Below are 115,343 nucleotides of genomic sequence, written 5' to 3' on the forward strand. Positions count from 1 at the left end.
GGCATCCGAAGTGTAAACTAGTCAGGCTGTGTTTCTTGAGGGGACAGCTGTGTCGAGTGCCCGAGCTCGCCCGGCTGCCTTGAGCGGCGCGGCAACCATAGGATGTGGTCCGCTGGGGAGGGCGCGACGAGCTGTCCCTGCGCAGGCTCGCGTTTGCCTCCCTGGTCAGGCTCCCTCGCCGCCACCTGGCGCTCGAGCGCTCGCTCAGGGACGGCACGCTCAAGGAGCGCTGGCCCTCCGTCATGCTCACCGAGCTCGTCTCCTGCTATGGCGCACAAGATGCGGGGGACGTGGGCACGTCGCTCGAAGTGCTGACCCTTGACGAGTCTCATGCCGAGGCAAACTGCTCTCCCTCGGGCAGGGCGTCCCGTTTCGTGGGCACGGAGGCCCTCGCGGCGTCGGGGCACGTCTCCGCGCGGCTCCAGGGCCAGGTCGTGGTGCCCAACGAGGGCAGCGACCGACTTCCGCACGGACGTCCGCTCCTGTCGGCCTCGCAGCTCGAGAGCTACCTCGAGTGTCCCTACAAGTGGTTCAGCCTTCGCAGGCTGGGCCTACAGGAGTCGGACGCGGGCTTCACGTCCATGGAGATGGGGACCTTCGCCCACCGGGTGCTGGAGGTCACGCATAGGTCCCTGCTCGAGGAGGCCCGCCAGCGCCTGCTCGCGAGCCGGGGACTCGACCCGCTCTGCGAGCTGCCCCTCACGGAGCGCATGGGGGCCTCGCGCGTCAGGGAGGGAGACGACGCCGCCCTGCGCCATGCCCAGCAGATCCTCCTGGACGAGTTTGAGCTTCACCTGAGGCATCAGTTCCTGAGCCGGGGGCGTCGCGCCCGCTCCCAGGCGCTCGTCGCCCACGACGCGACGGACGAGGGGCAGATCGAGGCGCTGCGTCAGGACCTGCTCTCGACTCTCGAGTACGAGTCGGGCCTGTTCGTGGGCTTTGAGCCGCGCCTCTTCGAGTGGGGCTTCGGCCGCGACGGCGAGCTCGTGGACTACGCGGGCTGCTACCTTCAGGGGACGGTGGACCGAGTGGACGTCGACGCGCACGGCCAGGCGGTCGTCATCGACTACAAGCATCGATCGCCCGGGTCGTTCGTGGGGGAGTACGGCGTCTTCGACAAGGGCGGGCCGAACGAGGGCGAACCCTTCGCGCTGCCGCGACGCGTGCAGTCGCTCATCTATGCCCAGGTGGTGAGGAGACGTTACCCCGACCTGCGCATCGCGGGTGCCGTCTATCTGGGGAGCAAGGGGGCCCACGCCCTCGCGGGCGCCGTCGCGGCCAATCTCGCCGACCGCGTCTTTGGCTCGCGCGCCCCCGCCGCCTCCGCCCTCGCCTCCATGTGCGTCCCCGAGGATCTCAGCTTTGGCCAGGACGGGCGGCGAGGCCTGTCGGCGCTGCTCGACGCCACCGAGGACGCCATCGCAGAGAAGGTCCGCGAGCTCATGGCGGGCCGCATCGAGGCCGACCCCGTCGATGACGCGGCCTGCCAGTACTGCCCCGTCATGAACTGCGACAAGAGGAGGTCGTCGTGAGCCGTGTCGACCTGACGGGTCTGAGCGACGAGCAGCGCAGGATTGCCATGTCGCTCGGCGAGCCCCTCTTCGTCGAGGCGGGGGCGGGCTCGGGCAAGACCTTCACGCTCACCCGCCGCCTCGCCTGGGCCCTCTCGCCCGGCTCGGGTCCCGATGGGGGACCGTTCCTCGACGACCTCTCCCAGGCGCTCGTGATCACGTTCACCAACGCCGCCGCGCGCGAGATTCGCGAGCGCGTGCGCGGCACGCTGCGCGCCGCCGGCATGCGCGAGGCCCTGCTTGGCGTCGATGCCGCCTGGATCAGCACCATCCATGGCATGTGCGCGCGCATCCTGCGGCGGCATGCCCTCGACCTGGGGATCGACCCCGAGTTTGCGATGGCGGGGGCCAACGAGGAGCAGCTCCTCAAAGGCCGCGCGCTGGAGGAGGTCGTCGGGTCCGCCTTTCGGGCCCGCAGGGGCGACCGGGGGCTGAGCCTGCTGTTCGGGGAGGCGTCGCTGGGCGTGGAGCGTCCCGGCGCCCGGCGCAGCGGGGCGTTGGGCATGGTCGAGCGTCTGTATGACCTGTCGCGCACGCTGCCGGACGGCTTCGACGGCATTCGCCTCGCCGCCCCCGCCGACGTCGCCGCCACGATGGACGCCCTCCTCCTGTCCTATGAGATGCTCCATGCGCAGAGGCTGACGGAGGCCGCCGCGCGTCGGGTCGATCCGGCGCTCGAGCTTCTGCGGGGGTTTGCCCAGACGCCGCCCGCTGTGCGGGACGTCGATGCCGCCCTCGCGCTCGCCGAGCGCCTTGCGCGGATAGGCCTTCCCTCGACGCGGTCCAAGGCCTTTGGCGACGCCGCGCGCGAGGCGGGCCGCGCCTTGAAGAGGGCGCGCGCGACGTTGCTTCTCACGCGCATGACGCCTGCCGTCGAGGCGGCGCTGGGCCTGGCGAGGCGGGTGGGCGAGCGCTTCGACGAGCTCAAGCGCGCCCGCTCCGTCCTGGACAACGACGACCTCATCGGGCTCGCCCTGGCCGCGGTGCGCGACAACCCGCAGGTGGCGGCAGAGTATGCGGACAGGTTCAAGCTCATCATGGTTGACGAGTTTCAGGACACCGACGCCCGCCAGCTCGAGCTCGTGCGCCTGCTCGCGGGCGGCGAGGCGTGCCGCGTGGCGACGGTGGGTGACGCCCAGCAGTCCATCTATCGCTTCAGGGGTGCCGACGTCGACGTGTTCAGGAGCCATGGGAGGAGCGTCGGCAGCGCGGGCCACGTGCGCATGGCCACGAACTATCGCAGCCATGCCGCCGTGCTCTCGTTCGTGGACGCCGTCTGCGGAGGCGGGCGGGGCGTCCTGGACGACTTCATGCAGCTTTCCCCCTCCCCGAAGCGCCAGGACCGCTACCGGGCCCATGACCTGCCGCGCGTGAGCGTGGAGGTCGTCCTCAGGGAAGGCGCGCCGACGTCGGAGGCCGTCGACGTCATGGCCGACTCCGTCGCGGGGCGCCTGGCAGCCTTCGTCGAGGCGGGACAGCGTCCGGGCGACATGGCGCTGCTGCTGGGGACCACGACTCACGCCTCCGCCTACATCGACGCCATCCGCGCCCGGGGACTGGAGTGCGTCGTGACCGGCGGGTCGACCTTCACCAGCGCGCCGGAGGTCGGCGTCGTCGCGTCTCTGCTGCACGTGCTCGCCAACCCGCATGACACGGGGGAGGGGCTCTTCCCCCTTCTGGCCAGCGAGCTGTTCGAGCTCGACGCCGACGACTTCGTGATGCTGGGCACGCGCCCCCAGCTCGTCCTTGACGCCCCCACGAAGCGCTCGATAGACCGAGGGATCGCGTCCATGACCTTCTACGGCGACGTGGCGCCCTCCCTGCGTCTCCGCCTTGCTCACGACCTGATCCTTCGCGCCCGCAGCCGCCTGCGCCGCCAGAGCGTGGCGGACGTCTGCCTGGGCGTGGCGCGCGAGTCCGGCTGGCTCGCCCGCCTTGAGGCCCAGGGGCAGGAGGGCAGGTCGCGCGAGGCGAACGTCCTCGCCGCCGTCGAGTACGTCCGTGACCTGACCGACGAGCTGGGGATGGGCGCGGCGCGCGCCGCCTCGGAGTTTGACGCCTGGCTCCAGCTCTCCAAGGTGCCCCCGTCCACGCTGGCGGTCAGCGCTCGCAGCGCCGTGCGCGTCATGACCGTCCACGCCTCCAAGGGGTTGGAGTTTCCCGTCTGCGCCGTTGCGGAGTGCTGGTCAACCCCCCGCCCTCCCTCTGGGGTGGTGGCGGGCAGGCTGACGGGCGGCGAGGTCCACGCCGTGCTGGCGCCTCCCGGCGCGCGGCTCGACGAGACGTGCGTCGAGGCAACGGACGACCCGCGGGACATCGCGGAGGTCTGGGCCGCCCTGCGCGCGGGCGAGAGGGAGGCCGAGGCCCAGGAGAAGACGCGCCTGCTCTACGTGGGCCTCACGCGCGCCCGCGAGGCGCTCGTCCTGGGCCTGAGGGCCGACCTCCTGAAGGGGGGCGACGTCGCCGCAGGCCTGGCATATGACGTGCTGGACGCGCTCTTTGACGGGGTCGTGCCCAGGCCCGGCGCGGGCGAGCTCGAGGGGCCCGAGGGCGGACGGCTGGGAAGCTACCGCTGCCTGAGGGTGTCTCGGGCCGATGGGGCGACGGTCGTCGACGGCGCGACGGACGGGCCCCTCGCACCCGACGTCGTCTGCTCGGAGTGCCCGGATCGGCGGGCCTTCGACCTGTATGAGGTCGAGTCGGGGGACCTGTCGTCCCTCGTGACCATGGCGGACGCGCGCGACGGCAGCTTCAGCTACTCCTCCGTGGCGTCCCGGATCTCCGCGTCCTCGCACGTCGACGCCAGCATGACCTCTGACGGGGCGGACGAGGACAGGGCGACCAACCTCGGGTCTGCCTTCCACGAGCTGGCGCAGTCGCTCGTGGAGGCCCCCGGCGAGGCGCCGGACGCCCGCCGCCTGGACGCCGCCGCCCGTCGCTGGAGGCTCTCGTCGCGGTCGCGCGCCCGCCTCGAGACGGCGTTGGGGCGCTGGATGGGATCGGCGCTGCGCCTTGAGGCCCTCGCGCATGACGTCGTCCGGGCGGAGCTGCCCTTCTTCCAGCACGTCGAGAGCGTCCACGGCAGTCACGTGACGGGCGCCATCGACCTGTTGTGCAGCGACGAGGGGGCCGAGCGCGCCCTCGTGGTCGACTACAAGACCGGCGACGCCGGGCTCGGCTGGGACGAGCTGCGGGCCCGTCACGCGATGCAGGCCAATTTTTACGCCAAGGTGCTCATGGGCGCCGGCTTTTCGGAGGTTGACTGCGCGTTCTGCTGCGTCGAGCGCGACGCCGCGGAGCTGGGGGGCGTCCCGGGCCAGCCGGTGGTCGTGCGCTGGCACTTCGATGAGCGCGAGCAGCCCCGCTGGTAGCGCCGTCGGGTCACGGTCATGGATTTTTGCTGGTTGTTCGACCTGCGCGAACGGGCGCGCGACCAGCTGGGAGGGCGCCTTTGCGCCCTCGTGCGCACCCGTTGTTGGGCTATGCTCTAGCGGGCGGACATCAAGGCAAGGGGCGGCATGGCATTCGTACACCTTCACAGCCATTCGGACTTCTCGATCCTGGACGGCGCGGCGCGCATCTCGGACATCGTGGGCAGGGCGGTCGAGCTCGGCATGCCGGCGGTCGCGCTGACGGACCACGGCTACATGTTTGGGATCCCCAACCTCGACCTCGAGTGCCGCAGGTACAACGAGGAGGCGCTCGCCATGCGCCAGTGGAAGCGCGACCTCGAGTGCTTCCAGAAGTCCTGGGAGCTCACGGAGCCCGAGGCCGACCCGCAGGACGCCCCCCGCTATGACCGGGCCCACGCCCAGTGGGCATCGGACCGCGATGTCTGGGAGTCGTCCTCCCACGACATCGAGGCGGTCCGGGCAAACCGTCCGCCCCTCAAGATCAAGCCCATCTTTGGCTGCGAGGCCTACTTCATCAAGGGCGACCACGTGGAGCGCGGAACGCGAGAGCGTCGCTACCACCTGATCCTGCTCGCCAAGAACGAGACGGGCTACCACAACCTGCTCAAGTGCATGTCCGAGGCCGCCGGCCACGAGATGATGTACTACGGGAAGCCCCACACGACCCTGCCCATGCTGCGAAAGTACCACGAGGGCGTCATCTGCCTCAGCGCCTGCGTGCAGGGCGTCATTCCCCAGTGCGTGGTGTCGGGCCAGCCTGACGAGGCGCGCCAGTGGGCCCTCACCTTCAAGGAGCTCTTCGGGGACGACTTCTACCTTGAGGTCCAGGACCACGGCAACGTCTTCGAGGGCGGCTGGGACGACCGCCGCCTTGACGAGCAGCTGGTCAGGCTGGGACGCGAGCTTGGCATCAAGGTGGTCGCCACCAACGACTTCCACTACCTCGTTCGCGACGACGCCCCCACGCAGGACCTCCTCTCCTGCATCGGCAAGGCGACGACGCTCGACGACCCCAAGCGCATGCGCATGCGGGGCAGCGAGTACTACCTCAAGAGCGAGCAGGAGATGCGCGAGCTCTTCTCGTGGTTGCCCGAGGCTGTGGACAACACCGTCGAGGTGGCCGACAAGTGCGACTACGAGCTCGACTGGTCCAGCATGTACCTGCCCTCGTTTCCTGGCCTGCGACCGGGGGAGACCGCCGAGGAGCGCTTTCGCGCGGAATGCGAGCGCGGCCTGGCGAAGCGCTACGGCGACGACTGGCGTGACGTCACGATCAACGGCGTCAACGTCCGGGAGCGCTTTGAATACGAGTATCAGGTCATCTGCGACAAGGGCTTCGCGAACTACTTCCTCATCGTCCAGGACTACGTCCAGTGGGCCAAGGACAACGGCATCGGCGTGGGGCCGGGCCGCGGGTCGGCCGCGGGCGCCATCGTCGCCTACGCCTTGAACATCACGACCTTCGACCCCCTTGAGAACGGTCTCATGTTCGAGCGCTTCCTCTCGCCCCAACGCTCCGAGATGCCCGACATCGACATGGACTTTGACGACGAGCACCTGCAGGACGTGCTCGCCCACGTCCGCGAGGTGTACGGCGAGGACCACGTCTGCAAGGTCATCACCTATTCCACGATCAAGGCCAAGCAGGCCATCAACGACGCCGCCCGCGTGCTGGGGCAGCCCGTCTACGTGGGGCAGCGGCTGTCAAAGATGCTCTCCAACGACCCCAAGCTCTCCCTGGAAAACGCGCTCCACAAGAACGAGAGGCGGCCCGACCAGTACTCCCCGGACTTTGAGCGGGCCTACCGTGAGGACCAGGTCGCGCATCAGATCATTGACGCAGCCCTCTCCATAGAGGGCATGACCCGCGGCGAGGGCGTGCATGCCTGCGCGACCCTCATCGCGCCCACGCCCGTCACCGACCACGTGCCCACGAAGCTCGACACCAAGGGCAACGTCACGATCACCCAGTACGAGGGTCATTCCGTGGCGGACATGGGCCTGCTCAAGATGGACTTCCTGGGTCTGCGCACCCTGACGGTCATCAACAAGGCGCTCGACAACATCCGCGCTGCCCACCCCGGCCCCCAGGACGTCGCGGCCATGCCCGAGGCCGTGAGGGCCTGCCTCAAGCCGTCCGCGCGCGGCGTCGACATAGACGTTGACCTCATCGACTTCTCGGATCCCAAGATCTACGAGCTTCTGGGCTCGGGCCATACGGCGGGCGTCTTTCAGGTGGAGTCCGCCGGCATGACGGCCACCATCAAGAACATGCAACCTCGCGAGTACAAGCAGATCGTGGCACTCATCGCCCTGTACCGCCCCGGCCCGCTGGGCGCCGGCATGGTCACGAGCTACATCAACCGCATGAACGGCAAGGAGCCCGTCGTCTTCTACGACGACCGACTCTCGAGCATCCTGGACGAGACCTACGGCACGATCGTGTACCAGGAGCAGGTCATGCAGATCTCGGTCAAGATGAGCGGCTTCTCGGCCGGCGAGAGCGACTCGCGCATTCGCAAGCCGGTGGCCAAGAAGAAGATCAAGCTTTTGACCTCCACCGTCTTTCACTGGGACGACGGCAGGGACGAGACCACCTACGACCACTGGATGAACGGGGCGCAGGGCAACGGCTACGAGCGCGACGTCGCCCAGAAGATCTGGGACGACGTCCTGGAGTTTGCCTCCTACGCGTTCAACAAGTCCCACTCGGCGGGCTACGCCATCCTCGTCATGCAGACGGCCTGGCTCAAGGCGCACTTCCCCAAGGAGTTCATGGCCTCCGTGCTCACCTCCTACATGGGCAAGACCGAGAAGATCGTGCACTACGTCACGGCCTGCCGCCGCGAGGGCATAGAGGTCCTGCCGCCTGACATCAACGAGTCCGGCCGCGACTTCACCGCCACGCGAGAGGGCGTGCGCTTTGGCTTTGCGGGCATCCGGGGCGTCGGCGCCGGCGTCGGCGAGGTCATCATGCGCGAGCGCGAGCGCGGCGGCCCCTTCAGGAGCCTCCATGACTTCGTGGACCGCCTGGACGGCAGCCAGGCGAATCGTCGCGTCGTCGAGGCGCTCATCAAGGCCGGCGCCTTCGACTCCACGGGATACCCGCGCAAGCAGCTGCTCGGCTTCGTGGACAAGGGCGACCCCATGAACATAGTCGACGCGGCCGCCCGCCGCCAGAAGGATCGCGCTTCAGGGCAGAGCTCGTTCTTCGACCTGCTCGCGGACGTCGCGGGATCGGGCTTCGACGAGGAGGTGCCGCCGCCGGATCCCGCCGACGAGTGGGACCGTCACACCAAGCTCGCCCAGGAGCACGAGGTGCTCGGCCTCTACGTCTCGGACCACCCGCTCGCGCCCTACGAGTACGCGCTCTCGAAGGCGCGCGATTACGCCATCAGCGAGCTCTCCGAGTCCGAGGAGGTCGTCAACGCCGCGGACGGGTCCACCACCACGACCTTCAAGGTGCCCGAGGGAAGCTCCTTCAGCCTGGCGGGCATGGTCCCCACCGGCGGCGTGGCCAAGAAGGTCACCAAGAAGGGCGACCAGATGGCCATCGTCACCCTCGAGGACATGGAGGGCGAGATCTCCGTCGTCGTGTTCCCCAAGGCGTACAAGGAGTGCGCCGCCGCGCTCGAGGGCCAGATCGACCCCCAGACGGGCGAGCGCGTGGGTGACGTCTTCATCAAGGTCGTTGGCAAGCTCGAGCGCGGCGACAGGGGAGACCAGCTTATCGCGAGCTCGGTCGAGAGCCTGGAGCTCTCGGACAGGACGAACAGGCCCAAGGTCTTTGAGGTCTGCGTCAGCGCGCGGCTCCTCTCCCAGGAGCGCATGGAGCTCTTTCAGTCCATACTCGTGCGGTACGCGGGACTCGACCGGGTGGAGCTCCTCGTCGAGAGCGACGCCGGCGACCTCATGCGGCTCCTGCTCCCGACCAAGGTCGACGCCCGCAACGCCATCCTCCTGGCCGAGGTCGAGGACTTCGTCGGCAGGGAGGGGCACGTCGCGTATGCGTAGGGCCGCACCCGCCCGCGCCGCGGGGCCTGTGAGGGCACCTGAGGGGAGACGAACATGAAGCTTGGCATCGCGCAGACGAACACGCGCCCCGGCGACCTCGAGCGCAGCGCGGCGCGCATCCGCACCTATGCCCGGATGGCCGCCAAGGACGGTGCCGACCTCCTGGTCCTGCCGTCCTGCGCCCTCACGGGCTACGAGCTCGTGAGGGAGGCGGACCAGGTGGGCTTCCTCAGGGACCTGGTGGCGACTTTGGCCTCCCTCGCTGCCGACGTGGCCTGCCCCTGCCTGGTCTCGGTGCTCGTCGGCGTCGAGGGCGTGGGCGTCCAGGAGCCCGTGCTGCTGAAGGACGGTTCGGTCAGGCTCCTGGGGATGTCGGGGAGCCTGGCCGACCTCCTGGCAAAGCGGGACGACGCCCCGCGCGACGAGCTGGCAACGAAGGAGGGGCCGCCCCTCTTCGACATCGCCGGGGAGCGCGTCGCCGTGTCGACGTCGCCGGACGACCTCGACCGGCTGAGAGGTCGCGACAAGGGCGCCACGGTCGTCGTGTACCTGGACGACCAGGGGTTCTGCGTGGACGATCCCGCAAGCGCCCTGGGGGCCGCCGTCGTCGAGGGCGGCTTCGTCCAGGACGCCCGGGACATGTCCTGCTGGCTCTGCGGCGTCGGCGGGGTGGGCCTGTACGGAGAGCGCGTCTTTGGCGGCTCGAGCTTCGTCCTCTCGCCCGCCGGTACGCTCGTCGCGTGCGGTCCCGCCTTCGAGGAGGGCCTCGTGCTCTGCTCGCTTGATGAGCGCGCCCCCGTTGACCCCAGCCGCGGCAACGTCCTCTTTGACCAGACCTTTCATCTGTGGCAGGTGCTCACCCTGGGCCTTCACGACATGGTGGGCAAGTACGGGGGAGGCCGCCCCGTCGTCCTCGGGCTTGACGGGACCCTGTCCGCCTCCCTGCTCGCCCTGCTCGCGACCGACGCCCTCGGGCCGACGAGGGTGCACGTCCTCGTGTCCGCGCGACGCGACGAGGACGCGCGAAGGTCCCGCGAGCTCGCCGGCCGCCTGCGCCTTGACGTCCAGGAGCTCGACGACGCCCTCGTTCGCGCCGCCCAGGGCGACGAGGCGCTCCAGGAGGGCATCGCGCAGGCCCGGATCGCCGCCTGGGCCCGCGAGCTCGACGGCCTGGTGCTGTCGTCGCGGGACAAGACCGACCTGGCGCTGGGGCTGAGGTCGCAGCTGCCCACGGCCGCGTTCGCGCTGCCGTTGGGGGACGTCTATCGCTCCGACATTCTCGACCTCGCGCGCCTGCGCAACACCATCTCCCCCGTCCTGGGAAAGGCCCAGCTCACCCGTGCCGATCTGCCGGACCTGCCGGGACTGACGCTCCTTGGGCCGTCGGTCGAGGAGACGGTCTTTGCCATCGACGCGATCCTGCTCGAGCACCTCGAGGGACGTCACGGCCTGCGCGACGTGTCGGCCGTCACCGGTCGCTCCCCCGCGTACGTGAGCCGGGTCCTCGAGGCGCTCGACGAGGCGGAGCCCTGGCGCGTGGGGACGCCGCTCGTCATCGCCACGAGCTCGGCGCCCCTGGCCGACAGCCGCACGTCGCTGGGCCTGGCGTGGCGGCCCGACGGCTCCCTGGGCGACCAGGCGCTTCGTGACGACCTGGCCCGGCTGTCCAAGGAGGCGCTCATGGGAGCCGCAGGTGACGGCGCGCCGGCGCCGCCGGAGGCAGGGCCCTCCGCGGCGGATGTCGCGGGGCAGCTCTCCGAGGTCATGACGCTTCTGGGCGACCTTGCCAACAGCGGGCTTCTGCCGCGCCAGAACCTGGAGGGCCTCCAGGAGTGGCTCGGCGCCCGGCGGGCCGGCAAGGCCGGGGACAGGCCCGCGGGCGGCGTGATGCTCTGGGGACCTCCCTTCTCGGAGAACTGAGCGGCGCTATGCTATAGTTAGAACGAACGTTCTATCACATCGGGCAAGGTGGGACATTGGCATGATCGTCCTAGGCATAGACCCCGGCCTGGCACACACGGGATGGGGCGTCATCGAGACGCGCGGCTCGACCTGCCGCGCGCGGGCCTACGGCTGCGTGAGCACGGACGCCTCGCTCGCCATCGACGTGCGCCTGGGAAGGGTCTTTGACGAGATATCCCGCATCGTTGCGACCTACGCCCCCTCGCAGCTGGCCATAGAGAAGGTCTTCTTTGGCGAGAACAGCAGGTCCGCCATGGCGACCGCCCAGGCGCGCGGTGCCGCCATCGTCGCCTGCGCCAAGGCGGGCCTTGAGCTGGGCGAGTACACCCCCATGCAGATCAAGCAGGCGGTGGTGGGCACCGGGTCGGCAGACAAGCGCCAGGTCATCTTCATGGTGCGCACCGTCCTGGCCCTTGACCACGATCCCCGTCCCGACCACTGCGCAGACGCGCTGGCGGCCGCCATCTGCCATGCCAACCTCGCCCTCACCCGGCGGCGCCGCCGCGACGCGGCCGCCGTCCAGATGCTCGAGCAGGAGCAGGCGCAGCGTCGCCTCGAGCGCGCGCTGGCCCGCGACGTCACCGCCGCAGCCACCGCGACGCACGTGGCGGGCGGCGGTCGCGACCGCGCGGCTTTCAGCCACGTACGTCAGAGTAGGAGAAACAGCCAATGATCGCCCAGCTGACGGGTACCCTTGTTGAGCTCGTGCCCCCCATGGCCCTCATCGACGTCGGTGGCGTCGGCTTTGAGCTGGGAGTCTCCGCCAACACGGCGGCACAGCTCCCGCCGGCGGGAACCGCCGGCGTCACGCTCTTGACCAGGCTCCTCGTCAAGGAGAGCTCCCTGGAGCTCTTCGGCTTCGCGACGCGCGAGGAGCGCGCCGTCTTCGACCGCCTCATCGCCGTCTCGGGCGTCGGCCCCAAGCTCGCGCTCTCCGTGCTCTCCACCCTCACGCCGGCCGCCCTTGCCTCCACGGTCGCCCTCCAGGACGCCGAGCGCATGGCACAGGTCCCCGGCGTGGGCAAGCGCAAGGCGCAGCGGCTGCTCGTGGAGCTTGAGGGCGTCTTCGCCAAGGACGTCACCCTGCGCGGCCTCGTCGGGGCGCAGGGCCAGGACGCTCCCGCGCCCTCGCGCCCCGCCGGCGCCGAGGCCCTGGTGGCTGAGGCCACCTCCGCCCTGCTGTCGCTTGGGTTCACCCAGCAGGAATGCGAGCTGGCCCTGGCCGACGCGGACGCCGCCGGCTCCTCGGTCGAGCTCCTCGTCGCCGGCGCCCTGCGTCGTCTGGGAGGTGGCGCCTGATGTGGGAGGCGGCTGACGAGGACCTCTTTGCGTCCGAGAGCCCGTCGTCGCGCGTCCGGGGCGGCTCCCGCGGCGTGACGGGCGAGCTCACGGCCGACGACCTGGAGGTCGAGCGTGGCCTGAGGCCCAAGACGCTGGATGACTACTGCGGCCAGGAGCGCGTCAGGGCCAACCTGCGCGTCCTCATCGCCGCGGCCAAGGAGCGGGGCGAGAGTCTTGACCACGTGCTCTTTTCGGGCCCTCCCGGCCTGGGCAAGACCACGCTCGCCGGCGTCCTGGCCAACGAGATGGGCGCCCGCCTCAAGACGACGTCGGGGCCGGCCATCTCGCGCACCGGCGACCTCGCGGCCATCCTCACCAACCTCGAGGAGGGCGACGTCCTCTTCGTCGACGAGATCCACCGCCTCAACCATCAGGTGGAGGAGGTCCTCTATCCCGCCATGGAGGACTTTTGCCTTGACATCGTCATCGGCAAGGGGCCCGCCGCCCGCTCCATTCGCCTGGATCTGCCGCGCTTCACCCTCGTGGGCGCCACGACGCGCACGGGCCTGCTCACGGGCCCTCTGCGTGACCGCTTCGGCATCTCGTACCGCCTTGACTACTACACGATCGACGAGCTGTCGCAGATCGTCTGCCGCTCGGCCCGCCTTCTGGGCGTGCAGGTGGACGCCCGGGGCGCCTCGGAGATAGCGAGCCGCTCACGGGGCACGCCGCGGCTGGCCAATCGCCTGCTCAAGCGCGTGCGCGACTATGCTCAGGTCAAGGCTGACGGCCTCATCAGCTGGGAGGTGGCCGCGCGGGCCCTCTCGTTCTTTGAGATCGACGAGATGGGCCTCGACTGGATGGACGCGCGCATCCTCGTGGCGCTGACCAAGACCTTCAGGGGTCGTCCGGTGGGGCTGTCCACCATCGCCTCGGCCGTGGGCGAGGACCCGTCGACGCTTGAGGACGTCTATGAGCCCTACCTGCTTCAGCAGGGGCTCCTTGTGCGCACGCCCCAGGGTCGGCAGGCGACGGCGCTTGCCTTCGAGCATCTGGGCGTCGCCGTGCCGCCGGACGGCACGGCGTGACGGGCGTCTCGACCGGGGGGCCGCGGCGCCCCGACGAGGAGGAAGCATGTTGCAGCATGACTATCTGCTTGAGGTCATCTCCCAGTTCGTCGAGACGGTCGCCCGTGCACTTGGGGCGCTGAGGCGCCATCCCACGCACGGCGACGTCGCGACGGTCGAGGAGGGCATCGCCGGCCTGCTCGACCTCGACCCCGAGGTGGCCCTCGCGCTCACCCCGGACTCGCTCGTCACGATGATGCTCCTTTCGGGCGTGGGGGACGCGGTCGCGGGCTATGTGGCCTTCTCGCTCCGTCAGCTCTCCGACGCCTACGGGCGCCTGGGTGACGACGATCTCGGGGAGCTCAGGCTCAGCCAGGCCCAGGCGGTGGAGGACTCCTTCACCGTCGAGCCGGGCGTGATTCCCCGGGAGCTGGAGGAGCGCCTGGGTCACGCGGGGTGAGCGCCGGCGCCCTCGCAGCTTTTGCGAGCTCCTCTTGGTTTCAGGTAAAATGCGTCCTAGACCTCCTGAAGCGCTGGCTTTCGGTGAGGTCCCGCAGACGAGACCCATGAGAGGATCTGGTTTCCATGCAAGCTCGCTACGTTCGCACGATGAGGGCGTCCCTGTCCGTCCTTGCCGCCTCGACGCTCCTGTGTGCCGTGCTTTCCGCCCCCCGGCCCGCCTTTGCGACACCTGCCGACGCCGCGACCACGCGTGAGTCCGCCGGTGCTCTGGGTGTCGTCCTGCCGCCTTCCCCCGAGCAGCCTGCGGCGAACGAGACGTCGGCACTGGCGCCTGAGGCCTCTGCAAGGACCGAGGACGAACCGTCCCCGTCCGGGCAGGCCGCCCCGCAGGACGCCGTCCAGTCGCCGCCCTCGTCCGCAGGGGAGTCTGCCTCGAACGGCTCCGCCGCCGGTGAGCCCAAGGCGGCGCCCCCGCAGCCGGACGCCTCCCCTGCGCCTGACAGCTCGCCAGAGCCCCCTTCCGAGCCGGGACCCTCCGTCCCTCCCGTCGCGGAGGGGGAGTACGTCATCGAGTCGGTCAACGGCGGCAGAAAGGTCCTCGACGTGACCGCCGGGTCCACGTCCGACGGGGCCAACGTGCAGGCGTACGAGAGCAACATGAGCCCCGCCCAGCGGTGGAGGCTCACCTTCCATGAGGACAGCGGCTGCTACACCATCGGCCTGGCGGGGACGAGCAAGGTGCTCGACGTGTCCGCCGCCTCGGCGAGGGACGGCGCAAACGTCCAGATATGGGACGACAACGGCACTGACGCCCAGCTCTGGACCATCGTGAAGATGGGCGGCAGCTATCAGGTCGTCTCGAGGCTGCGTCGCGACCTCGTCCTCGACCTTGCGGGAGGCCGTACCGCCAACGGCACGAACGTGCAGGTCTACACCGCCAACGGCACCGCGTCTCAAGGCTTCCTCTTCCTGCCCGCGACCGTGACGGTCGCCCCGGGCGCGACGCTTCCCGGAACGGACGGCTCCTACCAGCTGATCTCGGGCCCCTCGTCTTTGGGCTCGGTCGTCGTCGGCAGGGCAGGCTCCTCTGACGTCCGCCTGCTCGACAAGGACGGGTCCCCCTCCCAGCGCCTGTATCTCAAGCGTGACGCCAAGGGCTACTACGCCGTCTACGCCATCGAGTCGGGCAAGGTGCTCGAGGCGCGTTACGGCAGCGTCGTGCCGGGCACGCGGGTCCAACTGGCTTTTGATTGCGGGTCGGCCCAGCAGCGCTGGGCGCTCGTGCGTAATGCGAACGGCTCCTACGGCCTTGTCAACAAGGCCAGCGGCCTCGCGTTGGGCGTCGCCGACGCCCTGGCGGGCACGGCAGGAGCGGGACTTCAGACGCTCGTCGCCAACGAGGGGGAGGGCCAGTGGTTCTGGCTCGAGGCGGCAGCCAACCTCGCGGCCGGTCCGGCCGTCACCGACAAGGCGGGCACCTACATCATCCGCTCCGCCAACAGCCTGGTGCAGGTGATCGATTCCGCCGGCGGCGGCTCTGCGGACGGGACCAACGTCCAGACGTACCAGAGCACCATGTCAGGGACGCAGAGATGGACGCTCAGCCGTGTCGGCGACTACTACACGGTGGCGCGCGCAGGAACCAGCCAGGTCCTTGACGTGCAGGCGGCCGGGCTGCGCGACGGCGTCAACGTTGGCCTCTGGCATGCGAACGGCACCGACGCGCAGCTATGGAAGCTCGTCAGGCGCGATGATGCCTACCTGCTCGTCTCGAAGCTACGTGCCGACCTCGTCCTCGACCTCATGTGGGCGGGCACGGCCAACGGCACCAACGTCCAGGCCTACACGGCCAACGGCACCAGGGCGCAGCTTTTCTACCTTCTCTCGCCCGACCCCTCGATTGAGCCTGGCGTGCGCGGGCTGGACGGCGCCTACCTGCTGGCAGGCGGGAGCGCGAGCTCGCGCCACGTGGCAGACATCGAGGCCGGCTCCCTGGGCAACGGCGCCAACGCGCGTCTGTACGCCAGGAACGACTCGGGCGCGCAGCGACTCTACCTCAAGGACGACGGAAGCGGCTTCTACACCATCACGGTCATCGGAACGGGCAAGGTCCTTGACGTGGCCGACGGCAACGTCGTTCCCTCGACCAACGTTCGTCAGTGGCAGGCCAACGGGTCAGACGCGCAAAAGTGGGCACTGCGGCTCAACGCGGACGGCGTCTCCTACACCCTCGTGAGCAAGGCCAACGGCCTTGTGCTGGACATCAGCGGAGGCGTGATCGGCAATGGCTCCAACCTGCAGGTCTATGACGCAAACGGAACGGCCGCCCAGAGGTTCTGGCTCATTCCCTCGAGCATTCTCACCGAGGGCATCTACTCCATTCGCCCCCTCTCGAACACGGGCCGGGTCGTGGACATCACGAACGGCTCCTCGGCAAGCGGCGCGCAGGCGCAGATCTACGCCTCCAACGGGTCGCTGGCGCAGCGCTTCCAGGTTGTCTATGACGCCGAGACGGGCGCCTATCGCCTGCGTACGGCCGCGTCGGGAGGCTGGCTCACCGTGCGCGGGAGCTCCGTCCTCCAGGTGGGAAGCTCCCTCACGGCGCCTGGCGCCGAGAACCTCTGGAGGCCCGTGTGGAACGGGAGGTACTTCTCCCTCCTGTCTGCCTCGGCGGACCTCGTCATGAGCCTGGGCGCCGAGGGCAGCTCGAACGGCGCGAAGCTGGCCCTGCGGGGCGCCAGCGGGTCCGTGACCCAGCACTTCCTCTTCATGCCCGAGCGGCTCCTTGCGGGCGGCCTCTACGAGTTTCGCTCCGGCCTGGGCGCAAACCTCGTCCTTGACGTGAGGGGCGGCTCCTCGGCTGCCGGCGCCGACCTTCAGGCCTACGCGGGCAACGACTCGCTGGCGCAGAAGTTCTACCTCGTGCCCTCGGGCGAGGGCTACCTCATCAAGAACTTTGCCTCGGGCAAGGTCCTCGACGTTGACTCGGCCTCGTCCCTTGACGGCGCGCGCGTTCAGCAGTGGTATCTCAATCACTCCAACGCCCAGCTCTGGCGCGCCGAGATCGTCGACGGCGGCGGCGTCCGCTTTGTCAACGTCAACTCCGGCAAGGCCCTTGAGGTGGCCGCGGGACGCACGGCGTTCCAGGCGCAGCCGCGCGAGGGCCTCGCGTCGCAGCGCTGGACGCTCAAGAAGACGATCGGGTACGGTTGGGTCGCGCAGAACGGCACCTGGCACTACTTCTATCGGGATGGCAGCTCGCGCGCCTTCTCCAACGTCGCCTACAGCGCCTTCCAGGCCATCCGCCACACGACCAGCAAGACGAACTACCTTCTGTGCATCGACAACTGGAACTGTCGCACGATCGTGTTCAAGGGGTCGGCCGGCAACTGGGAGCCCGTGCAGGACTGGCTGTGCAGCGTGGGCACCACCAAGCGCAGCGACCCGACGTTTGGGATCACGGCCCGGGGCAGCTTTGAGATCCTCAAGAAGGGGTACTTCATGGGCAACGACCCCGACTACTTCTACTGGTCGGAGTTCTTCGTTCCCAGCGGAAGCCCTGACGGCGAGGGGCAGCGCTTCCATTCCGCCGGCTTCTACCGCAACTACGGTAACCCGTACACGCCCGGTGCCCCCTATGACACCACCATCGGCAGGGCCGAGACGCACGGCTGCGTGCGTCTCTGGTTCGACCAGGCGAAATGGCTCTACGACACCTGCCCGATAGGGTCAAAGGTGTACAGCTACTAGGTCGACGTCGTAGCTACCAGGCAGCTTGTCAGCGTCACGAGAAGGCGCCCCCGTTTGAGGGGGCGCCTTTCCGTCAGCGTGCGTCCCCGCGCCGCCTGAGCCTAAGCCCAACCGCGCAGCAGGCGGTCGCGAGGCAGACGCCCATGCCTGCCAGGACCACGCCCAGAGAGGCGTTGGGCGCCTCGTAGCGCGCCTCGACCTGATGATGTCCCGCCGTCAGGGCGAACCCCACGAAGCCGTAGTTCACGCGGAAGGTCGGCACCTCACGGCCGTCCACGCTCACCCTCCATCCCAGGGTATGCGGCACGCTCAGGCAGGCCACGGACCCGTCGACGTCAGCGTCGGCCGCGCCGCTCAGCCGGTCCGCGCCGGCGAGGCACAGCCATGCGGGAGCGGGGTCATAGGCGATGGGGCCGTCGGGACCGTCAACCGTGTGGCCGCCCACCTCCTGCTGCCCCGTGGGGCGGGCCTGTCGCTCCAATGAGTCGGCGACCTCGTCAGGGACGATGACGCTCGCCGCAAGAAGCTCCCTGCGCCCCTCGGCGTCCATGAGGGCCGCGTCAGACTCCCGTACGACCCCCCGCCGCACCGACAGGGGGCACGCCGCCCCCAGCACCTCATAGACGCGCACCGAGCCAAATTGGGCCCTCTGGTCGTACGCGGGTCCTGCCAGGTCGTCGTGGGAGAGAAGGTAGCGCACGCCCAGCAGCCTCAAAAGCGCCGGCTGGTCGGGGTCGGCGAGGAACTCCTGGTAGGCGCTCTCGCCCACGAGGACGCGAGGCCACAGCTGGCGATAGAAGTCAATGACGTCGCTGTCGAGGGTGGAGTTGTACGAGGACACGCCGGCATACCCCTGCACGAGCGCGTCGTTGAGGCGCGTCCAGTCGCGGTAGCGCTTCTCCACCCTCACGAAGCCGTCTCCCTGTGCCCTGACCCAGGCGAGGGCCGCGCGCGTGTCCTTGTCGCGTCCGGGGCTCACCGCCGCCGGAAAGCGATCGGGCAGGCCCGTCGCCCTGTGATTGGTGGCCATGAAGGCGTCGGTCACGCTGCCGAACAGCGCGAGGGCGCAGAGCAGGACGAGCGCCACGTTCCGTCTGGCCCCCGTTCGACCCAGGCAAAGCAGGAGGGCGATGCCGCCGGCGACGCTCACAAGATAAACAAGGCAGGTGACGTGGCCGTCAACCGTATGCGCCAGGGACCACCCAATGACGACGAGGGTGAGTCCGCCCGTCGTAAGCAGCGTCGGGCGAGACGGGCGGCCCTGCGCGACGCGCCGCTCCCATCCGACCGCCATGGCCAGGCACAGGGGGATGGCAAGCGCGAAGGAGCTGCGATACTTGGGCTCGACGAAGAGGTTCGAGAGCGCCGGGAGAAAGAAGTTAAGGCAGTACAAGGCGCAGATGAGCGCGGCGATGCCGGCGAGCGTCCTCTCGCGCCTCTCCGCCCCCGTGAGCTCCCAATGGAAGAACTGCCCCAGGAGCATGACGGAAAAGCCGGAGAAGCCCATCTGGACGAACTCGTACACGTTGACGTAGCCGAACCCTGCGGTGGGGGGTATGACTGAGGGAGGGATGTCCGACCCGGCGCTGATGAGCGTGGACCCCAGAAGGCGGCTTAGGACGGGCAGCACCCAGCGCACGGGGACAAAGGCGCCAAGGTAGCCCATGGCCCGTGAGACCAGGGTGCCCGTCCCGCTCACGCGCGCCGACTCGCCCAGAAGCAGCGTGGCATAGGGGACGACCGTCAGCATGGACACGAGCAGGCCGCAGATGACGGGCGCGGCCAGCCTGCCGAAGCATCTCGCGTACGTGGCCGGGGACGCGGCGTCCATGACGCAGGGCAGCCTCAGCGCGGCGTAGGCGCTGGCATAGAGCATCACCATGAATCCCGAGTACGTGCTCATCATGACCGTCGCCGCGACGGCGCAGGTGACCCCCAGGAAGCGGGGGACGCTCCAGCGCCGCATGAGGAGCTCAAGCAGGAGGGTGAGCAGGGTCGCCATCACGAGCACGGTGCCGAGCCAGTAATGCTGCCCCCACAGGACCAGGTAGCCGCAGAAGGCAAAGAGCGACGCTCCCAGGACCCGCGACAGAGGGAGGCGGCAGTAGCCGCACAGCAGCCGGTCAAAGAGGAAGGCGCAGCAGACCACCTTGAGGGCCTGGACGATCGCAAGGGCGCCGCCGAGCAGGCCGTCGCCAAACGCCAGGCATAGCGGGATCAGGACCAGGTTGAACGGGTCGAGAGTCCAGCTCTGGTAGGACATGAAGCTGGTGCCCAGGCCGTAGTCGGCGTTCCACAGGCCCAGAGAGCCGTCCCTGATCGACCTCAGCAGGCTCAGGTAGTAGGGCACGTACTGCTCGGAGGTGTCGGAGCCCACGTCATAGTAGGCGAACAGCCGTGCCCCCACGAGAAACCTCCCGTAGACGACCCAGACGCCGGCAAGGACCACGACCCCCAAGACGGCCGCCTCCGCGCGCGTGACGCGCCACGACGCCGTCATGAGCCGGTCGGCACAGCGAAAAAGGACGGCCGCGGCGAGTCCGCCCGTCATGAGGACGCCAATCAGATAGGGCAAGAGCGACGCTTCCATGTGCCTCCTTTTGCGACGGCGGGCCTGCATGCGCGGCCGGCATGACTCTCTGCGCTATAGTGTAAGGGTTATGCGGCACCCGACCGTCTGGAGGCGGCATGGCCGAAGAGGCTCCTACCATCAACTTCAACATCCCCCCGTTCGTGGGGACGGAGCTCGGCTACATCCGCGAGGCGGTGGAGGCAAACCACAAGATCTGCGGGGACGGGCCGTTCTCGCGCAAGTGCCACGCGTGGATGGAGGAGCGCTTTCGTGCCGAGAAGGTGCTGCTCACCACGAGCGGAACCTCGGCCCTCGAGATGGCGGCCGTTCTCTGCGACCTCGCGCCCGGCGACGAGGTGATCCTGCCGAGCTACACCTTCTCGTCCACGGCCACGGCCTTCCAGGCCGTGGGCGCGCGCCTCGTCTTCGTGGACGTTCGCCCCGATACCATGAACATCGACGAGAGTGTCATAGAGGCCGCCGTCACCGAGCGCACGCGCGTCATCGTGCCCGTGCACTACGCCGGGGTGGCCTGCGAGATGGACGAGATCCTGCGCATCGCTCGCCGTCACCACCTCATGGTCGTCGAGGACGCCGCCCAGGGCGTCATGAGCAGCTACAAGGGCAGGGCCCTGGGCACCATCGGGGACTTTGGGTGCTACTCGTTCCACGAGACCAAGAACTACTCCATGGGCGAGGGTGGGGCGATTCTCATCAACAACCCCGAGAACATCGACCGCGCCGAGATCATCCGCGAGAAGGGCACCAACCGCCAGCGCTTCTTCCGCGGCCAGGTGGCCAAGTACAACTGGGTGGACCGCGGCAGCTCCTACCTGCCGAGCGACCTCAACGCCGCCTATCTGTGGGCCCAGCTCGAGCAGGCCGACGCCATCAACGACGACCGGCTGGCGAGCTGGCGGTTCTACTATGACCAGCTGACGCCCCTCAGGGACGCGGGCAAGATCGAGCTGCCGACCGTGCCCGACGGCTGCGTGCACAACGCGCACATGTTCTACCTCAAGTGCGCCGACCTCGACGAGCGCAGCTCCCTCATAGCCCACCTCAAGGCCAAGAACATCCAGGCCGTCTTCCACTACGTCCCGCTGCACAGCTCGCCGGCGGGCCTGCGCTTTGGGCGCTTTGCGGGCGAGGACAACTGCACCACGACCGAGTCCGACCGCCTCGTGCGCCTGCCCCTGTACTATGGGCTCAGGCGAGAGGACGCCCGGCGCGTCGTGGATGCCGTGGGGGGCTTCTATGGCTAAGCCCGACGGACCCTCGATCCTCCTGCTTGGGGGGTCGCGCCACCAGGTTCCCGCCATCGAGACGGCCAAGAGGCTTGGCTATCGCACGGTGCTGTGCGACTATCTCCCCGATAACCCGGGACAGTTCAGCGCCGACGTGTTCTACCAGCTGAGCACGACCGACCGGCGGGCCATGCTGCGCGTCGCCCAAGACGAGGGCGTCTCGGGCGTGCTGGCGTTCGGGACGGACGTCGCGGCCGCCACGGCGGCCTATGTGGGGGAGAGCCTCGATCTTCCCACGAACCCCCTGGCCGCGGTCGAGGTGCTGAGCGAGAAGCATCTCTTCAGAGCGTATCTTGCCGACCATGGGTTTCCCTGCCCCCGCCACGCTCGCCTGGCCGCAAGTGCCTCCGTCGACGAGCTTCTGCGAGCGGCCGAGGGGATGAGGCTTCCCGTAGTGCTCAAGCCCACGGACTCGTCCGGCTCCAAGGGCGTCCACGTCCTGCGGTCCCTGAGCCCCAGCCTGGTCGCCGACGCCCTGGCCGACGCCGCGGGGTTCTCGCGCAACGGCCTGCTTCTCCTTGAGGAGTACATCGAGGCGGGCTTTCCTCGCGTCGTCGGGGGGGACGTCTTCGTCGTCGATGGCACGGTCAGGTTCTGGGGACTCATGAGCTGCCTGCGCGACCGGGGCATCGGCGGGCTCGTGCCGGTGGGCGAGCGATGGCCCTCGGGGCTTGCCCCCGCCCAGCTCGACGCCGCCAAGGCCCAGATTAAGGCGCTCGTCACGAGCCTGGGCGTTCGCTTCGGCGAGATGAACGTCGAGATCATCTTTGACCGCCATGACGTTCCCCACTTCCTGGAGCTCGCCGCCCGCGCGGGGGGCAATATGCTCCCCAACCAGCTCTCCGACATCGCGGGGGTGGACCTCGTCGAGGCAAACGTCCGCTTTGCGATGGGCGAGACCATGGAGCTCTCGTTTGACGGGGTCAGCGCCCCGGGCGCCTATGCCACCTACATGCTCCACGCGCAGCGCCCGGGCATCTACCGGGGCGTGGAGCTGTCGAGCGAGCTGCTGGCGCACCTCTATAGACGCGTGGACTACGTCGCCGAGGGGTCGCACGTGGGCGCCCTCGGCGACGCGAGCAAGGCGCTTGGCGTCCTCTTCCTGCGCTTCTCGTCAACGGCCGAGATGGAGGGCCTGCTTGATAGAATAGGGGAGCTCGTCTTGGTTCACATCGACTAGACACGGGAGCGTGCAAGTGATTTCTACGACGGATGAGCGTGAGGGACGGGGCCCGTCGCGGCTCGTGTCGGTGGTCATCTCGTGCTACAACTCCGAGAGGACCATCCGTGAGGTCGTCGAGCTGTCGATGGCCGAGTTCGCGCGGATGGACGGCTACGACTGCGAGTTCGTCCTCGTGGACGACTGCTCGTCCGACCGGACGTTCGAGGTCATCCGGCAGCTCGCCGACGAGCACCCCAACGTCCGCGGGGCGAGCCTCATGCGCAACTTTGGCCAGCATAACGGCCTCATGTGCGCCATGCACTTTGCCCAGGGGGACTACGTCCTGGGCATGGACGACGACCTTCAGACCCACCCCTCGCAGATACCCGCCCTGATCAAGAGGATGGAGGAGGGGTTCGACCTCGTCTACGGCTGCTACCGCGAGTCGCTGAACGGCAGCCTCAAGCGCTTTACGAGCTGGCTCAACAAGGTCACCTCCAACAAGCTGCTGGGGCGTCCCGAGGGCATCCGCGCGAGCAACTTCTGGGTCATCAGCTCCCAGGTCAAGGACCAGGTCATCCGCTACGCCAACTACAACCCCAACGTTGACGCCCTCTTCACGCGAATGACGAGGCGCGTGGCCAACGTCACGATCGAGCACCATCAGCGCGCGTACGGGTCATCGGGCTACACGCTCGCGAAGCTGGCCAGGCTCTGGCTCGCCTACTTCAACTACACGGTGGTGCCCCTGCGAATCGTGTCGGCCGTCGGCGTCATCACCGCCGGCGTCGGGTTCTTCGCGGGCGTCGTCACCGTCGTGCGCAAGGTCCTGAATCCCGGCATGATGGCGGGATGGGCCTCCACGATCTGCGTCCTGCTCTTTTTCTTCGGCCTGGTGCTGCTCACGCTGGGGGTCATAGGAGAGTACCTGGGCAACATCGTCCTGTCCATCAACTCGACCCCGCAGTTCATCGTTCGCGACAAGGTCAATCTCTGAGGAGGGTCATGCCGAGGCGCCGCTTGGACGTGCCTCGGCGGCATCGGGCGTCGGCCCATGACAGACGGTAGATGACAGAAGGAAGAGGACATGGCGATCAACGGACACGTGACGAACGAGCTCGGCGCGCTTCTCAGGGACGGCTTCGCGCGTCCGCGAGCCGAGGAGTACCTGAGCATCCTCAAGGAGGAGATCGAGCCGCCCAAGACGTCCGAGAAGGGCACGTTTGAGGACGGCATGTTCGACCCGGACTACTGCGCCTGGGCCCACTCCTATGGCTTCTTTGCCAAGGAGGCCTACGTCTACGACCTTGACGAGGCCAACAAGGACGACTACATGTCGGACTATGACTACCACCGCGTGTGGCCGCTCAACGCCTGGCAGCGCATCTGGATCAACGACAAGCTCACCCTCAAGTACATGATGCAGGGAAGCAGCCTTGACGCCTATCTCCCCGACTATTATTACTACTCGACCCCTCAGGGCCCCCTGCCGCTGTACGGGAGCGGCGCGAGGCCCGGCGACAAGGCGTTTCTTGACACCCTGAGGGCTGTCGGCGAGTTTGCCTGCAAGCCCTGCAACGGCTCGCGCACGGTGGGCTTTCACAAGCTCGCCTGGCATGACGGCGACTACTTCATCGACAATCGCCCCTCCAGCGCGGACGGCGTCATGAGCTTCCTGCATGCCAACCCCAACTTCGTCTTCACAGAGTTCCTTCACCCCAGCGCCCAGATGGCCAAGATCAGCCCCGTCATCAACAACCTGCGCATCATGGTGTTCAACCCCTCGGGCGTCGAGCCCGTCATCGGCGCCTCGTACTTCCGCATCGCGATGGACGCCGGCACCGACGACAGCAAGTCCAACTACCGCTATCCCGCCAACGGCGACTGCGGCAACTACAACGTGTGGTTTGACTGGAAGACGGGGCGCTTTGGCAGAGGGACGATCCTCTACGCCAACCGGGTCGTGGACGCGCCCCGCTCGCCTGACACCGGCGTGCTTGCCGAGGGCGTGCTGGAGGGCTGGCAGGAGGTCTGCGACATGGTCCTTGAGATGTCCGAGCGCCTCAACCCGCTCGAGTACCTTGGTTACGACGTGTGCATCAGCGACAAGGGCCCCAAGGTCATCGAGATCAACTCGCACTCGGGCAGCAAGTACCTCCAGTACTTCCAGCCCTTCTACAAGGACGACTTCCTCCGGGGCTACTTCAGGGACAAGGTCGAGGCCATCGAGGCGATGGACGAGGACCAGATCAGGCGGCGCAACGCGCTCGTCCGCTAGGCCCCGGACCCTCGCGGGCGGCTCCCGGCGGGCCGGACGTATGATGAAGACGCGACCAAGGAGGACGGATGCGGAGGCTGGCCATCATCGGAGCGGGGCCCATGGCGTGCGTCTTCGCTCAGAGGGCGCGAGAGCTGGGCATCGAGACGCACTGCTTCGCGTGGGCGCAGGGGGCCCAGGCCCGAGACGCGGTTGACGTCTTTCACGACGTCTCCGTCACCGAGCATCACCGGATCGCCCGCATCTGTCGCGACTTGGGCATCGACGGCGTCGTCGCCACCACCGAGCTGACGATTCACCCCGCGGCGGCCGTGGCCCATGCGCTGGGTCTCAACGGCCACGACGTCGAGGTCGCGCGCGTCCTCACCGACAAGCATCGCAACCGCGAGGCCGTGCGCGACGTCGAGGGCCTCTGTCAGCCGCGCCATCGTCTCGTCAAGGCGGACGAGCCGGCGGACATGGGGAGCTGGGGCCTGTCCTATCCCGCCATCGTCAAGCCCACCTCGGAGGGAGGCAAGCGCGGGGTCACGGTGGTCACGGACGACGCCTCCCTCGCCGGCGCCCTGGCCTACGCGCGCCAGGAGAAGAAGGCGTCATCCGACATCATCGTCGAGGAGCTTGTGCCCGAGGGGCAGGAGTACTCGGTCGAGAGCCTCTCCTACCATGGAGAGCACCGCGTCATCCAGGTGACGGAAAAATGGAGCTCGGGCGCCCCCCACTGCGTGGAGCTGGGACATCATCAGCCGGCGCGCCTCTCGGCCGCCCAGCGATCGCGCGTCGAGGACGTCCTGGCGCGCGCCCTCTCGGCGGTGGGCGTCTCGAACGGCTGCTGCCACACGGAGGTAAAGCTGTGCGGCGACGACCTGTACCTCATCGAGTTCAACGCCCGCCCCGGCGGAGACCACATCTCGCACCCCCTGACGGAGCTGAGCACCGGCTATCCCTACGTCACCGGCATGATCCAGATAGCGCTCGATGACTTCGAGCTGCCGGACGCGAGCTCCTTCGAGGCGAACGCCGCGGGCATCTGCTTCGTGACCGAGCAGACCAAGGAGCTCCGGGACGTCTTTGACCGGTGCCAGGACGAGCCCTGGTGCTATGAGAGGCACGAGGTCCCCGGGGGCCTCAGGTCGCTCGAGCACAATCACGTGTACGACACGAACTACTTCATCTACTTCTCGCGCGAGGGACGTCCCGCGTTTCTCGACGACGTCGAGCGACATGCGTGGTGGCGCGAGGCCGCGGGGGCTTGACGGTCGCTCGCGAGCGCCCTCGCGATCAGCTCGCACTCATAGTCCATGTCATCTGTCGTGTAACGCTGGTCCACAGGCAAAGGCAGGATGTCTTTGGCGTAGCGCCCGGCGACGCCCGGCAGCTCCGTCGCGTTGCCCCAGAGCGTCGAGACGTAGAGCCTCTGCTCTTGCAGGCGCCTCCTCAGCGCGGCGCCCCCCTCGATGAGGAGGGGATACATGAAGGCGCCATAGGTCGAGCGCACGGCAAGCTCGTTCATGCCGTCGAGTCGCTTCGCCAGATGATCGAAGTTCTCCTGCCGCCTCGTCGCCACGTCCGCGTAGTCCACGGCACGCAGGATGTTGTGGGTGATGGGGCTCATCCAGCTCACCGGCTCGCTCACAAAGCGCTTGTTGTTGGCCGCGGACTCGGGATAGTGGTCGTTGGCGGGCAGCTCGCAGCGGGCCAGCACGAAGCCCATCTTGTCGTAGGACTGACAGCTGGGCAGTTCGCGCCCAACGCGCGCGTCCGTGTACAGATAGGCCCCGTCGGCGACGCCAAAGAACTTTCGGCAGGAGTAGAGCGTGTCAAGATGGGGGAGGGGCCTGCGGAAGAAGGCCATGACCTCATCGATGACGATCCTCCCGTCGCAGCGCCCCGCCGCCTCCCGTATGTCCTGGTCAAGGAGCTGCCCGTAGTAGTCCACCAGATAGAGGTAGTCGTTTTCTGACACGTCGACGGTCCCGTAGTCGGGGCGCAGGTCCGCCGCGACGTCGTACGGTCGCACCCTGACGCCCAGGGAAAGCAGGGTCGCCTCGACGGAGCCGCAGAGGTAGCGGGGGACCCACATGGACGTGATGGCGCGCGCCTCCACGAGGTAGGCGAGGCAGGACCTCGCGCAGTTGAGCGCCAGGGCGCCCTCGTGATACTCGCGTCCCGAGAAGCGCTCGAGCTCAAAGTAGCCGCCGATCTCACGCTGCGTCATGTCCACGTTCCCACCTCGCATCCGCCCGGCCGTCTGGGCACACGATACCCCTTGGCAGGCCGGCCATCAAGGAGTCAGGCGCAGGCGCGGGCCGAGGGGAGGCCGCCTCGTGCGGGGCGCCTCCATCAAGTATCATGAGAGAAGTGGTGACGGCCCCTTCGGGGGCGGGAAGGTCGTGGGCTCATGACGGTTCAGGCGAGGCGTGACAGGGTGCGGGCGCTTGGCGGGGAGGCCCTATGACGAGGCCTCTCGCGGCGCGCGTGTCGGGCAGGGCAGGGACGCTTTTGTCCCTGCACCTGCTGCTTGCCGTCTTCTCGCTCAGCGGCATCATGAGCAAGCTGGCGGCCCGTCACGCGTTCATGAGTCCGGGCTTCCTGCTGTGGTACGCGGGCATGGTCGGCGTGCTCGCCGTCTATGCCGTCGGATGGCAGCAGGTGATCAAGCGCCTCCCCCTCACCGTGGCATACGCGAACCGCGCCGTGACCGTCATCTGGGGCATCGTCTGGGGGGCGTCGCTCTTTGGGGAGACGATCAGCTGGCAGAAGGTCGTCGGCGCCCTCGTCGTCCTCGTCGGGGTCGTGCTGTACTCCACCGCAGGCGGGGGCGAGCGCCCATGAGCGGCGTCGCCCCGTATGCGGCCCTCGCCCTCCTGGGCGTCTTCGTGAGCGGCGTCTCGCAGGTCCTGCTCAAGAAGTCCGCCATACGGGGGCACGCGTCGCGCAGTCGGGAGTACCTGAACCCGCTCGTCATCACCGCCTATGCGCTCTTCGTCCTGGCGACCTTGCTCTCCACCCTCGCGTATAAGGTGATTCCCCTCTCCATGGGTCCCATCCTCGACGCGACGGGCTACCTCTACGTGACGGGCTTTGGCGTGACGATCTTCAAGGAGCGCCTCGACCGTCGTCAGGCGCTGGCCCTGTGCCTCATCATCGGAGGGATCGTCATCTATGCGCTGGGAGTCTGACGGGACGTCTCGGCCGCCTTCCTGACGTCCGTCATGCCGCACGCGCCGCCCGCGCGCCGCGGCGGCACCGCCCGTCCGCGCGAGCAGGGGAGGAAGGGTTACTATGAGCACTGCACCATCTGCAAGGTGGCCGGGCGCGCCACCGTTACGGCAAGCGACGGGAGCCAGCATGAACATCGATCCCATCCTCGTGACGCGATCATCGATGCCGCCCTTCGAGGAGTACGTCTCGGAGATAGCCCCGCTCTGGGAGTCGCGGTGGCTCACCAACATGGGCGTCAAGCACCAGGAGCTCGAGCGTAGGCTCGAGGAGTACCTGGGCGTCGCCGACCTCGCCCTGTTCGTCAACGGCCATCAGGCCCTGGAGTGCGTCCTCGAGGCCATGGGGCTCTCGGGAAAGGTCATCACGACGCCCTACAGCTTTGCCTCGACGACCCACGCCATCGTCCGCAAGGGCCTCACGCCCGTGTTCGCCGACATCCGCCCGGATGACTACACCCTTGACCCCGCCGAGGTCGAGCGTCTGGTGGACGGTGAGACCTGCGCCATCCTGCCGGTCCACGTCTACGGGAACCCCTGTGACGACGACGCGCTCGCCGACATAGCCGAGCGGCACGGGCTGCGTCTCATCTATGATGCGGCCCATGCCTTCGGGGTCAGGGTGAACGGGCGCCCCGTGGCGTCCTTCGGCGACGCGTCCATGTTCTCGTTCCACGCGACCAAGGTGTTCAACACCATCGAGGGCGGCGCGGTGTGCTTCAAGGACCCCCAGCTCAAGACCAAGCTCAACCGGTGGAAGAACTTTGGCATCGCAGACGAGGAGAACGTCGAGTTCGTGGGCGGCAACGCCAAGATGAACGAGTTCTGCGCCGCCATGGGGCTCTGCAACCTGCGCCATCTTCCCGGGGAGATCGAGAAGAGACGTCTCGTGGCGCAGCGCTACTGGGAGCGCCTGGAGGCCGTGGACGGCATACGGGTCCATCGGCCCGCGTCCGGCGTCTCCTCGAACTACGCCTACCTTCCCGCCGTCTTCGAGGAGGGGCGCTTCGGCGCCACGCGCGACGACGTCTTCGCGGCCCTGCGGCGCCAGGGCGTCTTCTCGCGCAAGTACTTCTATCCCCTCATCAGCGACTTCGCGTGCTACCAGGGGAGGTTCGACTCTGACCTCACGCCCCATGCCCAGCACGTCGCCGCACGCGTGCTGACGCTGCCGCTGTACGCCGACCTCGCCCTTGAGGACGTGGACCGCATCTGCGACGTCATCGTCGCGTGCGGGCGCTAGCGAGGGTCGCGTCGTCGTGAAAGGAGCACTCCCGTTGGATGCGCCCGTCATCTCCGTCATCGTGACCGTCTACAATCACGGCCCCTATGTCGAGCGCTGCCTGCGGGGCATCCTCATGCAGCGCTGCGACCATCCCTTTGAGGTGTGGGTCGGCGAGGACTGCTCCCCCGACGACTCGCGCGAGGTCATGCGGCGCATCGAGCCGGAGTTCCCGGACAACTTCCACTTCCTCTATCGCGAGCACAACCTGGGAGACGACAACAACACGGACCTCATTGCGCGCTGTAGCGGCAGGTACCTGGCAATCTGCGAGGGCGACGACTTCTGGACCTACGAGGGGAAGCTCCAGGAGCAGGTTGACTTCCTGGAGGCGCATCCCGAGTACGTGGCCTGTTACCATCACTGCACGGTGGTGGGAGAGGACTCCCTGCCCAACGGCGAGCGCTATCCCGACTGCCTGGCGGACGACTACTCCTTCCGGGAGAACTTCCTGTGCACCATGCCGGGCCAGACGAGCACCTCGGTGGTGAGGATGAGGCCCTATCTTGCGCAGAAGGAGCGCTTCCTGTCGTTCAAGCGCTTCGACTCCTATCCCGAGGACCGCCGCAACGCCTTCATCCTGCTGACGGTGGGCAAGGTCAAGGTATTCCAGGAGGCCTGGGGGGCATATCGTCACGTGACGCACGGCGGCACGAGCTATTCGGCCCAGGTCAAGGTCAGCGAGACGTACGCGCGCAACGAGGTCCTCTTCGGCCAGACGCTCGTGGACTACGCCCTCGCGTCCGGCAACCCCGAGGCGGTCGACGCCGCCCGCCGCACGTACTACCGACTGCTGCTCAAGTGGAGCGTGGGAAGGGTGCGCGTCGCGTCGCTCGCCGACTCTTTGAGGGAGCTCGCCCGCGAGCCGCACGCCCTGCGCTACCTGCTTTCCGTTCCGCGCTGGTACGCCATTCTGGGCGTGCGCGCGCTGGCAGGCAGGGGCGTCACGCTCTAGGGCCGCCCGCCACGGCCCCGGTCTTGTCCCTTTAGGTCCTGACGTCGAGCTTCTGGCGTTTGCGTGTCCTGCGCCGAGAGCCGCGCCGCTGCCCTATCATGAGGGCAAGCGATTCGTTGCCCAGCGAGAGGGGATGTCCGCATGCGCACCAGCCAGCTACGCCGTCTGATGGGGGGGATGGTCCGCCCGGCGCTGTGCCGCGCGGCTGCCCTCACGCTTCTTCTCGTCTGCGCCTGGCTCCCCCAGACGGTCCGCGCCGCTGAGTATGCCCAGGTCGAGGACGGCGTCTATGCCATCACCTCCGCGTTGTCGGGCAACGCGCTCGACATCGCGGCGGCGCGGACCTCAAACGGCGCGAACGTCCAGACGTGGGAGGCCAACGGCACCTTCGCGCAGTACTGGCGCGTGACGCGCGTGGACGGGCACTACGCCATCGTGAACTCCCTTACGGGCGTGTCCCTTGACGTCGCGGGCGGTCGGGCGACGTCCGGCACGAACGTCCAGATATATGAGGCAAACGGCACGAAGGCCCAGCTGTGGGACTTCGTGCGACGTGACGACGGCACGTACGCGATCGTCTCGGCGCTTGACGGGCGCCTTGTTCTGGACGTCGCGGGGGCGAGCCCCAGGAGCGGGGCGAACGTCTGGGCCTATGCCGCCAACGGCACGAAGGCCCAGAGCTGGCGCCTCTGTAAGGTGGAGCGCGCCCTCGATGACGGCCTCTACACGATCGCGAGCTCCCTGAGCCCTGACAGGGTGCTCGACGTACGGAACGGGTCTGCCGCCAACGGCGCGGCGATTCAGCTCTGGTCGCCCAACGGCACCGCCTCCCAGACGTGGTCCCTCTCGTGGGACGAGCGCACGGGCTTCTACACCCTGCTTGCGGCCGGGTCAGCCAAGTCGCTGGACGTGCCCGGCGCACAGGGCTCAAACGGCGCGCGGCTGCAGCAGTATGACGCCAACGGCACCCGTGCCCAGGCCTGGGCCGTCCGCCGCGCGTCCGACGGCAGCTACGTCATCACGTCGGTCGTCTCCGGGAGGGCCATCGACGTGCCGGGGGCCCACGCCGGGCAGGGGTCCGCGGTGCAGCTCTGGGACGCCAACGGCAGCAGGGCGCAGGGATGGTCCCTGACGCCGACCACGCTCTCGTTCTCGGGCACCTATCGGGTCGGCAGCGTCGCCAACGAGGACGGCGTCCTCGACGTGCGCGGCGCCTCCATGGCCCAGGACGCCACGGTTCAGGTGTGGGAGGCCAACGGCACCCTCGCGCAGACCTGGGAGCTTGTCGACTGCGAGGACGGCACCCATACCCTCAGGAGCGCCAACTCGGGACGCTATCTTGCCGACGAGGGCGGCGCCCTCGCCAGCCTTGCCACGCCCGCCGAGACGGCCCGCTGGAAGGTCCAGGTGGGCAGGGGCGGCTACGTGTTGAGAAATGCCGTCACGGGCAGGGTCCTCGCCGCCTCGGACGGCGCCCGCCGAGGGGCCGTCGTGAGCCTTCGGGCGGAGGAGTCCGGGGAGCGGCTGTGGAAGCTCGTCCCCGCCGCGCTGGTGGGGGAGGGCACCTATGTGCTCTACAACCGCAGCGCCCCCGGCCAGGTCCTTGACGTTCCCGGCGGCACGGCCGCGAGCTACCAGGCGCTTCAGACCTATGGCTTCAATGACAGCGGGGCCCAGAAGTGGGTGGTCAAGGCTGCGGGCAACGGCTTCTACACCATCACCAACGCCAGCTCCAACCTCGCCCTCGACGTGCGCGGGGCGTCGGCCGCAAGCGGGGCCGTCGTGCAGCAGTACACCGCCAACGGTACCAAGGCGCAGCTCTGGCGCTTCGTCGTCGCCCCCTCGGGAGGCGTCGAGGTGGTCTCGGCCCTCGGCTCGGGCACGCTCGCGTTGACGACGTCGCGGCCCGTCGCGGCGAACGGCGTCCCGACCGTCGTGTCCACGTGTGACCCGGCGGCGGGCCCGAGCTTCTCCTGGAACTTGGCAAGGACCACCTTCTCGCGCATCACCGAGGTGGCGGACGTCTGGGGCGACCCGTCGTACGTCGCGCAGATGCGTGCGCGTGCGACCGAGGTCGGCAGCTCGACGCCCTGGGTCGTCCTGGCGGACAAGGCGCGCGGGCGGGCGACGGTCTTCTTCCGTTCGGGCGGTTCGTGGGTGCTCGCCAACTCCATGGACATACGGACGGGCGGAAACACCTTCACGGGAACCTTCAAGGTGTACATCACGGCTCGCGGCTACTGGAAGTGGCCCGACTGCGATGACGTCAACGACTGGTATGTGGGCTACATGGAGGACTGGTGGGAACATCCCAGCTCCTCCCACATGAGAGAGGTGTCCGGCAGGGGGTATGACGAGGGGCAGGGCTTCCATTACGGCTACGTCGGCTCCGGCTGCATCACCGTCGAAGACAAGGGCAGGATCAAGTGGATGCACGACAACGTGACGGTGGGATCGACGGTCAGCATCTTCTAGGGGCGCCCGCCGCGACGGCGCAGGGCGTCCGCCGACCTACCATTTGAGGTCTCTGCCCGACAGGCGCAGCAGGAGACGATAGGCCGTCAGGAAGGGCCCCATGAGACCCGCCTTGTAGAACAGGCGTGCGAGCCAGAGCTTGCGCGCCGCCGACCCCTGCGTGAGGGCGGCGTGCAGGCTCATGTAGGGAGACCTTCGCCAGGTGGGAAAGTGCTCGTCAAGGTAGCCCGTCGTGGCACGCAAGCCCTCCCTGAGGGCGCGCCCGTCACCGCAGGAGAGCCTGAAGGACATGGAGACGCCCAGGTGCAGGAAGGCCGTGGCGTCCAGGGACGCCAGGAGGCCCTCTGAGGCCCCGCCCCTCTCAAAGAGCTCCCTGACCTCAAGCAGGGCTACCCGGACGCTCTGAACCTGAGCCGGCGTCACGCTGTTGATCATGGAGCCACGCCTGATCAGGTAGTTGTAAGGGGCGTCGCCGGTAAACGCCACCGGGCGCCTCGACGCGAGATAGGCCAGCTGGCTGAGCATGACGTCCTCGAGGATGGCGGGCGGCTCCTCGAGCCGGCCCATGCGTCTTAGAAGCTCGGCGCTAAAGCACTTGTTCCAGGCGGCGGGGTTGATTCCCACGAGACGCCCTGGCTCTTGGCGTGCGAGAAAGGGGGGCAGCGGATCGGCCATCTCGACGGAGAGGACCCTGCCGTCCTCCTCGGCCACGCGCCTGAAGCCGCAGACGACGACGTCGGCACCTTCGCGCAGGGCGGTCGCATGGAGGCTCTCGGCAAACGTCGGTTCGACGAAGTCATCGCTGTCAACGTAGGTGACGTAGGTCCCGCGTGCGACCTCGGTGCCGCTCCAACGGGCCGCCCAGAGGCCTCCGTTGGCCTTGTCGACGACCCTGATGACGTCCGGGCGCCGCCGCTCGTAGTCGCGCAGCACTGCCAGGCAGCCGTCAGGCGAACCGTCGTTGACGCCGATGACCTCTATGCCGTCGAGCGTCTGCGCCAGCAAGGAGTCAAGGCAGCGCTTCAGGTAGCGCTCGGTCTTGTAGCAGGGGACGACGATGCTCAGCTTTGGTGGTGCGTCGTGTGCCATCCGTCCGACCCTCCCGTGTGGTTTGCTCCCGTCGTACAATCACAATCGTCCCTATGGTAGCGTGTGCAGACGGAAGAACGACCTTGGGAGGACCCTTCATGCCAGTGAGCGGACCGAGCGTCGCCGTCGTCATGTCAACGTATAACGGGGCCGACCATCTCGTCGAGCAGCTTGAGAGCGTGCTCGGGCAGGACGTGGGCGCCTTGTCGGTCCTCGTGCGCGACGACGGATCCTCGGACGGGACGCTCGAGCTGCTGAGGTCCTACGCGAGCGCGGGGAACGTCGAGCTTGTCAAGGGCGAGAACCTGGGGGTCACCCGGTCGTTTTTGGACGCCCTCTCGCGCGTCCCTCGATCGGTTGAGTACGTGGCCCTCTGTGACCAGGATGACGTCTGGCATGCCGACAAGCTCTCGCGCGCCCTGGACGTCCTCGAGGCCAAGGGCCGTGACCTGCCGCGCCTGTACTGCTCCGAATACACCTTCTGTGACGCCGACATGCGGCCGCAGGGCCGCTCGCGGCTCAATCGCATCGGCGTCGACTTTCCCAAGATGCTCTTCGAGAATCGCGGCTCGGGCAACACGATGGTCCTCAATCGGAGGCTCGTCGACCTGGTGGTCGAGGCGGGGCCCGACGACGTGTACTGCCATGACTGGTGGATCGCGCTTGTCGCCACGGCGGTGGGCGAGCTGACGTACGATGACGTCTCGACGCTCGAATACCGGCGAACGGGGTCCAACGCCAGCCCGACGGGGTCGGGGGGGCTGCGGCTGCTGCGCTATCGGGTGCGCACCTTCTTGCAGAGGGGGCAGCTCGACGACGTGACGAGGCAGCTGGGCAAGCTTGAGGCGGTCTTTGGCGAGCGCATGGACGCCCGGCGCAGGGACCTGCTAAAGCGGGCGCTCAGAGGCGGGCGTCTGACCAAGGCGCTGACGCCGCTGCGTTTGCGGCAGACGCTAGCGGGCGAGCTCGCCCTGAGGGTCCTCTTCCTCGCGGGGCTCCTCTGACGCCTGCGCCCTCGCTTCCTCGTGTTCGAGGCGTTCGAGGGCGATCTCCTGCGCGAGCTCGTTGACCTTGTCCTTGAGCCTCGAGATCTCGCTGGCGTTGGTGAAGGCCTTCCAGAACAAGAGGACGATCACGGCCAAAAAGACGAAGTTGCTCGCGGACATGAAGCCGAGCGCCTGCGACGCCATCACCGCTATCTGGGGAAAAATGGCCAGCACCACCAGCACGGCGGCGAGCACCATCCAGAAGATGGCGTCCTCCACCAGGATGCGCTCCCTCCTCACGCGGTTGGAGATGACGACGAACGCAAGCAGGGCGCCGAGGACCAGCAGAAGCCTGAGCTGAAGGGGGAGCATGCGGGACACCTATCTAAGAAAGCGGAGCATGATGATGGACAGGCAGGTACGGGCCATGTACTTGAGCACGTTGCCCAGCTTGAGGTAGCTTTCGCCGCCCTGACGCTCTCGCATGGAGGCCTGTATCTCGACGACGGCGCCCTGTTCGCGCGCGACGAGCGCGATGGTGTCAGGCTCGGGGGCGCAGTCGAAGCCCTGGGCGAAGAGGCGTATCATCTGCCGGTCGTACATGCGCATGCCGCTGGTCGGGTCCGTGATGACGGCGCCCGTCGTGATTCGTATGAGCAGGGTGATCAGGCGCGAGCCCGCGCCTCGCGCCCCGGTTGGCCTCACGCTGCCGTCAAGGTAGCGCGAGGCTATGGCGACATGCGCGCCGCCCTCCTCGAGGGCGGCCGCCAGCTGCGGGATGTAGCGGGGCAGATGCTGACCGTCGGCGTCAAACTGCACCACAGCGTCATACCCGTGACGTTGGGCGTACTTCATCCCCGTCTTGAGCGCGGAAGTGAGGCCCGTGTTCACCGGCAGGTTCGCGACGCGCGCCGCGCAGCGGCGAGCCACCTGCGCCGTGCGGTCCCGCGAGCCATCGTTGACGATGAGGCAGTCAACGTCCGGACAGGCTTGCACAAGCATGTCCACGGTCGCGAAGAGGCACTGCTCCTCGTTGAAGGCCGGGACCACGGCAAGCACTCTCATGTACATGACCCTTTCGTCTCACGTTGACGTCGATAGTCTAGCACGGCATGACGCCTACCTGACGATCTCGTAGAGCGCGCCCGCCTCGGAGCTGACGACACGGGCAAACCCCGGCGTCTGTGGGCCTATGGAGCGTATGCCAAGAAACAGCGACTCGTCGTAGTCGTCCCTCAGGTCGACGAAGCCGCTCGTCTCCTCCGTCCCGCGCAGGACGAGGACGTAGCGCGCGTCAAGGCGCCGCACCGCCTCCTGGACGTCCTGGTCGGTGGCATAGGCGGCCAGGCGCGTGCGGATGACCTCGCTCTCGGGCGACTCGGCCGACGAGCCAAAGCCGGTGAAGGTGCGATACAGGACGCGTATGCCATGGGCGCCGTAGGCCAGGAAGCTCCCGTCCATGGGGTCGTTGATGACGAGGGACCCCGTGGGGACGCGCTCGGCGACGGCCGCGAGCAGCTCCTGCTCCTGCTTGTCGAGGGGGGTGTCAAAGGCGTAGGTCGCGACGGCGTTTGACCGGTAGTCCCCAAAGGTCGTGCGAACGCTCTTGGGCCAGTCCTTGCGCTCGTCGTCCTTGTGCCTCTGCACCTCCTCGGGACTCAGCTGCAGGCGCAGGCCCGCAAGATTGAAGCTGGGCATGAAGGTGATGATGGCGAAGCCGGCCGCCAGGACGGCGACGACGCGGCGAGGGTGCGCCGGCCTGCCAACGACGCGCCCGTAGGCGTCGGCCGCGCGCAGCGCGACCTCTCGGACCCAGACGAGGCCCTGAGTCGCAAGGGGAATGGCGGCGATGGCGCAAAGGGCGGCGAGGCGCATGGGGTCGGTGTACCAGAAGCCGGCGAGCAGCTGCTTGATCGGTCCCGAACGCGTGGCGCTGACGAACATGATGAGACAGGCGGCGGCATATGAGGCGCACAGCCAGCGATACGGGCGCCGGTGCAGGCAGCGCACGAACCCGGCGACCACGAGGGCGGCCAGGAGGGGCTGGCAGGCGACCTCGCTGTCAAAGCCAAAGTTGTATGACAGGACGAGGATGTTGACGAGCTCCTGAAAGGTCCAGGAGAAGGGGGGCCACCTATGGCTCACGGTGGCCTGAAACGCGGGAAGGTGATAGCAGACGAGCCAGACGCCCGCGAAGACGCCCGCGAAGGCGGCGCAGCACAGGAGCCGTTGGGGTCGCGGCAGGCCCGCATCCTCGCAGACGTCCCAGATGCGCGACACGCAATGGGGGGCGAGCAGGACCGCACAGGAAAACAGGGTGTTGGGGTGGCACAAGGCGAGGCCGGCCACGCAGAGCGTCAGCAGCGCCGCCGCCCGGAGCCTCTCACCGGCGCCCGGTCCCTTCGAGACGAGGTGGACAAAGAGCGCCATGGCGCTCGGCATGAGGGCAAAGCCGGCGACGTTGGCGTATAGGGGCCCAAAGGTGAGCATGTTCCAGGGAAAGGACACAAAGGCAAGGCAGCAGAGGAGCCCTGCGCGAGGGGCGCTCGCGTCATCGGGAAAGATCGTCGAGATGAGGGCGAGCGCCGACAAGGGAAAGCCAAGGCAGGCGATGACGAACATGGAGGCATTGATCACCACGGGCGTCGCGACGCCCGTGGCCTGGCAGACCAGGGCGCAGAGCACGTGCCATGCCGCAGGGTAGAACCCCGAGGTCGAGATGGGGGCTATGGCCGCGTCGGCGGCCGAAAGGTAGGGACTCGCGCCCAGGGAGGAGAGGTGGCCCGAGTCGGCCATCGCCTGGATGAGGTCAAGGTGCCAGGTGACGTCATAGGCCTGAAACACCACGTCGGGCGACCCCAGCCTCAGGATGAGGAGGTTCCAGCCGAGAAGGCCGCCGGCCAGGGCATATAGCGGGGGTAAGGTCGTTGCCAGGGCGGGAAGGCAGAGCGCGGGCCCCCTCTCGTGCAGGCAGGCGAGCGTCAAGAGCCCGATAAGCGTCGAGCCGCCCAGGACGAGCCCCGCAGGCGCCGTGACGCCCGCCAGCGCGAGCGCCTGGCCCACGAGCGCGAGCAGCGACAGGCTCACGAGGGGGGAGAGGCAGACGGACCACGAGCGCGTGGCGCCCAGGCCGCGCAGGACCAGATAGCCGGGGAGCAGTAGAAAGGCGCAGAGCGCCAGGGAGGCCACGACGAACGAGGACCACATGCGAACCACCTCCATGAGCACCACGATGACTCCTGTGCGTCAGCCTAGCATACGCGCTCAAGGGGGTGCCTCGCGACCGTCTCGGCCGGACCTTCTGAGTTCTCCTCAGATTGTTGGCCCCGACGGGCCTCTCTTAGGCTAGAATGACACTCGTGGCCTACGGTCACATGTATCGCGCTTAGGCGCAGCGTTCTGCCCCTCGGGGCAAGAAAGAAAGGCACGACATGGCACAGGGTACTGTCAAGTGGTTCAATCCCGACAAGGGCTACGGCTTCATCTCTCGCGAGGACGGCGACGACCTGTTCGTCCACTACTCCGAGGTCAAGATGGACGGCTTCAAGACGCTGGACGAGGGCCAGGCTGTCGAGTTTGACATCACGCAGGGTCAGAACGGCAAGCTCCAGGCTTCCAACGTCAAGAAGATCTAAGTCTCTTACATCAAGAGCATTCTGAAGGGGAGGCCCCATCGTGGCCTCCCTTTTGCATGCGCAGGCGACGAGCGGGGCGACTTCGGCGCGTGAGGCCCCCGGTGAGCGACAAGGAGTTGGTGCATGGCTGACGAGCGGCTCAAACAAGAGGTCGACGAGTACGTCGATGAGGTGTGGGAGGACGTCGTCGAGGACATACGCTCCCTGGTGAGGATCCGCTCCGTCGAGGACCTCTCGCATGCCACGGCAGCAGACCCCTGGGGTCCCGCCTGCCACCGGGCGCTTCGTCAGGCCCTCGCGATCGCCGAGCGCCTGGGCCTTGAGGCCCATGACTGCGAGGGCCGCATCGGCTATGCCGACCTGCCCGGCCGCTCCGAGCGCTATCTGGCCACCATCTGCCACGCCGACGTCGTGCCCGAGGGCCGGGGCTGGACGTTCGACCCCTTTGACGTGACGCGCAAGGACGCATGCCTCGTGGGCCGCGGCGTGCTGGACGACAAGGGGCCCCTCGTGCTCAGCCTCTACGCTGCGCACTTCTTCGTCCGGCGGGCGCTACGCACGGGCGAGCGCCTGCCGCTCACCCTCCGAGCCATCGTGGGCTCGGAGGAGGAGACGAGCATGCGTGACGTCGCCTACTATCTCGAGCGTCACCCCCAGCCCGAGTTCCTCTTCACGCCCGACGCCGACTTCCCGCTCATCTGCGGCGAGAAGGGCGTCTTTCAGGGTCGCTTTTGCTCCGTCGCCACCGTGGGCGGGCATGACGCGCCCATCGAGAGCATGGACGGCGGCACCGTGCCCAACGCCGTCTGCGGGCGCGCCGAGGCGGTCGTGAGGGTGAGGGCGGCAGACCTTCCCGGTCGCGAGCGCATCGATGTCACGGACCTGGGCGACGGTCGCTCGCGCGTGGTCGCCCGGGGCGTCGGCGGGCATGCCTCGCTCCCCGAGGGCACGCTCAACGCCATCGGCCTCTTGTGGGCGTACCTGCTTGATGCGGGCGTCGTTCCCGAGGAGCTCGCGCCCTTTGCCGAGCTCGAGCTCAGACTGTGCGCCCAGGGCTTTGACGGCTCCTCTCTGGGGGTCGCCTGCTCGAACGACCGCTTTGGCCCCCTCACGCTCATCGGCGGGACGCTTCGCACGGAAGGGGGGCATCTCGTGCAGACCTGTGACTGCCGCTACCCCGACGCCATCGACGCGCACGCCCTCGAGCGGGCGCTCGCACGGCAGGCCCAGGCGCGCGGCGCCAGCTTCGTCGTCACCGGCGTGAAGCCGCCCTTCCACATCGACCCCGAGAGTCCCGAGCTGCGCTGCCTGCTCGACACCTATGACGAGTTCAGAGGCACGACGTCTCGCGCCAAGGTCATCGGCGGCGGCACCTACGCCCGCAAGTTCATGAGGGCCTGCGCCTTCGGGCCTCATGAGCCCGCGGACCCCCTGCCCTCGTGGGCGGGCCCCGAACATGGGGCCGACGAGGCCATCGGCGAAGGAACGCTCAGGCGTGCCCTCAAGATCTACATCGTGTCAATCTCGCGACTCATGCGCCTGCATGCCCAAGACGGCCGTCGCAATGGCTGACGAGCTCGCGTCCCTTGAGCCGTATGAGCGCTGCCGGCTCTGTTGTCCTTGAGGACGTAGGTGCCGTCCGTGATGGTCGAGCCCCTCTCGGCGGTGAGCGCGGTCTTGAAGCCGGTCATCGTGAGCGTGCCCGCGCCCGTGGGGGGGGCGCCGCCCTTGAGGACGATGCCGTCCACGCCGTTGTCGCTACCGGGGGCCTGCGCGCCGGCGGCCGCAACGGAGCGCGTCGCGCCCGCGGGGACCTCGCGCCTGCGCGTGGCTCGCTGCGCCCTGCACTTCTGGGAGGAACCGCCCATCTCGGGCGAGGCGGGCTCCGGCGCCATCTTCTTCACGGGCTGCCCCTTGCGCTGCGTCTTCTGCCAGAATCACGGCATCTCCCAGGAGGGCTTTGGCCTCGAGGTGTCCTGCGAGCGGTTGGCGGCCATGATGCTCGAGCTCGAGGCTCAGGGTGCGCTCAACATCAACCTGGTGACGCCCCTGCACTTTGCGCCTCAGGTCAAGCTCGCCGTGCGCGCCGCCCGCGCGGCGGGGATGAGCCTGCCTGTGGTGTGCAACACCTCGGGCTACGAGACGGAGGAGGTCGTCTCGCTGATGTCGGACGTCGTGGACGTCTGGCTCACGGACTTCAAGTACGCGTCCCGCGAGCTGGCGGGTCGTCTCTCGCACGCCGCCGACTACCCCCTCGTCGCCGAGCGGGCCCTCCTTCGGATGCTCGCGGGGCTCAGGGGGCGCGGGGGCCGGCGACTTGGCGAGGACGGGCGCATGCTCCAGGGCGTCATCGTGCGCCACCTGGTGATGCCCGGGCAGACGGACGACTCGCTCAGGGTGCTCGATCGCGTCTGGGCGCTCGGCGGCAACGAGCTGGACCTTTCGGTCATGAACCAATACACTCCCAACGAGCGCTGCCGCCGCGAGGGGGGAGACCTCGGGCGCGCGGTGACGGACGAGGAGTACGAGCGCGTTCTTGACCATGCCGACGACCTGGGCTTTGAGCGCCTATGGTGGCAGCAGGGCGGCACGGTCTCGGAGAGCTTCGTCCCCGCCTTTGACGCGACGGGCGTGCGCGGGGCGGAGCTGGGACGACAAGACGTCGGACAGGATGGGGGCAGCCATGAGTGACATGCCGGACGCAGGCCCGCTCTCGGACGAGGAGCGCGCGGAGCTCCAGAGGCTGCGCGCCGAGCGGGCGAGACGCCTTGACGCCGAGCGCGCTCGCAAGGAGCGCCTCGAGCTTCAGCAGCTCAAGGAGGAGCGCGCAGAGGCCGCGAAGGACGAGCGCATCCGCGAGCTGCGCCGACGCAACGCGAGGCTCATGGAGCCCGACGACGAGCTCAACATGCCGTTGGGGCAGAAGGTCGTGCTGGGCGCCATCCTGATCGTCGCCTTGGCCCTCCTGCTCATGATGCTCCTCAACCACTGAGGCCGCGGACGTCCCCTGAGGGGCCGCCCCTCACGTCCCGTGCGTCCCGACGTGCTACGCTGGTGTCCGTAACGACCGCCTGACGGTCATGACGCCACGAGAGAGGGCCCGCGCCCATGGCATTGACAGACACCACCACGCCGCATGACGTGGCGCTCAACACCGACCTGTACGAGCTGACGATGGCCCAGGGCTTCTGGGAGTCGGGTATGCTCGACGTCCACGGCTGCTTCACGGTCTTCTTCCGTGACAACCCCTTCGGCGGGGGCTACGCCGTCGCCTGCGGCATGGGACAGATCGCGGACCTCGTCCGTAACTTCGTGTTTGACGAGGCGTCCATCGCCTATCTCGCCTCGCTCGAGGCGCCGTCCGGCGGCCCCCTGTTCAAGCGGGGCTTCCTTGACTATCTGCGCGACTTTCACCTGCGCGTGAGCGTCTGGTCCGTCGCCGAGGGCGAGCTCGCCTTCCCGCGCGAGCCCCTCGTGCGCGTCGAGGGTCCCATCATCGACTGCCAGCTCCTCGAGACGGCCCTGCTCAACCTTGTCAACTTCCAGACGCTCGTCGCCACGAAGGCGTCGCGCGTCGTGTACGCCGCCGAGGGCCACCCCGTGTCCGACTTTGGCCTCAGGCGCGCCCAGGGCCCTGACGGTGGCCTCGCGGTCGCCCGCGCGTCCTACGTGGGCGGCGCGTCGTCCACCTCAAACGTGCTCGCCGGCAAGGTCTACGGCATTCCCGTCTTTGGCACGCATGCCCATTCCTGGGTGATGGCGTTTCCCACCGAGCTCGACGCCTTCCGCGCCTTCGCCGCCTCGAGCCCCAAGAACTGCGTCCTGCTCCTTGACACGTACGACGTGCATCAAGGCATCAAGAACGCCGTCGTCGTCGCCCGCGAGATGGAGGAGGCCGGTGAGCATCTGGCCGCCGTGCGCATCGACTCGGGGGACCTCGCCAAGCTCTCCAAGGAGACGCGACGGGCCTTTGACGAGGCGGGCCTGCCCTCCGTGAAGATCTCGGCGTCAAACGACCTCGACGAGTACACGATTCAGTCGCTCTTTGCCCAGGGGGCGCCCATCGACTCCTTCGGGGTGGGAACGAAGCTCGCCACCTGTGACCCGCAGCCGTCGCTGGGAGGCGTCTACAAGCTCTCGGCAACGCGCCCGGCGGCGTCGGCGGCCTGGGAGCCTGTCATGAAGCTCTCGGAGATGTCCTACAAGCGCACCATCCCCGGCATCCAGCACGTCAGGCGCTACGTTGACGCCTCGGGCTGCCCGGTGGGCGACATGATCGTCGACGACGCCTACGACATGGGCGGAACCCTCATGGTCGACGCGGTGGACGACCTCGCGAGCTTCGACCTCGCGGGGTATGAGGCCCATGAGCTTCTCGTGGAGCTCGTGCGCGAGGGGCGTGCGGTGGGCGAGGGCGAGGGCATCGAGGCCGCCCGCACGCGCTGTCGCGACGCGCTCATGCACCTGGACCCCGCCGTGCGACGCTTTCTCAACCCGCAGATATACCCGGTGGGCATCGAGGAGGGGCTTGCCCGCGTGAGGCGCGAGCTCGCCCTGCGTGAGCACAGCGGCTCACGGCGCGGGTAGGGCGGCTCCCGGCGCCTCACGATGGGCTGCCGCGCCCTGGTCTCTGATACAATGCAGAAGGTCTATGGAGTGGCGCGCCACGCGCGCCGCGTTCGTCAAACGAAGGAGCAAGCGATGCCCGATACGCTCGAAAATCTGGTCAGGGAAGCCATCCGCGCCGCCCAGCAGGCGGGCGACCTTCCCCCATTCGAAGTGGATGACTGCGGGCTGGAGCGACCCGCCGACACGACGAACGGCGACTGGTCGAGCACCGTGGCGATGCGCTCCGCCCGTCTTGCCCACCTGGCCCCCGCCAAGATCGCCGCGGCCATCGTCAAGCACCTGCCTCCCAACGACGCCGTGGCCACGTGCGAGGTCGCCGGCCCCGGCTTCATCAACTTCTACCTGAGCGCCTCCGCCAACAACGAGGTGTTTCGCACCATTCGCGCCGCCGGCGCCGACTGGGGCAAGGTCAACGTGGGCGACGGGCTGAGCCTCCAGGTCGAGTTCATCTCGGCCAACCCCACCGGCCCCCTGCACGTGGGCCACGGCCGCTGGGCCGCCATCGGCGACTCGCTCTGCAACGTGCTCGAGCATGCCAACTTCAAGGTCCAGCGCGAGTACTACATCAACGACCATGGCAGCCAGATGGACGTCTTCGGCCATTCCGTCGCCCTCAGGTACCTGCAGCTTGACGAGGTCATCAGGAAGCAGGGCCTGAGCCTGGACGAGGCTGCGGCGGAGCTGCTCGCCGACCGCGAGCGCTACGTGGACGACGACCTCGACGCGCATCCTGAGCTGCACCCCTACATGGACGCCTTCAACGAGGCGCTGGGCGGCAACTCCTATGGCGGGGATTACATCATCGACATCGCCAAGGAGTTCTATGCAAAGGACGGCGACGCGTGGGTGTCCGTCAGCCCCGAGGTGCGTGACCCCGAGTTCCGTGAGCGCTCCTATCAGGCCATGCTCGACCGCATCAAGGCCACCTGCCACACGGTTCGCTGCGACTTTGACGAGTGGAAGAGCGAGCGCAGCTTCTACCAGAAGGGCGAGGACGGCTCCACGCCCATCGACCGCGCCTTCCAGAACCTCCGCGAGAAGGGCTACGTCTACACCTCCGAGGACGGCGCCCTCTGGTTCAAGTCGACGGCCTTTGGCGACGACAAGGACCGCGTGCTCATCAAGAGCAACGGCGAGTACACCTACTTCGCCTCCGACGTGGCCTACTGCCTCGACAAGTTCGAGCGCGTGGACTACGAGATCAACATCTGGGGCGCCGACCACCATGGGTACATCAAGCGCGTCCAGTCCGTCGCGGACGCCTTCGGCTATCCCGGCAAGTATGAGGTCCTGCTGGGCCAGTTCGTGAACCTCCTGCGCAACGGCGAGCCGGTCCGCATGTCCAAGCGCAAGGGCACGATGGTCACCTTTGACGAGCTCATCGAGGAGGCGGGCGTAGACGCCACGCGCTACACGCTCATCAGCCGCTCGTCCAACCAGACCATCGACTTCGACATCGAGGCCGTCAAGCAGAAGGACAACTCCAACCCGGTCTATTACGTGCAGTACGCCCACGCGCGCATCTGCTCCATCCTGCGCAAGGCCGCCGGCGTCTCTGAGGATGAGGCCCTGCGGCTGGGCATGGACGAGGTCGCGCGGCGCGCCATCGGCGATGACTGCGACCTTTCGCTGCTCACCGACCCCACCGAGGCCGCCCTGGCCCGCAAGGTCTCAGAGTTCCCCGAGCTCATCGCCGGCTGCGCCCGCGACCGCGCCCCGTTCCGCATCACGCACTTCTGCGAGGAGCTGGCGAGCGCCTATCATGGCTTCTACGCCAACTGCCAGGTGCTTCCCAGCGAGGGGCGCCCGGTGGACGCCGCGCTCTCGCGTGCCCGCCTTGCCGCCTGCGACGCCGTGCGCATCAACCTCGAGGTGGCCCTCAGGCTCATCGGCGTCAACGCCCCCGAGGTCATGTAGGCCTGCGACCGCCATCAGCGCATGACCAGGGCCCCCGGACGCATGTCCGGGGGCCTCGTGCACGAGGGGGCGAGGATCAGGCGCTACCGGCATCCTGTCCGGGAGGCAAAGCGCGGGTTCGCGACGCGAGCGCGGACGCCGAACTCGTCCCTGAGCGTCTCGAAGGCGCGAAGCACCTCGTCGGGCACGTCCACGTGGGCGATGAAGCCCCTGCCGGCCGGCCCGTAGCCTTCTGGCGTGTCATGCAGGCGGGGTATCTCCCCCATGAGCAGGCTGACGTATCGCCCTATGTCCCAGCTGCCGTGCGGCTCTCGCGCATAGGCAAGCTCGCCGTCGCGTTCGACGACGTGCGCGTCGTAGGTCGCAAAGTTGACGACCCTCACCTGCGGGGCGTGCAGGGCGAGGCCGGCGGCCATCCGGCGCTGCATGGTGGCGTCCTGGCAGATGATGAGGCTGTCGTGGGGAACGTCTCGGGCCTTGAGGAGCGCGAGGAGGTTGGTGACGTTATTGCCGCAGTTGGTCGACGCGGTCTCGAGCAGGTCGGCATGAAGCCCGTAGGCGGCGGCCAGGTAGCAATCAAAGATCTCCGCCTCGCAACGCCCGGCGGTCGTGACGTCGGGACGTTCCGCCTGAACGCGCCGGCGCAGCGCCTCGGTGGTGTGGCCCACGCCTCCGACGATGGCGTAGGCGCGCGCGACGTCTTCCCGCATCGCATGGGCGAGGACGTCCGCCCCCGCGAGGATGCTCCCGCCAAAGAGGACCATGACGTCAGCGCGCGGGACGCCCAGAGACTCGCGCAGCCTGTCTTGCGTCAGGGCGGAAACGTCACGGGGCCCGCAGAACCTGCCGAGCATGTTGACGCAGTCCGCCTTGAGTTCCACGGCGTTCCTCTCGGGAGGGAAAAAGACGGACGCGCCCAAAGGGCGCGTCCGCGTCAGAGTCATGGTGGAGATGAAGGGGTTCGAACCCTCGGCCTCAGCGTTGCGAACGCTGCGCTCTCCCAGCTGAGCTACATCCCCGTGCGCGGTGCACAAGGGGTAGTATCGCAATTCCGGCGTGGGCTGTCAACACTCGCGGGGCTCATGCGCACTTTCCCACGGGAGCTATGTCACGCCAGTCGTCGAGCCAGAGGTCGGTGTTGCTACGCAGCTCATGGGGGTCCTGGTTGGCGTCGCCCGAGCGCACGCCGCACACGAGCGCGCCCGCGCGCCTTGCCGAGCGGGCCGCCGCCAGGATGTCCTCAAAGACGATGCACGAGGAGGGGCTGGCCTGGAGGAGCTCGGCCGCCCTGAGGTAGATGTCGGGCTCGTCCTTGGTCACGCCCAGCTCGCCCGCATGGACGCGCACGTCAAAAATCTCGTCCAGGTCAACCGAGCGCATGGCGTCGAGCACGCCGCGTCCGTTGGTGGTGGCAAGGGCGACGGGGACGCCCCGGTCCCTCAGGGCTCGGATGTATGCGTACGCGCCGGGGCGCAGCGTCGCCCTCGTCTCGTACAGGGCCCTTGCCATACGCTCCCATTCAAGGCAGACGTCCTCCACGGATTCGGGCAGCCCGTAGCGCTCGATGGTGTAGCGGGCGCCCGCCGCAAAGCCCAGGATGTTGAGCCGGCGCGAATACTCGACGTCCATCGCGATGCCGCGCGCTCCCAGAAACGCCCTGTCCACCTCATGCCAGAGGGGGGCGGTCGTTGCGATCGTGCCGTCAAAGTCAAAGATGGCGGCCTTGAAGGTGGGGGGCCAGAGATGACGAACGTCTTGTCCTGCCGATGGCGTCACGAGGCTCCTCTCTCATGTCACGACCGCGTTGTCGTCCCACCAGTCTATCAGAGTCAGCCCCTCCGGCCCGCTGGTCGAGGGGTTGCGCGCCTGTGGCATGACGTCTGATATCCTCAGGAGGACCTCTGTCACGACACATCCCAGCGAGAAGGGAACGCAATGACCGACCCCGACATCAAGGACCAGGTACGCGCCTACGTCGATTCCATTTGGGAGGACGCGGTGCGTGACCTGGGAACGCTCGTCTCCATTCGCTCCGTCGAAGACCTGAGCCAGGCCGAGGAGGGCAAGCCCTACGGCCCCGAGTCCTATCGCGCGCTCAAGGCCGCCGTCGACATCGCCGGTCGTCTGGGCCTGGACGCCCATGACTGCGACGGCCACATTGGCTATGCGGACCTGCCGGGCGCCAGCGAGCGTCAGATCGCGATGATCGCCCATACCGACGTGGTCCCCGAGGGCACCGGCTGGACCTACGACCCGTTCACGCTGACGCGTAAGGACGGGATGTTGATCGGCAGGGGCGTCCTGGACGACAAGGGGCCGTTCGTCCTCTCGCTCTACGCTGCCAAATATTATGCAGACCAGGTGCGTCGTACGGGCGAGCCCTTGCCCTACACGCTGCGCGTCATCATCGGAAACAACGAGGAGACCGAGATGGCCGACGTGGAGTGGTATCTCGAGCACTTCCCCCAGCCTGAGTTCTGCTTCTCGCCCGACGCGAACTTCCCGCTCATCTGCGGCGAGAAGGGCGGCTACTCCGCCACCATACGCTCCAAGGCCATAGCCGACGTCATCGTCAGCTTCGAGGGCGGCACGGTGGGCAACGCCGTGGCGGGCGAGGCGACGGCGCTCGTCAGGGCGCAGGCCTCAAAGCTGCCCGCCACCGATCGCATCGACGTCGAGGACGCCACGGACGGCCTCGTGCGACTGACCGCCCACGGCATCGGAGCGCACGCCTCGACGCCGCAGGGGTCCGTCAACGCCATCGGACTTCTCGTTTCCTACCTGCTTGAGCATGGGCTCTGTTCCGAGGCCGAGCGGGACTTCCTCGAGCTGGAGGCGCTCGTCTTTGGCTCGACGGACGGCTCGACGCTGGGCATCGCCGCGTCCGACGAGCTCTTTGACCCGCTGACCTGCATCGGAGGCACGATGCGCACGGTCGATGGCCACTTTGAGCAGACCATCGACTCGCGCTATCCCACCTCCATCACCAGCGAGCAGATCACCGAGCGCGTGGGGGCGCTGTGCCGCGCGCATCACTGCGAGCTCACGGTCGACCTTGACATGGTCCCCTGGTCAACGGACCCCAGCTCCGACGCCATCCGTGCCTGCGTGGGCACGTACAACGAGTACACCGGTCGCAAGGCCGAGCCCTTCACCATCGGCGGCGGCACCTATGCCCGTCACTTCAAGGCCGGCGGCGCCTTCGGGCCCAACGACCCGGCCTTCCCTCTGCCGGACTGGGTGGGCGCCGAGCACTCGGCGGACGAGGGCTTCGCGGAGGAGCAGTTCAAGCGTGCCCTGGAGATCTACATCGTCTCTCTGGGCAAGCTCATGGCGCTCGACTTCTAGAGGCGCGCCGTCCCTGCCTGTGCGCCGCGCGCAGCTCGCATGCCTGGCTTGTGGGGATATGGGTCTGGGACGTGGCAGGGTGTCTGGGGGCGCGACGGGGGTGTTTCACCTTGGTCGCGCCCCGTCATATTCACCGGTTCCATTGTCCGGTCACGGCCGAGGGCCGATCCCACGACCTCACCGGCGCGCGGCGCTGCCGCCGCGTGCCGGTGAACGTCCGCCGAACGACATGGCGTCAGACGCTAGGCGTCAGGCTCACCCTCGAGCGAGCGCATGACGCCGATGAGGACGTCGTCCGGATGGAGCGTGACCAGGGTGCTGACGAAGCTTCGGGCGACGGGAAAGACCTCGGCGTCCACCGAGGCGCGCATGCACGAGAGGAACGACGCGGTCATCTGCTTTGTGGGAGCGACGGGAATGCCGGCACCCTCCAGCAGCGAGGCGGTCTCATCGTGACTCAGGTCCTGGCGAAAGGTGTCGGGGTGCTGGGCGGCAAGCGCCGCCAGCTCCAGGGCCGCCAGGGGAAACGAGCCCTTGAACGCGGCGATCGAGCTGTGATAGGCGGCCTGGGCGGCGAGGATGTTGCCCTTCTGCCACTGGAAGGAGGCCATGCGGTAGTAGCCGATGCCCAGGCCCTCCAGGTCGTGGGCGCGAAGGAGCAGCACCTTGAGCGCCTCGATGGCCTCGTCCGTGTCGCCCCTCTCCTCCAGGCAGCGCACCAGATGGAGGAAGCCGCGATGGTCGAGCGGGGCCAGCTCGACGAGCCTGCGCGCGTGACGGCAGGCCTCGTCGCTGTCACCCAGGGCGAGCCGCGCGCTCGAGCAGATGAGATGACACTCAAAGTAGCCGTCGGGGACGAGCATGATCGACGTCTCGGGCGGGGCAAACAGGCGGTTGTAGAGAGCCCGGTCAACGTAGCTGCCAAAGTAGCGCCACTCGATGCCCTCCGCGTCATCATAGAGCCCCCTGCCGTCAACCTCGCCGAGCGCGCGCTCGCAGCGTTCGAGGGCGGCTCGAGGGTCATGGCGTGCGAGGCTCTCGCGCCCGGCTGCGGCCGCGCGCGAGAGGGCGTCCCCGCTGACGAACTCCTCGGCGATGGCCAGCGGCTCGTTTGACAGCCTCCCGTCGATGAGCCCGCGCACGGTGCGCTCTGCGGCGCTGCGGACGTCGGGGTCGGGATCGTCGCCCGCAAGCTCAAGGATCGTGCCCACGTTTCGCGCGGTGGCGTCCTTGTCGACGTCATGGCTCACGAGACGTCGCAGGATGTCGGTGGCGATCAGGGAACGCTTGTCCGCCTCCTGGATCGCGAGGCCATAGACGCTCTGACAGCCAAGGTCGTGCGCCTGCCGGGGCGGGAGCCTGCGGGAGGAGAGCGAGGGCGACTCATGGCGGCGGGGCGGGCAGAAGCGCGCCTCGTTGAGCGAGAACGACTGCTCGACGGGCCTCAGCATGCCCCGCTCGCGTCGGATCACGGGAACGAAGCGGCGGTACACGCGCTCGAAGTCGCTGACCTTGGCAAGGTCGTGCGCCAGGTCGATCTGGGAGAAGCGCCCGCGGTCAAAGTCAACGGAGAGGTAGCACCAGTGGCGGTTGGCGGTGTCAAGCGTGGCCGCGACCCATACGTGTCGCACCTTCGTCGAGGCCCGGAACGCCTCGGCGGCGAGCAGGATTGCGAGGCGCTGGGCGTAGGCGGAGGCGGCCTTGCGGCGCATCTCGCGGGAGCTTGTCACGACGCCCAGCTGGTCCACAAGCATCGAGGCCGGAAAGACACGGTCGGGCGTCATGGCGAACTCGATGGCGACGTTGCCGTCCGCCACGTTGGTCCTGAACGAGGCCTCCAGGCGATAGGGGAGCACGAGCGACTCTATGGCGTTCGAGATCTGACGCCGGGTCGCCCACTCGCCGTCGGGCACCTCGCCCTCCAAGAGCTCGCCCGCCTCGTCGATGGGCCTGGCCTGGGCGCAGACGTGCCTCAGGACCAGCTCGTTGGCCTCGTAGCAGTCCTCCTCGCTCGCTGACGACTCGAGGTACTTTGAGCAGAAGACCAGCTGGTTGAGGGCCGCCTCAAGGCCCAGGACGCGCAGCCGGGCGAGATAGGCGACGGGACCTGGCGCCATGCGCAGGTAGAAGAGGCCCGACCTGCCCAGCAGGACGACCTTGAGCTGCGGAAGCTCGACGTCATCCTTGAAGAGACCGGCCTCCTCGAGGCGGCGCGCGGCAAAGAGCTCCATCGGCGAGGGGACGAGGCGAGGCGTCGGACGAGACGCTTCCGCCTGCGCCGGCATCGCCAGCGACGCCCCCGCCGCAGGCGTCGGCGCCTCCCCGAGGGGGCGGGATTCGACGTCCTCGGCACCAGCCGGCGCCGCCTCGCGCGCTCGTATGTCTTTGACAAAGAGCTTGAGCTCGGCGAGGGGGTCGTCACTTCGCGCGAGCTGCGCGGCGAGGGATTCCAGGTCGAACTGGGACTGGGCCGTCGTCGTGACGTCGGCTGGCGACGAGCCTACATCCTGCCAGGGGCGCCCGTCCTGCGCGTCCGGGCCCTTGGGACAGAGCCCTGGCGTCGCGTGCCCGGCGACCCCGGCATCCGGGTGCGCCGAGCCGTCATCCGCGTCGTCCGCGTCGGAAGGGACAAGGCGCGAGGCGACGGACGGCCGCTCGTGGACGCCGCTTCTGAACAGCTCGAGCAGAATGAGGCACGCACATCCCAACGCCGACGCCACGATCCAGGCGACGCCGCCCCCGCCGGCCGCAAAGGCCACGCTCACGGCGAAGGCGACTCCCGTCACGAGCTCGACCAGCGCCAGCGACAACGACTGGCGAGCCGACGGGCCCTCCTGCGAAAAGGGTGATGTTGGCGCATGACGTGACATGGGACTCCGGGTCATAGGTGGCAGAGCGGGACGCTTCATGTGACCCTTATACCCAAGCCCCCGTCGCTAGGCGTCGCCGAGCTCCGTAGGCCAGACCGTGTCTGCGGGAGGCCTGGCGTTGCCGCTCTTGATGTCCTGCGGGATGGAGCCGTCGGATTGCATGAGCTCGTTGAGGGTCACGAACTTGTATCCCCGCGCCTGGAGCGCCTCGATGATCTTGGGCAGCGCCTCCAGGTCCTGCTCGCGAGGACCGCCCCCGTCATGCATGAGGATGATGGATCCCGGCACCACCCCGGCCGTCGCCTTGGAGACGATCGCGTCAACGCCGGGTCGCCTCCAGTCCTCGGAATCCTGGGTCCAGTGCACGGAGAGCGACAGAAGGCCGTTGGACCGCAGCCAGGTGGACTCCTTGAACTCTCCGTAGGGGGGTCTCAGGACCGTCGTCTCGACGCCCGTGGCGTTCTTGATGGCCTCAAATCCCTGACTCAGCTCGCCCTGCACGCCCGCGGCGTCGAGCTTCGTGAGCAAGGGATGCGTATGCGAGTGGCAGGCCACCTGATGCCCGTCGTCCACGACCGCCTTGGCGACGTTGGGCAGGCCTTGGACGTTCTGACCCAGCTCGAAGAAGGTGGCCTTGGCGTCGTACCTCTTGAGTATGTCAAGGTATGCCTGCGTGTATTGGGAGGGGCCGTCGTCAAACGTCAGGGCCACGAGCTTCTCGCCCCCGTCAGGCTTGGGATAATGCAGCTTGATGACGCAGTCCTTCTTCTCCTTCGTCGTGACCTGGGCCGTCTCGCCCGAGACCGAGCCGGTGCGGGTCTCGACCTCGCCGACCTGCCCCCACTGCGCGACGTAGGCCAGCGGGCCCTCGACGCCGTCCATCGTGAGCGCGGGCTGCTGCGTGGCGGTCTCGGCCGTGTACTGCTCGATCACGTCATCGCCGTCTGTGACGGTCACCTCGTCGCCCTTGGCGACGCGGTAGGCGCCTGCCTGCTCGTCCGTGAGCTCGGCGCCGTTGACGGTGGCGTTGAGCGGACGTCCGCCGCCCTCCTCGAGGACGGTCCCGCCGACCGAGACAAAGTTGCCCGCCTTGACCGAGACGCCGTTGTCGGCCATGAGCGCGGAGAGGGTCGTGCCGGGCCTGGCCTCGACCTGTTGGCCGTCAAGCGTGAGCGAGACGGGGCGGGTGAGCCAGACGTAGGCCCCGCCCGCCGCGATGAGCACCATGACGACCAGGGCCACGACGAGGGGGAGCTTGGAGCCTCCTCGTTCGGCCGCCCTGCGCGAGCCCTTCTCGGACGCCCCGTCGTAGCTTGACGCGGGGATGTAGTAGGCCTCCTGCGCGTCACGTCGGGGCGTGGGTCGGCCGTGCGTCCTGGTGGGGTGTGCGTGCGTCGACGGTGCCATGCCAGGTTTCCCTGCCTGCACGGCACCCGAGAAGTGCCGCGCGGCACCCCTCGGATGACGAGAGTCGCTTGTGTGTCCCTGCGTGTTGGCTGCCATCGACGCTCGATTCCGCCGCGCCGTCATGGCTCGTCGCGTATGACCCTGCGTGTGACGGGCGGCTGTGCCAGAAAAGTAAACGTGGTTGAACCCTATCATGCGACCGCCTCTGACGCAAGGTGGCGACTCCGCAAAATGGCTCGCGGACACGGCCATGCCCGCCTTTAGGGTGCCATGCCCGCCTTTAGGGCGTGGCCGAGGCGTGCCAGGTGAGCCGGACGAAGTCAGATGCGCCGGATGAACAGGCCGCTTCTGAGCTTTGGCTCAAACCAGGTCGACTTGGGCGGCATGAGCAGTCCGGCGTCGGACACGGCCATGAGCTCGTCGACCGAGGTGGGGTACAGCGAGAACGCCACGCCCTCGGGACCGGCCAGCTCCTCGAGGCGGCCGCTGCCCTCGATGCCGCCCACAAAGCGAATGCGCTCGCTGGTGCGGGGGTCGTCGATGCCCAGGAGGGGCGCGAGCACGCTCTCCTGGAGGACCTGCGCGTCAAGACGGGACACGGGGTCCGCCGGGTTGACGTCGGCCTGCGAGAGCTCAAGCTCATGCCAGGCGCCGTCAAGATACATGCCCACCCGTCCGTGCTCGCGGGGCACGGACGCGGCGGGCGCGGACGTGCCGACGACGTGCCCGACCTGGCGCATGAGGTCCATGAGCTGCCGGGGGGAGTGACCGTTGAGGTCGGCGACCACGCGGTTGTAGGCAAGGACCTTGAGCTGGCTGGCGGGGAAGAGCACGGCGAGAAAGAGGTCGCTCGCCCGCTCGCCGTCGTCCGTCCGTGCCCGTCGCCTCTCGACGCCCACGCGCACCGCGCTTGCGGCGCGGTGATGACCGTCGGCCACGTAGGCATGCGGGACGGTGGCGAAGGTGGCCCTGAAGGCCTCGACGGCGGCAGGGCGCGCGACGCGCCACACCGTCTGCCGCACGCCCTGCCCATCCGTGAAGTCGTAGAGCGGCGTGGCGCAGCTGGCCGCCTTGACCAAGGCGTCCAGGGCGACGTTGTCGGGATAGGTGAGGAAGATGGGCCCCGTCTGAGCTCCCGTGGCGCGAATGTGCTTGACGCGGTCCTCCTCCTTGGCCGCCGTGGTGTTCTCGTGGCGGCGAATCGTGTCGTCTTGGTACTCGTCGACGGAGCAGGCGCAGACGACGCCGGTCTGGGCTCGCCCGCCCTGCTCAAGACGGTAGAGGTAGTAACAGGGCGTCCTGTCGTCGAGCAGGGTGCCGTCCTGCGCCCGCGCCCGGAGGAGCTCGGCCGCCTTGGCATAGACCTCGGGCGCGTACATGTCCTGCTCGGGCGCAAAGTTGGTCTCGGGCCGGTCGATCCTGAGGAAGGACGTGGGGTGCGAGGTCACGTAGGATCGTGCCTGGGCGCGGTCGAACACGTCATAGGGAAGGCTCGCAAACGAGGCCGCCTTGCCCGGGGCGGGACGAAGGCAGCTGATGGGCTCTGCTCGCATGGGACGTCCTCCACATCTGTGACGATGACCGCACGTTGGCCGGGACGCCTCGCGGTGCCTGCCGGTACGTCAAGCATAGCTTCGAGCTATCATGGGACAATGATAATTTCCCGTTTGGTCACGCGCGCGGGCCGCAGCGCCGGACGCGCGGACGCGGGACTGCGAAGGGGGTTGGGCCATGGCGGAGCGCACGGACGTGAGGGCGGATCTTGCCGCCCGCCGCGTCGTCGCCTTTGACTTTGACGGGACGCTGGCGGACACCAGGGCGGGCATCGTCGGGGTGGCCAGCACGGTGCTGCGCCGTCACGGCGTGGGCGATGACGACCTGACGCGCGTGGGCGACATCGTGGGTCCCCCCTTCCCGCAGGCCTTTCAGCTCGTGTTCGGCCTCAGCGAGGAGGAGTCCGTCGAGGTCACCCGCGAGTATCGCGCGATCTATCACAACCTGGGGCCTGACGGCTGGCCCCTGTTTGCGGGAGTGCGCGAGCTGCTCGTCACGCTCAAGGCCGACGGCAGGATCCTCACCACGGCCAGTTCGAAGCGGGTGGAGCTCCTGCGCGCGGGCCTCACCGACAATGGCGTGATCGACCTCTTTGACCTCGTTCTGGGCAAGACCTCCGACGAGGGGTTCTCAAAGGCCCAGGTTCTCGCCCGGGCCGTGGACGCGCTGGGCATGACGTCGAGCGACGTGGTCATGGTCGGCGACCGGCGCTTTGACGTGGAGGCGGCGCACGCGTGCTCGATCCCGTGCGTGGGCGTCGAGTACGGTGGCACCGCCGCGCCCGGGGAGCTCGAAAGGGCGGGTGCCGTCGCCGTGGTGGGATCGGTCGAGGAGCTGGGCCGTCTGCTCCTGGGAGGTCCGCGCTGACGCCGCCCGTGCGACGGCGTCTGTCGCCGTCTGCGGCCGTCATCGCCCCCTCGGACTGAAGCCGGGGCAAATGGGGCATGAGAGCAGCATGTAGGGATGCCGCCCCAGCGGCAGAAACGGCGCATGAAAGGGGTCCGCATGGCAAACTTCGATGATGTGGGAGAGGGCGTCCGCAAGGTCTTCCTGGCCGGCGTCGGCGCGCTCGCCATGGGCGCGGAGCGTTCGCAGAAGATCGTGGAGGACCTCGTCAAGAAGGGCGAGCTGACGGTCGAGCAGGGCAAGGCCCTCAACGAGGAGCTCATGCGGAAGGTGCATGACGCCTCGCAGGACGGCTCGGACGCCCTCATGCGCGCCAAGCTCAGGAGCATGGGCGCCGAGGAGCGCGCCGCCTGGCTCGACAAGCTCCGCCAGATGTCTGACGAGCTGGACGCCCAGGGCGCCGACGCCGACCCCGAGGAGGCGTCGGACGAGCCCGAGGTCGAGGACCCGGACGACGACGACAGCGACTAGGGAGCCATCCATGTCTGACGTGCCGGCCGAGGCCGCCGAGGGGCGGTCGCGGTCGGGCGCCGGCGCCCAGGGCGGCACGCATGACGAGACGATCGGGCTGCTTGGCGGCGGTCTCAAGGGGGCGGGTCGATACCGAATCTCACGGGCGAGCAAGCTTGCGCGCCTGTGGGAGATTCTGTCCATAGCCAGCCATTACGACCTGCTTCGCGGCCTGACGCCCCTCACCCTGCGCCAGCTGCTCGAGGAGTTGGGGCCAACCTTCGTCAAGGCCGGGCAGATACTCTCGATGCGCTCCGAGATCCTGCCGCAGAGCTTCTGCGAGGAGCTCGCCAAGCTGCGCACGAGCGTCGAGCCCATGGGCCGCGACCTTCTCCTTGACACGCTGCGTGCCGAGTACGACCAGCCCCTTGAGGACATCTTTGACGCCATTGACGACGTGCCCTTGGGCTCGGCGTCCGTGGCGCAGGTCCACAAGGCTCGTCTCGCCTCGGGAGAGCTCGTCGCCGTCAAGGTGCAGCGCCCGCACGTGCAGGAGATCATGGCGCAGGACATCTCCATCATGCGCTCCCTTGCCGCCCGCGCCGCCCGCGTCATGGGCGAGGAGCAGTTTCTCGACCTGCAATCCGTGATGGACGAGCTCTGGCAGTCGTTCCTCGAGGAGACGGACTTTCAGGTGGAGGCGCGCAGCCTGGAGGAGTTCAGGCGCAACAACGCGGACTGCCGGTTCGTCGGCAGCCCCCGGCCCATCCCGCGCTACTGCACCGAGCACGTCGTGGTCATGGAGTACATGGAAGGCATTCCCATAGACGACGTGGACGCGCTCAGGGAGGCGGGTTACGACCTGCGCGAGGTCGGCACGAAGCTGGTGGACAACTACGCCCAGCAGATGCTCGACGATGGCTTCTTCCACGCCGACCCCCATCCCGGAAACCTCGTCGTCCAAAAGGGCAAGATCATCTACCTCGACCTGGGGATTATGGGACGCCTCTCGTCCCATGACCGGCTCGCCTTGCAGGAGATGGTCTTTGCCGTCGCAGGCCACGACGTCGCGCGGCTCAAGGAGGGTCTGCTGCGCTTCTCCGTCGGGGAGCTGGGAGACGTCGATCACCCTCACCTGCTGGCCGACCTCGACCACATCATGGACGAGTTTGGCACGGCCGACCTGTCCGAGCTCGATGTGGCTGCCTTCATCAACGCCCTCATCTCGATGGCGCGCAAGGACGGCGTCGAGCTGCCGGGCTCGGTGATCATGCTGGGCAGGTCGCTCGTCACCCTCGAGGGCGTCGCGAACGCGCTCATTCCCGACGTCTCCATGGTCGAGATCATCCGCGACCACATTCGCGCCCATCGCGACCCCGTCTCCCAGGCGCGCGACGACATCCGGGACTTCGCGCAGGACGCGCTCAAGGCGACGAGGGGTCTCGTGCGCGCCGTGCCGGAGGCCTCCGAGACCCTGCGCATGCTCACGCGCGGGCAGCTGCGCATGAACCTCGACCTTCCGGGGACCACCGACCCCATGAGCGACATCGCCCACGCGGCGGACCGCCTTACGATGGGCATCGTGGTAGCCGGCCTCTTCATCGGCTCGTCGGTGGTCTACTACGCCCGCATCAAGCCTGTCATCTTTGGGATTCCCATCATCGGGCTCATCGGCTACCTTGTCGCCCTCGTGCTGGGTCTCTGGATCGTGAGCCAGATCATCGCCGAGGACCGGCGCCGCCGCCGCTAGTGCCCCGCAGTCCTGGCTCACGCGCCCGCCGCTAGCGCCCCGCAGTCCTGACTCCCGTGCCGGTCCTTGCGACCGGCGCCTCGTTGTGACCGGACCTCTCGTCCGGCCTAGCCGACGACGCGATAACCCACCGTGCCGACCCCGTCAAATCCTAGTGCCGCCGCGACGGCGGGCTGAAGGTCAATCTGACGGTTGCCGGCATAGGGACCGCGGTCGTTGACCTCGGCGCGGACGGTCCTGCCTCGATAGGTGATCTCGATGATCGTGCCCAGGGGCATCGTCTTCATGGCCACGGCCATGGAGGTGGGGGTCACGACGTCTCCCGAAGCCGTGACGCCGTACATGAGGCCGTCGCCCACGCCGTACATGGAGGCGAGCACGTACGTGTACGGCGTCTCGGCGTTCGAGCCCTGGCTCGACCCGGAGGATGAGCCCGTGCCCGCATTCGCGGGGCGCGTCGGGGACGTCCCCGTTCCGCCGTCGGACGAGAGGCTGTCGTTGACGGCCGTGGTCGAGGGGTCGCTCACCGTTCCCGCCGCTCGCTGCGCCTCATAGGCGGCCTGAGCGCTGGCGGCATGCTCGACGGCCTTTCTCCGGGCCGCCTGACTTGCCGACTCGGCCTCGTCATAGGCCTGCCTGGCGCTTGCGGCCTGTCTCTCGGCGTCGGCCTTCTGTGCCTCGAGCGTCGCCTTCGTGCGATCGAGCTCGGCTTCGGAGTCCTTGAGCTCGGCGATGGCGTCCGTCTGATAGTTGGCGATGGTGTCGAGGTAGGTGACCTGCTCGATCAGCTCGCCCAGCGTGTCGGCGCTCAGTATGAGACTCACGAGGCCGGGGCCGTTCTCCTGCAGCCGGTACTGGGAGCGCATGGCGAGCGACGCCCGCTCGCGCTGCTGGGGGAGCGTCGCCTCGATCTGGTCGATGCGCGACTGATTCTCGGCGATCTGGTCGTTGAGGGCGTCGACGCGGTCCTGGGCCTGCTGGTAGGCGGCGCTTGCCGCGATCGCCCTGTTCTGGAGGTCTTCGAGGTCACCCTCCGCGAGAGCGGGGGAGGCCCCCATGGCAAGCAGGGCGAGCAGGAGTAAGGCGGCGAGTGCCGACGCGAGACGGGGTGTCCGATTGAGTGAGGGCATGCTCCTCCAGGGTGACGTGGATAGCTGTCATCCGGCGTCTGGCACGGCGTCCAAGGCGCACGATTGCTGTCTGATGGTACTGCGAAATGCGTGCCTTCGACAAAAATCCTTAAGTACGGCTTGAGAGTTTTGCCGGCGCGCGACGCCGCTCGGATGATCGGGCGATGGCTTGGCCACGTCAGGCCGGCTAGTCGAGCATGCGAATGGAGCTGATCTTGGGCTGCCGGTCGGGCGCCACCGTCCCGTTGTCATCCGTGACGGGGGTGGTCTCGCAGATGTCGTCGATGACGTCCATGCCGTCGGTCACCCTCCCGAAGGCGGCATAGTTTCCGTCGAGCGAGCTGGCGTCCTGTTGGACGATGAAGAACTGGGAGCTTGCCGAGTCGTTCTCACTCGAGCGCGCCATGCTGATGACTCCGCGCTCGTGTCGGATGGCGTTGACGACGCCGTTGGCGCCGAACTCTCCCATGATGGTCCGACCCGAGCCCCCGGTGCCGTCCCCCTTGGGATCGCCGCCCTGCGCCATGAAGCCCTTGATGATGCGATGGAACGTGAGGCCGTCGTAAAAGCCTCGCGTGACCAGGTCGGCAAAGTTGCTGACCGTGATGGGGGCGTTGCTGGCGTTGAGCTCCAGCGTGAGGGTCCCGTGTCCCTCGACCTCCAGCGCGGCATGGTGAAGACCCGTGTCAAAGCCGTTGTCGAGCGCCTTGGTGAGGGTGCCGGAGAGCGTGCCGGAAGCGTCGTCCGCGGCGGGCGTTGCGGCGGGCACAGAGCAGCCGGCAAGGGCCAGCGAGGCGGCCCCGGCAGCCGAAAGGACGAAGCTGCGACGTGTCATCGCGGGCGACGTGGGAAGGGTGTGCGCGCTCATGGGCATACAACCTCGCTTTGCTGGAAGGGAAGGCGCCGGCCCGCCCGCGAGCGACGCCTGCGGCGCATGTCGATCACCTTGTACCATAGCTCATGCGGTCCGAGGCGAAGCTGACGCCAGCGCAGTCCCCGCGCCCGCCCGCGCGTCCGATTGCGCGCCTGAGTCTGTGGCGGAATGCCTTTTGCGACGCCAAAGGCTGCGAGCACGCGTCCCACGCGGGCTGCGTCACGGGCGTCGGACCCGGAGAACCGGGCGACCTCGATGCCATAGGCCGTGACGCGTGACTCGCGGAGTCGCTCCGCGCGGCGGACCTCCTCGGGGTCGGCGCCGCCGGTCAGGTTGGGGTCGAGGTACTTGTCGCGACCATCGAGCTCGATGTCCACCAGCACGCCTGCGGCATTTCTGACCACGAGGTCAAGGCGAAAGCTTCGGGAGGGGTCGATGGGATCCTTGATGACGAGCTGCGGCGTCGGGACGGGAAAGCCCAGCTTGACGATCGTCGCCCGCAGGGCGGACTCGCCACCGCTCTCGGAGCGCCCGTCAGCGAAGGAGGCGGTCAGACGCGCCTGAGGGACGCCCTTGACGCCGTGTCCAAGATCCTTGAGGAGGTTCTGAAGCTGACGTCGCGTCGTTCCCGTTCGACGCAGATACCCATCCGCCACGACGAGGCCCTCGGTGAAGTCAAGCGAGCAGAGGCAGTCGACGACGGTCTGGTCAAGCGACGTGACGCGCACGCCGTCATGGGTCGTGACCTGCGCATCGCTGCGCTGATGCCATCTAATCGAGGATGTTGGCCCCTGCCTGCGACCGCCGGTGGAACGCAGGGCGTGAACCTGTCCCAGCAGCTGCCAGCTGACGGGCAGGTCCCATATGAGCGCGGCGGTCACATGGCAAAACGTGAGGTAGGGGTGCTGGCGGGCGAGCGCTCGCACGATGCGGCGGCATCGTTGGGCGGGGTTCAGGCGGTCCCAGAGCTCCGTCGGGCAGTAGAGGCCGCGCAGGGGGGACGTCATGCGATCCTGACGCACGAGTCGACACAGCCGCAAGCGATCACGCTGGCTGTCTGCGACCAGGCACCGCTCCTCCTGCTCAGCCTCCTCGATCATGAGTCGCAGCTCGTTCGCAACGCGTTCGCTCATGGGCGCCTCCTTGGGACTCGCCTGGTGACACCATACCTCCCGGCAAACGTATGCATGGGTGTCGCTTAGCCAAAACACGACCGATATATCAAAAATTTGGAGCTTTGGGGGGATATTCTGATATAAGTGTCGTGTTTTGGCTAAGCGGACTCGCCGCAGCGCCGTGGCATCGGCCCGACGCGGCAGGGCTATGAATCAGTATTCACTTCATAGAATAATAATGGACATTATATGCATTAGCATCGCAGGTTCGGTGCGTCTCCCGTCACGCGACCGTCACGCGCCGCCACCACCCGTCATTCGAGCTCGAACGCTCCGGTATAGAGCTGGTAGTAGGTGCCCCCCTGGGCGATGAGCTCATCGTGCGTGCCACGCTCTATGATGCGCCCGTGGTCAAGTACGATGATGACGTCGGAGTTGCGCACGGTCGAAAGTCGGTGAGCGATCACGAAGGTCGTGCGCCCTTGCATGAGGGCGTCCATGCCGCGTTGCACGATCTGCTCCGTGCGTGTGTCGATGGAGCTCGTGGCCTCGTCCAAGATCATGACCGGCGGATTGGCCACGGCAGCTCGCGCAATGGACAGAAGCTGTCGCTGACCCTGGGAAAGCTGGGAGGCGTTATCGGTGAGAAGGGTCCGGTAGCCCTGGGGCAGGCGCTCGATGAAGCTATCCGCCCCCGCAAGACGGGCGGCCGCCCGGCATTCCTCGTCCGTCGCGTCGAGGCGGCCATAGCGGATGTTGTCCATGACCGTGCCCGTGAAGAGGTTCACGTCCTGCAGGACGATGCCCAGCGAGCGGCGCAGGTCGGCCTTCCTTATTTTGTTGATGTTGATGCCGTCGTAGCGAATCTTGCCGTCGTCGATGTCGTAGAAGCGGTTGATGAGGTTGGTGATCGTCGTCTTGCCCGCGCCCGTCGCGCCAACGAAGGCGACCTTCTGCCCGGGCAGCGCGTAGAGCGATATGTCGTGCAGCACGATGTGATCCGGGCTGTAGCCAAAGTCAACGTGGTCAAGGACCACCTCTCCCTGAAGCGGGACGAGCGTGGTCGTGCCCTTTGCCCGATGCGGATGCCTCCAGGCCCAGCCCGTGCCGTCATTCGCGCTTCCGTGCCCATTGCCTTCGCACCTGTTGCCTTCGCACCCGTCGTCCTCACGCACGAGCGTGACGTATCCGTCGTCAGCCTCGACGTCACGGTCGAGCAGGGCAAAGATGCGCTCGGCGCCGGCCAGGCCCATGACCACGAAGTTGACCTGCTGCGACACCTGTCCGATGGAGCCTGCGAAGCGCTTGGTGAGGTTGAGGTAGGGAACGACGATGTCGATGGACAGCGTCATGCCGCTGAGGGAGGGGTTGGGAAGTCCCACCGCCAGGAACAGGCCGCCGCAGAGCGCCACGAGCACATAGGCGAGGTTGCCAAGGTTCATGAGAATGGGCCCCAGGCTGTTGCCGTAGATGTTGGCGTTCCTCGCCGCCTGGAACAGCTCCTCGTTGACGACGTCAAATCCCGCCTGCATGGCCGGTTCGTGCGAGAAGACCTTGATGACCTTCTGCCCGTTCATGGCCTCTTCGGCGAAGCCCTCGGCCTTGGCGAGCGAGACCTGCTGCGCCAGGAAGAAGCGCGCCGAGCGCCCGCCCATGAAGCGCACGAGCCACCCCATCACGGCCACGAAGACGAGCACCACGAGCGAAAGCGGCAGCGAGAACCATGCCATGACGGCCAGCGTCGACGCCATCTGCAGGAACATCGAGAGAAGGTTGGGGAGCGCCTGGCTGATGAGCTGGCGCAGCGTATCGACGTCGTTCGTGTAGTGCGACATGATGTCGCCGTGCTTGGTGGTGTCAAAGTAGCTGATCGGCAGCTTCTCCATGTGGTCAAACATCTGGTTGCGGACCTTCATGAGGGTGCCCTGGGTGACGACGGCGCCCAGCTGCGTCTGTATGGTGGTGCAGGAGAAGGCGACCACGTAGACGCCTATGAGCCTAAGAACGAGGGGGGCGATCTCCCGCTCTGCTCCCGCCCAGTCGCCCGCCGCCCAGTACCTTGACACGATCTCGAGGGCCCTCTGCATGAAGACGGAGGGAAGCGACGTCAGGATTGCCGCGACGAGGATGCACGCGGCCATGGCGGTGACATGCACGGGAAAGTAGCCAAAGACGAGCCTGAGGGTGCGTCCCAGGGTGGCCATGGGCCTGCCGGCGCCCCGCCCGCGCTTGTCGCCGAGGTTGAGGTTGGCGCGCTCATCGGAGACGAACTGCCCCTCCGACTTGCCCTTGTTGGAGACGTTCTTACTCATGGGACCCTCCCTGTCCCTGACCAGGGTCCTCGACGCCTGCCATGGCGCCCATCTTGAGGTCATGGGACTGCTTGTTCTGCGAGGTGTAGGTCTCGCGGTAGATGTCGTTGTCGCGAAGCAGCTCCTCGTGGGTGCCGATGGCGTCGATGCGCCCGTCACGCATGACCACGATGCGGTCCGCGTCCTCCACGGAGCTCGTGCGCTGTGCGATGATGATCTTGGTCGTCTGGGGGACGAAGGTCATGAGACCCTGTCGGATGAGCTTGTCGGTCTTGGTGTCCACGGCGCTGGTCGAGTCGTCGAGGACGAGGACCTTGGGGCGCCTGAGCAGGGCGCGTGCTATGCAGAGGCGCTGCTTCTGCCCGCCGGAGACATTGGTGCCCCCCTGCTCGACGTACGTGTCGTACTTCTTGGGCATGCGCTGGACGAACTCGTCGGCCTGGGCGAGCCTGGCGGCCTCGATGAGCTCCTCGTCCGTGGCGTCGGGGTTGCCCCAGAGCAGGTTCTCCCGGATGGTGCCCGAGAAGAGCACGTTGCGCTGAAGCACGACGGCAACCTCGCCCCGCAGGGTGTCCAGGTCGTACTCGCGCACGTCGCGCCCGCCCACCTTGACGGTGCCGTCGCTGACGTCATAGAGCCGGCTGATGAGCTGGATGAGTGTCGACTTTGACGAGCCGGTGCCGCCTATGATACCGATGACCTCGCCGCTTCGTATGTGGAGGTCGATGTCGTCCAGGGCCGGTCGCTCCGCGTCCCTGTCATAGGCAAAGCTCACGTGGTCAAAGTCCACCGAGCCGTCGAGCACGGTGTAGCGGGGGTGGTCTGGGTTTTTGATGTCCGGCGTCTCGACCAGCACCTCGCAGATGCGCCTGGAGCTCTCCTCCGACATGGTGACCATCACGAAGATCATGGAGAGCATCATGAGGCTTATGAGCATGGAGAAGCCGTAGGTGATGAGCGCGGACATCTGCCCCACCTGCATGGCCCTGCCGGCGGAGGACACGATCGCCATCGACCCGAAATAGATGACGAACGTGTAGATGACGTCGATGGCGAGGGTCATCATCGGGGCGTTGAGGGCGAAGATGCGCTCGATGTGCAAAAAGTCGTGACACAGGTCCAGGGAGGTCCGCCGAAAGCGCTCGCACTCGTAGTCCTCGCGCACGAACGACTTGACAACGCGGATGCCGCTGACGTTCTCCTCGACGAAGTCGTTGAGCGCGTCGTACTTCTTGAAGACTCGGCGAAACAGGGGCATGACCTTGAGGGCGACGCCAAAGACACCCACCCCCAGCAGCAAAGACACGATGACGTAGATGATCGCCATGGCGCCTCCCGTGAGAAAGGCCATGACGATGGCGAAGACGATCAGCATGGGCGCACGAATGGCGGTGCGGATGATCATCATGTAGGCGAGCTGCACGTTATTGGTGTCGGTGGTGAGGCGCGTCACCAAGGAGCTCGTGGAGAAGCGGTCGATGTTCGAGAACGAGAAGCCCTGGATGGCCCTGAACAGGTCGCTGCGGAGGTTGCGGGCAAAGCCCGTCGCGGCGATCGAGCAGGTGACGCCCGCCCCGGCGCCGCAGGCGAGCGAAATGACGGCGAGGGCGACGAGGATGAGGCTGTAGCGCGCGATGACCTCCATACCAGCGCCCGCCTGGAGCTGGTCGATGAGCTGGGCCGTGATGAACGGGATGACGCACTCGATCGCGACCTCGCCCACGACCAGCACGGGCGTGAGCAGCGTCGGGCGCATGAATTCCCTGACGCTCGCCCCCAGCGTCGAGAAGATCTGCCCGTAGCTCAGCGACGCCCCGTCGGGGCCCGCGACGATCGCCCCGTCGGCCCGGACGTCGTTCTGGCCGCGACGTGCGCTCATCGTGCGACCTCGCGCGGGCCCTGCGCGCGTCTCGGCCTGTCGGCGTCCTGGGGCGTGGTGCCCCTCCAGTCGCGGGAGACGCGTTCGAGCATCGAGACGAACGCCTCCTTCTCGTCGTCGGCAAGGGCGGCGAGGCAGCGGCTCTCGAACAGGCGGTGGCCCTCGGTGACCGTCGTCGCGCTCTGCGCGCCGGCATCGGTCAGCTCGATGACGAGCTGTCGGCGGTCCCGCTCAGAGCGCGTGCGGCTGATGAGCCCCTCGGCCTCGAGCTTGCTGAGGACCTCCGAGAGGGCGGCGGCGCTGATGGGGAAGAGCTCCTGCAGCTCGCGCTGAGTGAGGCGGCCGCCGTGGGTGAGCAGCTTGGCGAGGATGCGCTGCTTGCCGCATCTGCCGCCGGCGTGGACGTGCAGGTAGTGTCCAAAGTACCCCAGGCAGTGCAGCGCGCGCTGCTCGAGCGTGGGGACCATAGGCTCGCGGTCACGTGCGGTCGTCGATGACGGTTCGTTGCTCAATGGCGTGCTTCCTTCCCGTGAGTCGTGCGTGGCTCGTCGTGTCGTCGCGCACGGGGTGCGTGCCGGTCATTCGGCCGGTCGCTCGGGCATGCGGCGCGAAAGCAGCCTACGGTCGAACGCGTCCATTGTCAAGGTACCTAATGACCTGTTTCGTGCAGCACCGTACTTTTTTCACAGAAGGTTCTCGCGGGAGGCCCTCGCGAGCTTCGCGGCCTGTCTTCGTGGCATGGCCGCCAGCGCGACCCCGGCATGCCGACTCTGGTATAACGATAGGACGATAAAGGTGTCATCCAGGACGAGGGAGTGGTCACGTGACGGGACGGGGAGAGGACGGGACATCCGCGGCGGCGGCGCGAGCGTGCGGCGCGCCTCGTCGCGACGCTGATGGGCAGGGGGCGGCGCAGGGCGCTGCCGCAAGGTCGCTCGGTCTTAGGGGCGGCCTCGTCGTGGGCGTGACGCTCTTCTCGATGTTCTTTGGGGCGGGCAACCTCATCCTCGCGCCGCTTCTGGGCGTTCAGGCCGCCTCCCAGACTCCGCTGGCGACGCTGGGCTTCCTGATTTCCGCCGTGGGACTGCCCGTCCTCACCATCGCCGCGATCGCGCTCTCGGGGACGGTCCGCGACCTCGTCGATCGCATCAACCCGTTCTTCTCAGAGGTCTTTGCCGCCGCGGTCTACCTTGCCATCGGCCCCTTCCTGGCCATCCCGCGCACGGCGACGACCTCCTTCGAGATGGTGCGCCCCCTGCTGGGTGACGCCGGGAACGCCCCGATGGCGCTCGCCGCCTTCTCGGTGGCGTTCTTTACGCTCGCGTTTGCGCTCGCTCTCAGGCCCAGCCGCCTGACCGAGCTCATGGGCAGGCTGTCCGGCCCCTCCCTCGTGGCGCTCATCGTGCTGTTGGTGGGTGCCTGCGTCGTGTCCCCTCCCGGCACGGTTGCCCCCGCGGTGGGGAAGGGCTATGTCGCCAACGCCGGCGTCGCGGGCTTCGTCTGCGGCTACCAGACGATGGACGTGCTCGCCTCGCTGGCGTTTGGTCTGGTCATCGCCCTTAACGTGCGCGAGCTTGGGCTGAGCGACCCCACGGACGTGGCGCGCCAGGTCATTCGTTCTGGCGCCGTCGCGGGCGTCATCCTCGCGCTCATCTACTGCGGTCTTTCCTACCTGGGGTTCTCCATGGGCTCGGTCATGCCCGACGCGGCCAACGGCGCCGCCGTCATCGCCGCCGCGGCGGCGATCGAGTTTGGGGGCGTCGGCTCCGTGCTCGTCGCCGTCATCTTCGCGCTGGCCTGCCTTAACGTCTGCATCGGCCTCATCTGCTCCATCGGCGCGTACTTTGCCGAGCGCTACGACAGGCTGAGCTATCGGCAGTGGGCGCTCGCGATCACGCTCGTCTCGCTCGGGCTGTCCAACTTTGGCCTCACGACCATCCTTGGATACTCGGTGCCCCTTCTGTCCGCCCTCTATCCGGTCGCGATCTGCATCGCGGTCATGGGGCTCGTCCAGCGCGGTGGCGGCAACGCCTGGGCGTGGCGTCTTGCCGTTGGCCTGTGCGCCATCGACTCCGTCGCCGTGGCGCTCAGGGACGGCTTTGCACCCAAGCTCGAGCTTCCCCTGCTTGACCAGCTGCCCCTGGCCGACCTCTCGATGGGGTGGGTCCTGCCTGCCGTGGCGGGCTTTGCCCTCGGCCTCGTGGTCGAGCGCGTCGTGACGTCGAGGACCGCCGCCGCGCGCTGAGCTTGTGGCACATCGCGCGGGTCCGGGCCGCTTTCGGGCCTGGGTCGACGTCCGGGCGAAGGCGCGCCGCCGGCCCCGTCGAGGCATGACGGGCGCGGCGTTTGGGGATACTTTCCTCAAGCCGTGACCGCGGGCCTGCCGTGGTCGGCACGTTGACGGACGCGCACGCGTCCCAGAAAGGAGTCCTTCTCATGGGCTTTTCTAACATCACTGTCGCCGGCGGGGGAATCCTGGGGAGCCAGATTGCCTTCCAGAGCGCCTATCAGGGCTTCAACGTCACCATCTGGCTGCGCTCCGAGGCCTCCGTCGGTCGCGCCCGGCCCAAGATCGACCGCCTGCGCACCATCTACCTCGACACCCTCGAGGCCATGAAGACCGATCCCGCCGCCTATGCCTACGGGCTCCTCGCCAAGGAGGATGTGACGCCCGAGGCCTGCGACGCCGCCAAGGAGAGCGTCGAGGCCGCCTACGCCAACCTGAGGCTCACGACCAGCTGGGACGAGGCCTTTGGCGACGCCGACCTCGTCATCGAGGCCGTGGCGGAGGACCCAAAGGCCAAGACTGACTTCTATACGGAGCTTGCGCGCCACCTGCCTCAGAAGACGGTCGTCGTTACCAACTCGTCCACGCTCCTGCCCAGCAGCTTCGCCGCCGCCACGGGCAGGCCCGAGAAGTTCCTCGCCCTGCACTTTGCCAACGAGATCTGGCGCAACCCCACCGGCGAGGTCATGGCGCATGCGGGCACCGACAAGGCGCACTTTGAGGAGGTCGTCGAGTTTACCGCGGCCATCCGCATGATTCCCCTGCGCGTGCTCAAGGAGCAGCCGGGCTATCTGCTTAACTCCATGCTCGTCCCCCTCCTGAGCGCCGCGCAGTACCTATGGGCCAACGGGGTGGGCAGCGTCGAGGACATCGATCGCGCCTGGACCCTCGGCACGGGCGCGCCTGCCGGCCCCTTCCGCATCCTTGACGTCGTCGGTCTCGTGACGGCCTACAACATCGCCTCCATGAACCCCAAGGCCAAAGACCCCTCCACGGTGGAGCATCGCATCGTGAAGCTGCTCAAGGAGAAGATTGACGCCGGCGAGACGGGCGTCAACGCGGGCAAGGGCTTCTACGAGTATCACGCCTGACGCCTTCGGGCAGATGCGCACCACTTCCCAGACCGCCCACGGCGTCGCGCCCGACCCCTCGTCAACGGGGCCGGGCGCCGTGCCGTCCTCGTCGCGGGCGTCTTCTGGCGATGGCGTGACGGTCGGTCCTGCCGGCGCCGCTCTACGGGCCTCTGGCGTACGATGGGCGCGTCATGGCGGGCAGGACGTCTATGGGCAGGGTCTTCGGCCCCGTTTTCGTGCAGGAGGACGACATGGCTGACCTCAGGCTTGAGGACGTGCTTGGCCCCATCATGGTGGGGCCCTCGTCCTCGCATACCGCCGGCGCGTTGCGCATCGCGTCCATGGCGCGACAGCTTCTTGACGACGCCCCTCGCAGCGCGAGCTTCACGCTCTTTGGCTCCTTCGCGCGCACGTATCGCGGGCACGGCACGGACCGCGCCCTCGTGGCGGGCCTTTTGGGGCTTGCCCCCGACGACATGCGCATCAGGGACTCCTTCGCCTTGGCTCGCGCGGCCGGCCTGGACGTGTCGTTCCGTCTTGACCTCGAGACCAAGGTGGACCATCCCAACACCGTCGACGTGAGCATGACGGACGGCTTGGGCCAGACGGTCGTGGCGCGCGGTGAGTCCGTCGGCGGCGGCCAGGCGCGCCTGACGAGGATAGACGGCAATCGCGTCGAGATTGCCGGGGACCACAACTCGTTCATCGTCTTTCAGCACGACGTTCCTGGCGTGCTGGGATTCATCACGGGCGTGCTGGGTCGAGAGGGCATCAACATCGGCTCCGTCAACCTCTGCCGCTCGCGCAGGGGCGGCGAGGCGTTTAACGTGCTCGAGGTCGACGAGGACGTGTCGGAGGCGGTCAAGGACGAGATCATCGCCCATCCCGAGGTGCGCCGCATCATCTTCATGGCGGCGCAGGGCGCGCCTGCCGTCCCGTCGGACGATTCCGGGTCCCTGGACGCGGACGAGGCCGAGCGCCTCTACCCCAGCGTGGACGTTCCCGACGCGGCGTCCCTGCTCGCCCTCGCCCGCGAGCGCGACCTGGGGCTGGGGGAGGCCTTTCTCTATAGGGAGGAGGTCCTCCAGGCCCTGCGCGGCGGCTCGCGCGGCGCCGTCGTGCGCTACCTCGACAGGGTCATGAGCGTCATGGCTCGCTCCGCCGGCGCGGCTCTGGAAGGTGAGGTCAGCTCCATGGGAGGCCTCATCGGCGGCGAGGCGCGCTCCGTCACCCTCACGTCCGGCCGCGGCTCGGCGCTGGGGGCGGTGTTCGACAACGTCCCCTCCCGCGCCGCCGCGTATGCCATGGCCGCGCTCGAGACAAACGCTTCCATGGGGCGCATCGTCGCCGCCCCCACGGCCGGCTCCTGCGGCGTCCTTCCGGGCGTGCTCATGGCTCTGGATGAGAGTCTGGAGCTCGGCGCTTCGGCCCTGCGCGACGCCCTTGCGTGCGCCGCCGCCGTGGGCTACGTGGTCTCGCGCAACGCGACGGTCTCCGGTGCCGAGGGTGGCTGTCAGGCGGAGATGGGAACGGCGAGCGCCATGGCCGCCGCCGCGGCGGCCCAACTGCTGGGAGGGGACCCCGAGAGCTGCCTCACGGCCGCGTCCATCGCCCTCACCACCATGCTCGGGCTGGTCTGCGACCCCGTGGGGGGGCTGGTGGAGGACCCCTGCCAAAAGCGCAACGCCGCCGGCGCCACGAACGCGCTCGTGGCGGCTCAGATGGCCCTGGCGGGCGTCAGGGCGACGGCGCCGCTTGACGAGACGGTCGAGGCCATGCGCAGGGTGGGGCAGAGCCTTCCCTTCGAGCTGCGCGAGACGGCGCTCGGCGGCATGGCCGCCTGTCCCAGCTGTCGCGCCCGCTGCGGGAGGTAGGCGCGGCCCCGTGGCGGGCCGACGACGCGTCCGCGTCCGGGGGTGTCTAGCGGGCCTTGCCGCGGTCGCCGGGGCGGCGCCTGCCGGTGGGGCGGGGAAGCCCTGACGGCTTGTTGCCGGGTCCGTACTCTGCCCTGACATGGCGATGTGACGACACGTCCGACTTGCGCCGGGCCTTTCTCGTCCCGTCCGTGCCCTTGCGAGGCGGCGTCGCGTCGCGCCCTGAGGCGGTCTTGTCCTTCGCCCGTGCGGCGGAGCCTCCCCTTGCCCCCTTTGCGGGCTTGTTCGAGCCCGCCTTCGCGGTGCCGTGTGGGTGACGCTCGCCTCTCTTTTTGCCGGGCGTGCCCTGGGCCTGGCGGTCGGCGAAGGCTCGCCCGACGCGGGGGGCCGTCGCACGCGCCCCGCCCGCCTCCCTGCCGTCGCCCGCGGCCGCGTCCTCGCGCTTTGCCAGGCGCCTCTCGGCCATCTTCTTGCGCGCCTTCTTGCCGGGAAGCCTCTCCGCGGGGTCGCGTCGCGGGTCCAGGAAGGTCCTGAGCGCGGCGTCGCCCGCGTCGAGCGCGGCGGCGCGGGGGAAGTCAGGCACCACGCGCCCCATGAGCTGCTCGGCGTCGCGAAGGTCAAGATAGTCGTCCTCGGTCACCAGCGTCAGCGCCCATCCCGCCATGCCGGCGCGACCGGTGCGGCCGATGCGATGGATGTAGTCCTCGGCGTCGCCCGGCACGTCAAAGTTCACGACGTAGGAGACCTCGGGGATGTCGATGCCGCGCGCCAGCACGTCCGTCGCCACGAGGACGTCAATCTCGCCGGCGCGGAAGGCCGCCAGTGCGCGCTCGCGCTGGTTCTGGTTACGATTGCCATGGATGGGCGCGCACGAGAAGCCTCGCTTGCGCAGACGGCGACAGATGCCGTCAGCACGATGCTTGCCGCGGCAGAAGACGATCACGCGGGCGCTGCCCTCCTGCCTGAGGAGCTGGGCAAGAAGGTCGTTCTTGGCCTTGGGGGCGACGGCCAGGGCGTATTGCTGCACGTTTTCGGCCGCCGTCCCCTTGGGGGCGATCTCCACGCGCACGGGGTTGCGCACGAGCGAGCTCGTGGTCCTCAGCACGTCATCTGAGAGCGTCGCGGAGAAGAGCAGGGTCTGCCGCTGCGCGGGGCAGCGTCCCACGATGCGCCGGACCGAGGGCAGAAAGCCCATGTCAAGCATGCGGTCAGCCTCGTCAAGCACGAGGACCTGAATATGCGAGAGGTCAGCGTCGCCCTGGTCGATGAGGTCTATGAGGCGCCCCGGCGTCGCCACCAACAGGTCGCATCCCTCATGCAGGGCGCGGCGCTGCGGGCCATAGCTCACGCCGCCCACGAGGACGACCGTGGTGTGGGAGCTGCGGGCGCAGATGACGCGCGCGGTCTCGTCAATCTGCTGGGCAAGCTCGCGCGTGGGCGTGATCACCAGCACGCTGGGGGCGGGACCGGTCGAGGCGGGGGGGAGCCGGTCGAGCGTGGGCAGCAGGAAGGCCGCCGTCTTTCCCGTGCCGGTCTGGGCTGCCGCCATGACGTCGCGTCCGGCGAGCACCAGGGGAATCGACGCCGCCTGCACGGGCGAGGGGCGCTCGTAGCCAAGGTCGTCCACGGTGGCGAGCATTTCGTCCGAGAGGCCGAGCGAGGCAAAGCTGAGGGAAGGTGCCCCGTGGCCACGGTCGGTTGTGGCGGTAGGCTGATCGTTCATGCAAATCCCAATCTCAAAGGCTTGGATGGCGGGCGGCGCAGACGCTGGGCATGTCGCAGGGTCCGCGCCCGCGCGTCTCAGTGCCGCACGTGGCGTCCGGGCACGGAAGCTGAGGGTGCGAAGTCCTAACGATACCTGATATTGCCCTCAGGGTGTCGTCTTAGGCTGACGCTCCACATTTCTCGTCATGTCACGCGCTGGCGGCCCTTGTCCTGAGCCGTCGTCAGGCCACACGCACCATGAGCTGCAGCCCCATGGCAATCATCCAGACGTAGGCGCAGGTCTTGGGAATCATGAGCATGCCCACCTGCGGATGGCTGCGGCTCCAGATCGTCACGGGCACGTAGCAGGCAAAGCTGATCGCGATGGCAAGGGACATGCGCCACAGGCCCAGGCCGCCCGCGTCGCCGCTGAGGGCAAAGAGGGCGATGAGAACCAGGCCCGTCAGCGCAAAGATCCCGTTTCGCAGCGCGGACAGGCGGGCGTTGCCCTCGGCATGCTGCCAATTGTTGCTTGGGCTCAGGCATACGGCGATGCGCGCCAGTGCCGTCACCCAGATGATGACGGGCACGGCAAGGGGAAGCGACGTCTGGGGAAAGAGCGCGCGCCAGATGTAGTACAGCAGCACGTAGAAGACCGTCATCGTGATGGACGACACCTGCAGGCCCAGGCCCAGGCGCGCCTCCGTGCGCTCGTCGCTGCCATGCAGGGCTCGCATGACGCGCGGCACCAGATGAAAGGCGTCTCCCGCCCCCAGAAGGAAGGTGAGCAGGCCAAAGAGCACAAAGACGGGACGCCCTGCCGCGCCCGCAAAAAACACGATGCCGGCCACGAGGTCAAACGCCAGGTAGAGGATGTCAAAGACGGCCTCGGCGACGTCGGCAACAGAGGGCGTGTGCCTGTTGGGGACGTTGGCGGCGTCGTGTGGGTTCGTGATCATGGGCACTCCTTTGCAAACGAGCGGGACAGATGCAAAACGACAGGGCCTCGGGTCTCGGATTGCTCCATGACGGCCGATCTGAGCTGGGCACATGCAAGAGCTTGTACGCACTGCAGCGTATGGCGTACAAGAAGGCCGCAGGCGTCTTGTCCGGGAGGGCGCGGGGTCCTGGTCGTGGGGGCTTTTCCAGTTCCGCGTCCCACGACTTGAACAATGTTCATTCTACCCATGACGGGGAAGTCAGGCTGTCAGGGCGCGCCATGCGGACCCATCTTCACAGAAGTGTCAAGGTGTGGCGACGCTCCGTGTCGAGGTGTGGCGGCGCCTTGCGTCGAGTTGTGGCGGGCGCCTTGCGTCGTTGCCTGCGGTGCCGTGCCGACACGTGCTCCCCCTTAGCCAAAACACGACGAACGTTTCAAAATAGAGCCTTTTCCGCCGACCTTTTGAAACAAATGTCGTGTTTTGGCTACGGAGAGCCGTAAGCAGGACGTGCGACGGCCGAGCGGCTGGGGGCGCCGGTTGGGTAGGGCCCCTCTGCCGCGGCGCACGTGACCTTGCCTGCACGTTGTCGTAGGATGCAGGTGAGCGTCTCCTCCCGCATGCCCCTCGGGGACCGATGACGCCGCGCCGTCGCAGCCGGCCACGAAAGGACCTGTCCCATGATTCGCTTTGGCATCCTCGGCGCCGGCACCATCGCGCGCCGTTTTGCCCGAAGCCTCTCGAAGGTCGAGGGAGCCGAGCTCGTCGCCGCGAGCCGACGCACGCGCGAGCGGGCGCAGGCGTTTCTTGCCGAGCAGCCCTGCGCGCCGGGCGCCCGTGCCTACGGCAGCCACGAGGCGCTGCTCGCCGACCCCGACATCGATGCCATCTACCTGTCGCTTCCCCATGCGCTGCACCTTCCCTGGGCCCTCAGGGCCATCGAGGCGGGCAAGGCGGTCCTGTGCGAGAAGCCCGCCATGCTTACGGCCGCGGACATGTCCCGCGTGGCCAGCCTGGCGCGTGGGCGGGGCGTCCTGTTCATGGAGGCCATGAAGCCCCGCTTCGTGCCCCTTCATGAGCCCTTGCTCGACGCCCTTGACGAGCTAGGCGACATCTCGTATGTGAGCGCGTCGCTCTGCAACGACGTCCTCGCCAGCCTGCGCGGCACGGGCAGCTATCATCTGACGCCCGGCCCGGGGTCGGGCGTGCTGTTGGACTGCGGCGTCTACTGCGCCTCGTGGATCGAGGAAATCCTGGGTGAGAGGCCCCGCCTTAGGCACGTCGACTGCCGTCGCGTGGACGCCATCGACGTCTACGTGGACGCGCGCCTGGAGTGGGGGGGCATCGACCTGCGACTGGAGTGCGCGTTTGACCGCGCAACGCCTCGTGCGCTTACGGTGGTGGGCAGCCTCGGCACACTGGTCGTGGAGGACCTCCATCGCCCGCAGGCGGCCTCCCTGGCGCTCTGGGGCAAGCAGCCTCGGCGCATCGAGACGCCCTATGAGGTGGATGACTTCTATGGGGAGATACGTCACTTCACGTCCCTGATGCGCGAGGGCGTGACGGAGTCCCCCCTCATGACGCTGGATGACTCCATCTGCACGGCGGCGCTGCTGGATGACATCAGGCTGAGCATCGATTTGACTTGAGGCCGCGCGACGCGGACGTTTCTGGCATGACGGGAATCATGGAGGTGAGCTCATGGGCGACCTGACAGGAAACAGAGGCGACGTCGAGGTGGGCCTGGCGCGCCTGCGCGGGCTTCTTGCTCCTGACGAGCGGCTCAGGGAGGAGGTCGCGCGACGTCGGACCGCCTGGGAGGGGTCGATCTTCTCGGCGGAGCTCCTTGACGTGTCCCTGCCGGACGGCAGTTCGTCCGTTCGCGAGGTCGCGCGACACCATGGGGGCGCGGGCGTCTGCGTGGTGCGTGACGGCCGCATCTGTCTCGTGCGCCAGTGGCGCGTGGCCCTTGCCGCCATGACTTTGGAGATCCCGGCCGGCAAGCTTGACCCGAACGAGGACCCGCGCGCCTGCGCGGCCCGGGAGCTCTTTGAGGAGACGGGCCTTACGGCGAGCTCGCTGGAGCTCGTGGCGACCTCGGTGGGCTCCCCCGGCTTCAGCGACGAGACGACTCGCGTGTTCAGGGCGGTGGGTCCGCACGCGCCCACGACCGCAGGCGAGTCGGACGGCGCTCCGGTGGCCCATCCTGACGAGGGGGAGTTCGTGGACGTGTGCTGGGTTCCGCTCGACGTCGCCCTTGCCGCCGTCGAGAGGGGTCTCATCACCGACGCAAAGACCATCATCGCCATTTACGATAGCGTGTACCGGGACGGAAGACATGGGGCGTTTGGGCCACGTTCGCAGCGCATGTGACCCTGTCGCCCGAATCCTGGCGATCACGACGTTTGGAGGCAGACCATGAACAGCGAGCTGTTTGGCGACAACCAGGAGAGGGACCCCCTGCGAGACCTCATCTTCATGGAGCCCGTCTTCCATGAGAAGATCTGGGGCGGGCGCCGACTTGAGACTGACTTTGGCTACGACCTGCCCGCAGGCCCCATCGGCGAGTGCTGGGCCATCTCGGCCCACCCTCACGGCGACTGCCAGGTGAAGATCGGCGCCTTTGCGGGCCGTCTGCTCTCTGAGCTGTGGGACGAGCGCCCCGAGCTCTTTGGGGGGACGCCGGAGGGACAGTTTCCCCTGCTCGTGAAGATCATCGACGCCAACGAGGACCTCTCCATCCAGGTTCATCCCGACGACGTCTACGCGGCAAGGCACGAGGGAGGCTCCCTGGGCAAGATGGAGTGCTGGTACGTGCTGCATGCCGAGCCTGGCGCCACGATCGTCGTGGGGCAGCGCGCCGTCTCGCGCGAGGAGTGCGAGCGGCTCATGGACGAGGGGCGCTGGGAGGAGCTGGTCAACGAGCTTCCCGTGCACGCGGGAGACTTCTTCCAGATTGCCCCGGGGACCCTCCATGCCATCAAGGGGGGAACGCTCATCCTCGAGACCCAGCAGTCCTCCGACGTCACTTATCGCGTCTATGACTACGACCGCGTCCAGGACGACGGCACCAGGCGGGAGCTTCACCTGTCCCAGGCGCTCGACGTCATCGACTACGCCCTGCCGCCCATCACCTCCGGCACCATCACGAGGCCCGAGCTGGGCGGCGTCACGCTGCTGGAGTCCTGCCCGCGCTACAAGGTGTGGCGCGTGCGCGTGGACGGCGCGACCGCCATGCTGGCGCCGCAGCGCTTTTACTGCGCGAGCGTCATCGAGGGCGAGGGGGTTGCCTCCGGTCACGAGGTCGAGAAGGGCGATCACTTCGTCGTCCCCGCAGGTCATGGGTCCCTGCAGCTTGAGGGTCGCATGCAGCTGATCGTGTCATCCGTGGCATGACGGCGCCCCACGTGTCGAGGGGCGACCGTGAGGGATGACGCCAAGATCATGCGCGGAGGGCGGCCGTCCCGTGCGTCAGAGTTCGGTTGCTTCGTGCTATGATGACGACGCTCGCTCCCTTAGCTCAGCTGGATAGAGCGTCGGTCTTCTAAACCGTAGGTCAGGCGTTCGAATCGCCTAGGGAGCACCACACGTGAGCGCCCGCCCGCCCCTAGGGACGGGCGGGTTTTTGTGGCGCCTGAACGCCGGTCGCCCTGGATCGAAACGTTGGTATCCCTGGATCGAAACGTTGGTAGCCCTGAATCGAAACGCCGGTCGCCCCGATGCTGCCGCTGCGCGAGACCTGGCCAACGTTTCCGCTCTTGTGGACGATACGCTACCCTTGGGTGGAGCATAATTGCATGTATGCTGTCCTCGGAAGGAGCTCACGTTGATTTACACCGTCACGCTAAATCCTGCCATCGACTATGTGATGCATCCCCTCACGCTTGACATGGGCTTTACCAACCGTTCGTCCACCGAGGAGCTCTACGTCGGCGGCAACGGCATCAACGTCTCCACGCTCCTCAACGAGATCAAGGTCGCCAACATCGCCTTTGGCATCGTGGCCGGCTTCACGGGCGACTATCTGGTCAAGACGATGCAGAAGAACGGCGTGGCCTCCAACTTCGTCCGCCTGGACCACGGATTCACGCGCATCAACGTCAAGCTCAACGGCATCGTCATGACCATGGTCAACGGCATGGGCCCCCGCATCTCCGAGAGGAAGGTGGACGAGCTGCTCGAGCGCATCGACTACATCGGCGCGGGCGACACGCTCGTGCTCACGGGCTCCATTCCCAAGTCCCTGCCCGAGGACATGTACGACGTCATCATGAAGCGCCTTGAGGGTCGCGGCGTGCGCTTCGTCGTTGACGCGCCCGGCAACCTCCTGCTTGAGTCGCTCCCGTCCCGCCCCTTCCTCATCAAGCCCAACAACCACGAGGTCGGTCGCATCTTTGACGCCCGCCCCGAGACCCCTGAGGAGTGCGTGCCGTACGCCCAGGAGCTGCAGAAGCGCGGAGCGCAGAACGTGATCGTCTCCTGCGGCGGCCACGGGTCTCTCCTCCTTGACGAGAACGGCGAGGTCCACATCGTTCCCACCGCAAAGATTCGCCTGGTCAACGCCACGGGCGCCGGCGACTCCATGGTCGCGGGGTTCGTGGCGAAGACGCAGGAGGGCGCGACGTACGAGGAGGCGCTGCGCTTTGCCTCCGCCTGCGGCACGGCAACCGCCGCGAGCAAGAGCATCGCCAAGCGCCCCACCATCGACAAGGTCTACGCCGCCCTCACCAAGGTCATCGAAGGACAGGGGAGGTAGGGCTCTGCACGGGCATCATCGCGGTCCCGCAAGATCGCGCTCATAGCACGACATGTATGGCGTTCCAGGCAATCTTCGACAGGAGGGTCTCATGTACAAAGGAGTCAACGCATCCGACGGCTTCGGCATCGGCGTCGCGCAGGTGGCCGTAGCGCCAGACCTCTCGTTCACCCCGACCAAGCCAAAGGACGCCCAGAAGGAGAAGGAGCGCTACGAGGCGGCGCTGGCCAAGTTCGTCGAGCAGACCAACGCGCAGATCGAGCGCATGGTCGTCTCCATCGGCGAGGAGGCCGCACTCATCATGGGCGCTCACATCGAGTTTGCCCAGGACGAGGGCATCAAGGAGATGGTCAGCGGCTCCATCGACGCCGGCATGTGCGCCGAGCAGGCCGTGAGCGAGGCCTATGACCAGTACTACACGATGTTCTCTCAGATGGAGGACGAGCTCTTCCGCGAGCGCGCCGCCGACGTCGCTGACGTCAAGACCGGCCTGCTCGCCGACCTCTTGGGCAAGCAGGTGGTGGACCTCTCGACGCTGCCCGAGAACTCGATCGTCGTCGTGTCCGAGCTCACCCCCTCGATGACCGCCGACATCGACAAGGAGAACGTGGCGGGCATCGTCACCGAGACGGGCGGTCGCACGTCCCACTCCGCCATCATCGCCCGCGCGCTGGAGATTCCTGCCGTCCTCTCGGTCGCCGACGTCACCACGAACATCAAGACCGGCGACATGGTCATCGTGGACGGCACCGCCGGCTCCGTCATCGTCACGCCCACCAAGGAGGAGCTTGAGCTCTATCGTGGCAAGGCGCGCGCCTACGCGGAGGACAAGGCGGCCCTTGAGGCGTATCGCGGCAAGAGGACCGTCACGGCCGACGGCGACGAGAAGCTCCTCGTGGCCAACATAGGAAACCCCGACGACGCCAACGTCGCCGCCGAGCACGACGCCGAGGGCGTGGGGCTCTTCCGCTCAGAGTTCCTCTTCATGGACGCCAAGGAGCTCCCGAGCGAGGACGAGCAGTTTGCCGCCTATCAGAAGGTCGCCCTGCGCCTCAAGGGTCAGCCCATCATCATTCGCACGCTCGACGTGGGCGGCGACAAGGAGATTCCGTACCTCAATCTCCGGAAGGAGGAGAACCCCTTCATGGGGTTCCGTGCGGTGCGCTACTGCCTGAACAACCCCGACCAGTACAAGGTCCAGCTCACGGCCCTGCTGCGCGCCTCCGCCTTTGGCGACATCAAGATCATGCTGCCCCTGGTGACCTCCCTTGAGGAGGTCCGCAAGGCCAAGGCGCTCATCGAGGAGTGCAAGCTTGACCTTGACCAGCGTGGAATCTCGTATAACAAGGACATCGAGGTCGGCACCATGATCGAGACGCCCGCCGCCTCGCTCATCGCCGACGACCTGGCCGCGGAGTGCGACTTCTTCTCCATTGGCACCAACGACCTCATCGGCTACACCATGTGCGCCGACCGCGGCAACGACCGCGTGGCCTATCTCTACGAGGTCTACCAGCCTGCCGTGCTGCGCTCGCTCAAGCGCATCATCGAGGAGGGCAACAAGAAGGGCATCCTGGTGGGCATGTGCGGCGAGGCCGCTGCTGACCCGCTGCTCATTCCCGTGCTGCTGTCGTTTGGCCTGGGCGAGTTCTCGGTGAGCGCGCCGTCCATCCTGGCGACGCGTCGCACGATCAGCGAGTGGACCAAGGAGGAGGCGGACGCCCTCACCGCAAAGGTCATGACGCTCAAGACGGCCGCCGAGGTCAAGGCGGCGCTCCAGGCGGCTGCCAAGTAGAGGCCGACGACCGCGCAGGATTCAGGCCGCCAGGCCAAGTTGCCGGGCCCAGGTCGTCAGTCCGCCGCGCAAGCGCACGAACGCCGTGAGAAGTCATGCGACGGGGCATCCGGATCGTCCGGGTGCCCCGCTCTTTTGCACGTCGGGCAGGGAAGGGCGCTACCAGGGGCAGACGGCGGGGGCGATGACGTCAAGGGCGTCAGGCAGCACCCGTACGTCAAAACTGCGGCCCAAAAGCGGCTCGCCGTCCACCTGACAGGGGGGTTCCTCTCCCACGAACTCCACGTGGGCGCGTGTCAGGCGACCAAAGCGCACGGCGGAAGAGGACGCATGTTTGCCCACGCGCGCGAGGGCAAAGAGGGCCAGCAGGCGTGGCGTGCTGGGGACGAGCACGTTGTAACAGATGTCAAGCAGGCCGTCCGTGGGCACGGCGTCAGGGCAGACGCGAAAGCCGCCTCCGTAGCTGGGGCCGTTCTGGATGGCCATCACCAGGGTCTGCAGCTCCTGGGGCGCGCCCCCGTCGATGGAGAGGCGCGCAGGGTACCCTTGCGACCCTGACGAGAATATCTTGAGGCCAGAGGTGGCAAAGAGGGCCGACCCCCTCTGTCGCGTGTTGGCCTCGCGCCTTCTGGTGGTGTCAAGTGCGATGGCGGCATCGAGGCCAAACGACAACGTCTGCGCCACGTAGGCGGCCTCGCCTGCGTCGCTTGTGACCAACCCGAGGTCAATATGGCGACGTTTTCCCGAGACGATCTGCGCGAGAGCCGTCTCGGCGTCGTTTATGGCGGCGTGCAGGGTGCGCGCAAAGTCGTTACCCGAGCCCATGGGAATGACGGCGAGGGTGGGACGGCTATGACGCGGAAGGGTCATGACGCCGCCCACGGCCTCGTGGATGATGCCGTCGCCCCCTAGGACGACAAGGGTATCAACGTCCTGAGTCCTTGTCGCGAGCTGCGTGGCGTGCCCTCGGCGCTCAGTCAAAACGAGGTCAAACGAGGTGGTGATGGAGGCGTAGGACTCAAAGAAGCGCTGGACGAAGGTGGCGGCGGTCGCTCCCTTGCCGCTGCGGGCGGTTGGGTTGGCAAGCACGAGGGTCCGGCCGAGCCTGAGGTGAGCCATGGGTGCTCCCGTCAAACGATGGGGGATGTCATGTGCCCATTGTAGGGGAGTGGGTCGTCTGAGAGGGGCAAGGGGCGCGGGAGGGCGGAGCGGTCGAAAAGGGGTGACGTTACAGAACAAAAGGGGCTACTTTGCATAACCTTGGGCGCGCCGCCGCGTGCCCGCCTCAGTGTGTGTACAAAACGAGAGGCGCCGCGGCGGCTGCCACGGCACCTCTCTCGTCAGAACAGCTGATATGACGCGCCAGAGACGCTAGTCCTGCTTGCGCAGCTTTGCGGCGCCGAACAGCGACAGGATGCCAGCGGAGGCAAGGGCGAGCAGGGCCGCCGGGCCGGCCGAGGCGTCAGAGGTCTGCGGAATCTCCTTGGCCATGTGCTTGGGCTTTGCGACCTCCTTCGTGTCCTCCGGCTTCGTGTCCTCGGTCTTCTCCTCGGGCTTGGGAGCGTTCGTCTTGACGGTGACCGTGATGGTGCTGGGGTCGTAGGAGCCGTTGGCCTTGTCCCAGGTGTTCGGATCCTGCTTGGCGGTCCAGTCAAACTTGAACTCATGGGATGCGGAGTGACCGTAGAGGGTGACCGTGGCGGTGCTGAAGAACTTGCCCGTGATGGTGCCCTTGATGGTGTGCAGGCCGGGGTCCACCGTCACGGCGTCAAAGGTGAGGCTGAGGTTTGAGGACTCCTTGTTGATCAGTGTGTCATAGAGGTCCTGGAACGTGGCGTACTGGCCGGGGTTGTCAAGCTCCATCGTGACGGTGCGCACGTTGCCGGAGGTGACGACCTTCGTGACCTTGTACATCTTGCTGCCCATGAGGACGGTCTCGCCCGTGCCGAACTTCATGCCCTCGGGCAGGGTGAACTCGGCGGTGAAGCTGCTCGTGACGCCGGGATTCCCCTTCTCGTCCGTGAGCTTGATGTCGCCGTACGTTACACCATAGTTCTGAAGCCGGGCGGCATAGTCGTCGGCAATGCCCTGAATCTGGTCCTTGATGGGCTGAACCAGGAGGTCAGCCTGGACGGACACGGTATCGCCGGCGTTTGACTCGGGGAAGGAGACATGAGAGGTGTCGTCATTTATCTTCATGTCGCCGGTGAGGACGACGGAGCTGTTTGCCGGGGCGGGGGCGGGGCTTGCGACGGGCGCTGCGGGCGCGGGAGCGGCAAGCTGGGCGCTCTCGTCTGCGGTGGCGTCCTCCGCCGCAACGGGAGTGGCGTCAGGCGCCTCTTCGGGGGCAACCTGCTCGGCGGGGGCAGGCTGGACGACGGCTGCGGGCTCGGGCGCCACGGCGGGATCGGTCGTCTCCGCGAGGGCCATGACCGGCCCAGAGATGGCGAAGGCGATTCCCGTGGCGGCTACGCCGGTGATGATCATCTGGGCACGATTCGAGAACCTTTGACGCTGCATGGCACGCTCCTTAACTGGCCTACATTCAATGAACTTGTCAATACTCCTGCTAATGCAAAAACATACCAAAAAGTATATAACACTTGCACAACACCATTTGCTACCTTTCAGATAGTGTTGTCGGCCATATTATACACACAAACAGCTCGCTGTCAGATATGGCGGTGAGCTGTGTTTTCATGGCCGGTGAGCGGCATTCTGGCGCGTCGTGAGCCGCTTCGACTGCGGGCGCGACGGCATGCGCGAGGCGATGCGGCGCCTGGAGCCGTCCCGCGTCCTTCTCTACGGCAAGAACATAGGGTTCGACTTCGGCGGCTGCGAGGTTGTCGAGTACGAGGCGGGAGGGTTCCATGGGCGGTAGGGGAAGTAGCCTCTATGTCTGGAAGGCGTATCAAGCTTTTTTGTCAGTCTTCAGCCGCTAATCCAAAAACGTTGGCGGCCCGAGAGATTCAAGGTCTGACATTGCCGAGCTTGCCAGGATGGCCGGATTTAAGGACGTCGTTGGAACTGATGCTATCGGCACACAGTCTATGGGCGCCTATCTGTCGGCAATCGCGAAGATGGAAAAGGAATACGAAGCGCTTAAGGCAACGCCGACGGTACTAGCAGGTGCTGACGGCGAGGGATTTTATGCTGCCGCCGGTTCTATTGGCGATGGTGCCGTAATGCTGCTTAATAGATCGTATATGGGCAATGCTGCAAAGCATGCAAGAAGCCAACGAGACGAGGAGTCTAGTGGATTCAAGATGCCGACAAACGGCAGAATAACGTCGCAGGCTGCTTATACGGTTAAGCATGAATACGGGCATCTTCTACAAAACGCCTTGTATCAAGAAGACCGTATCTAACGGGTACACTGGTACCAGCAAGCAGTATGCCAATGCGGCCTTTCGAGAGATCGAGCGAATTGCGCGCGTTAAATACGGCGCGACGGATGCCTCACTGCTCCGGTATGGTCATACTAATTCTTTCGAGGCGTTTGCAGAGTCGTTCGCAAGTTTGAATTCGGGTGCTCCTACAGCATTTGGAAAAGCGATGATGGATTATCTCGCAGGGAATCGCCTGTAACTAGGAGAAAGGTAAGCCATGGATACCATGGTGCCCTATTTCATGACAAATCCTGATTGGTATACGGTAATCGGCCTTGGTAAAGCCTTTCCAGATGATGGACGCGGATACCATCTTACGGATTCAGCACCTGAAGATGCGGTGAAGTCCTATGAGGACTACTATTCCATCGTCGAATCAGATATTCAGATTTCCGGTCTGAATGAGAGGTCGCGATTGGGCGAGACGCTTTAATTAGGCAAATCCGGATGTTTGCTGGCAGCCGTCCTTCGGGGCGGCCTTTCTCATGCCGATTGGGGGTCCCGTGGCACAGCTCAGGAAGCCGCCCTCCGTTGAGTCCGGCCCGCTCCGCTCGGCCACGTGGGACGAGCTCACGCGAGACATCAGGTACGGTTCGGTGGTTCACACCAATCCGGCGTAAAAGGTGCCGCAGCTCAAATAAGAGACGGGCGCGGCATCATGTTCGTTAGCCCGTTTTGTCATTCCAACGTCGGCACATCCGCGGTATCTTGAAGTCTGAGCAGGGGCATGGTCGTGCATTCAACTAATGGCTGAAGAGGAATAGCTTTAAGAGGGGATGGCCGTGTTTACACCAGAGGGACAGCGCGAGTACGAGAAGTGGGAGAAGTGGATATCGGATGACGAGTTCCAGTTCAGCCCTGATTTCGTTCCGACCGACGACACGCCTCAAGGAGCCGTCGATTACTACAAGAACATGTACAGAAGCTGTCTCTCGATGCTCGATATCGACTCCCCCAGCTTTGAATGGCCTACCGGCATAGGCCTCAATTGCTAGATTGCCGAACGGGTTTGTTTTGCTGTATGCCGCCCTTTTAGGGCGGCTTTTTTCATGTCGATTGGGACTCCGCATGGCAAAGCTCAGAAAGCCGCTCTCTGTCTCGTCCGACGCGTTCCGCTCGGTCAAGTGGGACGAGCTGACCCGTGGGTGCAACTTCTCCAACGCAGACGCCCCGGCGCTCAGCCTGATACGGCAGCTCAACAGGCGGCTCGGGATGGCGGGCGGCGGGGACGCGCTCTGGGACCAGCTATTGGCGTTCAGCGCCGCGACGCGCCTTATAAGTCATAAGGGCGGCTGGTGCTTCGAGCGCCATGACTTGCCGCTCGACCGCAGACGCTAGCGGCGGCGGTCCATGTCCTCCCGGATGAGCCGCTTGATGTACCCCTGCTTGTTGGGCTGCGCGGACAGCCACTCCCAGAGGGCCGCTTCGGCGGGGTAGAAACGTGTCGTGATCTGTTTGATGCTCTTCTTGCGGTATTTCTCGCTAGCGCGCCTCTGGGCGTCCGAGACTGCCATTAGCGCCTCCTCAGCCTGTCGATGACACGCACAATAATCTCGACTGCCGCAAACACGACAATCCACTTCAGGAAGGTTTTCATGCCATCTCCAATCGACCTCAATCTGTGGAGGGTGGGATGGGGGGTTGTTCTCCACCCGTTGGGCCATGCCGCATGAGTCTTGGCCTGTGCTTGTGACGGGGCCTTATTCATGCCGTAACGCAGGTTCAGGCAAAACTAAGTCAAAACATCCTACGACGCATCGATGGAACACGTCAGTCTTTGTGTTTAGGGGGAGGCAAGACACCGCCGATTGCGACGATAACTTGCGGATTCTTGGAGCGCCGGACGGGACTCAAACTCGCAGCAGGCAGCTTGGGAATCTGTCAAGTCTACGGCTATCCAGAGATATGATGAGGCGGCCGACAGCCACGTCAAGCTGCCGCCTGCGATAACGGCGGCGACCTACAACCCCAAGACCGTCGACGAGACGGCGCGCTACCAGGCGAAGAGGCTCGCGAAGGGCGACCTGCGCGGGTTCGCCAGGTACTGCGGCGAGCTTGGCCGAAACGACGTGCTGCGCAGCCTGAACGAGACCATCATCCAGAACGCCGGGCGCGACCGGAAGAGGGGCGCGCGCTTCGCCCGCGTCCCCACGGGCGCGGAGACGTGCACGTTCTGCCTCATGCTGGTCGGGCGCGGAGCGGTCTACCACACGAGGAAGACGGCGGGCGAGTTCCGCCACTTTCACCGCCGCTGCGACTGCAAGGTGGTTCCCGGCTTCGAGGACGACCCCGACGCCGAGATCGTCCAGCATTACGACCCCAAGGACATGCGCGACCGCATGAGCGAGATGGAGGAGCAGACCGGCCTGTCGTTCGACAGCCAGGACGACAACAGGGAGCTTCGCGGCTTCATGGCTCTCCACGACCCCGACTGGCTTATGTATGGGAAGAAAGTCGAGGCTGACTATTCTCTCAACCCGTTTAAAAACTACGGAGACCCAAAGGAACGCGGCGTTTACGATTACGGCAACTTTGGGAACCACAACGGAGAGTGGAGGGATGTCTTCGCTCATGACTCCCTCGCCTCCACGGGTATTAAAGTTGAAGCTCGCCCAGCATCAGCTCCTGAGGGGTATTCGAACATAGATCTATTCATTAATGGAGACCTTTGGGAAGTAAAAAGCCCGTACGACGAGAAGGGATACACTCCGGGGAGCATAAGATTCGTCGAGAAGAATCTGCGCGTAGCAAACAGGCAGTTCAGAAACCAATGGGATGAGAAAACTAACGCTCGGCTCGATTACAAAGGACCGAAAAGGGTAGTGTTCAACTCTCGCTACAAGTCAGTCTCAGATGAGGCGATAGGTAGAGAAATCCCGCGGCAAATGGCTATGCACGGAATAGACGAAGTTCTCTTCGTGAAGAAAGACGGCAGTGTAGTTTATATCAAAAAAGGAGCGGACCCAGTGTCTGTTCAGACCCAGAGCCCACTCCGTTGATTACATGATACTCGTATACGTGAGACAACTCAAAGCTCACCTGGCTAGCACAATGGCAGTGCGGCGGTCTCCAAAACCGTTGATCGGGGTTCGATTCCTCAGCCAGGCGCCACAATCACCCTAGGCCCCGCCGGGGGCCTTTTTCATGGAAGCCGGAGGTGCATCATGGCCGCAAACAACGCGTCTCGCGGAGGCTGTGGTCTTGTGTGACGTGTGACGGGCGGTTCAGGCAACCATATGTTTATACATTTTGGGATATGGCAAGTGGGATATGGCAAGCCTTGTGTTTAGGGGGGCTCAGCGGGGAGCAAAAAAGCAGGTCACCGCCGATTATGGCGATGACCTGCGAATTCTTGGAGCGGCGGACGGGACTCGAACCCGCAACAAGCAGCTTGGAAGGCTGCTGCTCTACCAATTGAACTACCGCCGCGATGGTCGGGGTGACTGGATTCGAACCAGCGACCCTCTGCTCCCAAAGCAGATGCGCTACCAAGCTGCGCCACACCCCGGGGCCGCTCAGAAAGTATACGCGAGCTTTCATGCCAAGGCAACGATGTTGCACGTAATTATCGCGACGGCGTACACGATGTACAGATTGTTACGCCGCCCCGCCCGCCGCCGCCTTTCTCGGGCAAGTTCTCTATGTTTCAGGCATGGAAACGTCTGCTGCGGCGGACTGCCGCCCGGGCAGTCAACGCGAGAGGAGAACCGATGAACTATTCCCAGAGGGTCATGGCAGGACTCAAGGAGCGCTATGCGGACCAGCCCGAGTTTCTCCAGGCAGCCGACGAGGTGCTCGCGACGCTGCAGCCCGCTCTCGACGCCCATCCGGAATTTGAGGAGGCCGCCCTGCTTGAGCGCCTTGTCGAGCCGGAGCGCGTCATCATCTTCCGCGTCCCCTGGATCGATGATGCCGGCAAGGTCCAGGTGAACCGCGGCTACCGCGTCGAGTTTAACTCGGCGATCGGACCCTACAAGGGCGGTCTGCGCTTTAACCCCACGGTGACGCTTGGCATGCTCAAGTTCCTGGGATTTGAGCAGATCTTCAAGAACTCCCTCACGACCCTTCCCATGGGCGGCGGCAAGGGCGGCTCCGACTTTGACCCCAAGGGCAAGTCCAACAATGAGATCATGCGCTTCTGCCAGTCGTTCATGACCGAGCTCGCCCGTCACATCGGCCCTGACACGGACGTTCCCGCCGGCGACCTTGGCGTGGGAGGTCGTGAGGTGGGCTACCTGTTTGGCCAGTACAGGCGCCTGCGCAACGAGTGGTCCGGCGTGCTCACCGGCAAGGGGCTCAGCTTTGGCGGCTCGCTCGCTCGCACGCAGGCCACGGGCTATGGCCTGGTCTACTTCGTGCAGAACCTCCTCGCGGACCGCGGCGACTCCCTCGAGGGCAAGACGGTCGTGGTCCACGGCTCCGGCAACGTCGCCATCTATGCCATCCAGAAGGCGGAGCAGCTTGGCGCCAAGGTCGTGGCGTGCTCCGACACCAAGGGCTGGGTCTATGACGAGGAGGGCCTCTCGGTGGAGGCGCTCGAGGCCGTCTACAACGCCAAGCGCTCGGGCCATGACGAGGGCGTGAGCCTGTCGAAGTACCTTGAGCATCGCCCCGCCGCGCAGCACCACGCCGAGGACGGTCGCGGCGTGTGGGGCGTGCCCTGCGACGTGGCGCTTCCCTGCGCACGCGAGAACACCCTGCTCCTCGAGGACGCCAAGAGGCTCGTCGCCGGTGGCTGCACGGTGGTGGGCGAGGGCGCCAACATGCCCACCACGCTGGAGGCGACCCAGTATCTCATCGACAACGGCGTTGCCTTCTGCCCGGGCAAGGCGGCCAACGCGGGTGGCGTGGCCGTCTCCGGCCTCGAGATGAGCCAGAACGCCGGGCACATCTCCTGGACCTTCGAGGAGGTCGACGAGCGACTCCAGGGCATCATGGCCTCCATCTACCAGGCGTCGTCCCAGGCGGCCAAGGCGTACGGCCATGAGGGCAACCTCGTCTTTGGCGCCAACATCGCCGGCTTCCTCAAGGTCGCCGACGCCATGATGGGCCAGGGGGTCTGCTAGCAGGCCAGCGACAACAGGCTCGCGTGCGCGGGGCCTCGTGGGACGGCAGGATGCCCCCGCGAGGTCCCGCGCCTTGTGTAAAGGCCCGCATAAGAGGCTGGCGCGCCGGTGTGCGCCCGCGCGTCACGCGCGCTCGAGTCTTGTCCGCAGGACTGTGTCGATATGATAAACAGCCCTATAAATTACACAAAAGTGCATCTATAACCACCTAGAATTCGAAACCGACCTTTAACGACGGTACAGAGATACCAAAAGGATGGTGGTGGCACATGAACCTGCTTGCCGGTGCGGACGAGCTCCCTCGGGCGCTGCTCGCCCTGGAGGACGGAACGACCCTCTGCGGGCGCTGTTGCGGGGCGGAGGGGGAGGCCTTCGGCGAGATCGTCTTCAACACCTCGATGACGGGCTATCAGGAGGTCGTGAGCGACCCCAGCTACGCCGGCCAGATCGTGGCCTTCACCTATCCCCAGATCGGCAACTACGGCGTGACCCCTGCCGACGACCAGGCGCTGGGGGGCGCGGGGCCTGCGCTGCGCGGCGTCGTGGTGCATGACATGTGCTTCTCGCCCAGCAACTGGCGCAGCGTGGGAAGCCTTCCCGACTATCTGCGCGAGCACGGGGTCGTGGCGATTCAGGGGGTGGACACCCGCGCCCTCACCCTGCACATCCGCGAGAGAGGGGCCCTTAAGGCGGCGATCTCGACCGTCGACCTCGACCTCCGGAGCCTCGTCGCCCGCGTGCGCGCGAGCGAGCCCATCTCGGCGCATAACTTCGTCGCCGACGTCTCCACCAGAAAGCCCGTCGACCTTCCCGCCGCCGCGGCGTGCTCCGCCGGCCAAGGCCGGCCTCGCGTCGCCGTGATCGACTGCGGCGAGAAGCGCGGCATCGCCGAGCGCCTTGTTGCGGCCGGCTGCGACGCGACCGTGCTCCCTTGGGACACCCCGGCGGCAGACGTGCTCGCAGGCGGCTATGACGGCGCGTTTCTGTCCAACGGGCCGGGCGACCCCAGGAGCGTGCCCGCCACCATGGCCTGCGCTATCGAGCTCTTGGGAAAGCTTTCCGTCTTTGGCATCTGCCTGGGCAACCAGATGCTCACCCTCGCGGCGGGCGGAAGCGTCGAGAAGCTCCCGTACGGGCATCACGGAGGCAACGAGCCGGTCATGAACCTCCTTACGGGCAAGGTCGAGATCAGCGCCCAGAACCACAACTACGGCACCGTGTTCTCGAGCCTTGGCCCCCTGGACCCCGAGCTCTCTGACGGCGTCGGCAAGCATGCGACGGACCTGCGCTTCTGGAGCAAGAGGCGCGTCGCCCCCGTCGTGCGCAACGAGCGCTTCGGGCGCATCCGCCTCACCCACGTCAACCTCAACGACGGTACGCCTGAGGGCATCCAGTTCCTGGACGTCCCGGCCTTCTCGCTGCAGTATCACCCCGAGGCCCGCCCGGGCCCCCATGACGCGGGCTACGCGTTTGCGTCGTTCGTCCGCATGATCAAGGGCGACCCCGACTACCTCGCCGTCGACGTCTGCGAAGGGAGGGCTCGCTGATGCCCAAGCGCACCGACATCCACAAGGTCCTGATTATCGGCTCCGGTCCCATCGTCATCGGCCAGGCCTGCGAGTTTGACTATTCGGGCACCCAGGCGTGCAAGGCCCTGCGCGGCGAGGGCTACGAGGTCGTGCTCGTCAACTCAAACCCGGCGACCATCATGACCGACCCCGACACGGCGGACCGCACCTACGTCGAGCCCATCACGGTGGAGGCCGTGACCAAGGTCATCGAGCGCGAGCGTCCTGACGCGCTGTTGCCCAACATGGGCGGCCAGACGGCCCTCAACTGCGCCGTCGCGCTTGACGAGGCCGGCGTCCTCGCACGCCATGGCGTCGAGGTCATCGGCTGCGACATCGCCTCGATTCAGGTGGGGGAGGACCGCGAGCTCTTTGCCGCCGCCATGCGCGACGTTGGGCTCGAGGTGGCGCGCTCGGGCATCGCCCGCTCGCTCGAGGACTGCGAGCGGGTGGCGGACGAGCTCGGCTACCCCGTCGTCATTCGTCCCGCCTTCACGCTGGGAGGCGCCGGCGGCGGCATGGCGCATGACCGCGACGAGCTTCTACGCATCGCCCGCGAGGGCCTCTCGCTCTCTGCTAACGGCGAGGTGCTCGTGGAGCAGAGCGTCGAGGGATGGAAGGAGATCGAGATGGAGGTCATGCGCGACGTCGCCGGAAACGGCATCGTCGTGTGCTCCATCGAGAACCTCGACCCCATGGGCGTCCATACGGGCGACTCGATCACGGTGGCTCCCTGCCAGACCCTCTCCGACGTCGAGCTTCAGCGTCTGCGCGACCACTCGCTCGCCGTGCTCGAACGGGTTGGCGTCGCCTGCGGTGGCTCCAACGTGCAGTTTGCCGTGAACCCCACCGACGGTCGCGTCATCGTCATCGAGATGAACCCCCGCGTGAGCCGATCCTCCGCCCTCGCCTCGAAGGCGACCGGATTTCCCATCGCCAAGATGGCGGCGCTCCTGTCGGTGGGCTACACCCTCGACGAGATCACGAACGACATCACGGGGGCCACGCCCGCCTGCTTTGAGCCGTCCATCGACTACTGCGTGGTCAAGGTTCCCCGCTTTGCCTTTGAGAAGTTCAGGGGCACGAGCGAGACGCTCACCACGCGCATGAAGTCGGTGGGCGAGGTCATGGCCATGGGGTCCACCTTCGAGGAGGCGCTCCAGAAGGCCTGCCGCTCGCTGGAGCAGGGCCATGCCGGCCTCGGCGCCGACGGCCTCATGGAGTACGTCGAGGACGACGCGGCCTTCCTGGACCTGGTGAGCCGACCCACGCCCCAGCGCATCTTCTACGTCGCCGAGGCGCTTCGGCGCGGGTGGGGCGAGCGTCGTGTCCACGAGCTCACGGGCATCGACCCCTGGTTCCTCGCGCGCATGGGCGACATCGTGCGCGCCGAGCGGTCCCTGAGGGAGGGCGGCGTCGCCGGCCTCACGTCCGAGCGCCTGATGGCCGCAAAGGAGATGGGCTTCTCTGACGCGCAGCTGGCCTGGCTCGTGGGCCAGCGCGAGGAGACCGTCCGCGCCCTCAGGGAGGTGCTGGGCGTACGGCCCCTCGTGAAGACGGTTGACACCTGTGCCGGGGAGTTTGCCTCGCACACCAACTATCACTACCTCAGCTACGAGGCCGGAGGCACCACCGAGTTCAGGCAGGCCGCGCGCCCGCGGGTGGTGATCCTCTCGGCCGGGCCCAACCGCATTGGTCAGGGCATCGAGTTTGACTACTGTTGCGTGCACGCCGCCATGGCGCTCACGGCGCGAGGCTTCGAGACCGTGATGGTCAACTGCAACCCGGAGACGGTCTCCACGGACTACGACACCTCCGACCGCCTGTACTTTGCGCCCCTGACCTTTGAGGACGTCATGGACGTCGTCGAGCGCGAGAGGCCCGTGGGCGTCATCGTGACCCTCGGCGGGCAGACGCCCATCAACCTCGCGCGACGCCTTGCGCAGGCGGGCGTCCCCATCATGGGGACGCAGCCCGACGCCATCGACCTCGCGGAGGATCGCGACCGCTTCTCGGGCCTGCTCGACCGCCTGGGCGTTGCCTATCCGCCCAGCTCGACGGCAGAGACCATCGACGAGGCGCGGGAGGTCGCCCTTCGTCTGGGCTACCCGCTCCTCGTGCGTCCAAGCTACGTGCTGGGCGGCCGCGGCATGGCCATCGTGTACGGCGAGGGGGACCTCGCGACCTACATGGCCGAGGCCACGGAGGTCTCGCCTGACCATCCCGTCTACCTGGACGCCTTCCTGGAGGACGCCATCGAGCTCGACGTGGACGCGCTGGCGGACGGCACGGACTGCCATGTGGGCTCCGTCCTCGAGCACATCGAGGAGTGCGGCATCCACTCGGGCGACTCGGCCTGCTGCCACCCGCCGTTCTCGCTGTCCGACCGCATCGTGCGATGGGTGCGCGCCATCACGCGCACGCTCGCGCTGGCGGTGGGCGTGCGCGGCCTTCTCAACATCCAGTTCGCGGTGAAGGACGAGCAGGTCCTCGTCATCGAGATGAACCCGCGCGCCAGCCGCACGGTGCCCTTCTCGTCCAAGGCGACGGGCGTGCCCCTGGCAAAGCTCGCCGCGCGCATCATGGCCGGCGAGACGATCGCCCAGCTGCGAAGGTTGGGTGAGCTTGGCGAGGAAAAGGACGAGGCCGGGCTCTTCGCGGTCAAGGAGGCGGTGATGCCGTGGGCTCGCTTTCCCGGGGCCGACTCGACCTTGGGCCCCGAGATGAAGTCGACGGGCGAGGTCATGGGCATAGGGCGCAGCTTCCCGGCCGCCTATGCGAAGACGCGCCGGGCCATCGACTACGGGCTCCCGCGCGGCGGAAAGGTCTTCGTGAGCGTGTGCGACCGTGACAAACGGGCCATCGCGCCGGTGGCGACGTCGCTCGTGGGCCTGGGCTACGAGCTCATCGCGACGGCGGGCACCGCCAAGACGTTGCGGGCGGCGGGCCTTGCCTGCGAGGTGGTGAGGCGCGTGAGCGAGGGGCATCCCAACATCGTGGACGAGATCGCCGGCGGCGAGGTGGCATTCATCATCAACACGCCGCATGGTCATGAGTCGCGCGGCGATGGGTCCATCCTGCGCGCGGAGGCGGTCAACCGGGACATCACCTGCGTGACGGCGCTCTCGGCGACGACGGCGCTCGTGCAGGCCATCGTCGCCGCGCGGGAGGATGCGCTGGACGTCATCGCGCTGCAGGACCTGACGTAGGCGGGCCTGCCGACGAGGGAGGGGTCGTGGCGGGGCGCCTTACGGTCGTGCATCCGCGGGAGCGCGCGTCGGGGCGTCTCATGCCACGGGGTCCCTCCAGCCGCCGGCGTCTGTTGTTTGACGCATGAACGTCAACGTCACGCCCGTGAGGCCCGGCTTTTGCTATCATGCCTAGGTTGTATGCAGCGCTGCGGGCGTGGCGGAACTGGTAGACGCGCTGGATTTAGGTTCCAGTGGGGGAGACCTCGTGAAGGTTCGAGTCCTTTCGCCCGCACCATGCGCCGCATGCGCCGAGAGTTGGCGGCGCCTCTCACAGGGCGCCCGTACTAGACACTGGAGGAACGTTGGACATCATCGTCACTGCCGAGAGGCCGCAGAACGACCAGGTGGTCGCAAAGCTTACCGTGCCTGCTTCCGAGGTTGACAAGGCCATTGACAAGGCCTACAGGGAAATTGCCAGGAAGTACAACTTCCAGGGCTTCCGCCGCGGTCGCGCGCCGCGTCCCGTCATCAACGGCATCGTCGGTCGTGACGCCGTGCTGGGCCAGGCCACCGAGGACCTCATGAACGAGGCCCAGCCCCAGATGTTCGAGGAGCTTGACATCGTGCCCGTGGGCCGCCCCGACTACGGCGAGGAGCGTCTCGTCGTCGTGGAGCACGAGGACCTCTCCGCCACGGTCACCGTCTCGGTCCCCCCTGCGTGCGAGCTCGACTCCTACGACGCGCCCGGCATCAACATGCCTCCCGCGAACGCCACCGAGGCCGAGATCGACCTGCAGGTCGAGCAGCTCATGAACTATCACTCGAGCTGGGAGGACGACGACGCCGACCGTGCCGCGACCGAGGGCGACGTCGTGGTCGTTGACACCGTGAGCAAGGAGGGCGCCGACTTCTTGGCCGGCGAGGACCGTCAGGTCTCGCTCTCCCACAGCCATCTGCCCAAGGAGTACGTGGACGGCATCGTGGGCCTCAAGAAGGGCGAGTCCAAGGACGTCGAGTGGACCCAGGGCGAGGGCGACGACCAGAAGAGGCTCGCCGTCACCGTGACCCTCAAGGGCCTCAAGAAGTCCGTCGTTCCCGAGCTTGATGACGCGTTCGCCAAGAAGAGCTTTGGCTTTGACACCGTCGCCGAGTTCCGTGACGCCGTCAAGGACGAGATCGAGCAGGACAAGAAGACCAGCCTCCCCAACCTCAAGGAGGATCGCGTCGTCGAGGAGATCGGCAGGCACCTGCAGCTCGAGGAGGTTCCCGGCGCCTACGAGAGCCAGGTCTTCTCCGAGCTTGCCAACGAGTTCCTCCAGCAGCTCCAGCGTCAGGGGATGACGCTTGACATGTACCTCGCCGCGCGCAAGGTCAAGAACGAGGACTTCATCGCCGACCTCCATCAGCAGGCCGCCGAGCGCGCGCGTCAGTCGCTCGCGCTTGACGCCCTCGCGCGTCACCTTGAGTTTGACGCCACTGAGGACGACGTGAGGGACGAGTTCGCCCGTGCCGGCGTAAAGGACGTCGCCACGTCCATGGACGAGTTCACCCGGAACGGCCAGATGCCCGCCATCCGCGAGTCCATCCGCCGCACCAAGGCCGTCAAGTGGCTCGTCGAGAACTGCGCGGTGACCGAGGTCGACGAGATCGCCGAGGCGCGCGCCAAGAAGGCCGACGGGGCTGGGGCGACGCAGGACGACGAGGCCAAGAAGGACGACGAGGCTGGGGCGACGCAGGGCGACGAGCCCAAGAAGGACGACGAGGCCAAGGACGCGGAGTAGGGACGTTGGCCGCTGACCTTTGACGCGCGCGTCAGTTGCGGCGGATGCTCCCGGCGCGCCGACGTGGCGTGACAGGATTGACTTGAGACGGCGCTCCGTGGGTACAACACCCCGGAGCGCCTAAACACAAAGGAGACCCGCATGCACAACCCCATGGCAACGCCCCTCATTCCCTACGTCGTGGAGCAGACCCCGCGCGGAGAGCGCAGCTATGACATCTACTCGCGCCTGCTTAACGACCGCATCGTCTTTCTCGGCGAGGAGATAACCCGCGACACCGCCAACCTTGTGGTCGCGCAGCTTCTGCATCTGGAGAGCCAGGACCCCGACAAGGACATCTCCCTCTACATTGACTCGCCCGGCGGCGAGGTGTACGCGGGTCTCGGCATCCTCGACACCATGAACTTCATCAAGCCCGACGTCTCCACGATCTGCGTGGGCATGGCTGCGTCCATGGCGTCGGTCCTCCTTGCCGCCGGCGCCAAGGGCAAGCGCCTGGCGCTGCCCAATTCCATGATCATGATTCACCAGCCCTCCAGCGGCGCCCAGGGCCAGCAGACTGACATACAGATCGTCGCCGACGAGACCAAGTGGATTCGCAACCGGATCAACGAGCTGCTCTCCCAGTACACGGGACAAAGCGTCGAGAAGATCAACGCCGACACCGAGCGCGACAACTACCTGCGTGCCCAGGAGGCCTGCGCGTACGGCCTCGTTGACAAGGTCATCACCTCGCGCGCCGAGCAGTCCGCGTAGGATGTGGGGAGTCGCGCCAGAGGTCGCTCTTGCCCGCGGCCCCGGCGCGTCGCCCTTGCCCGCGCCGTCGGCGTCAGGCTCGGACCCGCCGTCGCGCCGCACGCCTCGTCGTCGCACGAATCGTCGGTGATTGAGCTCAATCGTCGACGATTGAGCTAGTATCTAAGGCCGCCCGCCTTCGGACGGGCCAGCCCGTTTCTGAGTACCTGAGGAGATCCAGATGGCATCAAGCGGCATGAGAGGCAACGACGAGATCCGCTGCTCCTTCTGCGGAAAGACCCGTGACCAGGTGAGGCAGCTCATCCAGAGCCGCAGCGGGGTGTACATCTGCGACGAGTGCGTCAAGGAGTGCTCCACCATCATCGACGAGGCGACGCGCACGGCCGCGGACGACGTCATCGACGAGGCGGCCTTTGACGCACCGGCCAGCCCCATAGAGAACCTCCCCACGCCCCATCAGATCTATGACGAGCTCTCCCAGTACGTCATGGGTCAGGAGGACGCCAAGCGCGCCATGAGCGTGGCCGTCTACAATCACTACCGTCGCATCCTGTCGGGCGACGACGAGGGCGCCCCCGCCGACGCGCCCGAGGGCACGGAGCACGTCGAGCTCGCCAAGAGCAACATCCTGCTTCTGGGGCCCACGGGCACGGGCAAGACGCTGCTGGCCCAGACGCTCGCGCGCTTTCTCGAGGTACCGTTCTGCATCGCCGACGCCACCACGCTCACCGAGGCGGGCTACGTGGGCGAGGACGTGGAGAACATTCTCCTCAAGCTCATCACGGCCGCCGACGGCGACGTGGAGCGCGCGCAGGTGGGCATCGTGTACGTGGACGAGATTGACAAGATCGCCCGCAAGGCCGAGAACCTCTCCATTACGCGCGACGTCTCGGGCGAGGGTGTGCAGCAGGCGCTTCTCAAGATCTTGGAGGGCACCGAGGCGAGCGTGCCGCCCCAGGGCGGGCGCAAGCACCCTCAGCAGGAGCTCATTCACATCAACACCAAGAACATCCTCTTCATCTGCGGCGGCGCCTTCGTGGGTCTCGACAAGATCGTGGCCGACCGCATCGGCAGGAAGGGCGTGGGCTTCAACTCCGAGCTCACCCAGAAGGCGAAGGAGAACGAGGACGAGCTCATGGCGCAGGTCATGCCGCAGGACCTGCACAAGTTTGGCATGATTCCCGAGTTCATCGGCCGCATCCCCGTCATCACCGCCACGAAGGACCTCACCGAGGACGACCTCGTGAGCATCCTCACGCAGCCCAGGAACGCCATCGTCAAGCAGTATCAGCGCATGTTTGCCATCGAGGGCGTCAAGCTCGAGTTCACCGAGGACGCCCTGCGCGAGATCGCCCGCCAGGCCATCGAGCGCGGCACCGGCGCCCGCGGCCTTAGGGCCATCTGCGAGGCGACGCTCCAGGACACGATGTTCGACCTGCCGAGCGACCTGGAGATCACGCGGGTCGTCGTGACGCCGGCGTCCATTGGCGGCGCCGCGCTGCCCACCATCGTCAGGGAGCCTGCGACGACGCCCCTCTCTGCCGGACACGGCGCCCTGGGCTCGGGCGTGGGCACGCACCAGGCGAGCTGACGAGCGGGCGAGGAGCTGACGAGGAGCTGACGAGCGGGCGAGGAGCTGACGAGGAGCTGACGAGCGGGCCTCATGACGCCGTGCACTTTTCGGCACCCCTGCGTACGTATCGACTGGCACCCGAACGCCTACGTTAATGCCCAGAATCCTTGATTTTGGGCATTAATTTTACGTTTGCCCAGGATACGAAAAAACAATGACGGATTAACGACAGTTTGGTCATTGATAATCTCAGGCATGTGAGGGCAATCATGACGTCCTCGAACGCCCTGCCCCGCCTTGCCCTGCCCTGTCTTGCCCTAGGACAGCAGCCGCTCGGCGTTGGCGACAAGCTGTCTGACAAGCTCGCTCTCGTCCATGTGGCGAAGCCCCGCAATCTGTGAGACGCACCTCTCAAGTGACTGGGCGATCTCCCGGGCCGATTCGTCCGCCCCGTCCGCGACGCCCGCGTTGCTCGCACCGCCGTCCGCAGCGTTCGCCTCATCCGCCTTCTCGGGAAGGTCCGTCTCGACCAGGAGCTGGTCCAGGGGGAGCTGCCGAGCGTACTCACGCCCGCGCCGCGTGGCCAGCATCATCTCGTTGACGCTAAAGCGGCAGCCGGCGACGACGGCTCGGTGCAGCTCGTCGGAGCTGCCCGAGAACCAGTGGAACACGACGCGGCATCGCTCGAGGCAGCCCGTCTTGTCCAGAACGTCGAGGCAGGCCCCCGCAGACCGCACCGCATGGACGGAGAGGACTGACGGCGCGGTGGCGTCGCTCCCTCGTGCCGCCGCCGTGCACAGGGCGGCGAACGCCTCCCGCTGGCGCTTCGCGCTGCCCTCGGACACGTGTCGGGGCGAGAGATCCATGCCCACCTCACCCACGAAGCGCGTGCGGGCAGCAAGCTCGCAGGCGTGCGCGACGTCGTCGGCATCCGCCTGCCCGCGTGCGACCCACCAGGGATGCAACCCCACGGCGAGGTGCACGTTGGTGCAGCCGGCAAGGAGGGGACGGGCCGCCTCGTGGCCTCGGGGCGTCACGGTAACGGCAAAAAGTTCGATTCCCCGCGCCGCGGCCCTCTGGGCCACCTCGGCGGCGTTGTCATAGAAGTCCAGGTGCACGTGGGCGTCAAAAAGCCTCAGCCCCATGTGAGCCCCGCAATCTCGCCAATGACGCGCCCGGCGATCATCTGGCCCATGATGGGCGGCATGTAGCTCATGGTTCCTAGGATGGACGAGCCTGCGCGCACGAAGCCGCCCTCGCCCAGCGCGTCCGCCTTGCCCTGGGGCTCGCGGGGCAGCTCGTCTGAATAGAGCACTTGAAGGCCGTGGATGCCCCGTTTGCGGCACTCCTTGCGCATGATCCGGGCGAGAGGGTCGTTGACGGTCCTCTCGATGGTCGTAAAGCGCAGGCGCGTGGGGTCGAGCCTGTTTGCCCCGCCCATGCTGCTGATCTCCCTGATGCCCCGGTCCTGGCACCACTGGGCCAACAGGAGCTTCTGGCTCACGGTGTCGATGGCGTCAACCACGAAGTCGGGGCGAGGCAGTGCCGTCAGCGTGTTCGCCAGGTTCTCCTTTGAGAGAAAGCGCTGCCGTGCCGTGACCTTGCAGGCGGGATTGATGTCGTGGACGAGATCCTCCATGACCTGTGCCTTTGGCTTTCCGAGGGTGCTCTGCCAGGCGACGGCCTGACGGTTGAGGTTGGAGGGCATCACGACGTCGCGATCGATGAGGACGAGATGGCCCACGCCCCCGCGCGCGAGAGCCTCGACGCAGTTTGAGCCCACGCCCCCCAGTCCCACCACAAGAACGCGCGCGGCCTGGACGTGCGCGAGCGCCTCGTCGCCCATCACGAGGCGCAGCCGGTCGGTCGCGGTCTCCCTGACCTTCTCGACCTTCTCATTCTGCCTTGTCGTCACGGTGCACTCCCTGCCCTGCGCCGCCGCGTCGCGGCGGCGTTTGCGTGTGAGACTCATTCATAGCTTAAGGCGGGGACCCATGCAACGTCTCAGACGCCGAGCACGGCGGGCAATTGCGTTCTCCACGCCGCCCTACGTCGCTGGTGCGTTCTCCACGCCGCCCTACGTCGCTCATCGTGCCTCTCGGCTCAGTTTTGGCACGATTTGCGGCGAAAAGCGAGTCAGCTTGCAAGATGAGCGCCGCTGCGGGGGCGCGCAGCCTCGACTGGCCGCGCTGCGGCGCGTCAACACGCAAGTCGCATGCTCATCGTGCCTCTCGGCTCAGTTTTGGCGCGATTTGCGGCGAAAAGCGAGTCAGTTTGCAAGATGAGCGCTGAGGACAAGCGCGCTTCGAGCGTGAGCCCCGCCCCCGCGCTCCGAGCCCTCGCCCGCGCTCAGTGGTACCCTTAGAGACTGTCAGGCGGGCGTCTTACGGACGCCCCCAAAGCCGCCCCAGGTCGCGCGCGCTCAAGACACGAGTGCCAACCCGGTCCTCGGGGCCCAAGCGAAAGCGAATCGTCGTGGAAGAGATGCCCAAGACCTACGACCCCCAGACCGCCGAGCCCGAGCTCATCGAGCGCTGGATATCGGCCGGTTGCTACCAGCGCAGCAAGGGGGTGGGAGACTGCACCGTCGTGATCCCGCCGCCCAACGTCACCGGCATCCTCCACATGGGGCACGCCATGGACGACACGATCCAGGACGCCTACGTGCGCTTCAGTCGTATGCGCGGGCGTTCCACCCGTTGGATTCTGGGCACGGACCACGCCGGCATCGCCACCCAGACCAAGGTGGACAAGAAGCTTAAGGACGAGGGCGTCTCGCGCCTCGAGATCGGGCGCGAGCGCTTCCTCAAGGCGTGCTGGGACTGGCGCGAGGAGTACGGCGGCACCATCGTGAGCCAGATCAGGCGCATGGGCTGCTCCATCGACTTTGACGACGAGAAGTTCACGATGAGTCCCGAGTACGCCACCGCCGTGCGCAAGGTGTTCTGCGACTGGTATCACGACGGCCTCATCTACCGCGGCAAGCGCATCGTCAACTGGTGCCCCAGCTGCAAGACGGCCATCAGCGACGACGAGGCGGAGTACAAAGACGAGGAAGGCCATCTCTGGTACCTGCGCTACCCGCTCGAGACGCCCGTTGACGGCATCGACCACATCACCGTCGCCACCACTCGACCCGAGACGATGCTCGGCGACACGGGCATCGCGGTGAGCCCCTCCGACCCCGACAAGCAGCGCTTCGTGGGCAAGAAGGTGCTCCTTCCCATCGTGGGCCGTCAGATCGAGATCTTTGCGGACTGGCACGTGGACGCCGGCTTTGGCACGGGCTTCGTCAAGGTCACGCCCGCCCATGACCCCAACGACTTCGCCATGGGACAGGCTCACGGCCTTGCGCAGGTCAACGTCCTGGACGAGACGGCCCATGTCGTGGAGGGCTACGGCGCGTTCAGCGGCATGGGACGCGACGAGGCGCGCGCCGCCATCGTCAGCTGGTTTGAGGAGCATGGGCTGCTCGAGAAGGTCGAGCGCATCGACCACTCGGTCATGCACTGCTACCGCTGCGACACCTCCCTGGAGCCCTGGCTCTCGGAGCAGTGGTTCGTGGCCGTGGACAAGCTCAAGGATCGCGCCATGCAGGTGGTGCGCGACGGCGAGGTCACGTTCCATCCCGCCCGCTGGACCGACACCTACCTCACCTGGATGGAGAACCTCAAGGACTGGTGCATCTCGCGTCAGCTCTGGTGGGGCCACCGCATTCCCGTCTTCTACTGCGACGACTGCGGCTGGTCGGACGCCCTCATGGAGGACGTGGACGTCTGCCCGCACTGCGGCGGACGCCACGTCCATCAGGACGAGGACGTGCTCGACACCTGGTTCAGCTCGCAGCTGTGGACCTTCGCCACGCAGGGCTGGCCCGACCACCCCGAAAGGATGGAAGGCCACCATCCCACGCAGGTCCTCGTGACGGCACGTGACATCATCGCCCTGTGGGTGGCTCGCATGATCATGAGCTCCCTCTACTTCACGGACGAGATTCCCTTCCACGACGTCTACATCTACGCGACCATCCTGGCCAAGGACGGCAGCCGCATGAGCAAGTCCAAGGGCAATGGCGTGGACCCCATGGACCTCATCCGCAGGTACGGCGCCGACGCCATGCGCTACAACCTGCTTACGCTCATCACCACCAACCAGGACGTCAAGTTTGACGCCGACCTCAGCAAGAAGACGCACGAGCTGTTGGGCAGCCCCCGCACCGAGCAGGCCAAGGGCTTCGTCACCAAGATCTGGAACGCCAGCCGCTTTGTGCAGATGAACCTTGCGGGCTATGAGCCGGGACCCGCCCTGGCCGAGACCCCCGAGGACGCCTGGATGCTCAGCAGGCTCGCCAAGGCCGTCCAGAGCTCCACGCGTGCCCTCGAGGGCTACGAGTTTGGCGACTACGCCCGCGGCATCCAGGCATTCTTCTGGAACGAGGTGTGCGACTGGTACATCGAGCTCTGCAAGGGGCGCCTGCTGGACGGCTCGCCCGCCGAGAAGCTCCAGGTGCAGCGCAATCTCGTGTTCGTCCTCGACACGGCCCTGCGCCTGCTCCACCCGGCCATGCCCTTCGTGACCGAGCGGGTCTGGGACGCGCTGCCAAAGAGCGCCCTTGGGCGAGCGGCGGCCGCGGGCGAGGGCGAGACGGACCTCCTCATGATGGCCGCCTGGCCCGACCCCACGGACTACGCCTCGTTCGTGAACGAGGGTGCCGAGCATGCCTTTGAGCTCGCCAGGGGCCTGATCTCGCAGGTGCGCTCCATCCGCGCGCGCTACCGGCTCTCGCCTCGGGCGGTACTTGACGTGGCCGTGCGCGCCGACGCCGCCGACGCCGCCATCCTGACGTCCCAGGGTGACTTCATTCGCCGCGTGGGGCACGTAGGCGAGCTCACGGTGGGGCCGGACGTGCGCAAGCCGGCAGGCTCCGTGTCCGTCGTCGAGGCCGGCGTCGAGACCTTCGTGGCCGTGGGGGGGCTCGTTGACCTGGCCGTCGAGGCGACGCGTCTGGGCAAGGAGCTCGACAAGGCCAGGAAGGAGCACGGGTCGCTCGTGGCCCTGCTGGCCAACGAGGGCTTCATGGCCAAGGCCTCCGCTGCCGTGAAGGACAAGAAGCTCGCGCACAAGGCCGAGCTCGAGCAGACCATCGAGCGCCTCGAGACGCAGGTGGCGGAGCTCTCGTAGGGAGGCCGCGCGGGAGCGCCGGCCTCGCCTGGCCCGTCGCAGGCAAACATCTCATGAAGGGCGGGCGGCTCGTCGGGGCTGCCCGCCCTCCTCAAGGGACAAGGCCGTGCGATCGGCGTCGGTTGGGCGAGTCGGTCAGCTGGGCGATCCGCCGCAAAGCCGCTATCGCAAGCTTGTTGCGCCGTCCGCGTCCCTTGCTCCAAACGTCCAGCGTATCGTCGAGGAGAAGGGCCTCTCGGGCGTGCAGACGGGCTGGGGCCAGCCGGGGTGGTGGATGCAGTCGGGGTAGTACTCCGGCTCGAAGGCGAAGCCGGCGCGGGCATGGTAGGCGCATCCGTCCTTGGCGACGGGGTCGTCGATCCAGTTGCCCGTGTAGAGGTGCGCGCCCGGCGTGGTGATGGCGACGGAGAGGGTCCTGCCGCTTGCGGGGTCCTGCGCCCAGAGGGCCGCGCGGGGCGCCGCCGCCTCCTCAAACCCCCTCACGCAGAGGCAGTGATCGTACCCGTGACCCCGCCGGAGCTGCTCGTCGTCCTCGTGGATGCGCGCGCCGAGGCGACGGCCCTCGCGAAAGTCAAAGGGCGTCCCCGCGACGGGGAGCACCTCTCCCGCCGAGACGGAGTCCTCGCGCAGGGGGAGGTACTCGTCGGCCTCAATGCGGACGAGCTGCCCCAGGACGTCTCCCGAGCCGTGTCCCGCGAGGTTGAAGTAGGCGTGATTCGTCATGTTCACGTAGGTGGGAGCGTCCGTCTCGCACAGGTAGCGCACGGCAAGCGTGGTCGCGTTGCCCTCGTCCGCCAGAGAGAACGCCGCCTCGAAGCGGCGGTTGCCCGGCAGCCCCAGCTCTCCGTCTGAAAGCTCGCAGGCGAGGGTGAGGCCGCTCGACCCCTCCTGGGAGACGACGGACCAGACGCGCTTGTGCAGGCCATGGTCAAGGTCAGAGTGGAGGTTGTTGCGCCCGTCAGGCCCGTCGTTGGCGCTCAGGCGCCAGACCGTGCCGCCCAGGGGGACCTCCGCGCGGTCGGTGCGGTTGGCCACGGGACCTATGGTGGCCCCAAAGCAGGAGGGGTCGTCAAGATAGCCCTCGAGCGTGTCATAGCCCAAAAGGACGTCGGCATAGGAGCCCCTCGCGTTGGGCACCTCGACGCCCTGGAGGGTGGCGCCAAAGTCCAGGACCCACGTCCGGGCGCGGTCGGTGCTCAGGCACCAGCGTCGCACCTGCTCGCCGGAAGGGGTGGTTCCAAAGACTTCGCTTTGCATGATGAGAGCTCCTCTGACCTGCGCGTGCGTCATCCTGACGGCATCGATTATATCAAGGCCGCGCCCCTCGCCCGCGCATGCGGGCTTAACGCCTTGGTTGTCGTGGCGGTTAACTGGCCCCGCACCCCTCGACCGCGCATGCGGGCCCATCCGGTCGCGCGGCCGGCCTTGTCGAGGCCTTGTCGGTGACTCGCGTGCGCGCGCCGTCGAGGGCCCTCCCTCAGCATGAGAGACGCCTCCCGTGTCCCAGGCCAAGGGCGATCCAATCACGCTTGCCCCAAGAATTCGCCGTGCCGTGCGCTACGATTGATGGCGCGCGTGGCCGTCTGCGAAAGAGGGTCGTTGACACGCGCGGCGCGAGCTCTCGCGCCAGAGGGCGGCCAACGCGAGCAGGAAGCGCCACGCTGACGGCCAGCCGCCGCGTTGTGATGCTCGAAGGGAGTCAGCCCGCCATGGACGACGAGGTCATGAGGACGCGCAAGGCAAAGCTCAGGCGCACGCTCGGCGCCGCGCGCGCCTCATCGGCGCCGGACGTCCGCGCGCTCGCCGACGAGGGGATCTGCGACACGGTCTGCTCGTCGGGGGCATGGCGGCGGGCGCGGGTGGTCATGACCTACCTCTCCCTCGGCGCGGAGGTGAGCACCCGCGGCATCATCGCCCGTTCGTGGTCCTGCGGAAAGTCGGTCGCCCTGCCCTGGTGCGTGCCCGGCACGAGGGACCTGCGCTGGTTTGTCGTGGACTCCCTTGACGGGCTCGTGAGAGGCCCCCTGGGCGTGGAGGAGCCCGACCCTGCGACGGCGCGGGAGCTTGCGCCCTCAGGCGCCTCTCATGCCGACGCCGTCGCCATCGTTCCGGGGCTCACCTTTGACGCGAGGGGCTATCGCCTGGGCTACGGCGGCGGCTACTACGACCGCTTCCTCGACGCGTTTGGCGGCCGGTCTCTGGGGCTGTGCCGAGACGCCCAGCTAAGCGAGGATTTGCGGGCGCTCGGCGTCGTCGGGCCGCATGACCGCCCCGTCGAGCTCGTCGCCACCGAGTCGGGGCTCATGGGCGCCCCCTGACCGTCGCCTCCACCCCGCCGGCGTCGTGGGCGCGCGCCATGACTCGGCGGCGTTGTAAAACGTAGGGCACATCGGGCGCCAGGGCGTGCACAATGGTGGGGAGCGCATGAGAGGTCCATCGCGCCTGCGGGAGGCGTCCCGACGGGGGCTAGGCGAAAGGATGAGCAGTGATGGCGGAATTCAAGTCGGACATCGAGATCGCCCAGGAGGCGCAGCTCCTTCCCATTGCGGAGGTCGCCGCCAAGGCGGGGCTCTCTGAGGACCTCCTCGAGCCCTACGGGCGCACGAAGGCCAAGGTGGACATCCACGCCCTGGCGGACCGGCCCCGGAAGGGCAGGCTCGTCCTGGTCACGGCCGTCAACCCCACGCCAGCCGGCGAGGGCAAGACGACGACGTCCATCGGCCTGGCTGACGCCCTGAACCGTCTGGGCAAGCAGACCCTGCTCGCCCTGAGGGAGCCCTCGCTCGGGCCCGTCTTCGGCGTGAAGGGGGGCGCCGCCGGGGGAGGCCATGCCCAGGTCGTTCCCATGGAGGACATCAACCTGCACTTCACGGGCGACTTTCATGCCATCGGAGCCGCCAACAACCTCTGCGCCGCGCTTCTCGACAACCATATCAAGCAGGGAAACGTCCTGGGCATCGACCCAAGGCGCATCGTGTGGCGTCGCTGCGTCGACATGAACGACCGCCAGCTGAGGAGCGTCGTCGACGGGCTGGGCGGCGTCGCCAACGGCATGCCGCGCGAGGACGGCTTTGACATCACCGTCGCCTCCGAGGTCATGGCCGCGTTCTGCCTGGCCAGTGACCTCATGGACCTCAGGCGCCGCCTGGGCAGGATGGTCGTCGCCTACACCTTTGACCGTGCTCCCGTCACGGCCCACGACATCAAGGCGGAGGGCGCCATGGCGGCGCTCCTCAAGGACGCGATCAAGCCCAACCTCGTTCAGACGCTCGAGGGCAATCCCGCCTTCGTGCACGGGGGGCCCTTCGCCAACATCGCCCACGGCTGCAACTCGGTCATCGCCACGACGACGGCCATGAGGCTCGCCGACTACGTCGTCACGGAGGCGGGCTTCGGCGCGGACCTCGGTGCCGAGAAGTTCCTTGACATCAAGTGCCGCGCCACGGGGCTCGCCCCCTCCGCCGTGGTCGTCGTCGCCACGGTCCGCGCCCTCAAGTACAACGGGGGCGTCCCCAAGGCGGAGCTGGGGACGGAGAACCTCGCCGCCCTCAAGGCGGGCCTTCCCAACCTCCTGAGGCACGTCTTTAACATCCGTGACGTCTACGGGCTTCCCTGCGTCGTGGCCCTCAACGCCTTCCCGACGGACACCGCGGCCGAGCTTGCCCTCGTCGAGCGCCGCTGCGGGGAGCTCGGCGTCAGGGTGGCGCTCTCGGAGGTATGGGCCAAGGGGGGAGAGGGCGGCGAGGCGCTTGCCCGGGAGGTCGTCAGGCTCTGCGACGAGCCTTCCGAGCTGCGCTTTGCGTACGAGCTGGGCGAGAGCGTCCTTGACAAGCTCACGGCCATCGCCACGAAGGTCTATCACGCCGACGGCGTCGAGCTCGCCCCCGCCGCCCGAAGGCAGCTTTCCCAGCTCGAGGCCCAGGGCTTTGGCGACCTGCCCGTCTGCGTCGCGAAGACCCAGTACTCCTTCTCGGACGACCCCGCCAAGCTCGGCGCCCCCGAGGGCTTCACCATCACGGTGCGCAACCTCAGGGTGTCCGCGGGGGCGGGCTTCATCGTCGCCCTCACGGGCGACATCATGACCATGCCGGGCCTTCCCAAGGTCCCCGCGGCCGAGGGCATAGACGTGACCGAGGACGGCCGCATCGTGGGGCTGTTCTAGGCTCCAAAGAGCAGGTGACCCGCGCACCTTCAACCTCGTGAGGAGAGATACGGACGTGAGCACGGAGAGAGGCTCGTCACCTGAGCGCGAGCCGTTGACGACACGAACGATAGATGGGTTTTCAAGGGCGCTTGCCGCCAAGGTCCCGGTTCCCGGCGGCGGGGGGGCGGCGGCCTATGCGGGCGCCCTCTCCGCGGCGCTTGCGGCCATGGTCGCAAACTACACGGTCGGGAAGCGCCGCTACCGGGAGCACGAGGACGACGTCCGTCGCGTCCTTCTCGAGGCCGAACGGCTGCGCGAGAGGCTCGTCCTTCTCGTGGACGAGGACGCGGCCGCCTTCGAGCCGCTGTCCGCCGCCTATGGCATCCCCAAGGAGGACCCGAGCCGCGACGCCGTCCTCGACAGGGCCGTCCAGGGCGCGCTTTTGTGCCCCCTGGAGATGATGAGGGCGGCTGCGGCGGTCATCCCCCTTCTGGAGGAGCTCGCCGAGAAGGGCTCCGTCCTCCTCGTGTCCGACGTGGGCTGCGGGACGATCCTCGCTCGCGCCGCCCTGGAGTCGGCGGCGCTCAACGTCCTCGTCAACACGCGGGCCCTGCGCGACCGCGCGCGGGCGGCAGAGGTCGAGAAGGAGTGCGACGAGCTCCTCGGCACGTGGGTGCCGCGGGCGCAGTCCGTCTCCCGTCTTGTCTTCTCGCGGCTGAGGGAAAGGGGCTAGCATGGCCGAGCTTCTGAGGGGGGCCCCTGCCGCGTCCGCTCTCTGCGAGCGGCTTTCCGGGCGCATCCTCGCACTCAAGGAGGCGGGCGTGACCCCCCGACTCGCCATCGTGCGGGTGGGGGAGCGCGCGGACGACCTTGCCTACGAGTGCGGCGCCCTCAAGCGCTGCGGGGCCCTGGGCATCGCGGTGGAGAGCGTCGTCCTTTCGGCAGACTGCTCGCAAGAGGACCTGATCGAGGCCATCGATGGCGTGAACGCCGACGCCTCGGTCCATGGCTGCCTGCTGTTTCGTCCCCTGCCGGCACAGCTCGACGAGGAGGAGGCCTGCGAGCGCCTCGCACCCGAGAAGGACGTTGACGGCATCACGTCCGCCTCGCTCTACGGCGTCTTCTCTCACCGGCGTGTGGGCTTTGCCCCCTGCACGGCCGAGGCGGTCCTCGCCCTCCTCGAGCATCATGGCGTGGAGCTCTCGGGGGCCTGCGTGACGGTCATCGGGCGTTCGCTCGTGATCGGGAGGCCCGTCTCGCTCCTGTTGCAGGCGGCTGACGCCACCGTCACCATGTGCCACACGCGGACGCGCGACCTCGCGGCCTCCTGCGCGGGGGCGGACGTCGTCGTCGTGGCCGCAGGGCATCCCGGCACCTTCGGGGCGTCGTGCGCCAAAAGGACCCAGGTCGTCGTCGACGTGGGCATCAACTGGGACGCCGAGCGGGGAAGGCTCGTGGGCGACGTCGACGCCGAGGCGGTGGCTCCCCTGGTGAGGGCCCTCACGCCCGTGCCGGGGGGCGTCGGCTCCCTGACGACGGCAGTGCTTGCCAAACACGTGGTGGAGGCGGCGGAGAGGACGGTCGTATGAGCTCGGAGGCGAAGGCGACGGGTGATGGCGCCCTGGCGGGAGACGGGGGCGCCCCCGGCGGCGGCATCGACAGGCCCCGCATCGAGGCGGCCGTGCGAGAGCTGCTCATAGGCATCGGCGAGGACCCCGACCGCGAGGGCCTCGCGGGCACGCCCGACCGGGTGGCGCGCGCCTGCGAGGAGATCTTCGGCGGGCTTGCCGAGGATCCTGCCTCCCATCTGCGCAAGCAGTTCCATGAGCCCGGCAACGAGGAGATGGTCGTCGTCAAGGACATTCCCTTCGCCTCCATGTGCGAGCATCACCTGCTGCCCTTCGTGGGTCACGCCCACGTCTGCTACATTCCGCGGGACGGCCGCATCACGGGCCTCTCCAAGGTCGCCCGCTGCGTGAGCGGCTTTGCCCGCAGGCCCCAGCTCCAGGAGCGTCTCACGGGCCAGGTGGCCGACGCCCTGGTGCGCGAGCTCGACCCCTTGGGCGTGCTCGTGGTCATCCAGGCCGAGCACACCTGCATGAGCATACGCGGCGTCAAGAGCGCGGGCTCCGTGACCGTGACCTCGGCCGTTCGGGGCATCTTCCGGCGTAACCTCAAGACGCGCGACGAGGCCCTCAAGCTCATCGGCCTGGGGATCCGCTGACGCGGGCGCGCCCCGTTGCCTCACGCTCGTCCCGCCGCCTGGGCGGGAGAAAGGCAGAGCATGTATCAGCCACCCTTTGACGTGCCACGCCTCTCCTTCGAGGAGTCCCTCTCGACGCTGCACGGCGCCCTGCGCTTTGGCATCCAGCCTCTGCTTGAGACCGTCGTCGACCTTCTCGCAGAGCTGGGAGGCCCCGACGCCCGCTTTAGGTCCCTGCAGATAGCGGGAACGAACGGCAAGACGTCCACCGCGCGCTACACCACCGCCATCCTGAGGGGTGAGGGTCTGCGCACGGCGCTCTACACCTCACCTGAGCTCGTCTCCTACACCGAGCGCATGGAGATTGACGGCGCGCCCGTGAGCGAGGAGGCGTTTGCCCACGGCATCGCCGCGGCCGTCGAGGCCGCACGACGCGTCAACGCGCGGAGGCGCGCGGCGGGGGGGCGCCCCTACGACGTGACGGAGTTTGACACCCTCACGGTGGCCGCCTGCGTCATCTTTGCCGAGGCGGGCGTGGACGTGGTCGTGCTCGAGTGCGGCATGGGCGGGCGCTGGGACGCGACCAGCGCCGTGGGCTCCGTCGAGTCGGTCGCCGTGACGGGCGTGGGACTTGATCACATGCGCATCCTGGGGGACACGCTCGAGGCCATCGCCGGCGAGAAGGCCGCCATCATCAGGAGGGGGCGCGGCTGCGTGCTGGGCGTGGGCACCGCTACGCCCGCGAGCGTCGAGGACGTCTTCTTGTCCCGCTGCGCGTCGGAGGGGGTCGAGCCCGTCCTGCTGCGTCCCGTGCGCCCCGACGACGCCGCGGGCGAGATGCACGAGGGGACGCCGCGCGCGCACGAGGGCCTCCCGCGTGCCAGCTACGTCATCACCAAGCACCCTCGGCGCCTCGGCTTTCCCCTTGAGCTGAGCGTCACCACGCCTCGGGGGCGCTACGAAGAGCTCTCCTGCCTCAAGCCGAGCTATCAGGCGGCAAACGTCGCCTGCGCCGTCACGCTGTGTGAGCGGTTCCTGGACAGGGCGCTTGACGCCGACAGGCTCTACCAGTCCGTCGTCGCCTGCCCCACGCCAGGGCGCTTCTCATTGCTGAGGCCCGAGCCTCCCGTGCTCGTTGACGCCTGTCATAACCCCCAGTCCGTCAGGACCTTCCTCGCCTCCCTGGACGAGCTTGAGCCCACGGCGCCCGCCCGCCTCGCGCTCCTGTGCGCCGTGCTCGCCGACAAGGACGTGGACGGCATCGTGGCCCTGCTCGCCCCCGCGTTTCCTCGGGTCTATTGCACGCAGACCCGCTCCGCGCGCGCCCTGGCCGCCCCCGAGCTCGCACGGCGCTTTGAGGGGGCGTCGGCGTCGGTCGCCGGCGTGTTCGCCAGCGTCGATGACGCGCTCGCGCGCATGGGTCGGGAGGCGTTCGTCGCCTGCGGGTCCATCACGCTGGCAGGCGAGCTCTTCGCACGGCGCAACGAGTTTTGCTAGAATTGCCAAAGCGGCGCCCTCGCGTCGTCTCAGCTGGCTTTTTGGATGACAGTGTTCGCATGGCCCTGTCGTAGTGCAAAGGAGCGCCCGCTTCATGTCTGAACTCATCGATCAGCTCATCACGCCTGAGGTGCGCATGGTGCTGTACCTCATCGTCGCCTGCGTCGTCATGCTGTACGTGCTGGCCATCGTCTACGTCATCCGCGACGCCCAGCGCCGCGGCGCCGAGCCCTGGTGGCTCTGGGCGCTCATCTCGGTCATCCCCGTCGTGGGCCTTCTGGCCTACGTCATCCTGCGTCCCAGCTCCTACCTTGTCGATCGCGAGGAGCAGGACCTTGACATCGCCCTGCGCGAGCACCAGCTCTCGCACTACGGCATCTGCCCCAAGTGCGGCGCCCCCATCGATCGCGACTTCGTGGTCTGCCCCATCTGCAACACGCAGGTGCGCAACGTCTGCCCCACCTGCCACCGGCCCCTCAACGCCGACTGGAAGGTCTGCCCGTACTGCCGCACCCGCATCCAGTGACGCGGCGTCTCGCCAGGCGCCTGCTCGTCAGACGAAAGCGCGCGTGACGGCGGAGGGGACGAACATGAAGCGGGCGCGCCCAGGCGCGCCTCCCGCATCCTGCCGCGCGCCCTCGGACGCCGACCACCCAAACGCTAGTCGCGCCGCGCGGCCCTCTCGCCATAGATGCGCATGACCTCAAGCTCCCACTGGCGCCGACTCGCCTTGACCTCGGTGTCCAGGATGAGCCCGCAGGCAAAAAGGAGGGCGGCAAAGCCGGCGAACGCCACGGCGAGGATGGCGGTGGGAAAGCGCGCGACTAGGTGCGTGCGCTGGAACTCGGCGATGACGGGCACGCCTAGGCAGAGGCTGACCACCAAGGACAGCAGCGACAGCAGCGAGAAGAAGCCCAGTGGCTTGTAGTCCTTGAACAGCCTGCCGATCATGCCGAGCACCTTCGCCCCGTCCGAGAAGGTGTCGAGCTTTGAGGTGGAGCCCTCGGGACGGTCGCGATACGCGATGGGCACCTGCTCGATGCGCCAGCGCTTGTCCACGGCATGGATGGAGAGCTCGGTCTCTATCTCGAAGCCGGGCGAGAGCACGGGCAGCGTCTTGGCGAACTCGCGGGAGAGGGCCCGATAGCCGGTCATCACGTCCGAGAACTGGAAGTGGTACAGAAGGCCGATGAGCCAGCGGACGAGGTCGTTGCCAAAGCCGTGGAAGGCCCGGTCGTTCTCCTTGCCGTAGGTGCCGTTCGAGAGACGGTCGCCCACCACGTGGTCCGCCGCGCCGCTGAGGATGGGCTCGATAAGACGGCAGGCCGCCTCGGCGGGATAGGTGTCGTCGCCGTCCACCAAGAGGTAGCAGTCGGCGTCGATGTCACGAAGCATCTGCCGCACGACGTTGCCCTTGCCCTGACGCGTCTCGCTGCGCACGAGGGCGCCGTGCGCGCGGGCGATGGACGCCGTGTCGTCGGAGGAGTTGTTGTCGTACACCCAGACGTCGGCGTCCGGGAGGGCGCGCCTGAAGTCGTCGACGACCTTGCCCACCGTGAGGGCCTCGTTGTAGCAGGGAATGAGCACGGCGACGCGCGACGGGGCGTCGGCCTCCTGCGCCTGGAGCGTCTGGTTCATGGATGGGCCGTCCTTTGCGACGTAGACGTCGGTCGTACGGGCGCCGATGCGGCGGGCAGACCGTCCGTCCGTGAGGGGCATCGGCCTTCGATTCTAGCAAAGAACGGCGAGATGGTCCCAGGCAGGCGGCGAGGCGCGGCCTCACCCGCGCCGGCCCCGGCGTCAAGCGCCTCTACGGACGGGCGCAGTGGTGTAGACTAACCTGCGGTATGAACCGAACGAGGCGGACGGCCCCGCGCCCGGGCGCGCGGGCGACGGGATCGTCGCGTTCTTGAGGAGAGGGTAGCTGCGCATGAAGGCACTGTTCAACGACGGCCATGTCGAAGAGGTCCCCACGGACCAGGAGCTGCACGTCATCCGTCACTCTGCGGCACACATCCTTGCCCAGGCAGTACGGCGCCTGTATCCGCAGGCGGACTTTGCCTTTGGCCCCGCCACCGACAACGGCTTCTACTATGACATCGACCTTCCCGAGGGTCAGAGAATCTCGGAGGAGGACCTCCCGGCCATCGAGGCCGAGATGCGCAGGATCTGCAAGGAGAACCTCAGGTTCGAGACGTATGAGCTTCCGCGCGAGCAGGCCGTCGAGCACATGCGCGAGCGCGGCGAGAAGTACAAGGTCGAGCACATCGGCGACCTGCCCGACGACGCCCGCATCACCTTCTACCGGCAGGGCGAGTACGTCGACATGTGCGTCGGCCCCCACCTCACGTACACGAAGGGGCTCAAGGCCTTCAAGCTCACGGGCGTCTCGGGCGCCTACTGGAAGGGCGACAAGGACAACAAGATGCTCACGCGCGTGAACGGCGTGGCCTTCCGCAGCAAGGAGGAGCTTGCCGAGCATGAGCGTCTGCTTGCCGAGGCCGAGAGGCGCGACCACCGCAAGATCGGGCGCGAGATGGAGCTCTTCATGATGAGCGACGCCGGCCCGGGCTTTCCGTTCTGGCTCCCCAACGGCATGCGCGTCAAGAACGCCCTCATGCAGTACTGGCAGCAGATGCAGGACGCCTACGGGTACGAGCAGGTGCAGACGCCCATCATCCTCTCGCGCAAGCTGTGGGAGACCTCGGGCCACTGGGACCACTACAAGGACAACATGTACACCACGCTCATCGACGACGAGGACTTTGCCGTCAAGCCGATGAACTGCCCCGGTGCGTGCCTCATCTACAAGAGCCGCCCGCGCAGCTATCGCGACCTGCCTCTCAAGCTTGCCGAGGCGGGGCTGGACCATCGCCATGAGCTCAAGGGGGCGCTCCACGGCCTCTTCCGCGTGCGCGAGTTCACCCAGGACGACGCCCATCTCTTCATCCGTCCCGATCAGATCACCGAGCAGGTCACGGACGTCGCCCACCTCATCACGGCCTACTACGCGCAGTTTGGCTTCCCCTACAAGGTGGAGCTCTCCACGCGCCCCGACGACTCCATGGGCGCCGACGAGGACTGGGAGCGTGCCGAGCAGGGCCTCAAGGACGCGCTCGAGTCCATGGGCGTCGCCTACACCCTCAATCCCGGCGACGGCGCCTTCTACGGCCCCAAGATCGACTTCCACCTGCAGGACTGCCTGGGGCGCACCTGGCAGTGCGGCACCATCCAGCTCGACTTCCAGCTGCCCCAGAACTTCGAGCTCGAGTACACCGCCTCGGACGGCTCCAAGCAGCGGCCCATCATGATTCATCGTGCCGGCTTCGGGTCGTTCGAGCGCTTCTGCGGCATGCTCATCGAGCAGTACGAGGGCAAGTTCCCCACCTGGCTCAGCCCCTGCCAGGTCAAGGTGCTGCCCGTCTCGGAAAAGAGCCGCGCCTACGCCCACGAGGTGGGCGAGCGCCTGCGAGACGCGGGCGTGCGCGTCAAGGTGGATGACCGCGACGAGAAGATCGGCTACAAGATTCGCGAGGCGCGCTCCCTCGACCGCGTTCCCTACATGCTCGTCCTGGGCGAGAGGGAGGTCCAGGCGGGCAACGTCTCGGTGCGCGACCGCTCCGGCGAGACCGTCGCGCGCGACCTCGACGACTTTCTTGCCGACCTCCTCGCCGAGATCGCCGAGAGACGCGGCTAGGACCTGGGCGTGTCTCGCGGCGCGCGTACGTCTTGGCCCCAGGCGCTCGTCGTCGCCGACGAGGAGCTGCGGGCGGCCCTTGCCTCGGTCCCTGACCTTGAGCTGACCAGCCCGCTCGGGGGCGTCCCCATCGTCTGCCGGGACGTCAGGGCGCGCGCGACGGCCGCTCGGCGACGCGGGGCCCTCCTGGCCTGCGACCTCACCTTGTGCGCGGGCGCCTGCCCGGCCCTGAGGCTGGGGGCCTCTCTTGCCTGGGTGGGCCTGGGGACGGGGGAGAGCCTGCTGTGGGCGTGCCATGACGCGCTGGGCGTGCTGTCCCCCCTGCTCCGTGCCCGTTCTGCCGACGAGGTCGAAAGGCGCGCGCTCGGCGCCAGGGAGGGGCGCTGGCGTGCCTCATCGGACGCGGCCCAGGTGGTGGCACGCTACCTTGCCTGTCATCCCGCCGTGTCGTGCCTGCGCTACCCGGGGCTTCGAGATGACCCCTCGTTCGAGACGGCCGCCCGCACGCTCATGGGCGGATTTGGCCCCCTCATCGACTGGAGAGACGCCCCTCGAGGCCCCTGGCGACGGCTCGTCTGCGACGAACGGGACCCATACGAGCAGGTCATGGCCCTGGAGGCGCAGCTTTCCCGCAGATGACCTGCCATTTGCCGACGGCTTGGGCGGCGGACCTTTTGGGTATCCTGAAGGTACCCGGATTCCACCGTAAGGAGGCTCGTCATGTCCAGCGCACACCTTGTCCGACGGATCGTCACCGGCATGCTCGCCGCCACGCTGGCCCTGCTCGTGAGCTTCTCGCTGGGCGCCTGCCAGCAGAACGATGAGAAGGTCATTCGCGAGGGAGCTACGCAGGTCCTTGAGGCGTTTAAGAACCCCACGAAAGAGAACCTCTCTCCCTACCTGGGGGACATGGACGACGAGACCTCGCAGATGCTTGACTCCTACGGCATTGACATCTATGAGTTCCTCGGCCATGCCTTCAAGCACTTTGACTACAGCATCGGCGAGATCAAGGTGAACGGCGACAAGGCCACGGTGGACATCACCGCCAAGAACGCCAACCTCGACAGCGCCATCGAGGTCGCCTCCCAGAAGTTCGAGGAGGAGGTCACTCAGGACGAGATCATCTCGCTCTATTCGGACGGTGGCGAGAAGGCCGTCATGCAGAAGTTCTTCACCTATGCCTACCAGGCTTTGGACGACTCTACGGACATCAAGGAGTCCAGCGCGACCCTCGACTTCACCAAGACGGACGGTGAGTGGGAGGTGGACGACTCCTCCATGGAGGACTTCCTGAGCACGGTCTACGGCGGCGCGGACTTCTCGGGCATGGAGTAGGCTCACCCCCGTGGTCATCCTGACGTCTCGCGCGTCATCGCAGCGTCGGGACGGGCGTGACACAGCAGAGGGGGGCGCCGGCATGTGCCGGTGCCCCCTCGTCGTCGAGCGCTTCGGTGCGTCCGGTGCGGGCGAGGGATATCCAGATCAGCTGGTCAGGCGTACGTAGCTTCGATACTCAAACGGCACCCCGTCATCCGTGACGCCGCCCTCGTCCGTCCGCTCAAGTCGCCACCGGGGGTCCTCGTCCAGCCGAGGAAAGTAGGCGTCTGCGGGCAGCAGGACGTCGTTCATGGTCACGACGGCGCGCGAGCAGAGCGGCAGCAGCCTGCGGTACACGCTCGCCCCCCCGATGAGCCACACGCGGTCGGGATCTTCCGACGAGAGCGCCGCGAGCGCGTCGTCAGTCGTGTTGTAGACTTCGTAGCCGCCAACCCGGGCGCCTGGGGTCCCCTCCTGCGGCCTGCCCGCTCGCGGGAAGCCCGTACGCTCGTAGGTCGCGTCATGCGTGAGGATGACGTTTCTGCGCCCCTTGAGGGGACCACCGGGGAGGCTCTCAAAGGTCGCGCGCCCCATGAGGACGACGCCGCAGCTGGTCATGCGCACAAAGTGGCGCATGTCCTCACGGTTGCGCACGAGCAGGCGTCCCTTGAGGCCAATGCCCCAGTCGCGCGTGACGGAAACGATGGCGTTCATGGCATGCGCCCCTCTCGTGCCGTCACTCAGACGGCTATGGGGATGTCCCTCACCTGGGGGCCGTGCTCGTAGCCCTCGACGATGAGGTCGTCGGTGGTGAAGGCGTAGAAGTCCGTGACGGCAGGGTTGAGCGACACGCGCGGGGCGGGGTGCTGGGGCCTGCTGATGAGCTCGCGGACGATGCCGACGTGGCGGTCGTAGATGTGGGCGTCCGCG

The 115,343-nt window shown here is 67.2% G+C and carries 89 protein-coding genes and 5 tRNA genes (1 of these 94 running past the window's edge); 63 read left to right on the forward strand and 31 right to left on the reverse strand.

The genetic code is table 11. The annotated features are described in order from the left end of the window. The first annotated feature begins 104 nt into the window (after nucleotides 1–104). The 9 genes from BN3001_RS02195 (at nucleotide 105) to BN3001_RS02235 (ending at nucleotide 17,520) form a co-directional block, all read left to right on the forward strand. Entirely contained in the window at nucleotides 105–1,532 is a 1,428-nt protein-coding gene (locus BN3001_RS02195) for a PD-(D/E)XK nuclease family protein (protein ID WP_058270206.1), read from the forward strand. After that, nucleotides 1,529–4,942, forward strand: a complete 3,414-nt coding sequence (locus tag BN3001_RS02200; RefSeq protein WP_058270207.1) for a UvrD-helicase domain-containing protein — start codon at nucleotides 1,529–1,531, stop codon at nucleotides 4,940–4,942. The genes BN3001_RS02195 and BN3001_RS02200 overlap by 4 nt, the downstream gene beginning before the upstream one ends. 147 nt (nucleotides 4,943–5,089) lie before the next feature. Further along, nucleotides 5,090–8,998 (forward strand): DNA polymerase III subunit alpha, encoded by a 3,909-nt coding sequence (gene dnaE, locus BN3001_RS02205; RefSeq protein ID WP_058270208.1) that lies wholly within the window; start codon nucleotides 5,090–5,092, stop codon nucleotides 8,996–8,998. A 54-nt stretch (nucleotides 8,999–9,052) separates the two neighbouring features. Next, the gene (locus BN3001_RS02210; protein WP_058270209.1) at nucleotides 9,053–10,918 is read left to right on the forward strand and encodes a nitrilase-related carbon-nitrogen hydrolase; all 1,866 of its coding nucleotides are present in this window, start codon (nucleotides 9,053–9,055) and stop codon (nucleotides 10,916–10,918) included. A gap of 61 nt (nucleotides 10,919–10,979) precedes the next feature. After that, nucleotides 10,980–11,633: a crossover junction endodeoxyribonuclease RuvC gene (gene ruvC, locus BN3001_RS02215; protein WP_058270210.1), complete on the forward strand. Its 654-nt coding sequence runs from the start codon at nucleotides 10,980–10,982 to the stop codon at nucleotides 11,631–11,633. Next, nucleotides 11,630–12,259, forward strand: coding sequence for a Holliday junction branch migration protein RuvA (gene ruvA, locus BN3001_RS02220; RefSeq protein WP_058270211.1), 630 nt, complete (start codon nucleotides 11,630–11,632; stop codon nucleotides 12,257–12,259). Before ruvC ends, ruvA begins: the two co-directional genes overlap by 4 nt. After that, nucleotides 12,259–13,329: a Holliday junction branch migration DNA helicase RuvB gene (ruvB, locus tag BN3001_RS02225; protein ID WP_058270212.1), complete on the forward strand. Its 1,071-nt coding sequence runs from the start codon at nucleotides 12,259–12,261 to the stop codon at nucleotides 13,327–13,329. The genes ruvA and ruvB overlap by 1 nt, the downstream gene beginning before the upstream one ends. 46 nt (nucleotides 13,330–13,375) lie before the next feature. Further along, a complete protein-coding gene (locus BN3001_RS02230; RefSeq protein WP_058270213.1) occupies nucleotides 13,376–13,768 on the forward strand; it encodes a hypothetical protein in 393 nt (130 codons plus the stop codon). A 125-nt stretch (nucleotides 13,769–13,893) separates the two neighbouring features. After that, entirely contained in the window at nucleotides 13,894–17,520 is a 3,627-nt protein-coding gene (locus BN3001_RS02235; protein ID WP_058270214.1) for an RICIN domain-containing protein, read from the forward strand. A 73-nt stretch (nucleotides 17,521–17,593) separates the two neighbouring features. Here the strand turns inward: BN3001_RS02235 and BN3001_RS02240 are convergent, their stop codons facing one another. After that, on the reverse strand, nucleotides 17,594–20,110 hold the full coding sequence (locus tag BN3001_RS02240) for a YfhO family protein (RefSeq protein ID WP_058270215.1): 2,517 nt from the start codon (nucleotides 20,108–20,110) through the stop codon (nucleotides 17,594–17,596). A gap of 98 nt (nucleotides 20,111–20,208) precedes the next feature. Between BN3001_RS02240 and rffA the strand changes: the two genes are divergently transcribed. From rffA to BN3001_RS02265, 5 genes are all read left to right on the forward strand, one after another. Beyond that, the gene (gene rffA / locus BN3001_RS02245) at nucleotides 20,209–21,357 is read left to right on the forward strand and encodes a dTDP-4-amino-4,6-dideoxygalactose transaminase (protein ID WP_058270216.1); all 1,149 of its coding nucleotides are present in this window, start codon (nucleotides 20,209–20,211) and stop codon (nucleotides 21,355–21,357) included. Further along, entirely contained in the window at nucleotides 21,350–22,579 is a 1,230-nt protein-coding gene (locus BN3001_RS02250; RefSeq protein ID WP_058270217.1) for an ATP-grasp domain-containing protein, read from the forward strand. Before rffA ends, BN3001_RS02250 begins: the two co-directional genes overlap by 8 nt. Nucleotides 22,580–22,595: 16 nt before the next feature. Then, on the forward strand, nucleotides 22,596–23,558 hold the full coding sequence (locus BN3001_RS02255; RefSeq protein ID WP_235815015.1) for a glycosyltransferase family 2 protein: 963 nt from the start codon (nucleotides 22,596–22,598) through the stop codon (nucleotides 23,556–23,558). Nucleotides 23,559–23,648: 90 nt separating this feature from the next. Further along, complete coding sequence (locus BN3001_RS02260; protein ID WP_058270218.1) at nucleotides 23,649–24,839, forward strand: sugar-transfer associated ATP-grasp domain-containing protein; 1,191 nt, start codon at nucleotides 23,649–23,651, stop codon at nucleotides 24,837–24,839. Nucleotides 24,840–24,907: 68 nt separating this feature from the next. After that, nucleotides 24,908–26,092 (forward strand): ATP-grasp domain-containing protein, encoded by a 1,185-nt coding sequence (locus BN3001_RS02265; protein ID WP_058270219.1) that lies wholly within the window; start codon nucleotides 24,908–24,910, stop codon nucleotides 26,090–26,092. On the opposite strand, the gene BN3001_RS02270 is transcribed toward BN3001_RS02265, so the two are convergent. After that, nucleotides 26,011–27,060, reverse strand: a complete 1,050-nt coding sequence (locus BN3001_RS02270) for a hypothetical protein (RefSeq protein ID WP_148362923.1) — start codon at nucleotides 27,058–27,060, stop codon at nucleotides 26,011–26,013. The two genes, BN3001_RS02265 and BN3001_RS02270, sit on opposite strands and share 82 nt — an antisense overlap. 230 nt (nucleotides 27,061–27,290) lie before the next feature. On the opposite strand from BN3001_RS02270, the gene BN3001_RS02275 reads away from it, so the two are divergent. From BN3001_RS02275 to BN3001_RS02295, 5 genes are all read left to right on the forward strand, one after another. Continuing rightward, nucleotides 27,291–27,671, forward strand: coding sequence for an EamA family transporter (locus tag BN3001_RS02275; RefSeq protein ID WP_058270221.1), 381 nt, complete (start codon nucleotides 27,291–27,293; stop codon nucleotides 27,669–27,671). Then, nucleotides 27,668–28,018: a DMT family transporter gene (locus tag BN3001_RS02280; RefSeq protein ID WP_058270222.1), complete on the forward strand. Its 351-nt coding sequence runs from the start codon at nucleotides 27,668–27,670 to the stop codon at nucleotides 28,016–28,018. Before BN3001_RS02275 ends, BN3001_RS02280 begins: the two co-directional genes overlap by 4 nt. Before the next feature lie 169 nt (nucleotides 28,019–28,187). Further along, a complete protein-coding gene (locus tag BN3001_RS02285) occupies nucleotides 28,188–29,300 on the forward strand; it encodes a DegT/DnrJ/EryC1/StrS family aminotransferase (protein ID WP_058270223.1) in 1,113 nt (370 codons plus the stop codon). A gap of 34 nt (nucleotides 29,301–29,334) precedes the next feature. Next, a complete protein-coding gene (locus BN3001_RS02290) occupies nucleotides 29,335–30,294 on the forward strand; it encodes a glycosyltransferase family 2 protein (protein ID WP_058270224.1) in 960 nt (319 codons plus the stop codon). Nucleotides 30,295–30,435: 141 nt separating this feature from the next. Further along, the gene (locus tag BN3001_RS02295) at nucleotides 30,436–32,769 is read left to right on the forward strand and encodes an RICIN domain-containing protein (protein ID WP_058270225.1); all 2,334 of its coding nucleotides are present in this window, start codon (nucleotides 30,436–30,438) and stop codon (nucleotides 32,767–32,769) included. Nucleotides 32,770–32,805: 36 nt separating this feature from the next. On the opposite strand, the gene BN3001_RS02300 is transcribed toward BN3001_RS02295, so the two are convergent. Beyond that, entirely contained in the window at nucleotides 32,806–33,858 is a 1,053-nt protein-coding gene (locus tag BN3001_RS02300; RefSeq protein ID WP_058270226.1) for a glycosyltransferase family 2 protein, read from the reverse strand. 98 nt (nucleotides 33,859–33,956) lie between these two features. Here BN3001_RS02300 and BN3001_RS02305 point away from each other — a divergent pair, with 98 nt between their 5' ends. Beyond that, nucleotides 33,957–34,862, forward strand: coding sequence for a glycosyltransferase family 2 protein (locus BN3001_RS02305; protein WP_197407442.1), 906 nt, complete (start codon nucleotides 33,957–33,959; stop codon nucleotides 34,860–34,862). On the opposite strand, the gene BN3001_RS02310 is transcribed toward BN3001_RS02305, so the two are convergent. The 3 genes from BN3001_RS02310 to BN3001_RS02320 are packed head-to-tail and all read right to left on the reverse strand — an operon-like array spanning nucleotide 34,812 to nucleotide 38,066. Continuing rightward, nucleotides 34,812–35,216, reverse strand: a complete 405-nt coding sequence (locus BN3001_RS02310) for a DUF2304 domain-containing protein (protein WP_082629926.1) — start codon at nucleotides 35,214–35,216, stop codon at nucleotides 34,812–34,814. The genes BN3001_RS02305 and BN3001_RS02310 overlap by 51 nt on opposite strands. 9 nt (nucleotides 35,217–35,225) lie before the next feature. Next, nucleotides 35,226–35,909, reverse strand: coding sequence for a glycosyltransferase family 2 protein (locus BN3001_RS02315; RefSeq protein ID WP_058270514.1), 684 nt, complete (start codon nucleotides 35,907–35,909; stop codon nucleotides 35,226–35,228). A gap of 54 nt (nucleotides 35,910–35,963) precedes the next feature. Further along, on the reverse strand, nucleotides 35,964–38,066 hold the full coding sequence (locus BN3001_RS02320) for a DUF6541 family protein (RefSeq protein WP_328585286.1): 2,103 nt from the start codon (nucleotides 38,064–38,066) through the stop codon (nucleotides 35,964–35,966). A gap of 209 nt (nucleotides 38,067–38,275) precedes the next feature. Between BN3001_RS02320 and BN3001_RS02325 the strand changes: the two genes are divergently transcribed. From BN3001_RS02325 to argS, 6 genes are all read left to right on the forward strand, one after another. After that, a complete protein-coding gene (locus tag BN3001_RS02325) occupies nucleotides 38,276–38,479 on the forward strand; it encodes a cold-shock protein (protein WP_058270229.1) in 204 nt (67 codons plus the stop codon). Between the two features lie 123 nt (nucleotides 38,480–38,602). After that, nucleotides 38,603–40,051 (forward strand): Sapep family Mn(2+)-dependent dipeptidase, encoded by a 1,449-nt coding sequence (locus BN3001_RS02330; protein ID WP_058270230.1) that lies wholly within the window; start codon nucleotides 38,603–38,605, stop codon nucleotides 40,049–40,051. Nucleotides 40,052–40,123: 72 nt separating this feature from the next. Beyond that, entirely contained in the window at nucleotides 40,124–41,170 is a 1,047-nt protein-coding gene (locus BN3001_RS02335; RefSeq protein WP_407938264.1) for a radical SAM protein, read from the forward strand. Further along, nucleotides 41,163–41,471 (forward strand): hypothetical protein, encoded by a 309-nt coding sequence (locus BN3001_RS02340; RefSeq protein ID WP_070640870.1) that lies wholly within the window; start codon nucleotides 41,163–41,165, stop codon nucleotides 41,469–41,471. Before BN3001_RS02335 ends, BN3001_RS02340 begins: the two co-directional genes overlap by 8 nt. Before the next feature lie 116 nt (nucleotides 41,472–41,587). Then, the gene (locus BN3001_RS02345) at nucleotides 41,588–43,066 is read left to right on the forward strand and encodes a nicotinate phosphoribosyltransferase (RefSeq protein WP_058270232.1); all 1,479 of its coding nucleotides are present in this window, start codon (nucleotides 41,588–41,590) and stop codon (nucleotides 43,064–43,066) included. A 114-nt stretch (nucleotides 43,067–43,180) separates the two neighbouring features. Beyond that, nucleotides 43,181–45,025, forward strand: a complete 1,845-nt coding sequence (gene argS, locus BN3001_RS02350; protein WP_058270233.1) for an arginine--tRNA ligase — start codon at nucleotides 43,181–43,183, stop codon at nucleotides 45,023–45,025. 83 nt (nucleotides 45,026–45,108) lie between these two features. On the opposite strand, the gene BN3001_RS02355 is transcribed toward argS, so the two are convergent. From BN3001_RS02355 to BN3001_RS02365, 3 genes are all read right to left on the reverse strand, one after another. After that, on the reverse strand, nucleotides 45,109–45,906 hold the full coding sequence (locus BN3001_RS02355; RefSeq protein ID WP_197407443.1) for a YdcF family protein: 798 nt from the start codon (nucleotides 45,904–45,906) through the stop codon (nucleotides 45,109–45,111). A 62-nt stretch (nucleotides 45,907–45,968) separates the two neighbouring features. Then, nucleotides 45,969–46,044: transfer RNA gene (locus BN3001_RS02360), tRNA-Ala, on the reverse strand. A gap of 61 nt (nucleotides 46,045–46,105) precedes the next feature. Next, entirely contained in the window at nucleotides 46,106–46,801 is a 696-nt protein-coding gene (locus BN3001_RS02365) for an HAD family hydrolase (protein WP_058270234.1), read from the reverse strand. A gap of 159 nt (nucleotides 46,802–46,960) precedes the next feature. On the opposite strand from BN3001_RS02365, the gene BN3001_RS02370 reads away from it, so the two are divergent. Further along, nucleotides 46,961–48,373 carry a Sapep family Mn(2+)-dependent dipeptidase gene (locus BN3001_RS02370; RefSeq protein WP_058270235.1) on the forward strand — a complete coding sequence of 471 codons (1,413 nt, stop codon included), beginning with the start codon at nucleotides 46,961–46,963 and terminating at the stop codon, nucleotides 48,371–48,373. A gap of 242 nt (nucleotides 48,374–48,615) precedes the next feature. On the opposite strand, the gene BN3001_RS02375 is transcribed toward BN3001_RS02370, so the two are convergent. From BN3001_RS02375 to BN3001_RS02385, 3 genes are all read right to left on the reverse strand, one after another. Beyond that, the gene (locus BN3001_RS02375; protein WP_148362924.1) at nucleotides 48,616–51,243 is read right to left on the reverse strand and encodes a bacterial transcriptional activator domain-containing protein; all 2,628 of its coding nucleotides are present in this window, start codon (nucleotides 51,241–51,243) and stop codon (nucleotides 48,616–48,618) included. 66 nt (nucleotides 51,244–51,309) lie between these two features. Further along, nucleotides 51,310–52,650: a polysaccharide deacetylase family protein gene (locus BN3001_RS02380; protein WP_058270237.1), complete on the reverse strand. Its 1,341-nt coding sequence runs from the start codon at nucleotides 52,648–52,650 to the stop codon at nucleotides 51,310–51,312. A gap of 320 nt (nucleotides 52,651–52,970) precedes the next feature. Further along, the gene (locus tag BN3001_RS02385) at nucleotides 52,971–54,203 is read right to left on the reverse strand and encodes a DUF1015 domain-containing protein (RefSeq protein WP_058270238.1); all 1,233 of its coding nucleotides are present in this window, start codon (nucleotides 54,201–54,203) and stop codon (nucleotides 52,971–52,973) included. Between the two features lie 178 nt (nucleotides 54,204–54,381). Here BN3001_RS02385 and BN3001_RS02390 point away from each other — a divergent pair, with 178 nt between their 5' ends. From BN3001_RS02390 to BN3001_RS02400, 3 genes are all read left to right on the forward strand, one after another. Beyond that, entirely contained in the window at nucleotides 54,382–55,071 is a 690-nt protein-coding gene (locus tag BN3001_RS02390) for an HAD family hydrolase (RefSeq protein ID WP_058270239.1), read from the forward strand. A gap of 138 nt (nucleotides 55,072–55,209) precedes the next feature. Then, nucleotides 55,210–55,581, forward strand: coding sequence for a phasin family protein (locus BN3001_RS02395; RefSeq protein ID WP_058270240.1), 372 nt, complete (start codon nucleotides 55,210–55,212; stop codon nucleotides 55,579–55,581). 10 nt (nucleotides 55,582–55,591) lie between these two features. Beyond that, nucleotides 55,592–57,310, forward strand: a complete 1,719-nt coding sequence (locus BN3001_RS02400; protein WP_082629928.1) for an ABC1 kinase family protein — start codon at nucleotides 55,592–55,594, stop codon at nucleotides 57,308–57,310. A gap of 107 nt (nucleotides 57,311–57,417) precedes the next feature. Here the strand turns inward: BN3001_RS02400 and BN3001_RS02405 are convergent, their stop codons facing one another. The 6 genes from BN3001_RS02405 to BN3001_RS02430 all read right to left on the reverse strand — a co-directional run bounded on the left by BN3001_RS02405 (nucleotide 57,418) and on the right by BN3001_RS02430 (nucleotide 65,132). Further along, a complete protein-coding gene (locus BN3001_RS02405; RefSeq protein ID WP_058270241.1) occupies nucleotides 57,418–58,440 on the reverse strand; it encodes an RlpA-like double-psi beta-barrel domain-containing protein in 1,023 nt (340 codons plus the stop codon). A 187-nt stretch (nucleotides 58,441–58,627) separates the two neighbouring features. Continuing rightward, nucleotides 58,628–59,308 (reverse strand): peptidylprolyl isomerase, encoded by a 681-nt coding sequence (locus BN3001_RS02410; protein ID WP_058270517.1) that lies wholly within the window; start codon nucleotides 59,306–59,308, stop codon nucleotides 58,628–58,630. Continuing rightward, a complete protein-coding gene (locus BN3001_RS02415) occupies nucleotides 59,305–60,447 on the reverse strand; it encodes a hypothetical protein (protein WP_058270242.1) in 1,143 nt (380 codons plus the stop codon). Before BN3001_RS02415 ends, BN3001_RS02410 begins: the two co-directional genes overlap by 4 nt. Nucleotides 60,448–60,743: 296 nt before the next feature. After that, nucleotides 60,744–62,633, reverse strand: a complete 1,890-nt coding sequence (locus BN3001_RS02420) for an ABC transporter ATP-binding protein (RefSeq protein ID WP_058270518.1) — start codon at nucleotides 62,631–62,633, stop codon at nucleotides 60,744–60,746. 100 nt (nucleotides 62,634–62,733) lie between these two features. Then, complete coding sequence (locus BN3001_RS02425; RefSeq protein WP_082629930.1) at nucleotides 62,734–64,620, reverse strand: ABC transporter ATP-binding protein; 1,887 nt, start codon at nucleotides 64,618–64,620, stop codon at nucleotides 62,734–62,736. Beyond that, nucleotides 64,617–65,132, reverse strand: a complete 516-nt coding sequence (locus BN3001_RS02430; protein WP_235815017.1) for a MarR family winged helix-turn-helix transcriptional regulator — start codon at nucleotides 65,130–65,132, stop codon at nucleotides 64,617–64,619. The genes BN3001_RS02425 and BN3001_RS02430 overlap by 4 nt, the downstream gene beginning before the upstream one ends. Before the next feature lie 311 nt (nucleotides 65,133–65,443). Here BN3001_RS02430 and brnQ point away from each other — a divergent pair, with 311 nt between their 5' ends. The 3 genes from brnQ (at nucleotide 65,444) to sdaAA (ending at nucleotide 69,854) form a co-directional block, all read left to right on the forward strand. Beyond that, the gene (gene brnQ, locus BN3001_RS02435) at nucleotides 65,444–66,865 is read left to right on the forward strand and encodes a branched-chain amino acid transport system II carrier protein (protein WP_235815018.1); all 1,422 of its coding nucleotides are present in this window, start codon (nucleotides 65,444–65,446) and stop codon (nucleotides 66,863–66,865) included. A 191-nt stretch (nucleotides 66,866–67,056) separates the two neighbouring features. After that, complete coding sequence (locus tag BN3001_RS02440; protein ID WP_058270243.1) at nucleotides 67,057–67,998, forward strand: 3-hydroxyacyl-CoA dehydrogenase; 942 nt, start codon at nucleotides 67,057–67,059, stop codon at nucleotides 67,996–67,998. A gap of 233 nt (nucleotides 67,999–68,231) precedes the next feature. Continuing rightward, nucleotides 68,232–69,854, forward strand: coding sequence for an L-serine ammonia-lyase, iron-sulfur-dependent, subunit alpha (gene sdaAA / locus BN3001_RS02445; RefSeq protein ID WP_058270521.1), 1,623 nt, complete (start codon nucleotides 68,232–68,234; stop codon nucleotides 69,852–69,854). Between the two features lie 46 nt (nucleotides 69,855–69,900). Here the strand turns inward: sdaAA and BN3001_RS02450 are convergent, their stop codons facing one another. Both BN3001_RS02450 and BN3001_RS02455 read right to left on the reverse strand, forming a co-directional pair. After that, the gene (locus BN3001_RS02450) at nucleotides 69,901–71,577 is read right to left on the reverse strand and encodes a DEAD/DEAH box helicase (RefSeq protein ID WP_082629932.1); all 1,677 of its coding nucleotides are present in this window, start codon (nucleotides 71,575–71,577) and stop codon (nucleotides 69,901–69,903) included. Nucleotides 71,578–71,800: 223 nt separating this feature from the next. Next, complete coding sequence (locus BN3001_RS02455; protein WP_058270244.1) at nucleotides 71,801–72,517, reverse strand: hypothetical protein; 717 nt, start codon at nucleotides 72,515–72,517, stop codon at nucleotides 71,801–71,803. A gap of 659 nt (nucleotides 72,518–73,176) precedes the next feature. On the opposite strand from BN3001_RS02455, the gene BN3001_RS02460 reads away from it, so the two are divergent. The 6 genes from BN3001_RS02460 (at nucleotide 73,177) to ptsP (ending at nucleotide 79,047) form a co-directional block, all read left to right on the forward strand. After that, nucleotides 73,177–74,145, forward strand: a complete 969-nt coding sequence (locus tag BN3001_RS02460; protein ID WP_058270245.1) for a Gfo/Idh/MocA family protein — start codon at nucleotides 73,177–73,179, stop codon at nucleotides 74,143–74,145. A gap of 52 nt (nucleotides 74,146–74,197) precedes the next feature. Beyond that, nucleotides 74,198–74,869, forward strand: coding sequence for an NUDIX hydrolase (locus BN3001_RS02465; RefSeq protein ID WP_082629933.1), 672 nt, complete (start codon nucleotides 74,198–74,200; stop codon nucleotides 74,867–74,869). A gap of 45 nt (nucleotides 74,870–74,914) precedes the next feature. Continuing rightward, a complete protein-coding gene (locus tag BN3001_RS02470) occupies nucleotides 74,915–75,892 on the forward strand; it encodes a type I phosphomannose isomerase catalytic subunit (protein ID WP_058270246.1) in 978 nt (325 codons plus the stop codon). Between the two features lie 113 nt (nucleotides 75,893–76,005). Then, nucleotides 76,006–76,082, forward strand: a tRNA-Arg gene (locus tag BN3001_RS02475). Between the two features lie 240 nt (nucleotides 76,083–76,322). Beyond that, the gene (gene pfkB / locus BN3001_RS02480; protein WP_058270247.1) at nucleotides 76,323–77,252 is read left to right on the forward strand and encodes a 1-phosphofructokinase; all 930 of its coding nucleotides are present in this window, start codon (nucleotides 76,323–76,325) and stop codon (nucleotides 77,250–77,252) included. Between the two features lie 91 nt (nucleotides 77,253–77,343). Continuing rightward, complete coding sequence (ptsP, locus tag BN3001_RS02485) at nucleotides 77,344–79,047, forward strand: phosphoenolpyruvate--protein phosphotransferase (protein ID WP_058270248.1); 1,704 nt, start codon at nucleotides 77,344–77,346, stop codon at nucleotides 79,045–79,047. A gap of 159 nt (nucleotides 79,048–79,206) precedes the next feature. On the opposite strand, the gene BN3001_RS02490 is transcribed toward ptsP, so the two are convergent. Then, complete coding sequence (locus BN3001_RS02490; RefSeq protein WP_058270249.1) at nucleotides 79,207–80,166, reverse strand: diacylglycerol/lipid kinase family protein; 960 nt, start codon at nucleotides 80,164–80,166, stop codon at nucleotides 79,207–79,209. Nucleotides 80,167–80,418: 252 nt separating this feature from the next. Then, nucleotides 80,419–81,567: a hypothetical protein gene (locus BN3001_RS02495; RefSeq protein ID WP_058270250.1), complete on the reverse strand. Its 1,149-nt coding sequence runs from the start codon at nucleotides 81,565–81,567 to the stop codon at nucleotides 80,419–80,421. A gap of 208 nt (nucleotides 81,568–81,775) precedes the next feature. Between BN3001_RS02495 and BN3001_RS08300 the strand changes: the two genes are divergently transcribed. From BN3001_RS08300 to BN3001_RS02505, 5 genes are all read left to right on the forward strand, one after another. Next, nucleotides 81,776–81,928: a hypothetical protein gene (locus BN3001_RS08300; RefSeq protein ID WP_156410031.1), complete on the forward strand. Its 153-nt coding sequence runs from the start codon at nucleotides 81,776–81,778 to the stop codon at nucleotides 81,926–81,928. A 118-nt stretch (nucleotides 81,929–82,046) separates the two neighbouring features. Next, the gene (locus tag BN3001_RS08305) at nucleotides 82,047–82,415 is read left to right on the forward strand and encodes a hypothetical protein (RefSeq protein ID WP_148362926.1); all 369 of its coding nucleotides are present in this window, start codon (nucleotides 82,047–82,049) and stop codon (nucleotides 82,413–82,415) included. A 238-nt stretch (nucleotides 82,416–82,653) separates the two neighbouring features. Further along, a complete protein-coding gene (locus tag BN3001_RS08310) occupies nucleotides 82,654–82,869 on the forward strand; it encodes a hypothetical protein (RefSeq protein WP_148362927.1) in 216 nt (71 codons plus the stop codon). Nucleotides 82,870–83,218: 349 nt separating this feature from the next. Further along, nucleotides 83,219–83,431 (forward strand): hypothetical protein, encoded by a 213-nt coding sequence (locus BN3001_RS02500; protein WP_148362928.1) that lies wholly within the window; start codon nucleotides 83,219–83,221, stop codon nucleotides 83,429–83,431. 73 nt (nucleotides 83,432–83,504) lie between these two features. Continuing rightward, complete coding sequence (locus BN3001_RS02505; RefSeq protein WP_058270252.1) at nucleotides 83,505–83,774, forward strand: hypothetical protein; 270 nt, start codon at nucleotides 83,505–83,507, stop codon at nucleotides 83,772–83,774. On the opposite strand, the gene BN3001_RS02510 is transcribed toward BN3001_RS02505, so the two are convergent. Next, nucleotides 83,771–83,950: a hypothetical protein gene (locus tag BN3001_RS02510; protein ID WP_058270253.1), complete on the reverse strand. Its 180-nt coding sequence runs from the start codon at nucleotides 83,948–83,950 to the stop codon at nucleotides 83,771–83,773. The genes BN3001_RS02505 and BN3001_RS02510 overlap by 4 nt on opposite strands. 381 nt (nucleotides 83,951–84,331) lie before the next feature. Between BN3001_RS02510 and BN3001_RS02515 the strand changes: the two genes are divergently transcribed. Next, nucleotides 84,332–85,435: a VG15 protein gene (locus tag BN3001_RS02515; RefSeq protein WP_456238426.1), complete on the forward strand. Its 1,104-nt coding sequence runs from the start codon at nucleotides 84,332–84,334 to the stop codon at nucleotides 85,433–85,435. Between the two features lie 354 nt (nucleotides 85,436–85,789). Here BN3001_RS02515 and BN3001_RS02525 read toward each other — a convergent pair. Both BN3001_RS02525 and BN3001_RS02530 read right to left on the reverse strand, forming a co-directional pair. Continuing rightward, a tRNA-Gly gene (locus tag BN3001_RS02525) sits at nucleotides 85,790–85,865 on the reverse strand. A gap of 2 nt (nucleotides 85,866–85,867) precedes the next feature. Then, nucleotides 85,868–85,944 (reverse strand) — tRNA-Pro (locus BN3001_RS02530). A 202-nt stretch (nucleotides 85,945–86,146) separates the two neighbouring features. Here BN3001_RS02530 and gdhA point away from each other — a divergent pair. The 7 genes from gdhA (at nucleotide 86,147) to clpX (ending at nucleotide 96,389) form a co-directional block, all read left to right on the forward strand. Beyond that, a complete protein-coding gene (gene gdhA, locus BN3001_RS02535; RefSeq protein ID WP_058270255.1) occupies nucleotides 86,147–87,502 on the forward strand; it encodes an NADP-specific glutamate dehydrogenase in 1,356 nt (451 codons plus the stop codon). 269 nt (nucleotides 87,503–87,771) lie between these two features. Continuing rightward, complete coding sequence (gene carA, locus BN3001_RS02540; protein ID WP_058270256.1) at nucleotides 87,772–89,049, forward strand: glutamine-hydrolyzing carbamoyl-phosphate synthase small subunit; 1,278 nt, start codon at nucleotides 87,772–87,774, stop codon at nucleotides 89,047–89,049. Further along, nucleotides 89,049–92,279, forward strand: a complete 3,231-nt coding sequence (gene carB / locus BN3001_RS02545) for a carbamoyl-phosphate synthase large subunit (RefSeq protein WP_058270257.1) — start codon at nucleotides 89,049–89,051, stop codon at nucleotides 92,277–92,279. Before carA ends, carB begins: the two co-directional genes overlap by 1 nt. 190 nt (nucleotides 92,280–92,469) lie before the next feature. Next, nucleotides 92,470–92,556, forward strand: a tRNA-Leu gene (locus BN3001_RS02550). A gap of 67 nt (nucleotides 92,557–92,623) precedes the next feature. Next, entirely contained in the window at nucleotides 92,624–94,042 is a 1,419-nt protein-coding gene (tig, locus tag BN3001_RS02555; RefSeq protein ID WP_058270258.1) for a trigger factor, read from the forward strand. 141 nt (nucleotides 94,043–94,183) lie between these two features. Next, complete coding sequence (locus tag BN3001_RS02560; RefSeq protein WP_058270259.1) at nucleotides 94,184–94,798, forward strand: ATP-dependent Clp protease proteolytic subunit; 615 nt, start codon at nucleotides 94,184–94,186, stop codon at nucleotides 94,796–94,798. 220 nt (nucleotides 94,799–95,018) lie between these two features. Next, nucleotides 95,019–96,389 (forward strand): ATP-dependent Clp protease ATP-binding subunit ClpX, encoded by a 1,371-nt coding sequence (gene clpX, locus BN3001_RS02565; RefSeq protein WP_082629935.1) that lies wholly within the window; start codon nucleotides 95,019–95,021, stop codon nucleotides 96,387–96,389. Between the two features lie 299 nt (nucleotides 96,390–96,688). Here the strand turns inward: clpX and BN3001_RS02570 are convergent, their stop codons facing one another. Both BN3001_RS02570 and BN3001_RS02575 read right to left on the reverse strand, forming a co-directional pair. Beyond that, on the reverse strand, nucleotides 96,689–97,516 hold the full coding sequence (locus BN3001_RS02570) for a TatD family hydrolase (protein WP_058270260.1): 828 nt from the start codon (nucleotides 97,514–97,516) through the stop codon (nucleotides 96,689–96,691). After that, a complete protein-coding gene (locus tag BN3001_RS02575; RefSeq protein ID WP_235815019.1) occupies nucleotides 97,507–98,286 on the reverse strand; it encodes a tRNA threonylcarbamoyladenosine dehydratase in 780 nt (259 codons plus the stop codon). Before BN3001_RS02575 ends, BN3001_RS02570 begins: the two co-directional genes overlap by 10 nt. A 560-nt stretch (nucleotides 98,287–98,846) precedes the next feature. On the opposite strand from BN3001_RS02575, the gene BN3001_RS02580 reads away from it, so the two are divergent. Then, entirely contained in the window at nucleotides 98,847–101,552 is a 2,706-nt protein-coding gene (locus BN3001_RS02580) for a valine--tRNA ligase (protein ID WP_058270261.1), read from the forward strand. Between the two features lie 162 nt (nucleotides 101,553–101,714). Here BN3001_RS02580 and BN3001_RS02585 read toward each other — a convergent pair whose 3' ends face one another. Then, on the reverse strand, nucleotides 101,715–102,809 hold the full coding sequence (locus tag BN3001_RS02585; protein WP_058270262.1) for an aldose epimerase family protein: 1,095 nt from the start codon (nucleotides 102,807–102,809) through the stop codon (nucleotides 101,715–101,717). A gap of 452 nt (nucleotides 102,810–103,261) precedes the next feature. On the opposite strand from BN3001_RS02585, the gene BN3001_RS02590 reads away from it, so the two are divergent. The 7 genes from BN3001_RS02590 (at nucleotide 103,262) to BN3001_RS02620 (ending at nucleotide 109,922) form a co-directional block, all read left to right on the forward strand. After that, complete coding sequence (locus BN3001_RS02590) at nucleotides 103,262–103,870, forward strand: 5-formyltetrahydrofolate cyclo-ligase (RefSeq protein ID WP_058270263.1); 609 nt, start codon at nucleotides 103,262–103,264, stop codon at nucleotides 103,868–103,870. A 170-nt stretch (nucleotides 103,871–104,040) separates the two neighbouring features. Next, a complete protein-coding gene (locus BN3001_RS02595; protein WP_058270264.1) occupies nucleotides 104,041–105,714 on the forward strand; it encodes a formate--tetrahydrofolate ligase in 1,674 nt (557 codons plus the stop codon). Nucleotides 105,715–105,769: 55 nt separating this feature from the next. Beyond that, entirely contained in the window at nucleotides 105,770–106,429 is a 660-nt protein-coding gene (locus BN3001_RS02600) for a cyclodeaminase/cyclohydrolase family protein (RefSeq protein WP_235815020.1), read from the forward strand. A gap of 1 nt (nucleotide 106,430) precedes the next feature. Then, on the forward strand, nucleotides 106,431–107,285 hold the full coding sequence (locus BN3001_RS02605; RefSeq protein ID WP_058270265.1) for a bifunctional 5,10-methylenetetrahydrofolate dehydrogenase/5,10-methenyltetrahydrofolate cyclohydrolase: 855 nt from the start codon (nucleotides 106,431–106,433) through the stop codon (nucleotides 107,283–107,285). After that, complete coding sequence (gene folE, locus BN3001_RS02610; RefSeq protein WP_082629938.1) at nucleotides 107,282–107,920, forward strand: GTP cyclohydrolase I FolE; 639 nt, start codon at nucleotides 107,282–107,284, stop codon at nucleotides 107,918–107,920. The genes BN3001_RS02605 and folE overlap by 4 nt, the downstream gene beginning before the upstream one ends. Before the next feature lie 60 nt (nucleotides 107,921–107,980). Next, nucleotides 107,981–109,396: a bifunctional folylpolyglutamate synthase/dihydrofolate synthase gene (locus tag BN3001_RS02615; RefSeq protein WP_058270266.1), complete on the forward strand. Its 1,416-nt coding sequence runs from the start codon at nucleotides 107,981–107,983 to the stop codon at nucleotides 109,394–109,396. Between the two features lie 94 nt (nucleotides 109,397–109,490). Further along, the gene (locus BN3001_RS02620; protein WP_058270267.1) at nucleotides 109,491–109,922 is read left to right on the forward strand and encodes a double zinc ribbon domain-containing protein; all 432 of its coding nucleotides are present in this window, start codon (nucleotides 109,491–109,493) and stop codon (nucleotides 109,920–109,922) included. 134 nt (nucleotides 109,923–110,056) lie between these two features. Here the strand turns inward: BN3001_RS02620 and BN3001_RS02625 are convergent, their stop codons facing one another. Then, nucleotides 110,057–111,034, reverse strand: a complete 978-nt coding sequence (locus BN3001_RS02625) for a glycosyltransferase (RefSeq protein WP_058270525.1) — start codon at nucleotides 111,032–111,034, stop codon at nucleotides 110,057–110,059. 292 nt (nucleotides 111,035–111,326) lie between these two features. Between BN3001_RS02625 and thrS the strand changes: the two genes are divergently transcribed. The 3 genes from thrS (at nucleotide 111,327) to BN3001_RS02640 (ending at nucleotide 114,431) form a co-directional block, all read left to right on the forward strand. Beyond that, the gene (gene thrS / locus BN3001_RS02630) at nucleotides 111,327–113,093 is read left to right on the forward strand and encodes a threonine--tRNA ligase (protein WP_058270268.1); all 1,767 of its coding nucleotides are present in this window, start codon (nucleotides 111,327–111,329) and stop codon (nucleotides 113,091–113,093) included. Between the two features lie 9 nt (nucleotides 113,094–113,102). Beyond that, nucleotides 113,103–113,732 (forward strand): PLP-dependent transferase, encoded by a 630-nt coding sequence (locus tag BN3001_RS02635; RefSeq protein ID WP_058270269.1) that lies wholly within the window; start codon nucleotides 113,103–113,105, stop codon nucleotides 113,730–113,732. An 81-nt stretch (nucleotides 113,733–113,813) separates the two neighbouring features. Beyond that, nucleotides 113,814–114,431 (forward strand): hypothetical protein, encoded by a 618-nt coding sequence (locus tag BN3001_RS02640; protein ID WP_058270270.1) that lies wholly within the window; start codon nucleotides 113,814–113,816, stop codon nucleotides 114,429–114,431. A 147-nt stretch (nucleotides 114,432–114,578) separates the two neighbouring features. On the opposite strand, the gene BN3001_RS02645 is transcribed toward BN3001_RS02640, so the two are convergent. After that, complete coding sequence (locus tag BN3001_RS02645; RefSeq protein WP_058270271.1) at nucleotides 114,579–115,127, reverse strand: dihydrofolate reductase; 549 nt, start codon at nucleotides 115,125–115,127, stop codon at nucleotides 114,579–114,581. 26 nt (nucleotides 115,128–115,153) lie between these two features. Next, nucleotides 115,154–115,343, reverse strand: partial view of a thymidylate synthase gene (gene thyA / locus BN3001_RS02650; protein WP_058270272.1) — the end only. Its footprint extends 659 nt past the window's final position; only the last 190 of its 849 coding nucleotides appear in the window; the start codon falls outside the window, past its right edge — the gene reads right to left on this strand; the stop codon is at nucleotides 115,154–115,156.

This window comes from Olsenella massiliensis, assembly GCF_001457795.1.
Classification (GTDB): domain Bacteria; phylum Actinomycetota; class Coriobacteriia; order Coriobacteriales; family Atopobiaceae; genus Olsenella_F; species Olsenella_F massiliensis.

What these genes read in the sequence shown, in the direction of transcription:
- dnaE (WP_058270208.1), top strand. Translation starts at nt 5,090, where the DNA reads ATGGCATTCGTACACCTTCACAGCCATTCGGACTTCTCGATCCTGGAC.
- BN3001_RS02210 (WP_058270209.1), top strand. Translation starts at nt 9,053, where the DNA reads ATGAAGCTTGGCATCGCGCAGACGAACACGCGCCCCGGCGACCTCGAG.
- ruvC (WP_058270210.1), top strand. Translation starts at nt 10,980, where the DNA reads ATGATCGTCCTAGGCATAGACCCCGGCCTGGCACACACGGGATGGGGC.
- ruvA (WP_058270211.1), top strand. Translation starts at nt 11,630, where the DNA reads ATGATCGCCCAGCTGACGGGTACCCTTGTTGAGCTCGTGCCCCCCATG.
- ruvB (WP_058270212.1), top strand. Translation starts at nt 12,259, where the DNA reads ATGTGGGAGGCGGCTGACGAGGACCTCTTTGCGTCCGAGAGCCCGTCG.
- BN3001_RS02230 (WP_058270213.1), top strand. Translation starts at nt 13,376, where the DNA reads ATGTTGCAGCATGACTATCTGCTTGAGGTCATCTCCCAGTTCGTCGAG.
- BN3001_RS02235 (WP_058270214.1), top strand. Translation starts at nt 13,894, where the DNA reads ATGCAAGCTCGCTACGTTCGCACGATGAGGGCGTCCCTGTCCGTCCTT.
- BN3001_RS02240 (WP_058270215.1), bottom strand. Translation starts at nt 20,110, where the DNA reads ATGGAAGCGTCGCTCTTGCCCTATCTGATTGGCGTCCTCATGACGGGC.
- rffA (WP_058270216.1), top strand. Translation starts at nt 20,209, where the DNA reads ATGGCCGAAGAGGCTCCTACCATCAACTTCAACATCCCCCCGTTCGTG.
- BN3001_RS02250 (WP_058270217.1), top strand. Translation starts at nt 21,350, where the DNA reads ATGGCTAAGCCCGACGGACCCTCGATCCTCCTGCTTGGGGGGTCGCGC.
- BN3001_RS02260 (WP_058270218.1), top strand. Translation starts at nt 23,649, where the DNA reads ATGGCGATCAACGGACACGTGACGAACGAGCTCGGCGCGCTTCTCAGG.
- BN3001_RS02265 (WP_058270219.1), top strand. Translation starts at nt 24,908, where the DNA reads ATGCGGAGGCTGGCCATCATCGGAGCGGGGCCCATGGCGTGCGTCTTC.
- BN3001_RS02275 (WP_058270221.1), top strand. Translation starts at nt 27,291, where the DNA reads ATGACGAGGCCTCTCGCGGCGCGCGTGTCGGGCAGGGCAGGGACGCTT.
- BN3001_RS02280 (WP_058270222.1), top strand. Translation starts at nt 27,668, where the DNA reads ATGAGCGGCGTCGCCCCGTATGCGGCCCTCGCCCTCCTGGGCGTCTTC.
- BN3001_RS02285 (WP_058270223.1), top strand. Translation starts at nt 28,188, where the DNA reads ATGAACATCGATCCCATCCTCGTGACGCGATCATCGATGCCGCCCTTC.
- BN3001_RS02295 (WP_058270225.1), top strand. Translation starts at nt 30,436, where the DNA reads ATGCGCACCAGCCAGCTACGCCGTCTGATGGGGGGGATGGTCCGCCCG.
- BN3001_RS02300 (WP_058270226.1), bottom strand. Translation starts at nt 33,858, where the DNA reads ATGGCACACGACGCACCACCAAAGCTGAGCATCGTCGTCCCCTGCTAC.
- BN3001_RS02305 (WP_197407442.1), top strand. Translation starts at nt 33,957, where the DNA reads ATGCCAGTGAGCGGACCGAGCGTCGCCGTCGTCATGTCAACGTATAAC.
- BN3001_RS02310 (WP_082629926.1), bottom strand. Translation starts at nt 35,216, where the DNA reads ATGCTCCCCCTTCAGCTCAGGCTTCTGCTGGTCCTCGGCGCCCTGCTT.
- BN3001_RS02315 (WP_058270514.1), bottom strand. Translation starts at nt 35,909, where the DNA reads ATGAGAGTGCTTGCCGTGGTCCCGGCCTTCAACGAGGAGCAGTGCCTC.
- BN3001_RS02320 (WP_328585286.1), bottom strand. Translation starts at nt 38,066, where the DNA reads ATGGAGGTGGTTCGCATGTGGTCCTCGTTCGTCGTGGCCTCCCTGGCG.
- BN3001_RS02325 (WP_058270229.1), top strand. Translation starts at nt 38,276, where the DNA reads ATGGCACAGGGTACTGTCAAGTGGTTCAATCCCGACAAGGGCTACGGC.
- BN3001_RS02330 (WP_058270230.1), top strand. Translation starts at nt 38,603, where the DNA reads ATGGCTGACGAGCGGCTCAAACAAGAGGTCGACGAGTACGTCGATGAG.
- BN3001_RS02335 (WP_407938264.1), top strand. Translation starts at nt 40,124, where the DNA reads ATGGTCGAGCCCCTCTCGGCGGTGAGCGCGGTCTTGAAGCCGGTCATC.
- BN3001_RS02340 (WP_070640870.1), top strand. Translation starts at nt 41,163, where the DNA reads ATGAGTGACATGCCGGACGCAGGCCCGCTCTCGGACGAGGAGCGCGCG.
- BN3001_RS02345 (WP_058270232.1), top strand. Translation starts at nt 41,588, where the DNA reads ATGGCATTGACAGACACCACCACGCCGCATGACGTGGCGCTCAACACC.
- argS (WP_058270233.1), top strand. Translation starts at nt 43,181, where the DNA reads ATGCCCGATACGCTCGAAAATCTGGTCAGGGAAGCCATCCGCGCCGCC.
- BN3001_RS02370 (WP_058270235.1), top strand. Translation starts at nt 46,961, where the DNA reads ATGACCGACCCCGACATCAAGGACCAGGTACGCGCCTACGTCGATTCC.
- BN3001_RS02375 (WP_148362924.1), bottom strand. Translation starts at nt 51,243, where the DNA reads ATGTCACGTCATGCGCCAACATCACCCTTTTCGCAGGAGGGCCCGTCG.
- BN3001_RS02380 (WP_058270237.1), bottom strand. Translation starts at nt 52,650, where the DNA reads ATGGCACCGTCGACGCACGCACACCCCACCAGGACGCACGGCCGACCC.
- BN3001_RS02385 (WP_058270238.1), bottom strand. Translation starts at nt 54,203, where the DNA reads ATGCGAGCAGAGCCCATCAGCTGCCTTCGTCCCGCCCCGGGCAAGGCG.
- BN3001_RS02390 (WP_058270239.1), top strand. Translation starts at nt 54,382, where the DNA reads ATGGCGGAGCGCACGGACGTGAGGGCGGATCTTGCCGCCCGCCGCGTC.
- BN3001_RS02395 (WP_058270240.1), top strand. Translation starts at nt 55,210, where the DNA reads ATGGCAAACTTCGATGATGTGGGAGAGGGCGTCCGCAAGGTCTTCCTG.
- BN3001_RS02400 (WP_082629928.1), top strand. Translation starts at nt 55,592, where the DNA reads ATGTCTGACGTGCCGGCCGAGGCCGCCGAGGGGCGGTCGCGGTCGGGC.
- BN3001_RS02405 (WP_058270241.1), bottom strand. Translation starts at nt 58,440, where the DNA reads ATGCCCTCACTCAATCGGACACCCCGTCTCGCGTCGGCACTCGCCGCC.
- BN3001_RS02410 (WP_058270517.1), bottom strand. Translation starts at nt 59,308, where the DNA reads ATGAGCGCGCACACCCTTCCCACGTCGCCCGCGATGACACGTCGCAGC.
- BN3001_RS02415 (WP_058270242.1), bottom strand. Translation starts at nt 60,447, where the DNA reads ATGAGCGAACGCGTTGCGAACGAGCTGCGACTCATGATCGAGGAGGCT.
- BN3001_RS02420 (WP_058270518.1), bottom strand. Translation starts at nt 62,633, where the DNA reads ATGGCCACCCTGGGACGCACCCTCAGGCTCGTCTTTGGCTACTTTCCC.
- BN3001_RS02425 (WP_082629930.1), bottom strand. Translation starts at nt 64,620, where the DNA reads ATGAGCGCACGTCGCGGCCAGAACGACGTCCGGGCCGACGGGGCGATC.
- BN3001_RS02440 (WP_058270243.1), top strand. Translation starts at nt 67,057, where the DNA reads ATGGGCTTTTCTAACATCACTGTCGCCGGCGGGGGAATCCTGGGGAGC.
- sdaAA (WP_058270521.1), top strand. Translation starts at nt 68,232, where the DNA reads ATGGCTGACCTCAGGCTTGAGGACGTGCTTGGCCCCATCATGGTGGGG.
- BN3001_RS02450 (WP_082629932.1), bottom strand. Translation starts at nt 71,577, where the DNA reads ATGAACGATCAGCCTACCGCCACAACCGACCGTGGCCACGGGGCACCT.
- BN3001_RS02455 (WP_058270244.1), bottom strand. Translation starts at nt 72,517, where the DNA reads ATGATCACGAACCCACACGACGCCGCCAACGTCCCCAACAGGCACACG.
- BN3001_RS02460 (WP_058270245.1), top strand. Translation starts at nt 73,177, where the DNA reads ATGATTCGCTTTGGCATCCTCGGCGCCGGCACCATCGCGCGCCGTTTT.
- BN3001_RS02465 (WP_082629933.1), top strand. Translation starts at nt 74,198, where the DNA reads ATGGGCGACCTGACAGGAAACAGAGGCGACGTCGAGGTGGGCCTGGCG.
- BN3001_RS02470 (WP_058270246.1), top strand. Translation starts at nt 74,915, where the DNA reads ATGAACAGCGAGCTGTTTGGCGACAACCAGGAGAGGGACCCCCTGCGA.
- ptsP (WP_058270248.1), top strand. Translation starts at nt 77,344, where the DNA reads ATGTACAAAGGAGTCAACGCATCCGACGGCTTCGGCATCGGCGTCGCG.
- BN3001_RS02490 (WP_058270249.1), bottom strand. Translation starts at nt 80,166, where the DNA reads ATGGCTCACCTCAGGCTCGGCCGGACCCTCGTGCTTGCCAACCCAACC.
- BN3001_RS02495 (WP_058270250.1), bottom strand. Translation starts at nt 81,567, where the DNA reads ATGCAGCGTCAAAGGTTCTCGAATCGTGCCCAGATGATCATCACCGGC.
- BN3001_RS08305 (WP_148362926.1), top strand. Translation starts at nt 82,047, where the DNA reads ATGGCCGGATTTAAGGACGTCGTTGGAACTGATGCTATCGGCACACAG.
- BN3001_RS08310 (WP_148362927.1), top strand. Translation starts at nt 82,654, where the DNA reads ATGGATACCATGGTGCCCTATTTCATGACAAATCCTGATTGGTATACG.
- BN3001_RS02505 (WP_058270252.1), top strand. Translation starts at nt 83,505, where the DNA reads ATGGCAAAGCTCAGAAAGCCGCTCTCTGTCTCGTCCGACGCGTTCCGC.
- BN3001_RS02510 (WP_058270253.1), bottom strand. Translation starts at nt 83,950, where the DNA reads ATGGCAGTCTCGGACGCCCAGAGGCGCGCTAGCGAGAAATACCGCAAG.
- gdhA (WP_058270255.1), top strand. Translation starts at nt 86,147, where the DNA reads ATGAACTATTCCCAGAGGGTCATGGCAGGACTCAAGGAGCGCTATGCG.
- carA (WP_058270256.1), top strand. Translation starts at nt 87,772, where the DNA reads ATGAACCTGCTTGCCGGTGCGGACGAGCTCCCTCGGGCGCTGCTCGCC.
- carB (WP_058270257.1), top strand. Translation starts at nt 89,049, where the DNA reads ATGCCCAAGCGCACCGACATCCACAAGGTCCTGATTATCGGCTCCGGT.
- BN3001_RS02560 (WP_058270259.1), top strand. Translation starts at nt 94,184, where the DNA reads ATGCACAACCCCATGGCAACGCCCCTCATTCCCTACGTCGTGGAGCAG.
- clpX (WP_082629935.1), top strand. Translation starts at nt 95,019, where the DNA reads ATGGCATCAAGCGGCATGAGAGGCAACGACGAGATCCGCTGCTCCTTC.
- BN3001_RS02570 (WP_058270260.1), bottom strand. Translation starts at nt 97,516, where the DNA reads ATGGGGCTGAGGCTTTTTGACGCCCACGTGCACCTGGACTTCTATGAC.
- BN3001_RS02585 (WP_058270262.1), bottom strand. Translation starts at nt 102,809, where the DNA reads ATGCAAAGCGAAGTCTTTGGAACCACCCCTTCCGGCGAGCAGGTGCGA.
- BN3001_RS02590 (WP_058270263.1), top strand. Translation starts at nt 103,262, where the DNA reads ATGGACGACGAGGTCATGAGGACGCGCAAGGCAAAGCTCAGGCGCACG.
- BN3001_RS02595 (WP_058270264.1), top strand. Translation starts at nt 104,041, where the DNA reads ATGGCGGAATTCAAGTCGGACATCGAGATCGCCCAGGAGGCGCAGCTC.
- BN3001_RS02605 (WP_058270265.1), top strand. Translation starts at nt 106,431, where the DNA reads ATGGCCGAGCTTCTGAGGGGGGCCCCTGCCGCGTCCGCTCTCTGCGAG.
- folE (WP_082629938.1), top strand. Translation starts at nt 107,282, where the DNA reads ATGAGCTCGGAGGCGAAGGCGACGGGTGATGGCGCCCTGGCGGGAGAC.
- BN3001_RS02615 (WP_058270266.1), top strand. Translation starts at nt 107,981, where the DNA reads ATGTATCAGCCACCCTTTGACGTGCCACGCCTCTCCTTCGAGGAGTCC.
- BN3001_RS02620 (WP_058270267.1), top strand. Translation starts at nt 109,491, where the DNA reads ATGTCTGAACTCATCGATCAGCTCATCACGCCTGAGGTGCGCATGGTG.
- BN3001_RS02625 (WP_058270525.1), bottom strand. Translation starts at nt 111,034, where the DNA reads ATGAACCAGACGCTCCAGGCGCAGGAGGCCGACGCCCCGTCGCGCGTC.
- thrS (WP_058270268.1), top strand. Translation starts at nt 111,327, where the DNA reads ATGAAGGCACTGTTCAACGACGGCCATGTCGAAGAGGTCCCCACGGAC.
- BN3001_RS02640 (WP_058270270.1), top strand. Translation starts at nt 113,814, where the DNA reads ATGTCCAGCGCACACCTTGTCCGACGGATCGTCACCGGCATGCTCGCC.
- BN3001_RS02645 (WP_058270271.1), bottom strand. Translation starts at nt 115,127, where the DNA reads ATGAACGCCATCGTTTCCGTCACGCGCGACTGGGGCATTGGCCTCAAG.